Source organism: Runella sp. R5_40 (genome assembly GCF_057652295.1).
Genome location: NZ_JBYFCH010000001.1, coordinates 978677 through 1094019, shown reverse-complemented (window position 1 = coordinate 1094019; position 115343 = coordinate 978677). Strand labels below are relative to the sequence as shown.

Sequence of the window (115343 nt, the reverse complement as noted above, 5' to 3'; positions counted from 1 at the left end):
CACCCTGATGATTTCCAAAGATTTTATCAAACTGGTGGTGGTGTCGATGTTCATTGCATTTCCCGTCGCTTACTACTTGATGAAGCAGTGGCTCGATGATTTTGTGTATCGAACGACCATCGAATGGTGGTATTTTATCGCCACGGGTATCATTGCCCTCGTCATTACGTTTGCATCGGTAAGTTACCAGTCGATTCGGGCGGCGTTGACCAATCCTGTTAAGAGTTTAAAGTCGGAATAAAGAAACGCATCAATTGCGGCTATATCCACCGGTTACCGAGGAAAGAAACATTCTTCGGTAACTTTTTTTTGACTCATGCAACGAATGCCCTCCGAAATACATCTTTACCCCAACAGCCATTTTTTAAGATTCTTTAACAGCCCCCCCAATAAAGTTTGAAGTAGCTTTGTGTACTTAATTTTTACAGCCTATCTCGTTACCTAAACAGTCGATGAAAAAGACATTTATTCTTTTTTGGGGGTTTGCGTTGGTGCAAACCTCTCTCCTCATGGGGCAAGTAATTCCCAAAAAACTTCCCGCCCAACGCACTACCCTGCCCGTATTGATTGATGGAAAACTAAACGACCCTGCGTGGAAGGAAGCCGCCAAAGCCGACGATTACACCGAATTTCGCCCCGTGATTGGACGCAAAGAAGAGCAAGGCAACCATACCGAAACCTTCTTGATGTACAACGATGAAGGGATTTATTTTGGTGGAACGTGTTACGAACGTAGCCTCGACAGCATTTCAAAAGAACTCAAAGGTCGGGACGGATTTGGGATGAACGATTACATCGGTATTATCTTCGATACTTACAACGACAAACTCAATGGCTTTGAGTATTTTGTCACGCCGCTGGGCGAGCAATGGGACGCCAAAATGACGTCTAACACCAACAGCGATAACGGCGGTGAAGATTTTAGCTGGAATGCCGTATGGCAAAGCGCCGTGGTGATGCACGACAAAGGCTGGTCGTTTGAGGTGTTTTTACCCTACTCGGCCATTCGTTTTAGCAAATCCAACGTGCAAGATTGGGGGCTAAACATCACCCGCCGCCGTCGAAAAACCGAACAACAATATACTTGGAATGCCATTGACCCCAACGTCAATGGCTTTTTGACCCAAGAAGGACAATGGACGGGCATTAAGGACATAAAACCGCCGTTGCGTTTGCAATTTTCACCTTATTTCTCGGTGTATGCCAATCATTTTCCAACCACCCAACCTGCCCAAAAAGATTGGACGCACCAAGTATCGGGCGGGATGGACGTAAAAGTAGGACTGAGTCAAGCATTTACGTTAGACGCTACGCTAATTCCCGATTTTGGACAAGTCCAAAGCGATAATCAAGTGCTAAACTTGAGCCCGTTTGAGGTAAAATTCAACGAAAACCGCACCTTTTTTACCGAAGGAACGGAGTTGTTTAACAAAGGAAATTTGTTCTATTCGCGCCGAATTGGCGGAACACCGATTCATTTGGGAAAAGTGTATGACGATTTGGAAGCGGGAGAACGGGTGATGAAAAACCCCACGGAATCGAAGCTGCTCAACGCCACCAAAATCTCGGGACGTACCAAAAATGGACTGGGAATCGGGATTTTAAACGCGATTACCCGCCCCCAATACGCCGTGATTGAAAATACTGAAACGGGCCAAACCCGCCGCTTTGAAACCGACCCGACTACCAACTACAACATTGCGGTGCTGGACCAGACCTTCAAACATAACTCCAGCGTGAGTTTTGTCAACACGAGTGTAATTAGAGGAAACAACAACTACAACGCCAATGTAAGCGCGGGTTTGTTTAGCTTTTTTGACAAAACCAATACCTACAACTTGGCGGGAAGCGCGGCCGTTAGTCGTTTAAATTTTAAAAACACGACCGACAACAGCACAGGCTATAGCCATACCATTTCATTTGCCAAAACCAGTGGCCGTTTTACGTTCAATGCCGCCCAAGAATTGACAGATACCAAGTTCACGAGCAATGATTTGGGGTACTTTACCAACAACAACTTCATCAATCACCGCATGTACGTAGGTTACCGCTACACCGAACCCAAAGGGTGGTACAACCGTATTTTTTTAAATCTTAATGCCAATATCAGTTCGTTGTATTCGCCCATCGGCGACATCAAATCGAAGTACCAGCAATCGCGGGTGCAGTTTAATTTTAATGCCCAAACCAAAAAACTGATTTGGTTTGGATTGATGCTTAATTTCCGCCCGAAAGAGAACGATTTCTACGAACCACGCAAAACGGGCTACATGTACGCCCGTGGCAATAGCGTGACAATAGGCGGCTGGATAGAAAGCAACCCTGCAAAAAAATACTCCTATTCGGTGGAGGCATTTGAGCGCACTTTTGTTAACTTCTATCAGCTAAACGGCTTGGATTTGTACATCAACCAAACTTACCGATTCAACAGTAAATTATCGGTAAGTCACCTGCTTGGGTTAGAACCTCGGCCGCGCAGTATTGGTTTTACCACGATTTTGGACGATAACAGCATCGTGATGGCGCTGCGTAAAGTCAACACCATCAACAACGTCGTGAACCTCAAATACAGCTTTACCAACAAAATGTGGTTGACGTTCAGAGCGCGGCATTATTCGAGTGTGGTCAACAACAAGGAGTTTTTTACCTTGCAAAAGGATGGTTCGCTAGAATCTCGCGCCAAATTGAGCGACCAACTCAACCGAAACGTAAATTTCTTCAACGTGGACATGGTCTATACGTGGCAGTTTGCACCAGGTAGTTTCTTCAATGCTGTTTGGAAAAATGCTACTTTCCACAGCTCTAACCTCGTGGACGAACGCTATTTTGATAATCTCCAAAATACCCTCCAAGCCGACCAAAACAACAATATTTCGGTAAAAGTGATTTACTTCTTGGATTATTTGCAGCTGAAAAAGAAACGGTAGCCTTAATTAAGCTTGAAGCTCAACCATCAGTAATTAACTTCGACCAGTGATACCATTAGAGGTTGGTTATTTAAAAAAAACGCTGACATTTGATTAAACAAAATCCATAACTAAAATGACAGCTGCCTTTATTATTTCAGGAATAGTATTGCTTTGGTACGTTGCGAGAGAAAGTCGTGAAAATAAGCCTAACTGGGCTCGGGCGTTCAACGTAGCATTATTTTGGCCACTGTCTTTGGTTTTTAAGGTATCGGCCAGCAAAAGCGAGAAGCAGCAGGGCGTTGATAGATAAGTTTTTTGAAACTATCGACTAAAACAAACAGTCAGCCGATTGATGGAGTTGAAGCGTTAAACTGTGGTGGTGGTAATTGTTCTAAGAATCGTAAAGCAATTACTTAAACACAATTTAAAACAGCAACAACCATGAAAAAGACCATCGTAACCATCGCCGCTTTCGCCATTTTGGGCATTGCCAATGTAAACGCTCAACGCGATTATCGTCCATCGCCAGCGGCTCCTCAAGCGGCGAATCCTCGCGTAGATAATGCGTTGGAAGAGCTAAACATCAACCGACTCGACAACGTGGTGAAGTTGACGCGGAAGCAAGAAAATGAAATCAAACGTATCGAAGACCGCTACGACCGTTTGTTCAGAAATCGTCGGTTGAGCCAGTTTGAATACCAACGTTTGCAACGCGAAAAACAACAAGACATTTGGTCGGTGTTGACGCCAGCCCAACGCGACCGCTGGACCGCGTATCATCACTCACAGCGTTTTGACAACCGCCCTTACCGCAGAGGCTAGTCGGTTTGGAAAAACGATAAAGTTATAAACACAAAAGCCACCCCGTTCGAGGTGGCTTTTGTGTTATATAAAGCGGTTAACTGATAACAATTAACGGCTAACTGTAGTGCGTGCTAGTTATTTCACAGGCTTCTTAAAAATAGACTCGTCAACGGGAGGATTGATGGTTACTTTGGTCGTAGCAAACGAAAGGGCACCCATTTGGCTTGTCATTTCCATGGTATTAGCAAACGGAATACCTTCTACTGCTTTGTAATCAGAGAAAGAAATTTCGCTGTCTTGACCACCTGCTGATACTTTTACTTTGACAATCATGAACGAGTTTGCATCGATGTATTCATCTACTATTTGTCCGTCTTTAGTGGTAAGTTTAAGGTGATAGGCGTCTTTTTTGTCCACCTTCTCTGTGCCAATCAACTCTACTTTATTCCCTTTTTCTTTGTAGTTGACCAATCCACCAAACGGATCTAGCTGACCGCCTTGTTGTTTTACCATTTCGGCAGGCATATCTTCAGGCTCACCCGTTCCGCCCATCATCGTTGGACGAACCATCCAGCCCGAGGTAGCATCAAACACTTGCACCATGGTATTTCCCATGACCGACGATTCAGAACGGGCAGCTTTCCCTACCACCAAAATCGTTTTGTTAGGAATTTCCATGCCTTGTACGGCAAGCGAACGCTCAATAATGAGGCTTTTTACGCTGTTCAATTTGTCTTTGCCACCCAAGGCAGCTACGTGTTTATCGACAATTTCATCTACGTTTTGGGCATAAGCACCTACTGATACAAAGGCAACGAAGGCTGCGGCAAGGAATTTGTTAGTTTTCATTTTAGTTATGGTTGTTTGTGTATAGACGAAAGTTTTGTTAAAAAGTGACTATCGGTTACGTTGTTGGGTTCCTCCAGGAGCACCGCCTGTTTGGCCTGCGCCGTCTGATTTTACGTCGTCGTTGTTGACCGAGCGGGCTTTCTTCTTCGGTGCGTCAGTGGTCATTTTTCCGAGTTTGTAAGTGAAGGTCAAACGCACCCCACGGTTGTAAAGATACACGTTGCTCACTTGGTTAAACACAGGTGATTTTAGCTCCGAGTGAATGTTGAAGCGGTTGCTGAAGAAGTTTTCCCCCGCTAAGCCAAGGCTTCCCTTTTTGTTCTTGAAATCTTTCTTGACCCCGAAGGTATAGAAAGCAAATCCGCCCTGAAACCCTTGAAGCTGCACTTGGCGGCCTTGCATAAATCCGAAGGCTTGTACTCCCCAACCGTTTTTGAACTGTGCTTGCGAAAACAAACCACCGCTTACGTTGACGCCATCGTTGGTAAAGTCTTGGGTTACACCGTTCAGACCAAGGGCTTGTCCTGTCATTTTGGTGTAGAAGATGTTAGAGAACAATCCTACGTTGAACTTCGAGGTGAAAGCAATGTTGGCAAATAGGTTAGTACCATACGCTTGCTGACGACCAATGTTTTCGAAAGTGGTGATGATAGCACCCGATAAGGTATCGGAAGGGCGACGTACTTGCGTGATGGCGTTGTCGGTATAACGTCCAAAAAACGAGGCATTGATGAACACTTTCTTGATGGTTTTGCTCAAGCCCAATTCGATGTTGTCGGTCAACTCAGGGCGCAATGCTGGGTTACCAACGCTGATGTTTTGAGGGTTAGCCGAGTTGAAGTTAGGGTTCAATTGCTGCAAACCTGGGCGTTGGATACGGCGGTTATAACCTAATTTTAGGGTAGTTCCTTTGATGGTTTTTGAGGCGTTCAAGCTAGGGACTAATATGCCATAATCTGCGACTCCAATTGGCCCGCCTTCGCGAGTGGAGGCGTCGATAAACGTATGCTCATAACGCAAACCTCCTTTGAACGTATAGCGTTTTTTGGTGGTATAAGTATAAGAGGTATATCCTGCGGCAATGTTTTGGTGGTAAAGCAACTCACCCGCAGGCTGACCTGTTTGGGTAGTAAAATCTCCCGTGGAACCCGCGGCCAAAAAGCGGTAGTCGCTGTTGACTTGACGGAAGATGCCTTTTCCCCCAAACTCAATCATTTGATTTTTCTTGATGGGCGTTTGGTAGTCCGTTTGGAGGGTAAACTCTTGGTTCAAGTTTGAGTTCAAGTTGCGCTGACGGCTTAGTAAGTTGCCTTCGCCACTCAAAATGTTGGCGTCGAAGTTGTTGGTCAAATCATTGCGGCTATACAGCGTCGATATGCTCCATTCTTGCTGTGGTTTTTTGTACGTATGAAGGTAGTCCAAGTTGACATCGACCGTACCCGACAAGTTTTTAACGTCCACGTCGCGGCGAGAACCAGTGCCTGCTACCCCGTTGTTGTAAAGTTCGGTAATCAAGTCTTGTTGGCTTTTCATGTTACGAGCACCGTAGCGAACACCCGCCGTTAGGCTTTGGTTTTTGGCTAAATCGTAGTCAAACCCTAAGTTGTATTGACCAAACAAAAACTCGCTGTAGCCATCCCCTTTTTGGCGAATGAGCGTCGAAACTCCGTTTGAAATGCTTGTTTGGTCCATGTTGGTTTTGGTGATGGTGTTGTAGTTGGCACGACCAAAACCTCCCAACGTAAGTCCAGCTTTCCCTTTGCGGTAATTGCCATTGAGAGACAGCGAAGAACCACGGTTACCTACCCCAGCATCCACGTTGAGGTTCAATCCTTGTAAACTGTTTTTCTTCGTGATGATGTTAATAATCCCACCCGAACCTTCCGCATCGTATTTGGCCGATGGGCTTGTGATGACCTCCACGGTTTTGATTTGGTCGGCAGGAATTTGTTTCAACGCGTCCGAAATGCTGCTGGCGATGATGGTACTTGGTTTGTTGTTAATCAAGACGCGGATATTTGAACTACCACGAAGTGATACGTTTCCGTCCAAATCGACCGTCAACAAAGGTACTTTACGCAACACGTCGGTGGCGTCACCGCCTTTGGCTGCGATGTCTTTATCGGCGTTATAGACCAAGCGGTCCACTTTTTCTTCAATGATTGCAGCCTGTCCCGTTACGACTACCTCGTTGAGTGTCTGCACACTAGGCGAAAGTTTGATAACACCCAAGTCAAGGTCTTGTCCTTTGGCTAAGGTGATGTTGTCAATGGTTTTGTTTTTAAAACCAAGGAAAGAAATCAAGATTTGGTAATTTCCATCGGCCAATTTGTTGAGGATAAACTTCCCTTTTTCGTCGGCGATGGTACCGTCAACGGCCTTACCAGTCGTTTTGTTGTAGAGCGCAATGCTCGCAAATTCAACGGCTTTGGTCACCGAGGAATCAACGACGAAGCCTGTGATTTTGGCGCTGCCTTTGGGAGTTTGGTCACCTGCTGTGCCAGGGAGTGCTTTGACAGGAGCCGCTCCACCCATTGGAAATTGGGCGTGTACTGAACCCGAAAAAGTAGAAATACAAAGTGTAATGGCGAGAAGTAAAGATAATTGTTTCATGGCCGTTTGGTTTTAACGTTACAAAGTTGAAACACAAAAAGGCATTCGTGAAACAAAAAAGGATAAAGCCCAAAATCGAAAGGATAAAATGCCGTTATGGGCTGATGAAAAGTTTTTTTAGGCAAATGAACAGGCAAGAAAGTGGATAAACGGTGCGAATCCTCTAATTAGTAAACTATTGTTTAGTATATATTAACTATATTTGGGTTTTAGGCGCATTTTTCGGAACCATATAAGAATTATAAGCTCATATAGGGCAACCATTTCCATGAAAAGAAGAAATTTTGTCAAGAACTTTCCCTTAGCCATGACCGCCGCTGCGGGGGTCAATTCGTCGAAGAATCCTCTTACGGCGTCTGCTCCTAAACCTGCCTTAACGATTGCTCACATTACCGACGTTCATATTCGCCCCGAAAATGAGATTCCAGCGCGGTTTAGAAAATGTTTGGAGGAGGTGAAAAAGAAAAAAGTGGACTTCTTTCTCAATACGGGCGATTCAATACATGCCGCTGACTACAAGGAGATTACCCGTGAGCGCGTGTTGGAACAATGGGCTGCTTGGGACGAATGTAAGTCGAGTTTTGATGGCTATGACCTTTACACCTGCATCGGGAATCATGACCCTTGGTGGGCCGCTCCTTCCAAAGATGATGAAATGTATGGCATTGGTTATGTGGTAAAAAGGGCGAATATGCCACACCGCTATTATAGTTTCAGCAAAAAGAATTGGCACTTTATGGTGTTGGATGGCAATAACCCGGGCATTTCGCTGGACGACGAACAGATGGAGTGGCTCCGCAAAGAACTCCAAGCCGTTCCTAAAGGGCATTTTGTTTTGCTCATGTCGCATTATCCCATCTTGACCGTCACCGCATCGTGGGAAGGCGGACAGCACAAGGACCATAAACAACTCAAAGCGTTATTTTATGAACACAGAGACAAAGTTCGGGTGTGTTTGAGCGGGCATCAGCATTTACTGGATGCAGCGGTTTACAACAACGTTCATTATTATTGCAACGGCGCTATGAGCGGTTTTTGGTGGGATAAAGGCGATGCAAAATCAGCGCAACTAGGCTATTATCAAGAAACACCACCAGGCTACGCCATTCTGAAATTATACGAAGATGGCAGGGTAGAAAATACGTACTACGAGCATCATCATTAGTAAAAGCCCCAAAGTACGATTAACTTGATTAGCCGTATTTTGGGGCTTTTATTCGGCTCATTTACCGATTCGATTTAAGTATTTATCAGGTTAAACGCATTAGAAAACAGCCTCGGAGAGGCAAAACCTTTGTAGAAAAAGTGAAAGAGGTGACCGAGCGTCGGCCGCCCCGATGGGGCTTTAGCAGAGACTCATTCATTCTTTCTACGAAGATTTGGCTCCTCTGGAGCAATAAATAGTCACTTTTATTTTAATGCGTTTAACCTGAGGATTTTGCCTTTTGTCTTACTTGCAAATTTGCCCATTTATTTAATTCGCTTCTCTCAGCAATCCACGGCGGCGAAGGAGCGGTTTGATGTCAGGTTCTGCGCCACGGAAATTGCGGTAGAGTTTCATCGGTTCGTCAGTTCCACCGCGTTCTAGGACGTTTTTGCGGAACGATTGAGCTGATTTTTGGTCAAATAGTCCTTTTTGTTTAAACACTTCAAAGGCATCGGCATCCAACACCGCCGACCAAATGTAGCTGTAATAACCCGCAGAATACCCGCCCGCAAAAATGTGCTGGAAGTAAGTAGTACGGTAACGAGGAGGAATTTGCGAAATCAATCCAATTTTATCCATAGCCGCTTTTTCAAACGCCAATACGTCGGTAGGTGCTTGGTCAGCTTTGAGGGTGTGATAGCTCATGTCCAACAACGATGCCGCTAGGTATTCGCTTGTTAGAAACCCTTGATTAAACAAGCTACTTTTTTCCATTTTGTCGATAAGCACATCAGGAATGACCGCACCTGTTTTGTAATGCTTGGCGTATAGCTTCAACATTTCAGGCTCGGTTGCCCAGTTTTCCATGATTTGAGAAGGTAATTCTACAAAATCGCGGGGAACCGACGTGCCCGACAAACTACCGTACGTCACGTTGGAAAGTAGCCCGTGAAGTGCGTGTCCAAATTCGTGGAAAAATGTACGCGTTTCGTCCAAGCTCAAGAGGGCAGGGGCGTCGCCCGCAGGACGAGAAAAATTACAAACAATAGAAACGACGGGGGCAGAGCGTTTGCCGTTTTCGGTTTCTTGCTTGCGGTAGCTTGTCATCCAAGCGCCGCCGCGTTTGCTCGCCCGTGGGTGAAAATCCATGTAAATCACCCCAACGTGTTGTCCATTGGCTTCTTTTACTTCAAATGCCTGCGCTTCTTCGTGGTAAACGGGGATGTCAGTGCGGCGTTCAAACGTGAGACCGTATAGTTTTTTGCACAACGTAAAAATTCCTTGACGTACCCCTTCCAACGGAAAATACGGGCGAAGTTCTTCTTCGTCAAGGTCATATTTCTGCTTGCGAAGCTTTTCGGCGTAGTAGCGCCAATCCCAGCTTTCCAATTTTTCGTTTTTACCTTCTTTGTCCATCAATGTCTGCAATTCCGACGCTTCTTGCTGAGTGACAGGGACGGTAGCGGTCCAAAGTTGGTTTAGAAAATCACTCACTTTGGCAGGGGTTTTCGACATGCTTTCCTCTAGCACGTAAGCTGCATGGTTTTCATAACCCAACAGCGCTGCTTTTTCGGCCCGTAGTGCCACGATTTTAGACATAATCGCCTTGTTGTCGGAGGCATCGTTGTGGTTACAGCGTTCCAAATACGCCTTGAAGATTTGTTCGCGAAGGGCGCGGTTATCGGCGTACTGCAAAAACGGCATAATGCTCGGATTTTGCAGCGTAAATACCCATTTTCCTTCGAGTTTGCGTTTTTTTGCGTCTTCGGCAGCAGCAGCCACGAGCGAAGAAGGCAAGCCACTCAAGTCTTCTTTTTTATCAATAACCAGTTTATAACCGTTGGTTTCCGTCAAAATGTTTTGGCCAAACTTGAGTGTCAACAACGATGATTCCTCGTTGATTTTACGTAAACGTGCTTGCTTGTCGGCAGGCAAGGCTGCTCCGCTTCTTACAAATCCTTTGTAGGTTTTTTCGAGCAAAGTGAGTTGTTCGGTCGTTAGTTTGAGCTGATTACGTTGGTCATAAACGGCTTTAACGCGTTTGAACAACTCGGCATTGAGCTGAATATCGTCGCGGTGCTTCGATAGTTGGGGCGAAAGCGTTTGAGCGATTTTCTGGAGAGCGTCGCTGGTATTGGCGCTGTTGTAGTTGAAAAATACCCCTCCAACGCGGTCGAGCAAATCCCCGCTATTTTCTAGTGCCAAAATCGTATTGGCAAACGTAGGAGCTGCTTTTTGATTGGTAATAGCGGCGATTTCGGCCGTTTGTTGTTTGATTCCTTCCACAAACGCAGGTTCAAAATGTTCGTTTTTGATGAGGTGGAAAGGAGGCACGCCAAAAGGCGTTTTGTAGGTGTCAAAAAACGGGTTTTGGGCCATGATGTTGGTGGCAAAACAAGTGCTAAACAGGCCAATGAGAATGGATTTGCCTAGGGATTTTTGCATAGAAAAAGTGTTAATGAAGTTGGGGAATAAAGGCAAAGGTAAGCCTTTAGAAGCAAAAATGGCACTAAAACACCGCCAATGTATCACAAAAGCGGTGTATGCACTACCATTCTATTTATTTATAAACATCCAAAGGTACGTCTCAAGGTGGATGCTGGCAACAAATACCAGTTAGAAGGGCAGTATTTATGGACAGAAACGCAAATTTTTCTCGTAAACCCCGTCTTTTTACAAACCCATCAGTTCTTGAAAGGTATCTTTGTATAAATCTCCAACTGGAAGGGATATATTTCCAATCTGGACGGTATTGCGACTTAATGAGTCGATTTTGGGAATGGCCACAACGAAGGAACGGTGAATGCGCAAAAATTTAAAAGGCGGCAGTTTATCCTCAATCAGCTTGAGGGTACTAAGCGTCACCACGGGGGGCTGTCCTCCCACAAGGTGTATTTTCACGTAGTCTTTAAACGATTCGATGTAAAGAATAGAGTCAAAATCAATTCGCACCATTTTGTAGTCTGATTTTACAAACATGCAGCCGTGGCTGTTGTTTTCCGACCATTGTTGAACGTAGTTTTTGGCTTTGGTGGCCGCCCTTAAAAATTCTTCGTATCCAAACGGTTTCATCAAATAATCGAGCGCATCGACTTTGTAACCTTCCACGGCAAATTGGTTGTAAGCCGTCGTAAAGATGATTTTGGTTTGTCCCAAAGAAGAAGTTTGACTAATGATCCGTGCCAGTTCCATCCCGTTCAAGTTGGGCATTTGGATGTCCAAAAAAATAAGATGAACAGGTTGGTTATGAATGGCTTGCAGGGCTTCCACGCCGTTGGCGTATTGACCAACAAGGTTTAAAAACGGCGTTTGCTGAACAAACGCGCTGATAAGCCCAAGGGCAAGCGGCTCGTCGTCGGCGGTGATGCAATTTAATTTCATGGCAGGAACGCGTAAGTATTATAGCTGTATTTTCAAATCAACGGTGAACGTCCGAAGGTTGGTGTCTTCGTGAATGATCAGTTCGTGCCGCTCGGGATACACTAAATTAAGGCGGCGCTGGGTATTTACCAATCCAATACCTCCTCCTGCGTTGGGAATCGCATCGGTATTGGCATGAATTTGATTCCAAACGTGTAAATCCAAAACGCCATTTTGAGCCTTAATCACAATCAAAATTTCGGTTTTGTGAAGCGAGCTCGTGCCGTGCTTAAACGCATTTTCAATAAAAGGCAACAAAAGCATGGGCGCTACCGAATAATCTTGGTCGGGCTTGGGCGCTTCGATGGTCACTTTCGTGAACGAATGCAGCCGTAACTTCATCAGTTCGATGTAATCATTCATAAAAGATATTTCTTGGCTCAACAACACTCGGTCAAAGACGGTATCGTAGAGGACATACCGCATCATCCGAGACAGTTTCAGAATGGCCTCGCGCGACAACGGCACGTCAGAGTAAGTAAGGGCATAAATGTTGTTGAGGGTATTGAAGAAAAAGTGGGGATTGATTTGGGCTTTTAACAGCGCCAATTCGGAGGTTATGTGTTGTTTTTCAACGAGTTCGTGTAATTGAACGGCAGCCTGCCACCGCTGAATCATGGAAAACCCGATGCTAATGGCCGTTACCATCGTCACGACCATGAACAAATGGACATCAAGGCTGTAAATGCTCTTGGAGCTTTTCCATCCTCTGACAGCAGCCAATTGTTCGGGTACATGCAAAATGGGTACCTCAATGATGCGGGCAATGACCAAATAAAGGACAATCAAGGAAACGGCTGAAAAAGAGAAAAGAATTTTCTTTCCTTTGACCAAATAGTTGGGAACCAGGTAGTAGGCAGAAAAATAAAAAACCGCTACCATCATAATGAAATTGGCCAATTGTTTGATCCAAAATCCTAGCGGTACCTTAAAGTCCCAATTAAGGGGAGGATAGAATAAAACGATGAAGCCAAGCAGCGACCAAACGGTTATGTGTAAAACCACCGTGAGTGTGCTAGTTGGTTTGGTTAGTTCCATGCGCGTACAAGTAAAGCAACTAAGTTGGGGAGATGCGCGTGGAATCCCAAACATATTCGACGGAAAGGGGGTTTTTCTCGCTGTATCGTAGAACTTTCCTTATGGTTTTCTCCTCACTTCTAGCCCCTCTCCTTGCTGGAGAGGGGGATAGCTGCGTGCCGCTGCATGAGGGTTGGTGTGGAGGTTGGGGCGGGATTAGTCTTTTTTCCGAACATATACGTTATTACTAATCGACTCCAAGCGGATGTCGGGGCCGCCGCCATTGACGGAGCCTTCCAACAAGTAACCTACTATCGGATTTTTTTGGCGTTTGGACTTGAAGTCAATGTCTAAGTCGGTATAAACTTCGCCCGTAATGGTCTTCATGGCCAAGTTTGCCCCTTTTGATTTAGGCAAACTATAATCAATGTAGCCGCTGATGCTCTTGGCAAAAACGGGCGCTGCTGCTCCTTGAATGTCCACGTTGCCGTTGATGGTTTCGAGTTTTAATTTGGCATTGCGGGGCAAAAACACCTGATAATGAATCGTGCTACAAACGTACATGTCTTGGCCGTCGCGTTGGGTACGCCAGCTGTGTTTTGAATCGGGGCAGTCTTCGGCTTTTCCTTTTTTTAGAATTTCGTTGTCAAAATTCGTTTTTAGGCTAATCTCTTGGGCATTTGTGGTGTTTTCTACGGTCAACCCGTCGTTAAGTCGGCCGCCGTTGATAAGAACCGAAATCCGAACCGATACTTCGGCTTTATCCCAATACCGCACCCGAATACTGTCAGCAAACTTGAGGTTAAGGTTGACGGTTTGGTCGGCGGCGTACGGAAATTGTTTGGTAATAATTTTTTGTGACCAAGCCGTTAAGGCCAACGTGCTCATAAAGAGCACCAGTGAAAAAGTTTTCATGGCTATATGGGTAGTAGAAAAGGGTTATTGTTTACGTAAATAAATATTGCTGCTGATGCTGCTAAGTTTAATCGCTACGCCACCGCCGTTGGTGGTTGCGTTGATGCTATGGCCACCGCCCACGCGTGACATTCCTTCCTTGGCATTTTTCAAGTCAAGGTCTAAATCGGTGTAGATTTCACCACTGATTGACTTCATGCTAAGGCTTGATTTGGCATTGGCGGGCAGGCTCACGTCAATGGCGCTGCTGATGGACGAAATGGCGCTGGGTTTTTCCTGATTGAGGCTGGAATACACCACTTTGATGTCGCCGTTGGTGCTATTGGCTACGACAGGCCCCGTGACATTGAGGAGGTCGATTTTGCCATTGTTGGTTTTTATTTCCAAATCACCATCTACGTTGCTGATAGAAATGTTGCCTCCGTTCCAGTTGACCTGTTCGTACAAAATCGCTACTTTCTTAGGAACCTTGAGGATATACGACGTCGATTTGCGCGATGCTTTTTCGATTTTCAGGCCATTGCCTTGGGTAGTGACGGCCAGTCCGATGCCTGTATTATCGACGGCCGAGTTATACAACGACCGCAGCCCTTTGGCTTGTTCTGGTGGATCCTGAAAGCCGTTTCCCTTGATAATGAGCTCGTCGCCGTCGTAGCCTTCGATTTTGAGGGTACTGGCATCCATTTCGATGCTGATTTTACGGTCTTTGCTGTTGGCCAACTTCGCTTTAAATTCTTGGGCAAAAAGCCCCATACTACACCCCATCCACAGGGCGCATATTAACACGGTTGATTTCATGGTTTTTGAGTGCTTGCGCACCGTTAATTGTTAGGTATTATTCGTTTGTTTTTCTTGTTTTAGGTGGAACACCCCTTCTTCGGCTTTGAGGCGTACAATTTCCAGTACTTTTTGATTTTGAGCCAAACGGAGCATTTCGGAGGCGGCTCGCTTTTCTTTCATCAATACCAATGCTTCGATAAGTGCCAACTGAACACTGGGGTCGGTTTGGATTTTTAATGATTGAATCAATCCGTCGCGCACTATTTGTTCATTTTCAAAGCGTTGTAGGGCTTGGCAAGCGGCGAGACGGACGTTGACGTTTTCGTCGAAATTCATGGTATTGAGCAAAATTTGCGTGATTTCTTCGTCGCCTTGTGCCAATTCGTAACTCTGGTTGACGGCCAAAATGCGTTCACTCGCCGAGGTTTGTTCGGGAGCTTGTAACGTTTTTTTCATTTCAGCCACGTGGCTATTTTCTTCCGAAAGCCCCCCTTCGTGCTGCGTGTACCAAATCCCCGCCCCAAAACCTACCACCAACAATGTGAGACTGGCGGCGATTCGTAAGCCCCACGAGTTCAACGAGCGCACCTTGCTTCGTTTGCTAAGCTGCGTAACCGTGCGGTAGCTTACCCCCGCCGAAGGCTGTTCTTTGCGCGTTTGGGCAAAATACCGAAACTGCTTGGCTTCGTTTTCCAGGTGAGCAGGAACATTGTCGCTCAAAAAGAAAGCACGTAATTGCTGCTCTTCTTCCAGGGTTGTTTCGCCTTCGTAATACTTTTCTATCAATTGTTCAATGTCCAGATTCATACGCCTGAATTTTTAAAAACTTATCTCGTACCTCTTTCCGCGCCCGCGACAACACCACCCGGATATGGTTGACGTTCATCCCCGTTACTTGCTCAATTTCCTCAAAAGAGTACTCTTCTACGTCCCGCAAATGCAGAATCAACTTGGCCGTTTCGGGCAGTTCGTCTATCAGTTTGCGCATCAGTGCCGCACTGTCTGATAGCTCCACTTGCTGGTAGGGCGATACTTTCTGCTCTTCTACGTCTTCCCAGTTGGCTTCCCCTGCGCGACTTTGCCATTCTTTCGATTTGAGCTTGTCGAGACAGAGGTTACGGGTCATTTGCACGGCAAACGCTTCTACGTTTTGGTACGATTCTAACTGTTGCCGATGGGACCAAAGCTTCATCAATACTTCTTGCAACGTATCCTCGGCTTCTTCGCGGTTGCGAAGAAACAACTTGGCCAATCTAAAAAGACGGCCTTGGGTTGGGAGGATGAGTTGGGTAAACGCTTTGAGTTCCATTTCAAGGGCATAGACGAGCGAGTTGAAAAAACATTACAAGTTAGCGGTAACTTTTTTTGAATTTGGCGGCTGAGAGCTGAACGCATTAAAATAAAAAGTGACTATTTATTGCTCCAGAGGAGCCAAATCTTCGTAGAAAGAAATAATTAGCCTCGCCTAAAGCCCCATCGGGGCGGCCGACGCTCGGTGACCTCTTTCACTTTTTCTACAAAGGTTTTGCCTCTCCGAGGCTGTTTTCTAATGCGTTTAACCTGTGTGTGCTATGTGTTTTAAAATAAATGTTTAAAATTTTTTACTTTTCCTGTAACCATTCCCCACTTCGGGAGTTTCCACGTACAAATCACCTACAAACAGCCATCATCGCTTGAATACACTATCGGATAACGCACTCATGCTTAAAGTAAAAGCGGGAGACTTGGACAAGATGGGACTGCTCTTTGAGCGCTACCATCGGCCGTTATTCGCTTTTTTGTACCACATGACGGGGCAGGCGCATGCTTGCGAAGATTTGGCACAAAATGTATTTTACCGAATGCTCAAGTACCGGCATACTTTTAACGGTGAAGGTGAATTTAGAACGTGGATGTATCATTTGGCGCGGAATGTTTTGAACGATTCGTTTCGACAACAAGAGCGCTGGGGAGGACATGCTTATGATATTGCCGACTTGTCGGATCGCCTCGGAGGCGGAGTGGCCGCCGATGAGCAATTGGAAAAAGAACAAGAACTCGATGCTTTGCAAAATGCCATGGCGCGGCTCAGTCCCGACCACCGCGAAGTGTTGGTCTTGAGCCGATACCAAGAACTAAAATACGAAGAAATTGCGCGTATTTTAAACATTACCGAAGGCGCAGTGAAAGTACGGGTACACCGAGCGCTGGGAGAATTGAAAAAGAATTTTTTGACCTCAGAAAAAGGAAGCAAAGCTCATGAACTGTGAAGAAGCAAAAGAACGGCTAACGGGCTGGCTGACCAACGAACTAACAGAGTCCGAACAAACAGCCATACATATTCATTTGAAAGAGTGCGCCGAGTGCAAAGCAGCCTTTGACGCCGACCGCCAACTGTGGAAGCTCATGGGGCAGGTGCCCGCGCCTAAAGCCAACACCGAGCACATGCGCGAAGGGTTTTATGCCATGCTCGAAACCTATAAACAAACCGAAGCCCCGTCGAGTCGGAGCCAGTGGAAGGCGATTTTTGAGAAAATACTGCAATTCTGGACGCCCCGTTTGGCACTGCGGGTGGCTTACAGTGTGTGTTTGATGAGTGTGGGGGTGCTAGGTGGGTATTTTTTGATGCGCCCCAAAGAAGTAGCGTACCAAGAAAAAATGGATACGCTCACCAAAGAAGTCCAAGAAATGCGCCAAATGATGATGCTTTCGCTGATTGAAAACCCGTCGGCCAGCGAGCGCCTCAAAGCCGTAAGTTATACCCGAGAAATCACCGATGTGGACGATAAAGTGGTACAAGCGCTCTTTACCACGCTCAACAATGACCCCAACGTAAACGTGCGCCTCGTGACGTTGGAGGCATTGGCCGAACTAGCCCACGACCCCGACGTTCGGCAAGGGTTGGTGCTGTCGTTGACAAAACAAGAATCCCCGCTGGTGCAAGTGGCATTGGCCGATATAATGGTAAAACTCCAAGAAAAACGCTCCATTAAAGCCTTCAAACAGATGCTTCGCCGCGAAGATCTCAATGATTTGGTGAAAAGTAAATTCCAACAAACCATCAAAGACTTATCTTAATTTAACCATCCAACTGTATAGCCATGAAACAAATCATTCTCCCCTTGTTAGCGGGGGTGGTGCTCTCTTGTGCCCATTCCACCGCGCAAACGCAGGAATTTAAAGAACACACGACCAAAGAATTTACCTTGACCCAAAACGCTGCCAGCAGCACCTTGGCCATTTACAACATCAACGGCTCGATTCAAGTCGAGGGGTATTCGGGCGATAAAGTCATCATCGACGTGGATAAAACCATTTCGGGAAAAACCAAAGAAATCTTGGAACAAGGTAAAGCTGAATTTAAGTTTGTGATGGAACAAAATGCGGATACCGTGGTGGCGTACCTCATCGAGCCCTACGATTCGCGGCCTAACCGCAATTGGAACGACCGCAACAACAATCGGCGTATCGAATACCACTACAAATTGGATTTTAAAGTGAAAGTGCCTTATTCAATGAACCTACACGTATCGACCGTCAACGGTGGGGAAGTGCTGGTGAGCGACGTGACAGGGATGCTGGAGGTCGGAAACGTAAACGGTGCCATTACGTTGAAAAATGTAAAAGGCGCGACTAAATTACGAACCGTCAACGGCAACGTGGACGCCAACTACACGGCTATTCCGCCAGGCCAGTCGTCGTACAAAACCCTCAACGGCGACATCCGTATCAGCTACCCTGCTGCGTTGTCGGCCGACTGCGAGTTTAAAAGCTTCCGAGGGGAGTTTTACACCGACTTTGACAATGTAGAAACCTTACCCGTGAAAGTGGTAAAAAATCAAGAACAGCGCGGCGACAAAACCACCGTCTATAAACTCAATACCGAAACGTCGGTGCGGATTGGGAATGGCGGGAAACTGTTCCGATTTGAAACATTTAACGGAAATATTTATATCAAGAAACAATCGTAATTGTATGAAAACCAGCATCAAAACCATTTTTTCGGTTGCTGCGCTTGCAGCCATGAACCTCGCAACACCGACCTACGCCCAAGGAGAAATCAAGGAACAATTGGTCGTGCCTCTTTCTGACCCTAGCAAACCAGGGAGTTTGCAGCTAAAAATCATCAGCGGTTCCATCAAAATCACGGGATATTCGGGCAAAGATGTCATCATCGACGCTACAGTTGACGCCTACACTGGCAAGAAAACTGAAAGTAAAAACGACGAATTGGCGACGGGTATGAAAAAATTAACAAGCCGTGGGGGGATTGAACTCACCGCCGAGGAGCGCAATAACCACGTAAAAGTGACCTCCAATTTGATGAAGCGCCCCGTAGAGTTGTCTATCAAAGTTCCTCAGCAGTTTTCGTTGCAAGTTGGCACCATCAATCAAGGCGATATTGTCGTTGAAAATGTAACGGGGACGTTGGAGGTAAACAACGTGAACGGCGCCATTACCCTCACCAACGTGTCAGGTTCGGCAGTAGCGACGACGGTCAACGGCGAAGTGAAAGCCAATTTCAAAAGCGTGACCTCCGATACTCCGATGGCTTTTACGTCGCTCAATGGTCGCATCGATGTGACGTTCCCGCCTTCGGCGAAGTTTAACGTAAAACTCAAATCTGATCGTGGCGAGATTTACAGCGATTTTGACGTTGATGCCGACAAAAGTGAGCCAAAATCGAACAAAGTCACCAAAGACGGCATGTACAAAGTGAGCATCGACGATTGGATTCAAGGCAAAGTCAACGGCGGTGGCAGTGAAGTGATGATGAAAAACATGCACGGCAATATTTATATCCGCAAAGCGAAGTAGGTTTTTTTTAACCATATAAGACATATAAGGGCATATAAGTTTTTCTGATAATCTCTTATATGTCTTATATGGTTGCATAAATACAATTAACAAGGAATCTCCTGTCCGTAAGTGAACGAAAAATCGTCCATTTACGGACATTTTTGTGTTTGTGGGTTTATGTAATTTTCTGATTATTAAATAGATATGTATGTGGCATAAGTATTGCCTCGTGCTGTAGATTAAGACATGAAAACCCAATGCAGCTATGTTACGTAACTACCTCAAAATCGCTTATCGAAACCTGCTTAAAAGCAAAGGTTATGCCGCTATCAATGTAATAGGTATTGCGGTGGCGGTATGTATCTGCTTGTTTCTGTTTTTAATAGCCTATTTACAGCTAACTTTTGATGCCTTTCATACTGATAGCAACCGAATTTTTCAAACGTATTTTGCCAACAATGACCCAGAAAGCGCTCGCAAATCGGGTACAATGCCGATACCGTTGACGCCCGCTTTAAAAGTAGAATATCCTGAGATTGAAGCCGCCGCGAGAATCGTATCGGGGAGGAAGAGTTTGATTGAATACCAAGAGAAATACTTTGATAAATTAGTGACTCTGACCGACCCAGATTTTATGAAGGTATTCTCATTTCCTTTGCGCAAGGGGAATCGCGAAGCAGTCCTTCAAGAATTGAGCAGCATTGTACTTAGCGAAAACACCGCCAAGGCCATATTCGGAAACGACGACCCCATTGGAAAATCATTAAAAATTGGGAATGAAGGTAATCAGAAACAATACATTGTTACGGGTATTTTGAGTGATGCCCCCTATAATTCGACGATTCAGTACGATGCTTTGATTAGGGTTGAAAACCTAGCCAATTACCAATCTGAAAAGGATAACTGGTCGAATAACTCTCACTTGGTTTTTGTCAAAACAAACCCACAAGTAACGCAAGCTTCATTCGAAAATCGGTTAAAGTCATTTGCAAAAAAATACTATGCGGGAGTGATTGAAACACTTGTCAAAAAAGGTGTCAAGCCCGATGAGCGTGGTGATTTGTTTACGCTTCGGTTACAGCCTTTGGCCAATGTTCATTTTGCTCGGGATATTGATGGGGGCAAGGGAACTCCTATTGCTTTGATTTATGTGCTGTTGGGTATAGGTTTCTTTATTTTGTTGATTGCCTGCATCAATTTTATCAATTTGAGCATCGCCCGTTCGTTTACACGTGCCAAAGAAATGGGTGTCCGAAAATCGTTGGGTGCTTTAAAAAAACAGCTATTTATTCAAATTTGGAGCGAGTCAACCATCATCTGCTTTATAGGGTTTGGGGTGGGTATTCTTCTGGCTTTTTCGTTTTTGTCTGAGTTTAATGCCCAATTTAATGCTAAAATTCAACTTGAGTACGCATTCCAGCCTGGGTTTATGGTTGTGATGCTGTTCCTGTTCGTTTTGGTTACATTTATTGCGGGAGGTTATCCTGCTTGGCAAATGATTAAGTTCAATCCTGTAGAAGTACTAAAAGGGAAAGTTTCCCTAAAACGTCCAGGGCTTTTACGAAATTCACTCCTTGTCGTGCAATTTTCCATGTCTTGTTTACTGGCTTGTGCCACCATTATTGCGCTTCAACAGGTCGGTTATTTACGTCAACAGCCGCTCGGTTTTCAGAAAGAACAAGTCATCAGTATTCCTGTTGGCAATTACACAAATGGTCGGCAGGTACTTCAACGAATGAGGAATAAATTGGCCAATGACCCTGCCATCGTTTCTGTAACGGGTACAGGCGTCAATTTGGGGAAAGGTAAAGATCGTGTCAGTTCGAGATCGGTGGTTGGGTTCACTTACAAAGGCAGAAAAGTAGCCACCGACTGGTTGTTGGTGGATTATGATTACCTCAAAACGCTGAATATCAAAGTAGCAGCAGGACGGGATTTTGACCCAGCTTATCCAAGCGATTCGGTCAATCGGTTGGTGATTACGGAGAGTATGGCCAAAGCGATGGGCGAAATGAATCCTGTGGGTTTGCTGTTGGGAGATGATGGCGATACGACAAGTACTAAATCCCAAATCATCGGGGTTGTCCCTGACTTTCATTTGTATTCGTTGACTTCAGAAAGTAAGCCGATTACGATGCACATTTCTAACACCGAAACCATTCATTATATCTTTGTTCGAGTCACGCCCCAAAGCTTGGTTAGCTCAATGGACAAATTGAAAAATGTATGGAAAGAAGTAGCGCCGCAGGCCGAATTTATGGGCACATTTTTGGATAAAAACATTGACGATTGGTACCAAGATGAAGAAATGATGTCGCAGGTTTTTAGCCTAGCGGCGGGGATTGCCATTTTCTTATCTTGTTTGGGGCTGTTTGCGGTTGCCTTGCTGGTGATTGAGCAGCGAACCAAAGAAATCGGTATCCGTAAAGTGTTGGGAGCTGGTCTTCCCAACCTCGTCATTGTACTTTCAAAGGACTTTATCAAACTGATACTTATTGCTTTGGCCATTACCATTCCATTGGCTTGGTTTCTGATGCAAAAATGGCTGGATAGCTACACTTATCGCATCGAAATCAGTGCGTGGATTTTTGCTGGTGTCGGTGCTTCTGCCATTATCATAGCGTTAATTACCGTCAGCTTCCAAATACTGAAAGCTGCCCTGACAAACCCAATAAATAGTTTAAAATCAGAATAAAAAACCGTTACCCTATGGCACACATCGCTATACCGATTCCGTCGAACCTTGAACGACAAGACATTGATGTACAGGTCAGCATCAATGGGCAACGGCAGGCTTTGCACTATCGGGTGGAGTCGTTTTATTGGGATGAATACGGGGTACCTCCCGCCAACCGTGCCGATTGCTTGAACCACATCATTTCAACGTATGACCAAAATTGGTCGCTGTATTACATCGGATTACCCACCGACAAGTCGATACAAGTGACTTTTGTCAGGAAAAAAGAACTGATTCTGCTTTCACCGTTTTTGTATTCACTTCTAAATCCTTAACGACATGGCACACATCGCAATTCCGATTCCAACCCAGCTAGGGAAGCAAGACATTGAAATTGAGGTAACTATCAATGGTCAAAAGCAAGCCCTTCATTACCGCGTAGAATTGTTTTATTGGGACGAATGTGGCCTGCCTAGCGTTGACCGCGCCGACTGCCTGCGGCACATTCTTTCGTCGTATGACCACGATTGGTCACTGTACTACATAGGGGCTCCTACGGATGAGTTTGTGCCTATTACCTTTGTCAAAAAAGAAGATTTAGAAAGACAACACGCGTTGTTTCTCCAAAAATAATAACCTAAAAAAACACTTATCTCAGTAAGCCATGCTTAAAAATTATCTAAAAATTGCCCTTAGAAACTTGTGGAAGAACAAAACCTATTTGTTCATCAACCTCATTGGAATGTCCGTAGCGTTTGGCGTTAGTAGTTTGTTGTTTCTGACTACCTACGACATGCTCACCTTCGATATGTTTCATGAAAAAAAGGGAGATATTTATCGGGTTTATGACAAAATCAACAACGCGGAAGAGACCAAATACGGCAATACCATGCCGCTACCGATGCGGACTGCCCTCAAAACCGATTACCCACAGGTAAAAGCCGCCACACGCATTGTGACAAGTCCAGGTCAAGTGTTAAAAGATGACAAACTTATTAACAGAGGGATGGCGTTCACGGATGAAGATTACCTCAAAATGTTTGGGTATCAATTGCTCCAAGGAGACCCCAAGAAGGCATTGAGTGAGTTGAGTAACGTGGTATTGCGGGAGGATGTGGCCAAAAGTATTTTTGGGGAACAGCCCGCATTGGGAAAAACCATCACCTTAATTTATGACAATCTGCCCCATGCGTTTGTGGTAAGTGGTATCCTTGAAAAAGGCCCTGAGAACACCAGTATCGCCAACGAAATGCTGGTGCGGATGGAGAACCTAGGCGAGTATAACAACAACAAAGACCGCTGGGATGCAAGCCAAAATTCGTTGTACATCCAATTGGCAGAAGGAACCAATCCCGATACATTTGAGAAAGGATTAAAGGCTTTTACGGCCAAATATTACAAAGGTAGCATTGAGCAGCTTAAAAAAGAAGGCGCAAAAATAGATGAACGCGGGGAGGTAATGAGTACCCGAATTATGAAGCTGTCGGATACGCATTTTGATACCAAAGTAGGGGGACGAGGCCGCGCCATCAACAAGTTTTTTCCGTATGTGCTGTTGATTGTTGGCATCGTGATTTTGCTGATTGCCGCCATCAATTTTGTCAACTTGTCCATCGCAAAATCGTTTGGACGGGCCAAAGAAGTGGGAATGCGCAAAGCCCTTGGAGCGCTTAAAACCCAAATTGTAGGGCAATTTTGGGGTGAAGCATTTATCATTTGTGTGTTTGCCTTTGGGTTGGGTATCGCGATTGCGTATTTGCTGAATACCCAATACAACGCGATTTTTAAAACCAGCATCACACTTAAAACCATGACCGAACCCATCTTGCTGGTAGCCATGTTGAGTTGCTTTGCCTTCATTACCCTCATTGCGGGTGGCTATCCTGCGTGGGCCGTTACCCGTTTCAATACGATTGAAGTACTAAAGGGGAAAATCAAACTCAGTAGTCGTTCTGGCGGGATTCGTAATTCGTTGATTGTGTTTCAGTTTGCCATGGCCGTGTTGCTCATTGCGTGTACGATGATTGTGTGGACTCAAATAAAATTTTTACGCGATAAACCGCTCGGTTTCAGCACGTCCGAAGTATATAGCATTCCGATTGGTAACGAGGTGTCGGGCAAGCGCTTGTTGCAGCATTTTCGGAACCGTTTGGCAGGTCAGCCGCGCATTTACAGCATGACGGGCTGTGATGTCAATTTGGGACGCGGGCTAGATGGGTCTTTTTCTAAATCAATGTTAGGGTTTGAACAAAATGGCCGTACTATTCAGACCAATATGCGTACTGCCGACTACGACTACGTGAAAACGTTGGGCCTGAAACTGATAGACGGCCGAGACTTCTCGCAAGCGTACCCTACCGATACCGTCAATTCGGTGGTTATCAACGAAACGATGGCCAAACAATTGGGCGTCAAAAATCCACTGGGCGTTATCCTCAATACGGAGAGTAAGGAAAAAGTCATAGGAGTGGTTAAAGACTTTCATTTTGAGTCACTTCACCGCGAAATTGAACCCGTTACTTTTTTTATGGATGGTTTTGGGTTGAATTATTTGTTTGTAAAAATTGCCCCTGATCATACGGAAGAAACCATCGCTTTGTTGAAGAAAACCTACCACGAACTCGCGCCTAAATCGGAATTCCAAGGGTCGTTTTTGGATGAAAATGCTGAAAACCAATACAAAAGCGAATCTCGCATGGCACAAATGTTTTTTAGTGCCGCTACGTTGGCGATTTTGCTTTCGTGCATGGGCTTATTTGCCATTGCCATCATGGTGATTTCACAACGTACCAAAGAAGTGGGGATTCGTAAAGTGTTGGGAGCATCGGTGGGTAGCATTACGCTCCTATTGTCGATTGATTTCCTCAAAATGGTAGCCATTGCCATCGTCATTGCGTCGCCGTTGGCGTGGTGGGCCATGGATGCTTGGCTTGCTGATTTTGCGTATAGAACCCCAATTTATTGGTGGATTTTCGTCGTCACGGGGCTCATTGCGGTAGGTATCGCCTTTGCGACGGTGAGTATTCAAGCCATCGGGGCCGCGCTTTCTAATCCTGTCAAGAGTTTAAAGACAGAATAAGTGTGCTAGCTAAGTAGCTAAGCACTGAAGGTTGTGTAAAGTTTTACCCGCAGATTGGCGCAGATTTAGAGCCGCAGATAAGCGCAGATGAATTTCTTCATTAAGTCCTTTTTCGGCGAAAATCTGCGTTTGTATTCGTCTGCGGCATCTGCGGGTGAGATAATTGAAGTGATTTACTTGATAATGTACTAAATCGTTCTCCCAAAATGATTCTCAACTATTTAAAGCTGGCTTTTAGAAACGCCATTCGTCAGCCGTTTTACACGCTGGTCAATGTCGTTGGATTGACCATTGGCATGGTAGCGTGTTGGCTTTTGGCGACCTATTATTTTCACGAAAAACAATACGATACTTTTTTGCCCCCTGTCAACCGTATTGCGGCGGCGGCGTTGGACTTGAAAATGGGCGATACCGAAGGCGTCACTACCAACACGCCACCGCCGTTGGGAATGCGTTTGGCCGAATACCCAGAAGTCGAAATGACGGCACGGACGTTTGCGCTGGGCGATGTCCTGATTCGCCAAAGCGAGGGAACCGAAAGTACCGTTTTTAGTGAATCAAATGCGTTGGCAGTTGATTCTACCTTTTTGTCGTTGTTTGAATTTCAGATGGTGCAAGGCGATAAAAATGCACTCAATGCGCCGTTAAGCCTTGTTTTGACCGAAAAAATGGCTCAAAAATACTTCGGAACAACGCAGGCCGTCGGAAAATCACTTTCGCTCAATGACCGTTTGTTTAAAGTAACGGGAGTCGTCAAAGACCTACCCACAAACTCTTCGCTAAATTTTGGCTTTTTGGCTCCTGTCAAAGATTTTCGGGTGGTTGAAAACTTTATGTGGAGCTGGATATGGCTACAGATGGATACGTGGGTAAAATTTCGTCAACCGTTGACCGAAACCAACATCGCCGCTCTTGAAACCAAGCTCCCTGCGATGGTGCGCAAACATGCGCCCTCGGCTTTTGAGCGGGTAGGACAAAATTTTGAGGAACAAATCAAACGCGGCGACCGATACAATGTTCGGTTGTTGCCGTTGACAAAACTCCACTTGGGGTATCCACAGCTATCAAGTCGCCTCACTACAATCGGTGACGGAAACCAAGTTCGGACGCTTGCCCTTGGTGGACTTATTATATTGTTGTTGGCCTGTGTCAACTTTATCAATCTATCGACGGCTCGGTCTATGAAACGTGTCAAAGAAGTCGGGGTGCGTAAAGCCTTGGGGTCTTCAAAAGGTAGTTTGGTAGGACAGTTTTTGGTTGAATCGTCGCTACTGAGTGGTGTGGCCTTTTTACTGGCATCGGCAGTCACGTGGAGCGTGTTGCCCTTGTTTAACCAATTGACCCAAATTGCTTTTACACCTGATGCTCTCTTTTCTATGGAGGTGATGCGCATCATCGTGGCGTTGCCCGTCATAACGGGTTTGGTCGCAGGTTTGTACCCTGCGCTGTACCTCTCGCGTTTCAAGACCACCGATAGCATGAAAAAATCGACGGGTAGTACCCACGGCGGTTTTAGCTTGGTGCGGAGCGGCTTGGTGGTACTTCAGTTTTCGGTGGCGATTGTGCTCATGTTGGGAGTGACGGCCATGTACCGTCAGTTGTATTTTGCTCAACATTCCAAACTCGGAATGGAAAAAGAAAATGTGCTGATTATCAAAAACGGGCGGCATTTTGCCAATCCGTCGGAGCGGGAGGTATTTCGTCAACAACTCAAACAGCTTCCCGAAGTCAGCGAAGCTACCCATTCTACCTTTTTGCCTTCGTTGGGAAGTTTTGGTGATTTTTACGAACCCGAACAGGGCGAACAAGCCAATGCGGTCGTCCAAAACTTACCCATAAGTTCGTTTATGACCGACGAGCATTTTGTGCCTACCCTAAAACTAGAAATCATTGCGGGACGGAACTTTCGCCCCAACAGCCCTGCCGACTCGGCGGCGGTGATTTTAAATGAAACAGCAGTGAAAGCCATTGGTTGGAAAAATCCCATTGGAAAATGGATGCGCTACCCAGGCAATGCAAACCAGCGTTTTCAGGTGATAGGCGTCATGCGAGATTTTCATTTGGGGTCGGTGCGGACGGTAATAGACCCGACGGCGCTTTTCCACGAATCATCAAAAACGTACCGAACATGGGGTTCGTACCTCGCCGTTCGCCTACAGCCAGGAACCGAAAAGGCTACGATTCAGAAAGCAACCGACATGTGGAAACGGGCGATTCCTAACGTGCCTTTTGAGTATGATTTCTTGGATGCGTCGTTTGCCAATTTATACCGTTCCGAACAACATACGGCTTCTATTATCATGGTTTTTACGGGTTTGGCGTTGTTTATTGGTTGTTTGGGACTGTTTGCTTTGGCCTTATTTATGTCAGAGCAGCGCACCAAAGAAATCGGTATTCGGAAAGTGTTGGGTGCTTCGGTTTTTTCGGTAACGGCCCTTTTATCCAAAGATTTTTTGAAACTTGTGTTGATTGCGCTTTTGATTGCCTCGCCCATTGGGTATTATTTGATAGACAAATGGCTAGCCGATTTTGCGTATCGGATTGAGATTGGCTGGGGAATGTTTGTGGCAACGGGTGCAGCGGCCTTATTGATTGCGCTTTTGACCGTAGGATATCAGTCGTTTAAAACGGCTTTAACGAATCCCGTAAAATCACTAAAAGCAGAATAGCCCCTAACCCCCAATGGGGGCTATTCGTTGATATTTGGTTATGGACAGCGAATTTATCGCGGTTGTGAGCAACCGCTCCCACCGTGCAAGCGGTTGCTCACAACCGCGACTTGAATATGGTTTTTATAATAGTTTAAGGACATACCTATGCTACAGAATTACCTCAAAATAGCTTTTCGGAATCTCTGGAAAAACAAACTTTTTTCGTTTATCAACATCATGGGCTTGGGGCTTGCCATTCCGTTTGCCTTGTTAGCCTTGATGCACCTCCAAAGCACGTTTGAGTTTGATAATTTTCACCCTCATTCCGACCGCATTTACCGAATCTTAACCAACGAAGTCACCCGAGACGGAACCGTTACGAAGTATGCGTCATCGCCTTACTTGTTGTCGGACGAATTAAAAAACAACTACACCCACATCGAAAAAGCGACCAAAGTGGTGCGCGATTTTGGTTGGGAACTCAACACGCCTTTTAAATCGCTGCGGGTCAATACGTTGTACGTTGAGCCTACTTTCTTTGAGGTATTTGGTTTTACGCTGGCCAAAGGAAGTGTGCCCGTTGCTCCCAATACCTTGATATTGAGCGCAGAGGCTGCTAAAAAGTTTTTTGACAAGGCCAATCCCATCGGGCAAACATTGATGCACGCTACCTACGGTGCCATGACGGTGACGGGGGTATTAAAACCCTTCAAAAAACAAACTCAGTTTCGGAGTGATGTCATGGTGTCGATGGCGACTTTTGATAAAAAACGCCCCGACGCCAAACAAACCGCTTCGTGGGGCACCTACGAAACCCATACGTTTGTGCGGCTCCAGCCCAATACCGCGCCCAACGCTTTGGAGTCGGCACTGGGGGCGGTGGCCAAAAAGACCAACGTTAACCTTGTGGCGGCCAAAAAAAGCAATGTATTTCGTAAACAAGCATTGGCCGATATATCGCCAAGCGTCGAAGAGTTGCGCTACAACCCCTACGTGGATTCGATGCAGGACATTTACTTCAATTTTGGGATTCCGTTGATGATTTTGTTGCTGGCAGGGTTCAATTACACCAACCTGACGTTGGCGCGGTCGTTGAGCCGTTCCAAAGAAGTGGGAGTCCGTAAAGTAATGGGCGCGATTCGGTTGCAGTTGGTGTTTCAGTTTATTTGCGAGGCCGTCATCATTGCCTTTTTTGCCTTTGGCGTCGGGCTGGTGTTACTGTATTTGATGAAACAATACATATACGTACAATGGCTGACCTGGGAGGTCGAAAACAGTACGCTGATTGGCGGAGTTTTTGTGGCTTTTACGTTGCTGGTGGGAGTAGTTGCAGGGGTATTACCTGCCCTAATTTTGTCAAAATTCCAGCCCGCTTTGGTGTTGAAAGGTGTTTTAGGTCCTGTTTCGTTTGGAAAAATAAACTTCCGAAAAAGCCTGATTGTCGTTCAGTTTGTGGCAACGTTGGGCTTTATGTTTATGATTGGTCATTTGTACAATCAGTTTAGCTACATGGCGACTGAAAACGACAACTTCAACCGCAAAGGAATTTTTAACCTATCGTTGGCCGATCAGAACTACCGATTGTTGAAGGACGAAATCAGCAAACACAAAGACGTGGAAAAAGTAGGTCTTGTGTCGATGCCTTTTGGAAGTGTACCGTCGCAGCAAGTCATCAAGGTACACGAAAAAGAGGCAAATGTGCCGACCTATTATTACTCGGTGGACAGAAATTTCATTGAAAACATGAAGCTAACGCTGGTAGCGGGACAAAATTTGCCCGTGGCCTTAAACGATTCAGCGGGGAATTTTGTGCTGCTCAACGAAACGGGTGTGCGGCGTTTGCGGCTCGGTACGCCGCGCGAAGCCATTGGACAACAGGTGTTTCTCAATGGCGCAACTCCCTTGCAAGTGGTGGGGGTGGTCAAAGATTTTTGCCATTTTCATTACCAATACCAGAAAGAGTCGTTGGTGTTTCATTACAATCCTGCGCAGTTTTCGATGGTGTCGATAAAAATAAACCCACAAGCCAATCAAGAGGCGTTTTTGGCCGACATGAAAGCCCTTTGGAAAAAATACAGCCCTTACAAAGAATTGGGGTATTCGTGGTACGAAAAAGAACTGTATGACCGCTATTATCCCGCCGAAGACATGAAAATGATGGGCTTGGCATCGGTCATTATCTTTGTGATTGCGTTGCTAGGCTTGTTGGGTATGGTGACTTACAGCACCGAAAAACGCTACAAAGAGATTGGCGTTCGTAAAGTGATGGGCGCCAGTGTGTGGGAAATCGTTCGGATTTTGTCGTGGAGCTTTTTGAAACTGTTGTTCATCGCGGCGGTGGTCGCCTTGCCGATTGGGTTAGTCGAAAATATGTTTATGAATAAGATGTTCACCTTCTATGCGGGGCTAAATATTGGTTTGATGGGCCTATTCTTTGGCATTGTATTGGTGGTGGCCATTGGGGCAATCGCGTACTACGCTACCAGAGCGGCATTGGTCAATCCCGTCGAATCCCTCCGAACAGAATAGTGAAGAGTTGTTCCAACCTTTTTGTGCTGAAAGGCGTCATCACTTCAAATAAACAGTCATAGCGATGAAAAAATCAATATTTGTGGCGCTGGTACTTGCAGGATTGGTAGGCTGCCAAAAAGAAGAAATAGCAAGTGAGTGTGTAGAAAAGCCCAATAATGGCATGGTTTGCACAATGCAGTACGACCCCGTTTGTGGGTGCAACGGTAAAACCTACGGCAATGCCTGTATAGCGGGTACTGTTGGTATTACCAATTTCACCAAAGGCGAATGCGGTAAAAAAGACTAAGTAGTTGTCCACTCGCGTACGAAAAGTGTCCACATTCGGACACTTTTTTGTTTTTATGGAGTTGTAATTGATTGTTATTTAGTGAGTTAGTGGGCTGGCATAGCTTTGGAAGAACAAATAACAACATTCATACAGCCTTTCATTCATTTATAAGTACAGTAAAGAAAATAGAGCAGAAAAGTGTCGTCGTTGCGGCACTTTTCTGCATTTTTTATTGGCCACCTTTTCTACTTTCTCAAACGTATGATTTTCAATTTCTTCAAAATTGCCCTTCGTAACCTCAGACGTCATGCACTGTACGGAAGCATTAACATCGTTGGGCTGTCGATAGGACTAGCTGCCTGTGCTTTGATGGCAATGTATGTTCGGCATGAGTTGAGCTACGACGTTTTTCACCAAAAAGCCCAGCGGATTTTGCGGGTTACGTCTCATTTAAAGACCCCCGAAGCCCCGATGGAGTTGGCCAATACGCCCAATATCTTGGCTCCTTTTTTGAATCGAAATTATCCTGAAGTAGAAAAAGCCGTTCGGTTTCAGTCGATGGCGGCTACGTTTAGCCAAGGCACTAAATTATACAACGAGTCAGACGTATATTATGCCGATGCCTCGGTTTTTGACGTGTTTACCTTTCCGCTGGTAGCAGGAGATGCCCGTCAAGCCCTGACCCAACCTCAGACCGTTGTACTTACGGAGACATTGGCCAAAAAATACTTTGGTACTACTGATGTGTTGGGAAAAACCGTACAAATCAACAAGCAGCCTTATCAGATTACGGGCGTGATGGCGGAGTTACCGACCAATACCGATTTAAAAATCCGCGCGCTTCTTTCTCATGATTTTGACAAGGGAAACTCTTGGATTGAGGACCTTTCTGCTTACACGTTTGTCTTATTCCGTGGAAAGCCCGATAACGCCGCTTTTGAGAAAAAAATGGCCGCCATCAGTCGGCGTTATATCCAGCCCGAATTGACAAAAATGGATTCGGAAGACTATTCGCTGGAGCTTCGAGCGGAGGCGCTGACCGATGTCCATTACAGCCAAGGCAAGTTGGAAGACACGCCCAAAGGCAACAAACAATACGGGTACTTATTCTCTTTTTTGGCCGTGTTTGTCTTGGTGATTGCCTTACTCAATTACATCAGTCTTCTGACGGCCCGAGCGACCGAACGCGCCAAAGAAGTGGGCGTCAGGAAAGCCAACGGAGCGCTGCGTTCTCAGTTGATTTGGCAGTTTTTGTTTGAATCACTGCTGATTAGTAGCTTCTCGGTCGTGATTGGCCTTGTGATTTTGCAGCTTGTTATTCCTTTGATGAATGATTTACTCCAAACTCAATTTCAAATGACGGGTATTGAACTGGGCGTATGGGCGGCCGTTGGGCTGCTTATCACTACCTTACTCGGAGGGTTGTATCCTGCTTTTGTGCTTTCGGCTTTTCGCCCTGCCGAGGCATTGCGCGGAGGAGTGCATCAAGCGAGCGGCGGTTTTCAACTGCGACAAACAATCACCGTTTTTCAGTTTATGCTGGCCGTTGGGATGATTGCGGGCGTGTTGGTGATGTACAAACAAATGGATTTTCTGCAAAACCATTCGTTGGGTTTTAACAAAAATAAGGTACTGACGATACAACTTCCCGCCGATTCGTTGGCTCAGATGAAAGGATACGCGCTGGCGGCTAGTTTGAAAAAATATCCCGCTATTTCTGACATTACGGCGGGGTCGGGGTTTGAACCTGCGTCGTTGGCTTCGACCGATTTTACTGTCAATGGCAAAGCAAGAGAGGTGATGACCCTGTTCTTTTTTGTTGATGACCATTATCTCCCTACGCTTGAACTTAAATTAGCCCAAGGCCGCAATTTTTCGTCTGCCCATCCGTCGGACAAACGAAGCGGTTTTATTGTCAACGAGGCTTTTGTAAAAATGAGCGGTTGGAAACAGCCGATTGGGCAACCAATAGAAGGCGTGAATAAAAAAGGAACGGTGATTGGGGTAGTCAAAAACTTCCATTTTAAATCGTTGCACAATTTGGTAGAGCCCATGGCGATGGTTTGGAACGTTAATCCACCCAATACACTGATGCTCAAAACCAGCCCCGAACAACTGCCTTTACTCCGCGCCGTTTGGCAAAAACACTATCCTTTTGAGCCATTTGAGTATTCATTTTTGGACAGCACCCTCGAAAAAGAATACCAAAAAGACCGCCTTACGATGACGTTGTTCAATGCCTTTGCGTTCCTTACGATTTTTGTGTCGTGCTTGGGGTTGTTTAGTTTGGTCACTTTTTCGACCGAACTACGCACCAAAGAAATTGGCATCCGAAAAGTGTTGGGTGCGTCGGTAGCGGGTATTTTAACGCTTTTGTCCAAAGACTTTTTAAAATTGGTGGCCCTGGCCATTGTGATTGCCTCGCCGTTGGCCTACTATGCCTTGAATCGGTGGTTGGAGTCATTTGCCTATCACATCACCATCAGTGGGTGGACGTTTGTGTGGGTAAGCCTGATTGCCATTGTCATTGCGTTGGTCACCATTAGTTTTCAATCGGTCAAAGCCGCTTTAGTAAACCCTGTGAAATCGTTAAAATCCGAATAGCTATGTTTCAGAATTACCTAAAAACAACCCTGAGAAACCTCTGGAAACACAAGTCGTTTACACTTATCAATGTTTTTGGTTTGGCGGCGGGCTTGACGGCTTGCATGTTGATTGTGTTGTACATTCAGCACGAGTTGAGTTTTGACCAATTCCACCAAAAAAAGCAGCAAATTGTTCGTACGATAATGCACTATAGCATTGAAGGAACGGCCAATAAAACGGTCATGACGGGAACGAAAGTAGGGCCTGCGTTGAAACGTGATTTTGCCGAAATAGAACAGTTTGTACGCGTAGCTGACCCCGCCTTTTCTCAGCAGAAAGTGGTCATAAAAAAAGGAGAACAACAGTTTAATGAATCCCGCTTTTTGTGGGCCGATTCTACGTTTTTTGAGGTATTCTCGTTTTCGTTGTTGAAAGGTGACGCGGCAACGGCTCTGAACGGTACCAACAAAGTGGTGGTGACGGAAGCGATGGCGCGCAAGTATTTTGGGAATGAAAACCCCATCGGCCAAATCTTGCGGTTAGAAGATCGCGTGGATTATACCGTAACGGGCGTTGCGGCCAATGCGCCCTCCAATTCGCAGCTTCAGTTTGATTTTATTGCGTCGTTTATGTCGCTCTCAGCCGCCAAAACCGAGACGTGGTGGAATGCCAACTATGTTACCTATTTCTTGTTGAAACCTGCTACTTCGGCGGCACAGCTTCAGGCCAAATTGCCGGTCTATATGCGTAAGCAGTCGGCAGAAACTGAAATGACGGGAAAAAACTTTGTCACGTATTTGTTGGAACCCTTGACGGACGTCCACCTTCGGTCGGAGGCGGAAGGCGGCATTATTGCTTCGGGCGATATTCGCTACATTTATATTTTCTCGGCGATTGCGTTGCTCATTTTGATTATTGCGACCACCAACTACATGAATCTTACAACGGCCCGCGCGACGGAGCGTGCCAAAGAAGTGGGGGTTCGGAAAGTGATGGGAGCAGTACGTGGGCAATTGTTTTGGCAATTTTTGGGCGAATCAATGGTGGTGACGCTGGTGGCTTTGCTGCTCAGTATCGTGCTGACAGTGGTGTTATTGCCTGTATTTAATACCCTGTCCGAACGCGAACTGACTTTGCAACTACTACTTCAACCCGCAGGAATAGGGGCGTTGGTAGGGGCGTGGTTGGTTGTCAGTTGCATTGCGGGGAGTTACCCATCGGTGGCGTTGTCGTATTTTCAACCTATTAAAGTGCTAAAAGGCGCATTTAAGAATACGGCGTCGGGTTTGGCTCTGCGTAAGTCGTTGATTGTGTTGCAGTTTATGATTTCGGTGTTTTTGGTGATTGGAACGTTGGTGGTTAAGAATCAACTGCATTTTATTCAAAACACAAAGCTGGGGTACGACAAACAACACGTAATTGCGCTCACAACCGACGAGCGAACTAACAAAAATTTGCCTGCCTTGAAGAACGAACTGCGGCAAAATCCGAATGTAAAAAGTATTTCGCTGGCCTACGAAACTCCCACGTTTATTAAGTGGGGCGATGGGCTTGAAACGGTGGGAACGGCGACGCCTGTGCAAAAAATGATTACCGCATTTCCCTGTGATGAAGACATGGCCGAAACGCTCAATTTGGAGTTGGTTGCAGGAAATGATTTGTCATCAGAAGACCTAGAACGGCTCAAAGGCAAAGACGAAAGCCAAGCCGATTACCGCTTTTTGCTGAACGAGACGATGATAAAGCAATTGGGCTGGAAGCCTGCCGAAGCAATTGGTAAAAAAGTACGTGTGGGAGGCCGAACTGGCGAAGTCAAAGGCATTGTTCGGGATTTCCATTTTGCCTCAATGAAACAACCGATTGGCCCGTTGGTGATTTTTCCAGTCACTTGGGGGAATGTCTTATTGGTAAAGTTGACGGGAAATAATCTGCCACAAACATTGACGTTTTTGGAAAACAAATGGAAAACGTTTGCGCCACATCGTCCGTTTACCTACACGTTTTTAAATGACGAATACAACCAAATGTACGCCAACGAAAATCGTATCAATCAGGTGTTTACGTATTTTTCTGCCTTGGCCGTTTTGCTGGCTTGTTTAGGTTTATTGGGCTTGTCGGCCTACGTCACTGCACAGCGTACCAAAGAAATTGGAATCCGCAAAGTGCTTGGCGCATCCACCGTTAGTATTACAACACTTTTATCTGCCGATTTTCTGAAATTAGTCTTGGTCGCCATCCTTATTGCTTCGCCCTTGGCATGGTATGCGATGACTTACTGGCTCAATGATTTTGCGTACCGAATTGAGATAGAATGGTGGGTGTTTGTGGTAGCTGGGCTTACGGCTGTTGGTATTGCGTTGGTAACAGTAAGTACACAGTCGATCAAAGCGGCCTTAATGAATCCTGTAAAATCATTGAAATCGGAATAAATCGACGTCCTTGTAGAGACGGTGCATGCAACGTCTCTACAACCCTGTCCATAAACGAACTGAATTTGTCCGTTTATGGACATTTTTATTTGTTTTAATTTGGTGTAAAAAATTGATTTACAGTGAATTGTGTTTCTGGTATGGCATTTGGGACTAAGAGGATAAACCTGAACATCCCATGCTACAGAACTACCTAAAAATCGCTTTTCGGAACTTGCTCCGAAACAAAGTGTATAGTTTTATCAACATCACTGGCTTGGCGATGGGTATCGCGGCTTTTTTACTGATTCTACAATACGTAAGCCACGAAAAGAGTTTTAACCAGTTTCATGCCAATGCGCCTTCCATGTATCGACTTCTCAACGAAGATGTCAAAGGTGGCATGTGGAGTGAGGTAGAACCAGGCTGGGCTACGCGCGCCAAACAACGCTTTCCCGAAATCAAAGACTATTGTCGTTTTGCGGACGGAATGGCGCAAGGCATTGTGCGGCGTGAAGGTGCTAAAACCGAAGCATTCCGCGAAACCAACATCAGCTACGCCGAAGGTAATTTTTTCTCGTTTTTCAATTTTCCACTTACTGCAGGTTCTCTCAAGGCATTGGAAAAGTCAAACGTAGTGTTTTTGTCAGCCTCTTATGCCAAAAAATATTTTGGTACCGAAAACCCTTTGGGAAAAGTGTTGATGCTTTCTAATCAATTTGACACCAACCCTTTTACGGTAGAAGGGGTCTATGCCGATATGCCTACTAACTCAGACATTCGATACGATATGGTGTTTTCGTTGGAAACCTTGCGTAACCCCGCCAACTTGCACGGAAACGATTGGGCTAATTTAGAAAATCTTGATAACCAATATATTAATACATTCTTTCAACTCAACGAAAAGGCGAATCCTGTACCGTTTGAGAAAAAACTAACAGCCCTAAGAAACGAACTCAGCAAAGAAAATGACGGCGTAAAGTTTAGACTGGTACCTCTCAAAAATGTGCATTTGGCGGCTTCATTGAACGATACCTACCTCACGCAGGGTAATTTAAAATACGTCTATATGTTGGGCGGAATTGCGTTTTTGATTCTGGTGATTGGTTGGTTCAACTACGTCAATCTTTCGACGGCTCAGTCGCTCAAACGCGCCAACGAAGTGGGAGTTCGGAAAGTGGTAGGCGCAACGCAAAGCCATTTGGTGCGGCAGTTTTTGGGCGAATCGCTGTTGGTCAATCTCCTAAGTTTTGGATTGGCTCTGCTAATCGTAGTCTTACTTCAGCCATTTTTTAATGAACTTATCGGGACGCCGTTGTCTTTTGCCTCCTTGGGCGCTACGTCGGTGTGGGCGTGGGGACTGGGTATTTTGCTCTTTGGCTCCCTACTTTCGGGTGGCTACACGGCCTTTTTGCTCTCCAGTTACAACCCTATCAAAACCCTGAAAGGGCAGTTGGCCAAAACGTCGGGGGGAGGACTACTTCGGAAATCGCTGGTGGTGTTTCAGTTTGCTATTTCGGTGTGTTTGGTTGTTACAACGCTCGTTATTTATCGTCAGCTACACCACATGCAAACGCAAAGTTTGGGACTAAATCCGCAGCAATTGTTGGTGGTTCGTGGGCCAGAAGTAGGCAAAGATGCGACCTATAAAGTGCGCCAAACGACGTTTCAGAACGAGCTAACGCAACAAACGTTTGTGAAAGACTACGCGACCTCAGGGGCGGTGCCGAGTGGTTGGTACAATTTTGCCACCGCAGGTTTTACGCAACCCAAATCCAAACCAGGCGACGAACTGATTTCGTACTCGTTTGCCATTATTGGCGACCGTTTTCTAAAAACCTACCAAATCGACCTTAAAGCGGGTCGGAACTTTACCCCCGCCGAATGCGACGTAGATTGGAACCAAAATAGTAAAGTATTGCTCAACGAGCGAGCGGTTGAGTTACTAGGATTTGCCAATGCAGAAGAAGCCCTTCGCACCAAAATCAAGTGGGATGAGCGTTATTTAGACGTAATCGGGGTGGTGAAAAACTACCATCATACAGGATTGAAAAGAACGATTGACCCTATCATTTTTTACCCCCAAAACAACAGCACCTATTTCACCATCCGATTGACCGCCGACCGAATGCCTGAAAAAATAGCAGCCTTGGATAAGTTGTACAAGACCTATTTCCCTGGCAATCCGTTTGATTACTCTTTTGTGGATGACAATTACAACAAACTTTATGTTTCTGAACAACAATACAGCCGTATGTTCACGACGGCGTCGTTGTGGGCGATTTTTATTGCTTGCTTAGGATTGTTCGGCTTGGCCACTTTCACCGTCGAATCGCGCACCAAAGAAATCGGAATTCGTAAAGTGCTAGGAGCTTCGGTGCTTGGAATCATGGCATTGTTGTCCAAAGACTTCCTCAAGTTGGTGCTTATTGCGATTCTGATTGCATCGCCGATTGCGTGGTATTTGACCGAACAATGGCTGAAAGATTTTGCCTCTCGCATCGCACTTAGCTGGTGGTTGTTTGCAGTAGCGGGGCTATTATCCATCGTGATTGCATTGCTAACGGTAGGTTTTCAGGCAGTCAAAGCAGCGTTGATGAATCCTGTGAAATCATTGAAAACAGAATAATCCATACGTCCCTACGGGGCGTCCACCTGAAATAAAAAAAACAATGCTTATAAGTTATTTTAAAACAGCCATTCGTGCTTTAAAACGTAATTGGAGTTACTCTGTCATCAATGTCTTAGGTCTGACCTTGGGCCTGGCTTGTTGCGTGGTCTTGTTTGTGGCAGTTCGGTATGAACTAAGTTTTGATCGTCATCATCGTCATGCTGACCGTATTTATCGAATGCTTGGTGTCTCTAAAAGTTCTCCCGAAACGCCAAACACTGGAATTACCTTCCCCGCATTGGCAGCGCTACGAAACGATTTCCCCGAATTGAAACACCAACTGACGATGGTAAGCCGTGTGAGAAGAGCGGTAGTATCGGTAGGAGGAACTGCTGCAACGGAGAAAAAACGGTTTCAGGAGCCTGATGGAGTTATTACATTTGCCGAACCTGAATACTTCAATCTCTTTGATTATGAATGGAAAAAAGGTAGCCCGCAGTCGCTCACTAACCCGAATACGGTGGTACTCTCGGAGCGAATGGCGCGTAAGTATTTTGGGAATACCGACCCAATGGGCAAAACAATTCGGATAGATAACCAGATGGATTTTGTGGTGACGGGTATTGTGCAAGCGCCGCCTGCTACCAGTAGTTTTCCCTTCGATGTCTTTCTGACCCATGCTTCTGTGGTGGCGTTTGGAAATACTTCTCCCATCGACGACTGGAAATCGAGCTATGGTGGGGCGCAGATTTACTTGTTGTTGCCTCCATCGCTCACTTTGGCTCGAATGGAAAGTCAATTGGTCAGTTTCGTAAAAAAATACCATTCTCCAGAGGATGCCAAGAAGTTTAAGTATGCGTTACAACCACTGACCGACATTCACTTCGCAACGAATACTACTAACTTTGCTCGACGTAGTGTCAGCATCGAAATGATTTGGGCGATGGCCCTGATTGGCATTTTTATTTTGGTAACGGCCTGTATCAATTTCGTCAATTTGGCGACTGCTCAGGCAATTCGTCGGGCGCGGGAAGTAGGCGTACGAAAAGTGCTGGGGAGCACTCGTAGTCAGCTGTTACGACAGTTTTTGGGCGAAACGAGCGTATTGACAAGCATTGCCGTGGTGCTGGCTCTTTTAGTGGCAGAGCTTGCATGGCCTTACGTCGGTGATTTATTAAATATTCCAACAGGGGCTGTAAGCTTATTTAGCCCTGTCATATTGGTCTTTTTGGCAGGACTTGGCGTGCTCACTACCGTGCTGGCGGGGTTCTATCCTGCGCTGATTCTGTCGGGTTATCAGCCTATTTTAGCCCTTAAAGGAAAAATGAAAACAACCCGCTCGGCGCATTATTTTACGTTGCGTCGGGGGTTAATTATTGGGCAGTTTGCAGTGTCTCAATTTTTGCTCATCGGTACCATCATTGCGTATTACCAAATGGATTATTTCCGTTCGGCCGATTTGGGTTTTAGCCGCGATGCTATTTTGACAGTAAAGCTTCCTGGAAATGACCTAGGTCAGTTGGAAAATCTACGGGCTAAACTCGCAGGCTTACCCAGTGTCCAATCGCTTAGTTTTTCGATGACAACGCCATCTTCTGCATTCAACTGGAGTACTGGTTTTCGGTTCGAAAACCAAGAGAAAGACCCCGACTATGGCGTCGTGATGCGTCCCGCAGATACTTCTTACATTCGGACGTATGGGTTAAAATTATTGGCAGGACGTAATTACCTGCCCGCTGATACAATTCGAGAGTTGATTGTCAACGAAACATTTGTAAAACGCTTAGGCTTTCAGAATCCCGAACAAATCATTGGGAAAAAAATGAAAGTAGCTGGGGAGGATATTGAAAAACAAATTGTGGGGGTTGTAAAAGACTTTAACGTGTTTTCGCTCCGTGATCAGGTAGAACCAAGCGTATTGACGACCCAACGAGGCAATTATACTACCTTAGGAATGAAACTGGCAGGCCAAGAAGGAGGAGTCAAAGGTATTAGTCAATTACTGAAAGAGGTAGAAACCGCGTGGCAAAGCACCTTTCCTGAGTTTGTCTTTTCGTACGAATTTCTGGACGAAACCCTTGCCAATTTTTACCAAGGGGAAGAACGTAGCTATGCACTTTTTCGCCTTTTGGCAATGATTGCCCTCTTTATCGGCTGTTTGGGGTTATACGGTGTCGTCTCGTTTATGGCCGAATCACGCACCAAGGAAATTGGGATTCGTAAATCATTAGGTGCGACTACGGCGCATATTTTTGGGCTTTTCTCTATTGATTTTGTCAAGCTCGTTGGGATGGCGATGGTTATTAGCTCACCTTTGGGATGGTACGTAATGAAGCAATGGCTGTCCAAATTTGCCTATCGCATTGAAATTGAATGGTGGATGTTTGTGCTATCAGGTGCCATCGCTATCGGAATTGCGATACTGACAGTCAGTTACCAAAGCATTCGTGCCGCCCTGGTCAATCCTGTGAAATCATTGAAAACAGAATAAACCTATTACAACCATGATACGGAATTACCTCAAAGTTGCGTGGCGCAACCTCACTAAAAACAAAATGTACAGTTTCATCAATATCGGTGGACTGGCGGTGGGAATGGCAGTAGCCATGATGATTGGACTTTGGGTCAACGATGAATTGTCGTTTGATACCTATCACCAAAATTATGAGCGTATCGCGCAGGTTATGCAACACGCTACTTTCAACGGAAAAGTGGGAACCCAAACCTCTAATCCTGCCCAAATGAGCCCCGAAATTCGGGCAAAATACGGAAGTAGCTTCAAACACGTAGTGCAAGCCTCGTGGGAAGGCTCGTACGTGTTATCGCTAGGGGATAACCACGTAACAAAATCGGGGATTTACTTTGAAGAAGGTGCCCCTGAGATGCTTAGCCTCAAGATGCGCTACGGAACGTACGCTGGTTTGAAAGACCCCTATTCGATTATGTTGTCAGAATCGGTGGCTAAATCGCTCTTTGGTGACCAAAACCCGCTGGATAAAACGCTAAAAATCAATCGAACCTACGACGTGAAAGTGACGGGCGTTTACGAAGATTTGCCTTACAATACCTCGTTTCGCAACGTGAAGGTCATCATGCCGTGGTCGCTTTGGTTGATAGATAATCCCTGGGTAAAAACAATGGAAGATCCTTGGGACAGCAACTTTAGCCAAACCTTTGTTCAAGTTGCTGATAATGTGACCATGGATGTCGCATCGAAACGCATTAAAAATGTCAAAGCCAACAACCTTAATAAGGAAGAATTGAAGTACAAATGGGAGGCATTTTTGCATCCGATGAGCAAGTGGGCGTTGGAAAGTGAGTTTAAAGAAGGCATCAACACGGGCGGAAGCATTCGCTACGTATGGATGTTTGGTATCATTGGGGTATTTGTGTTGATGTTGGCTTGTATCAATTTTATGAACCTAGCCACCGCCCGCAGCGAAAAACGCGCCAAAGAAGTGGGTATCCGCAAAGCAGTGGGGTCGGTTCGCACGCAGTTAATCAATCAGTTTTTTTCGGAGTCGTACATGGTGGTGGTGTTTGCTTTTGTAGTATCACTTTTACTTGTCATGCTGTGTCTCCCGTTTTTCAACGAAGTAGCCGATAAAAAAATAGAACTTCCTTGGGCGAACCCCGTTTTTTGGCTGATTAGTTTGTCCTTTATTGTACTCACAGGGCTATTGGCGGGAAGCTATCCTGCTTTGTACTTGTCGTCTTTCCAGCCCTTAAAAGTCCTCAAAGGGACGTTTAGAGTGGGTAAATGGGCCGCTATTCCGCGTAAGGTATTGGTAACGACTCAGTTTACGGTTTCGGTGGTATTGATTATTGGAACCATCGTTGTGTATCAGCAAATTCAACACGCCAAAAATCGCCCCATTGGCTACGAACGCAACGGCCTGATAAGCATGGGGATGGATAAAGAGATTCAGGATCACTTTGAAGCATTCAGAGGGGAGCTAAAATCGGCGGGAGCAATTGAAGAATTGACGGCGTCCAACAGCCCACTTACGGGCGTATGGAATACCAACGGCGGTTTCGATTGGGAAGGGAAAGACCCGAATTTGGGCGTTGATTTTCCAAACAGCCGCGTTACCAAAGAATGGGGCAAAACCGTGGGCTGGAAAATCAAACAAGGCCGTGATTTCTCGCGTGAGTTTGCCACCGATTCGGCGGCGTTTATCATCAACGAGGCAGCGGCGAAGTTTTTGGGATTCAAAGACCCCGTTGGCAAAATTTTAAAATGGAATGGTAAGCCTTACACCATTATTGGGGTAGTGAGCGATATTATGGCCGAGTCGCCGTTTTATCCCGTGCGCCCGTCGTTGTACCATACCCGCGACAAGGATTTGTATAATCTTACCATCAAACTCAATCCTGCTCAAAGTTCAAGTAAATCCATCGCCACCCTCGAACGTATCTGGAAAAAGTACGTACAGAATGTGCCTTTTTCGTACGAATTTATTGACCAACAATACGGTAATAAGTTCAAGGCCGAAGAGCGTATCGGTACGCTTTCGCTCTACTTTGCGGTCTTGGCCATCCTGATTTCGTGTTTGGGACTTTTCGGAATGGCGAGCTTCGTGGCCGAACAACGCACCAAAGAAATCGGCATTCGGAAGGTATTGGGCGCAAGCGTGCCTAATTTGTGGCGAATGCTCTCTCGCGATTTTGTCGGCTTGGTGTTGCTTTCGAGCCTCATTGCCAGTCCGATTGCGTACTATTACCTCAATGATTGGTTGAATGGCTACGATTATCGAGTTGAAATCTCGTGGTGGGTGTTTGCCGTGGCTGCTGCTGGTGCACTGGTCATTACGTTGCTAACGGTTAGTTACCAGGCGCTACGTGCCGCCTTGGTCAACCCTGTAAAATCATTGAAATCGGAGTAAAGACGTTGCATGCAACGTCTCTACGTCATTGTCATAACCATCATATCATCATGCTACGGAACTACCTCAAAATCGCTTGGAGAAACCTCCTCAAAAACAAACTATACAGCATCATCAACATTTTCGGGTTGGCCATTGGGCTTACCTGTTTTTTGCTGATTTCGCTGTACGTAGTCGATGAATTGAGCTATGACCGCTACCTCAAAGACGCGGCTCGTATTTATCGCATACATTCGGACATCAAATTTGGGGGAACCGAAATGAAAATGGCTCTGAGCTCCGACCCTTTTGGCCCAACGCTCAAAAAAGATTATCCTGAGGTGGAGCAATACGTGCGTTTGTTCGCCCAAAACAGTCGCCGATTTATCCGAAAAGGCAATGAGTTTTTGGTAGAAAACAACTGCGTAAATGCGGATTCGACGTTTTTTGAGGTTTTTCCACTTCATGTGCTCGAAGGAGACGGCAAAACAGCCCTCAATGCCCCCAATACAGTGGCTATTAGTAAGTCGGTAGCGAAGAAATACTTTGGCGATGGCCCTGCGGTGGGGAAAATCCTTTCGACGGGAGTTAACAATCCCCAAGAGTATAAAGTAACGGCGGTCTATGAAGACATACCGCAGAATTCTCACCTTCGGACGAATATTATTTTTTCGTTCAAAAATGTGGACTACACCTTTGGAAACTTCTTGAGTCACAATTTTTATACGTATGTTAAATTGAAAGAAGGTGTTGATTATAAGCAGTTTGAGAAAAAATTTGACGGCTTTATCAACAAATATATTCTTCCTCAAGCCAAAGCTTTCATAGATATTAAAAGCATGGACGAGTTCAAAAAAGCGGGGAATTACATTCAGTATTCGCTGATGCCGCTGCTGGACATTCACCTAAAATCCAACAAATTATACGAGTTTGGGGTCAATGGCAATATCGAGTATGTGTATATCTTTTCGATTGTAGCTTTGTTTTTACTGCTCATTGCCTGCATCAATTTTATGAATTTGAGTACGGCTCGCTCGGCCAACCGCGCCAAAGAAGTCGGGATTCGGAAGGTATTAGGCACCGAACGAAATAGTTTGATTCGACAGTTTATGGCGGAGTCGATACTGACGAGTTATTTGGCATTTGGTATTGCGTTGGTATTTACGACGGCATTGCTTCCTTATTTTAATCAAATTGCGGGCAAAGAATTTACGCCGACTACGATTTACCAGCCTGCGTACTTGCCTTTTTTATTGGCGTTGCCGCTTGGCGTTGGGGCGTTGGCAGGCTATTATCCTTCCTTTTTCTTGTCGTCGTTTAAGCCAATTGAAGTGCTCAAAAGCAAGCTCAATGCCAATTTTAAACGCTCTAATTTTCGAAATGCGTTGGTGACGTTCCAATTCGTGACGTCGTTGGTATTGGTCATTTCTACCTTTATCATTTACCGCCAACTCAATTACATCCAACACAAAAACCTCGGGTTTTCAAAAGACCAAGTGTTGGTGGTGACGGGTACGTCGTCGTTGGGCGAAAATAACCGCGTTTTTAAGGAAGAAGTCAAAAAAATGGCGGGGGTAAAAGCGGGGGCTTTTGCAGGGTATTTACCCGTGGCCAACTCGTCGCGCAGCGATAATACTTACTCTAAAACGGCGGTTATCGACGTAAAAAATGGGTTTAATATGCAAAACTGGGTGATTGATGAAGAATACATCCCGACTTTGGGCATGGAAATCATCAAGGGGCGTAATTTTTCCAAAGCATTCGGGGCAGATTCTAGCTCGATTATTATCAATGAAGAAACGGCGAAGATGTTAGGCTATGATGACCCCGTGGGCAAAAATCTCTATGCGGGTACTGGCAATGCTTCCGAAACAAGTACGCTGACGATTATTGGAGTGGTGAAAAATTTTCATTATTCGTCGATGCGAGAAAACGTCGGCCCTTTGTGCTTTCGGTACGGACGTAGTGGCTGGGATATGGCTTTTAAAATCAATACGTTGGAGTCGCAACAATTGGTAAAACAAATCGAAGGAAAGTGGAAACAACTCTCGACGGGGATGCCGTTCAATTACCATTTTCTTGATGATTCTTTCAACGAAATGTATCAGGCCGAACAGCGCGTCGGTACTATTGCGCTCATTTTTGCCATTCTGACGATTTTTATTGCTTGTTTGGGCTTGTTCGGGCTCATTACCTACATCGCCGAGCAGCGTACCAAAGAAATCGGCGTTCGGAAGGTGCTGGGAGCCAGCTTGTGGAGCATCGTGGGCCTTCTTTCCAAAGACTTTTTGAAATTGGTAGGAATCGCCTTTTTGATTGCCGCGCCGTTGGCCTACTTCGCGATGAACACTTGGCTCGAAGACTTCGCGTTTCGGGTCGAAATTCCGTGGTGGATTTTTGTGGCAGCGGGCGTGGCTACGATGTTGTTGGCGTTTTTGACGGTTAGTTTCCAGTCGATTAAGGCCGCCCTGATGAATCCTGTCAAATCATTGAAATCGGAATAGACCCATGCTACGCAACTACCTCAAAATCGCATTTCGGAATTTGCTGAAAGATAGGACTTTTAGCAGCATCAATATCTTAGGACTGGCCATTGGATTTTCGGCATCGGCATTGATTTTACTTTGGGTCAATGACGAAATGAGTTTTGAAAACACCCACGAAAACCGAGACCGAATTTTTCAGGCGTGGAATCAAGTCACTGAAAAAGGCAAGACCAGTAGCTGGAACGTTACCCCTCAATCCATGGGGCCTGCCCTGCAAAAAGACTATCCCGAAGTTGAAAAAATGGTGCGGGTCGATTGGGCAGACAAATATTTGGTTCAAGCGAAAGACACAAAAATAAAAGGGACGGTTCAGATAGTAGATTCTACTTTTTTGGACGTATTCACGTTTCCATTGCTCAAAGGAGATATCAAAACCTGCCTAAACGGGGTCAATAATTTGGTAATTACGCAAGATTTTGCCAAAAAATTATTTGGAAATAGTGAGCCACTTGGCCAAATCGTCAAGCTCAATAACGAAAGCGATTTTGTGGTGACAGGCGTAGTGAAATCACTTCCAACCAACACCGATTTTAATTTTGATTGTTTGGTGCCGTGGCGTTTCAAGGTAGTCAATAACATGGAGAGTTTGCACTGGGGCAACAACTCTACCACTACTTATGTGTTGTTAAAAAAGAACACTGACGCTCAGGCATTCAACTTAAAAGTCAAACATCTAAGAAAGCAGTATGACAAAGAAACCGCCTCTTGGGAGACCTTCGTGTATCCTTTTGAGCGATTGCGGCTTTACGGAAGCTTTAAAAATGGAGTGGAAGAAGGTGGTAAAATTGAGCAAGTTCGCAACTTTACGGTCATTGCCCTTTTGATATTGCTGATTGCGTGCATCAACTTCATGAATTTGAGCACGTCCCGAAGCGACAAACGGGCCAAAGAAGTAGGAGTCCGAAAGGCGTCGGGAGCTAGCCGTTTATCCCTCATTAAGCTGTTTTATTCCGAGTCTATTCTCACCTCATTGTTGGCAGGGGTGTTGGCAATTGGCATTATTATGGTCAGCCTCCCCGCGTTCAATCAACTCATTGAGTCCAAAATTGTGATTGATTGGTGGGATGCTCAATGGATTGCCTATTCGTTGGGTTTTGTTGTTGTCACGGGATTGGTGGCAGGGTCTTATCCTGCGCTATTCCTTTCGAGTTTTGACCCTTTGCAAGTATTGAAAGGAAGTTATTTCAATATCTCTTCTCCAATTACTCCCAGAAAAATACTCGTCGTCTGTCAATTTGTGTTCTCTGTTTTGCTCATTTCTTGTACCATGATTATCAAGCAACAGTTGGATTATGCCCAAAACAGAAAATCAGGATACGACAAAGCAAACCTGGTCTATCACCCCGTAGAGGGCGATATTTCTAAAAACTTTGACCTCATAAAAGCTGAATTGTTGAAAAATAACGTGGCGGTTTCGGTCGTAAAAACATTTTCACCTATTACCGAAACGTGGAGTAACACAGGCGGAATGAAATGGCGGGGCAAAGCGACAGACGACCACAGGAACATTGACCGTTTTGGAGCAGACGACCAAATTGTAAAAACGCTTGGTTTAGAGATTATCGAAGGGCGCGATTTCGATTTAAAAACCTATCCAACCGATTCTTCGGGGGTAATTATTAACGAAACAGCCAAAAAGATGATGGGCTTCAAAAGTCCTATTGGCGAAAAAATCACCGACGGGGGTTGGGAGTTTCAGGTGATTGGCGTAGTGAAAGATTTCGTGATGCAATCACCTTTTCGAGAAGTGAATGCGGTGACAATTGCTGGGGCGAAAATGAATTTTTTCAACGCGATTCATGTCAAATACAACCCCGAAAAACCTATCAAAGAAAACCTAGAAAATGCAAAAGCCATTTTTAGGAAATACAATCCTAATTACCCTTTTGAGTATCATTTTGTGGACGATGCTTACAATGAAAAATTTGCAAGTGTAGAGCGGTTATCGTTTATGGCACAAGGTTTTGCGTTCTTGACCATTTTTATCACTTGTTTAGGCTTACTTGGTTTGGCCACGTCGTTAGCCCAGCAAAAAACCAAGGAAATTGGCATTCGTAAAGTCTTAGGAGCGGGAATAGGGCAAATTGTGTTATTGATGTCAAAAGGATTTGTTACGCCAGTGCTATTAGCCTTTCTGATTGCGAGTCCGCTGTCTTACTGGATTATGAATAAATGGTTGGAAGAATACACCTACAAAATCACCATCAATCCTTTGGTTTTTGTGCTAGCGGGGCTTGTAACCGTCGTTATTGCTTTGTTTACGGTGAGTTACCAATCTATCAAAGCCGCCCTGATGAATCCTGTCAAATCATTGAAATCGGAATAAAAATATCACAGATTTTAAAATAATCAACACATGTTTAACATTTTCTTAAAGCGAATCTTTCGTGGATTCGTGGCAAATAAGGTTTATACCATCATAAACCTTGCGGGTATTGTGATTGGGCTTGCTGTGAGTTATTTTATGGTGAGTTACCTTTTTTTTGAGTTGAATTATGATGCTTTTCATCAAAAATCAGATAATATTTTTCGGTTAGCTCGGACCTACCGAAACCAAGATTATAGCGTAGTTGGTTTCCCAAATTGGTCGAGTTCGGATAAAAATGAACAAAAAAATTGGATTAATTCTCTAAAAAATACGGAAGGTGTTGCTGATGCAACTCAATTCATGATTTTGCCGAGCAAAGAATTCATCGAATTGAACCAAAAGCGTATCGAAACCGATGGGATTCTTACGACAAATACACCTGAATCTTTTGTCAAAATATTTGATTGGAAAATCAAAGAAGGTAGTTTACAGAATTTTTATGTTGGTACAAATAAAGTACTTTTGACCGAATCGGTCGCCAATCAATTACTGAGTAGAGAACAGTCTTTTTACGCTTTGTTAAACAAAACCGTAAAAATTTTAGGACAAAATTATCTAATTGCAGGTATTGTAAAAGATATTCCTAAAAACAGCCATTTTGATTTTACGATTGCTCTCAATTCGCCTCAAATTGATTATTGGGGAAGTCGAGTTTATATTGAGTCAAAACTTGATGCTTCGGTACAAAACTTGACAAAACAATTAAATCAAAGTATTGCCACTTACAGTCCAAGATTGGCAAAAGACCCACTTTACAAAGGGCATTATTTACAGCCTATCAAAGATATACATTTCAATTCTAATATTCTTTATGAATCCAAACAGCCTGGTAGCTATACCTATATAGTTTTGATTGGCCTTTTTGCTTTATTCACGATTTCAATTTCCATTTTTAACTATGCCAATCTTACGCTCGCTATCAAATCTAAGCAAAACAAGGCGATTGGAGTATTGAAAACTTTAGGAGCAAAAAGCGAGAATATCGCCCTTCAATTTATCCTCGAAGCCATACTTTTATCATTACTTGCACTTCCTTTGGCTGGGGTTTTGATTTCATTAATTACGCCTATTTTTAATCAGTTGATGGGCGTTGAAATCAGTATGGATTTTATTGAAAACTATCAATGGTTTCTATTGCTGATAGGTTTAGCGATTGTTATTGGAGTGATTGCGAGTATAGCACCTACACTACTTTTGGCTCGTAAAAACACCCTTCATTTATTTAAAAATGGGCTACAAAAAAGCAATTTTCAAGGTTTAGTAATCAGAAAATATCTGATTACGGCTCAATTCGTTTTCTTGATTTCGATTGCTTCCATAGCTTATTTTACTTCAAAGCAATTGAATTTTATCAATCAAAAAGATTTAGGATTTCAAAAAAATCAGATTCTTTTTGCTTATACATCTCCCGAAAAACAAGATTTATTTCAACAAAAATTAAGGCAGATACCCGAAATCAATCAGGTAGGAAATGGCTCTGATTTTGGTATTATTCCATTCAACCAAATGACCTACAAACTTGAAAATCAAGAAACCGTTTTTAACGATGCTCGCCAACTCTATCTTGATTATGCCGCTTTGAAAGCTTATGGAATCAAAACCAATGTAAATTTCGATAAAAATTCGACTCGAAAAACAATTATTAATCGAACAGCAGCTCAAAAACTGGCCAATTCTATCAAAATACCCATTGAACAACTGGTTGGAAAAACCATTATTACCGAACCCGAATACACCAATCCCGAAAACGGCCAAGTGGGCATACCGTTTGTGATTGACGGCATTTTTGAGGACATTCATTTATTTTCGTTAAAAGAAAAAATCGAACCCTACTTCATAACGCTATCCAATTCGGTTAGAATGGATGGACGAAGTATCGTTTCGTACAATTCAAATGCGGCTATCAATAAAATTCAAGGCGTTTACAAAGAACTCAACGAGCCTTTTCCATTAGAAATAACTTATTTGGAGCAAAATATCAGTAAATTGTATGAGCAAGAAAACAAACTCAATACACTTTTTAGGTATTTTAATTTCATCTCAATTCTGTTGGCATCGCTTGGGATTATCGGTGTAACAGTCTTTCTTACCAGCATCCGAACAAAAGAAATCGGGATACGAAAAATCTTAGGAGCTTCTGCTCTATCCATCACAACGCTTTCGGTCAAAGAGTACATTCCGTTGATAGTTTTCGCACTGGGCATTAGTTTCCCAATAATCTATTTGATTATTAACCAATGGCTTGAAAATTTTGCTTATAGGTCTGATATTCAGTATTTAACTGTTCTTCCCATCAGTGTTTTAGTGTTTGGTACGATAGCCATTTTAGTGGTACTCATTGCCTATAAAGCGGCTATTTCGAATCCTGTCAAATCATTGAAATCTGAATAATTCGACGTATTGGTAGAGACGTTGCATGCAACGTCTCTACGTCGCAAAACCCTAAACCTTATGCTACGCAACTACCTCAAAATCGCTTTTCGGAACCTTTGGCAAAACAAAGTGTATTCGTTTGTCAACCTTGCAGGACTTACCCTCGGACTGACGGTGGTGATGCTGATTATGCTGTACGTCAAAGATGATTTGTCCTTTGACCGTATGCACGCGAAAGGCCCGCAGATTTTTCGGTTGATACAAGACCGCAAAGACCTGCAGGGAAATCTGAGTAAAATGGGAAACACAGGGATGCCGCAAGGTCCCGCGTTTGTGCGCGAACTAGGTGATTTTGAGGCGTATTGCCGCTTTAAAAACGGCTGGAATACCCTCGTAAAGAAAGGCAATGAAGGGATTAAAGAGAATTTGATGTACGCCGACAACTCGGCGTTGACCATGTTTTCGTTTGAGGTAGTGGCAGGAGACGCCCGCACAGCCCTCAAGGATTTAAAAAACGTGGTGATTACCGACCGAATGGCCGAAAAGTATTTTGGAAGCCAAGACCCCGTGGGTAAACTAATGCAAATCGGGGATGAAGGGGCGGCTTTTAGGCCGTTTGTGGTGGCGGCCGTCGTCAAACACCCACCCGCCAACTCGTCGATTCAGTTTGATATGTTGATGTCTATCGACCACCTCATTTCACCTGACCCTCAGCAGCGCGCCAACGACGAAAATTGGTTCAATGCAAGTTTGAACACGTTTTTGTTGGTCAATCCCAAAGCAAACGTGGCACGGTTGGACAAAAAAATGGAGTCCGTGACGGCCAAATATACCTCTGATTTTCTGACCGAAGTGCGCAAAAAGAACAATGAGGGCAAAACCTACGAAATGAAGTTTAAGCTGCAACCTTTGTACGAAATGCACTTAAACCCTGAGTATTATGCTTCCAATGGCTTGGAATACTGGTCAAATGAGCGTTATCCGAAGATTTTATCGGGGCTGGCGTTGTTGGTTTTGGTCATTGCCTGTATCAATTTTGTGAACCTTACGCTGGCTCGCTCGCTCAAACGCGCCAAAGAAATTGGCATCCGAAAGGCAACGGGAGGCACGCGTCAGCACATTTTAGCGCAGTTCTTGGGAGAATCGTTTTTGCTGACGGCTTTGGCGTTTGTTCCGTCGTGGTTGTTGGCCTACATGTTGCTGCCTACGTTCAGCGAATTGACTGACAAACACCTCGAAAGCACGTACCTTTTTCAGCCGACTACCTTGTTGCTTTTTGGCGCATTGTTGTTTTTAGTGGCGCTTTTAGCTGGGTTTTACCCTGCGTTGGTGCTGTCAGGTTTTCGTCCTATCGAAACGTTGCGTGGTCCGTTTAAACTAACAGGCCGACAAACGTTCGGGAAAGCATTGGTCGTGTTTCAGTTTGTGTTGGCAGGTGTGTTGATTATCGGGACGGTCATTGCGACTCGTCAGTTTAATTACATCGCTCAGGCCGAGCTTGGTTATAAAACCGACAACATTCTTCGCTTTTGGCTGCCTTGGGACCAAATAGAAAAAGTAGCCGCACCGCTCAAAAATGAGTTGGCGCAATTGCCGTACGTCGAAAAAGTTTCCAGCAAATCAGGGGATTGGAACAGCACCATTTACCAGATTAATGGCAAAAGTACTGACTATACTTACTACGAGTACATCGACGAAAATCATTTGCAATTGATGGGAATTCCGTTGGAGCAAGGGCGGTATTTTTCGCCAAAATATGCGTTGGATACGGTTTCAAATATCATCGTCAACGAAGCTTTTGTACGGGAATTTGTCCCCAAAGGCCAAAATCCATTTACCCTTTCTATTCGCCAACAGGATAAAGCATTGAACATCGTCGGGATTGTGAAAGACTTTCACTACGCGTCGTTCAAGGAGAAAATAAAACCCATTGTGTGGGCGCGTGATACCCGTCGGCAAGCGGGTTGTGTTCACGTTCAAATTACTGCCAACCACCAAAAAGAAGCATTGGCGCAGATTAAGAAAGTGTATAAAAAGTACGTTCCCTACCTTCCTTTGGAATATTATTTCTTGGAAGATTTTCGGATGGAACGCTACGCTGACGATTTGCGCTGGAAACAGATTTTGACCTACACGTCGTTGGTGGCTATTTTGATTGCCTGCTTGGGATTGTTTGGCTTGGCCACTTTCGTGACTGAACAACGTACCAAAGAAATCGGCATTCGGAAAGTGCTGGGTGCGGGCGTAACGAGCATTGTGGCGCTTTTATCAAAAGACTTCCTGAAACTGGTGCTTATCGGCATTCTCATTGCTTGTCCCGTAGCCTACTACTTTGGGAATCAATGGCTCCAAGACTTTGCGTACCGCGTCGAGATAAATGCTTGGGTGTTTGTGTTTGCGGGCGTCATAGCGATGGTGGTTGCCCTCGGAACCGTTGCGTACCAAGCCCTTAAAACGGCGTTGACCAATCCTGCCAATACCTTGAAAACGGAATAATCATGCTACTACACTACATCAAAATTTTGCTTCGGAAGCAACCGATTTTTACCGCCATCAATTTCGTGGGACTTGTGTTGGGTATGGCGGCGAGTTTGTTGTTGTTTCGGTACGTGCGTTACGAACAAACGTACGATTTACAAAGCCCCCACGCGGGGTCGATTTGGCGGGTGTATAACCAAACCCTCAACGGAAAAACGGTCGTTAATCAAGATGCCAACACGCACAGCGCCGTAGGGCCTACCCTCAAAGCAACCGTGCCAAGTGTGGTTGATTACGCCCGTTTGTACTGTGGCAATACGCCCGAAGCTACGGTCGTAGTCGGCAATCAGCCTTTTGATATTCGTCGATACTACGCCACCGACCAAGGGTTTCTGCGCATGTTTCCCCAAAAAATCGTGGAAGGAAACGCCCAAAACTGCTTGACGGCACCTCATACGGTCATTTTGACCAGCACAACGGCAAAGCGCTTGTTTGGGAACGAACACGCAGTGGGCAAGGGGCTGCGTCTCAAAGATGGTCGCCTAGCAGGAACCTACACCGTGACGGCAGTAGTGGCAGACCCTCCCAAAAATACCCACCTAAAGTTTGACATGTTGGTGTCGTACGCTTCACGGTATGCGCGGGGGCACGAAGACAACTTTGAGTCGTACTGGGACTATAATTATTTCCAATTAGCGCCCGATGCTTCGACCGACGGGGTGACCAAAAAATTAACCGAAATCAACCAAACCTTTCTCAAAAAAGAAGGAATCCAACTTGTGATTCAGCCTTTTAAAGACATTCACCTCCATTCCAATCTTACCTACGAACTCGAACCCAACGGCAGCGCGCGCACGGTGCAGTTTTTGGGTATCATTGCTTTGGTGATATTGGTGATTGCTTTTGTGAATTACATCAACTTAACAACGGCACTTGCCAACGAACGCGGCAAAGAAGTAGGCGTACGAAAAGTGCTGGGCGCAAGCCGTGGCACGCTCACTCAACAATTTTTGTGGGAAAGCTTTGTTATAAGCAGCATTGCCTTCGGGACAGCAGTAGTAGGTGTGCAGCTGTCAACCGATTGGTTTGGAGGCATCGCTGGCCGTGATTTATCGGTGAGCAACACCATAGATGGGGTGTATTGGGGCGTAAGTATTGGGTTTATTGTTCTGATATGGTTTGTGGCGGGGCTATATCCTGCCTTGCAACTTTCGGGTTTTCGACCCGTGGAAGTACTGCGGGGACGATTTGTGGCGGGTAACACCGAAACGCTTCGCAAAAGCTTGGTGGTGGTTCAGTTTGCTTGCTCGGCGGGGCTGATTTTTGGGGTATTGGTGATTGAAAAACAATTAGATTTCCTAAATAACCACGAACTTGGCGTACAACTCGACCAGTTGGTGTCGGTCAAAGTACCTGCGTCTGAAGACACCAGAGACAGTACGATTTTTAGAAAACTAGCTCTTTTTAAGTCGGAATGTGCAAAGATTGCGGGGATTGAAGGTGCGTCTTCGTCCAACATCGTTCCAGGGTTGGGCATCAACACGATTGCGGGAAGCAACCGTCCGCTTCATTGGGTAAAGCAACCCGATTTTGCCAAAATCACTTCCTATTTTGTGGAAACTGACCAAGACTTTTTTCCTTTGTTTGGGGTTCAATTGTTGGCAGGAAAACACCAATTCTTCCCTGACCGCGTAGCGCGATTTAACACCATTACCATCAACGAAACCATGCGAAAGGCGCTCGGTTTCCCGTCGCCCGAAGCGGCCATTGGTCAACAAATTGCTTACGAAAATAGCGAAAATAACGCCTCCATGACGGTAGGAGCGGTGGTCGAAGATTTTCACATCGAATCGCTCAAAAGTGCGCCTAAGCCTACTTTTTACTACTGTTTTGCGCCGCAAGAATTGGGGTATTTGACCTTAAAAATGAATGCCCGCCAATTAGAAGCGTCGCTTGGAAGTATGCAGCTTGCTTGGAAAAAAATCTACCCCGAAGAGCCGTTTCGCTATTGGTTTTTGGACGAAAACTTTGCCCAGCAATACCAAAATGAGCGCCAATTTAATCGCGTGTTTGGCATTTTTGCCGTGTTTGCCATTGCGATTTCGTGCTTGGGTATTTTGGGGCTGACGGCTTACAATGTACAGCGCCGCCGCAAAGAAATTGGCATTCGTAAAGTGTTGGGCGCGTCGGTGCTTAGCATTACGGTGATGCTCTCGACCAATTTCCTCAAGCTGATTGCTTTCGCTGTCGTGTTGGCCACGCCCGTTGCGTATTATCTGATGCGCCAGTGGTTGCAAGAGTTTGCCTACCAAACCGAAATCAGTTGGTGGGTCATAGCCGCTACGGCGGTTGGGGTGCTGGCGGTGGCGTTGCTGACGGTCAGCGTTCAGTCGGTCAAAGCGGCCTTGATGAATCCCGTAAAATCGTTGAAATCAGAATGATTTTCCGTAGATACGTTGCATGCAACGTATCTACGATGTTCAAACAATTAAGGTTTTTTAACAGACCGTCAATGCGTTTTGTACGTACCTTGCTGTGCCATTTTAAACGTACAAAACCATGCTTCAGAATTACTTCAAAATCGGCTGGCGCAGCCTGAAAAAGAACAAGTTATACGCTATCATCAACGTCTTTGGACTTTCAGTAGGCATTACCTTTACGATGCTCATGGGAAGCTACGTTTGGGGAGAATGGCGGGTAAACGCCGAACTCAAAGACCTCGACCGCCAATACATCCTCAAGTCGAAATGGAAGCAGCCCAACATGGGCATCGAAATCACGACCATTGCGCCGCTGGCCAAAGCGTTGAAAGAAAATTTTCCTTCGTTGGTAGAAGATTACTATCATTTTGACGCCGTGACGTCAGTGGTATCGAAAGGAGATAAAAACTTCCGAGAAGACCTGCAATTAGGCGATTCTACCCTTCTGTCGATGTACGGATTCCCGTTGTTGGAAGGCGACCCTAAAACAGCCCTGAGTCAGCCTAATTCGCTGGTGATTTCGCAAAAAACGGCCTTGAAATATTTCGGAAAAACCAACGTCGTGGGTCAAACGCTTCAAATTGAGTCATTTTCGGGCGAGCGCCGCGATTTCATGGTGTCGGGGGTTTTGGCCACTATCCCCTACAATTCCGTGACGCAATTTGTGTCGAGCGAAATCCCCATCTTACTTCCCCTGAAGAGTTTGGCATTCTTTGGCCGCGACGGAGCCATGACCTCTTGGGACAACGTGTATGTGGTCAATTACCTAAAACTCCGAACAGGGGCAAGCCTTCCCGCGTTAAAACGAGCGATTGCACAGCTGATAGCCACCCATTCGTCCAAAGTTATTCAAGAAAACATCGAAGTGATTCCTACGCCCCTTTCCACACTTTACCGCGAAGAAAACAACGGCTTGGTTAATAAAACAATCGCCACACTGAGCTTGGTTGCGTTTTTTATTTTGCTCATGGCCGTGGTCAATTTCGTCAATCTCTCGATGGGTGGTTCGGCGGCACGTCTCAAAGAAATTGGCGTTCGGAAGTCGCTTGGAAGTACCAAAACCCAATTAATGCGGCAGTTTTTGGCCGAATCAATCATTTTGGCCTTGTTCAGCACGGTTGTTTCGTGGGGGTTGTACGAGCTTTTACGACCATCGTTTAGTGAATTTTTGGGGAAAGACCTCCTTCCTTTTACGAGCGCCCCGTTGGCCTTTTTGTCGGTGGGCATCGGTTTGGGAATGCTTGTGGGTGGCTTGGCGGGCGCATACCCTGCGTTTGTGCTTTCTTCGTTGCCCTCGGTGGAGTCCATCAAAGGCAAGCTCAAAAACGTGAAAGAAAACCGCCTCTTTAAATATTCGCTCATGGTGGGGCAGTTTTCGGTGGCGTTGTTTGTGTTTGGCGCGGCAGTTATTATCACGAATCAGGTCAATTATTTTTTTGAAAAAGAACTGGGATACTCCAAAGAGGCGATTGTGTGGGCGTCTGTCCCGCGCGACTGGTCGGCGAAAGGGGTAGCCAAAATGGAAACCATTCGCAATGAAATGGCGCGTTTGCCGCAGGTGAGCGATGTATCGTTGTCGTACGAAATTCCCGACGGGCGTACAGGTTTTCAGTCGGGGGTTTTTAAGCTGGGGCAGGATTCTACTCAAGCGACGTTTATGCCTGTGTTGCAGACCGACGAACATTATGCCAAAACCTACCAGATTCCGATGGCGAGCGGGATTTATTTTGGGCAAAATCCAGCGGTGGGTACTCAAGTACCGCTCGTCATCAACCAATCGGCGGCTAAAAAACTCGGCTTCACGCCCGAAAGTGCCCTTGGTCAGCAAGTGCGTTTGGTGGGTTTTGGACAACTTTTCCACATCGTGGGCGTCACCAAAGATTTTCATTTTCAATCCATGCGCGACCAAGTAGGGGCTTTGGCTTTTGTTCACCTCAAAACCCTGAATAACTATCGCTACTTTTCGTTCAAATTGCGCCCTGCTACCGTGGCAGCGGGTGTGGCGGCGGTAGAACACAAATGGCGAGAATTACTCCCTGGCGCTCCGTTTGAATATAAGTTTTTGGACGACATGCTTCAAAAGCTCTACCAAACCGAAATTCGCCTCAAAAAAGCCGCGCACACGGCTACGTTGTTGGCCATCATCATTGTATTGTTAGGAGTCATCGGCATGGTGTCGCTCAGTGTGACGCGCCGCACCAAAGAACTCGGAATTCGTAAAGTCTTGGGCGCTTCGCCTGCGAGTTTGGTAGGCTTATTTTTGCGGGAGTTTTTGGTGGTAGCGGCCTTGGCGACGGTAGTTGCGTTTCCGTTGGTGTTTGTGAGTATGAAAAATTGGCTTCAAAGCTACGCCTATCGGGTCGAAATGAGCTGGACATCGTTTGCGTTTGTGGCAGGAAGTTTCGGAATTGTTATTATTCTTCTGGTAAGTGTGCAAACCATAAAGGCTTCATTATCAAACCCTACGCATTCGATAAAAGTCGAATAACAAACTTTTACATTTCGTTTACATTCTTTTACGGGAAAAATTTAGAAGATTTTGTGGGTGAAAATACCTTTGTCAACATCAAGGGAGTAAACACCTATAAACAACCTAAAGAGAATGAAAACACTGAAACGAATGTGGTGCGTGGCGGGCTTCGTAGGCGCATCATTGATAGGGCAAGCGCAGACCAAATTTTCAAATTGTTCGGCGGTTTTTATAGACAACAGGGTGGTGGTCGATGACTATTCTCCTACGGGAAAGTGTGCCTTGACGCAAGACGCGCAGGGGACGCTTTCGGTGGCTGAAGCGACCTACGAAAACAACCAATGGCACCAAACAGCAGCGATTGACTTCATGGTGGCGATTCGGGACAAAAACAGCAAAACGTTGACGATGTTCTCGAAGGAGGTGTACCAAAAAGTGGACATCAAAAACGTGCTTTCAAAGTGCAACAAAGGAGACGCAATCGTGTTATTGACGTTAAAAGACTCCTACGCACTCCCTCACAACGAAATCGTAATTCACTAACTATTAAATCTCTTCACAATCATGAAAACACTATCATTTATTGGACTTGCTGCCCTCGGTATGCTTGTTTTCGTAGCGGCAACCACCGTTGTTCCAACCGCTAATTCGACCAACGACGCTAAAATGGCCGTGGCTTTGCTCTTAGACGGCCAACCACTGAACCAAACGGAGCTATCGACCGTGAGCAGTGGCGTTTTGACCGTAAATTCGTTAGAGTCAGATTCAAAAATGCCTTTCCGTATTTACCTAAAACGCGGTGACCAAAAAGTGAGTTTTGGAGGGCAAACCAACGGGAAAGAGCAATACGAAGCTGAAATTGGTTTTTTGGTGTCACGGGCACGTTTTGGTGACGCGTTGGTGGTAGAAACCGTAGGAAATGTGGCCGAAAATCAAAAGCCTAAAGTGGTACTTACCAAATACCTTTTCCCGCTTAATTTCAAGAAAGTAACGGCTCAAAATGGCGACGGCTGTTAGGCATTGAAGGGGTCAGACGGTAGTCAGACCCCAGAGTAGGATGCGTGGTCTGACTACCGTCTGACCACGTAGCTTCAATCCGAAGTATTAAGAACACATTACATGATAAAACAGCACACCATTACGCTACTTGTTGCCTTGTTTTTTACTCAGGTAGGCATTGCCCAATCCACGGGCAGTTTTACCGACTCACGCGATGGGCAAACGTATAAAACGTTCAGCTTTAAAAATGCTTCGACCGACACCATGGTTACTTGGATGGCCCAAAACCTGAACTACAAAGTGCAGGAAAGCTACGCTTATGATGACAAAGAGAGCAATCGAAAAGAGCTCGGCTTGCTTTACACTTGGGAAGCCGCGAAAAAAGCCTGCCCCAGCGGTTGGCATTTGGCAACGGATAGGGAATGGTCTATGCTGGTGACTAAATTTGGTGGAATGGATAAGGCTGGCGAAGTCTTGAAAAGCGTCAGTGGATGGGCAGAAGACGGCAACGGTACTAACAGCAGCGGGTTTAACGGTCATCCAGCAGGTATTCGCAGAAATAATCTTTATGAAGTGATGAGTGTTATGGGTTTTTGGTGGACGTCCACCCCCTCGGGTCAGGAGGGTAAAGCCTGGGGATGGAACTTCAGTTATGGTGGCCCCGGAGAAAAACCACTTAAAACAAAAGCGTTCCGTTTCCCTGCCTCTGTTTCTTACGCAGAATCTGTTCGTTGCGTCCGGGATTGATTTATCCAGTGAATGTAGCGGGTCAGAAATAATATGAATCGTTGAGTTTAAAATCATTTGTCAATTATCATTAATCAGCATCATTTCTATTGTGCGTCCTACTAAAAGACACCTTTACAATGAAAGTAAAATCAGATAGACAAAACCTGTTGTTCATTCTCAAATTGACACTACACGGTTGAAATACACCAAAGGAGTTCGTTCAATTTTGGAGGATAGTAAAGGAAATACTTGGTTTGGCAGTCACAACGAAGGTGTGTGTATGCTTCAGAATGGTCGGTTGCACTATTTTACAACCCAAAACGGATTGAGTGACAACCAGGTGAGAAGCATTTATGAAGATAAAAATGGTATTATCTGGTTTGAATGTGGAATTGGGTTAAGTAGATATGATGGTGAAAAAATGACTGTTTACAATGAAAGAAAGTATGATTCAAAAAACGGGTGGAAATTAACGGATAGTGACCTTTGGTTTAAAGGGGATGAAACTGCGGGTTACAAAAAACTTGAAGGTGGGCCAGGCGTGTATCAATATGATGGAAAAAACCTCTATAGGTGTGTGGCGGTATGACGGGCATACCATGAAAAATTTCACCCAAAAAGATGGTCTGGATGGTGACTTTACTTGGGTTATTTACAAAAGCAAAGCGGGTGAATTGTGGTTTGGCGGAGGCCCCAATGGTGTGTATCGTTTCAATGGCAAGTCTTTTGAACGAAGATATTAACTAAGCCAACAATCTATATTGCTAGGCAGCTTTCTTTAACTATTACCCGCTGATTTACGCCGATTGAAAGTCGCAGAAGGCGCTGATTAATGACCATATCCATATAAAGCCCTTTTTCAGCGAGAATCAGCGTTTGTAATTCTGCGGCTTTCTGCGGGGAAAAAATAAAATTAGAAAAAATAGCGCCCCTTTTAACATCTCAAAAAATGATGAAATACCTTCCTATTTATGCCTTGGTCTCTGTGGTTATTTTTTGTACATCTTGCAGCGGACAGGAAAAAACAAATACACAAAAAGGCTTAAATACGCCCAAACCAAGTCCCAAAGTCATAAAAAACTTTAAGTCCGTGGGGTTGGTGCCCGATTTTGACACGACTTTGGTCAGCCAATACATCCGAAGTATTTTTCAGGATTCAAAAGGGAATCTATGGTTTGGTACTATAGGGGATGGCGTCGTGAGGTACGATCAAAAAACCTTGACCTACTTTTCCAATCCTGACGGATTTTATAACCAAACCGTTTATGCCATCAATGAAGATAAAGACGGAAATATGTGGTTTGGCACCGATCAAGGTGTGTATAAGTACGATCCCAGACGGGCAGTCGGAAAAACGTTTAAGAATTACAACCAAAAAGATGGCCTGAACCACGTTGACATTACTCGAAAAGGCATTCTTGTTGATAAATCGGGCACGGTTTGGGTTGGTACGCACGGCGGCGTTTATCAATACGACCCTGTGGCCGATAGCGAGGGCCGAAAAAGTTTTTCATTGTTTAAAGAACTTGCTACTGTAAACGTTGCTGGCGTCATGGAGGACAAAAGCGGTAACATCTGGTTTGCGTCTTCTAATCAGGGGGTCTTTCGTTATGACCCTGAACAGAAAGGGGATAATGCCATTACTCATGTGGCCGAAAAAGAGCAATTGGGTGAGAACTACGCGGGAGGCATTGCTCAAGACCAAGCGGGTAATATGTGGTTTACCATGAAAAACGGCATTTGCAAATACGACCCAAAACAGGCAGTGGGGAAAAGATTTACCGAATACACGTCCAAAGACGGATTAGGCGGAACGGAGTTTTGGGGAATCATCATTGAGCAATCAGGTATCATTTGGGTTACCGCCCGAGGTAGCACGACGCGCTTTGACCCTTCCATTCCCTTACCAAATTCAAAAGCGTTCACTGTTTTTACCCCTAATGACGGCTTAAATTGCTGCGTTCAAAGTATGTATCAGGATAAATCAGGAAACATGTGGTGGGGTACGGGACAAGGGCTCTATCGCTTTGATGGCAAGCGCTTTTATCAAGTGAAAAAGAACGGCCCTTGGTAGGGCGTTACTGATTGTAAGCTATTTCTACTAAATTTGATACAGAACTTATGGAAATCATGACGGGGAAATTGGCAATTGGGGCTTCATTGTTGGTCATCAGCTTGCTGTTTGGGCGGTTTGCTTGGTTTACTTCTGCCCCCGAATCGAGCACTTCGCAACGGTTTGAGGAGAAAGTCAATCTGGCACTTCGCCGTACGGGCCACCGCCTGCTGTTGGCAAGCGGTGATTCTACGTCTCGCATTACTGCGGTCAAAAAAACGGCGGAGGGTACGTATGTATTACAACTCAGTAGAACCTTCAACTACAATCAGTTACCGTCCTTGTTACAAGAATCTTTTGACCTTCATGGTATCAAAAATAACTACGATGTAGCGGTCATCGACTGTAAAACCAACGAACTGCAACTAGGGTATAACTTTTTAGATTATTCCAAAAGTAAAGAAGTGGCCTGTATCGGACGTGAACAGCTCTTGGGGTGTAATAACGTAAAAGTAACCTTTGCATCTTCTACCAATCCTTCTAGCTCAACGAATCCCGTCTGGTGGACGTTGGGGCTGGGCTTAGTTTTGGTCGGCGTTTCGTACAGCGTATGGTCGCGAAAAAAAACAAGCACTGTGCCAGCCATTGAAACACCTCACGAACAGCCCATCGAAAAACCCACGCGGCTGACGTTCGGAGCGTCGAGCATGGATGTAGAAAATCAACTGCTTTATATTGCCAACACGCACCATAACCTGACCTATCGCGAGGCAAAATTGCTCCACTTGTTTGTGAAAAATAAGAACCAACTCCTTGAACGAGACTTTATTCTAAAATCGGTGTGGGAAGATGAAGGTATCATTGTGGGGCGCAGTATTGATGTTTTTGTCTCACGCCTACGAAAATTACTCCAGGAGGATACTTCCCTAAAAATTGTGGCCGTTCACGGTGTTGGTTATCGCCTGGAGGTGACTGTTTCCTAAAATACACGGATAACCGTCAACAAGTAACTGTTTTCTTTTTCCCATGCTACGTAATTATTTCAAAATCGCGCTGCGCCTCCTTTGGCACAATCGGCTGTATTCGGTCATCAATACCATTGGTTTGGCGTTTGGACTTGGCTGTGTGTTGTTGGCGATTTTATACATCCGAGACGAACATAGCTTTGATAATTTTCATCAAAAAAGCCCTCATTTATACCGAATTACGACAACAGCTATTCAGAACAAAGGCGAAGATCCTCAAACCTCGGGAGGAACGGGGCAAGTACAAGGCCCAGCTTTCAAAGCGGCCGTGCCCGAAGTCGAGGATTATGTCAGAATCATGGGAGGGGCTATTTTTGGTGATATTCGCACCAACCGCAAAGCCCTGAAACTACAGTTGCTGTTTGCGGACAGTCATTTTTTTGATGTTTTTAGCTTTAAACTCCTTCACGGAAACCCAAAAACGGTGTTAAACGATGTGGGTTCGGTGGTGATTACTGAAAAAACAGCGCTGAAATTTTTTAACTCTACCAACGTCGTTGGCCAACTATTACACATGGAAGCCGACCCTTCGGCCGACCGTTTGGGAAAACCGTTGGTGATTTCGGGTGTGGTGGAAAATCCTCCCAAAAATTCGTCGATTCAATTTGATGTGCTGCATCCGTTCAGCTTCATGGAACTGAGTTTTACGGATACCGCTTGGCTGAATGCCTACCTCGGCACGTTTGTGGTGTTGAATCCAAAAGCCGACAAATCGTTGGTTTGTAAGAAATTCAACCAAGTTCACGCCCGACTCGCCAAAGAACAAATAAAAGAAAACGGCCACGACCCCCAAGTTACCTATGGTCTTCAACCCATTACCGACCTTCATTTATACCCACTCCAAACGGGCGGGGAAGGCGGCGCCATCAATTATAGCAACCCGCTGTATTCCTACATTTTTTTGGGGATAGCTCTGTTTATGCTGTTGATGGCAAGTATCAATTTTGTCAATATCAGCATTGCAAGTTCGCTCAAACGGGCCAAAGAAGTGGGGATTCGCAAGGTAACGGGCAGTCGCCAAGGGCAAATTATTGTTCAATTTTTAGCCGAATCGGCCTTGCTGTGTGTGGCGGCGTTTTTTCTGGCTTTTGTGCTTGTATTGTTGTTGCTGCCTGTGTTTAATCAGTTGGCCAATAAAGAAATTCTTCTCTCCGAAGTTTTTGAATGGAAGCTCTTCTTTGCTTTTGGCGGGCTGTTGCTGGTCAATATTTTGTTGTCGGGTTTGTACCCTGCTTTTGTTCTTTCCAAGTTCAACCCTACCGAAGTTCTATACCATAAGCAAAAAGTATCGGGAAATGGGTTTTTCGGAAAAAGTCTTGTGGTTCTTCAGTTTGCGTTAGCGGCTATTTTGCTCATTGCTTCCATTGTTTTTTACCAACAAATGAACTACGTGCGTACCAAAGATTTAGGTTATAATCCGTACCAAGTCATTCGGACGTACATCAGTGGCAACCGCGAAACCAAACCCTTGGCGGAGTTTATCAGAAACGAAGTAGCCAAAGAGTCATCCATTGTGCAAATTTCGTTTGGTGACGAACGGGGTTCCAATTTCAAAACCAAAGCGAACCAACGCACGGTAAAAAGTACGTATCAAAACATTGATTCCAATTACTTGGCGGTGTTGGGAGTTCGTTTAAAAGAGGGGAGATCTATTTTAAATGCAAGCAAAGTAGAAGTGATTGTGAATGAGACGTTTGTGAGGGAGGCTGCTTTGGGAAGTCCAATTGGCGCATTGGTGACAACGGAAGACTTTTTTCTAAAATCGCCTGCCCGAATCGTGGGAGTAGTGAAAGATTTTCATTTTGGTTCATTGCGCGAACGAATCCCACCTTTAGTAATGGCTACCAACGACATGTATAATGGCGGTATTTGGCTTAAAATTGACAAAAATCACCAGCAAGAAGCCCTCACCGCCTTTGAACGGATTTACCGAAAAGCCCTGCCTAACGCCGTGTATGCCTATAATTTTATGGATGAACTCAACAACCGCGATTATCTTCAGGAACAACGTTGGCAAAAAATCATTGGCTTCGCTACCTTGCTTTCAATCGTCCTTTGCGGCATGGGCTTGTTTGGATTGACGCACTTAGCCATTCAGCAACGTACCAAAGAGATAGGAATTCGTAAAGTAGTGGGCGCTTCGGTACCGAGCATAGTGTTCTTATTTTCCAACTCTTTTTTAAAGCTGGTCTTGGTCGCTGTGGTGATAGCTTCGCCGATTGCGTACTATTTTATGGAACAATGGTTGCAGGATTTTGCCTACCGAATACAGGTTTCGTGGCGTATTTTTGGTTACACGGCCTTGGTTATGCTCTTCATTTCTTTGCTCACCATCAGCTACCAATCCATCAAAGCGGCGCTGAGAAATCCCGTAGATTCGCTGCGGTCAGAGTAATACAGCGCCTTTGGCCACAACAACCCACTTTATAAAGTCATAAATTTCCCTAAAAACCCCTAATTTTGCGTTACAAATAAAGCCCCTCACCCCAAAGGGGGATTTGTACGTACCATAAAAAAGCTCCCCATTGGGGCAGGGGGCTGGGTTATCTATGAAAATTTCCTACAATTGGCTTAAACAACTCATTGATATTCAGGAGTCTCCCGAAGAAGTTGGTAAATTATTGACCGCTACGGGCTTGGAAGTAGAAGGAATCGACCCCGTCGAACGTGTCAAAGGCGGATTGGAAGGAATCGTGGTGGGAGAAGTCCTCACCTGCGAGCCGTTTACTGTCAAAGAAAAAACATTACACCTCACCACCGTTGATACAGGCGCAGGCGAACCAAGCACGATTGTGTGCGGAGCAGCCAACGTGGCGGCGGGACAAAAAGTGATTGTCGCTACCGTCGGGGCAACCATTTATCCTACCGAAGGCGAGCCGTTTACGATTGGAAAACGTAAAGTTTACGGCCAGCCGTCGGAAGGGATGATTTGCGCCGAAGACGAAATCGGTATCGGTCATTCTCACGCGGGTATCATGGTGCTAGACACCGATTTGCCCAACGGAACTCCCGCCGCGCAGTATTTTGGCGTATTGCCCGACTACGTGATTGAAATTGGTCTTACTCCCAACCGCGCCGACGCAGCGTCGCACCTTGGTGTGGCTCGCGACTTGAAAGCTGTTTGGGGACGTGAACTGACCAAGCCGTCGGTAGCGGCATTTGACCAGTTGCCCGTAACCAATCTCCCGTCATCTATTGAAGTAACTGTCGAAAATACCGAAGCTGCGCCACGTTATGCGGGTGTTTGCTTGGCAGGCTTGACCGTGGGTGAGTCGCCCGAGTGGCTCAAAGAAAAGTTGCAAGCAGTGGGAGTGCGTTCGATTAACAACATCGTGGACATCACCAACTTCATTTGTCACGAATTGGGGCAGCCACTGCACGCTTTCGACGCCGCAAAAATCACAGGCAATAAAGTCATCGTGAAAAACCTACCCGAAGGAACTCCTTTTGTAACCCTCGACGGCGTAGAACGCAAACTTTCTGAGCGTGACTTGATGATTTGTAATGCCGAAGAACCCATGTGTATCGGGGGTGTTTTTGGGGGAACAAAATCGGGCGTGACTGAAAGCACTACGGCGATTTTCTTGGAATCTGCTTATTTTTCTCCAGCGTCGATTCGTAAAACGGGTACTTTCCACACGCTCAAAACCGATGCTTCGTTCCGTTTTGAGCGTGGAACTGATCCTAACATGCCTATTTATGCCCTCAAACGGGCGGCATTGCTGATATTGGAAGTGGCAGGTGGACACATTGCGTCGGATGTAGTGGACATTTACCCTAATCCCATTCCAAACCAGGAGGTAGCGGTAAAATACCGAAATATTGACCGCTTGATTGGAAAATCGCTTGACCGCGACTTGATTAAGCAGATTTTGACAAGCCTCGACATCGAAATCCAAAACGAAACACCCGAAGGTTTCTTGGCATCGGTCGCCCCTTACCGCGTTGACGTGACGCGTGAGGCGGATATTGTGGAGGAAATTCTGCGGATTTATGGATTCGATAACATCGAGTTGTCGGAACACTTGTCGGCCAATTTCCTCTCGGGCTTCCCGTTGGTGGACCCCGACAAGCAAAAATTGCGCATTGCCAATATCTTGGCAGGAAATGGCTTCAACGAAACCATGACCAATTCGCTCACCAAACCAGCCTACAACGAAGCCGTGCGGGCGAGTTTAGTTGGGGAAGATGTAGTGATGCTCAACCCGTTGAGCGAAGACCTGTCGGTGATGCGTCAGACGATGTTGTTTTCAGGGTTAGAAACCTTGGCCTACAACCTCAACCGCCGTCAGCGCGACCTCAAAATTTGTGAGTTTGGAAAAACTTACCACAAAGTAGAAGGCAAATACAAAGACGTTGCACACCTAGTGTTGTTGATGGCAGGACACCAACAAGCCGAAAGTTGGGTAGCCAAAGACCAAAAGCTGGCGTTCCACGATTTAGCCTCTATGGTACATTTGGTGCTCAGTGCTTTTCGAGTACAAGGCGTTGAAAAACAAGAGATTCAGGATAAAACAGTTTTTGAATACGGGCTTACGTACACCGTAAAGAAAAAACCAGTGGTGAGTTTTGGACAAGTAAAAGGCAAACACACCAAAATGCTCGACATCAAGCAGCCTGTGTTTTATGCCGACTTCGACTGGGCGTATTTGTTGAAACAATACCAAGACAAAGTCCGCTTTACGGAAGTATCAAAATACCCCGAAGTACGCCGCGATTTGTCGTTGGTGTTGGACAAAACCGTGAGTTTTGAACAGATTCGTCAGTTGGCTCAAAAATACGAACGCAATTTGTTGACGAATGTGAACGTTTTTGACGTGTATGAAGGTGAAAACATCGGAGCGGATAAGAAATCGTACTCAGTGAGCTTCACCCTTCAAGACACCGAACAGACACTCACCGACAAGGTGATTGACAAAACGATGCAAAAGCTAATGATGGCTTTTGAGAAAGAGTTGGGAGCAGTGATTCGTAAATAGTACTAAGCGATGCCAGACTTGGAACGGAAACTTGTAACGTATGGCAATAGCGATGTGCTGGAACGGCTCAATATGCAGTTTCGCCAGATAGAACAGCGTATCAATACGTTGCAAGTTACTTTACAGTTTGAAAAAGTGACGCACGAGGAGCTGAAAATGCGTTTTGAACAGCTCGAAAAGGCGCACGAAAAACAAAGTGAAGAACTAAAAGAAACCCGACAACAGTTACGAACCTTAAAAACAGAAAACAAACAATTGCGCGAAAAAGAAGTTTCTTTGAAGGAAAAGTTAAATAATTTCAAACAATTGTCTATAATTGTAAAAAACCCGAAAAACGCCAACGCGATAACGGAACTGAATAGCAAATTGGACGATTACATTCGATACATAGAGGAAACGATAACGCTGTTACGAACTATTTGATTTGACACCAATGGAATCCAAAAAGAAACGGCCTCCTATCAATATCACAATTGGTAACAAATCGTTTGAACTTCGTACAAGCTCTGAGTTTGAGGAAGAATTGATACGAAAAGCCGCCAAACTGGTGACAGAGCAAATAGAATATCGGATGAAAAATAAAAAAGGAGAAGTACATTTAGAAGAAATACTGTCGATGGTTTGCCTTGATGCTACAGTAGCACGCTTAAAAGGCGACTATGATTTGAGGACATTGAAAGAAGATGTCTTCAAGAACTTAGACACGATACAAAATAACTTCCAATCGACAACACAGCCCTAAGCCAGCTTTTTTGTCGAAATCGTTCTTGAACCAATCAGTCTTGCTCCGTTCGTTGATGGGCGTTGGGAATATGTTAAACCAACAAACACACAGCACAAAAAAATGGATCCAATATTATTGCTTGATGCCGCCATCTCGGCAGCCGTTGGAGCAGCTATCATGTATTTTGCCATCAAAAAAGCCAATAAAAAGATGGAAGATGATGCTCAACAGCGCGCCGCTGAGATTGTCAAGAATGCAGAAATTTCGGCCGAAAATATAAAGAAAGACCGTATCCTTGAGGCCAAAGAAAAATACCTCAAATTGAAAAGTGAGTTTGAGGAAGATTCAAACAAGAAGAAACAGATTATTCTTCAGAACGAGCAGAAAATCAAACAGCGCGAGCAGCAACTCAACCAGATGACGGAACAAAATAAACGTCGCGAAAATGAGTTGGAAGGTCTTCGTAAAAATCTCGAACAACAAACGGAAGTAGCGACCAAACGCCGCGAAGAAGCCGAAAAAATGCACCGCTCTCAGGTAGAGCAATTGGAGCGCATTGCTAACCTTACGGCCGAACAAGCAAAACAGCAGTTGGTCGAAGCGATTCAGGCAGATGCCCAAACGCAGGCGTCGGCGTTTATCAAAAACACCATCGACGAGGCAAAACTTACCGCTACCAAAGAGGCCAAGAAAATCGTTATCGAGACGATTCAGCGCACGGCTTCTGAACATGCCATCGAAAATACGGTTTCGGTATTCAACATCGAAAGTGACGACGTAAAAGGTAAAATCATCGGTCGCGAAGGGCGCAACATCCGCGCACTCGAAGCCGCTACGGGTTGCGAAATCATCGTGGACGATACGCCAGAAGCCATCGTTATTTCGGGTTTTGACCCCGTTCGTCGTGAAATCGCCCGCTTGTCGTTGCACCGTTTGGTACAAGATGGTCGTATTCACCCTGCACGTATCGAAGAGGTAGTATCAAAAACCAAGAAAAATATCGAAGACGAAATCGTCGAAATTGGCGAGCGTACCGTTATCGAATTGGGCGTACACGGCTTGCACCCTGAGTTGGTGAAAATGGTAGGTCGGATGCGCTTCCGCTCGTCGTACGGCCAAAATTTGCTCCAGCACTCACGCGAGGTGGCACGTCTTTGCGCAGCGATGGCGGCAGAGTTGGGCTTGAATGCGAAATTGGCGAAACGGGCGGGGCTTTTGCACGACATTGGAAAGGTTTGGCCCGAAGAATCAGAATTGCCACACGCAATTTTGGGGATGGAATTGGCCAAGAAATACAAAGAAAACCCAGAGGTTTGCAACGCGATTGGGGCTCACCACGACGAAATTGAGATGACAAGCATGATGTCGCCGATTATTCAGGTGTGTGATGCGATTTCAGGTTCTCGCCCAGGCGCTCGCCGCGAAATGATGGAATCGTACATCCAACGTTTGAAAGACCTCGAAAACTTGGCAACCAGCTTCCCAGGTGTGGACAAATGTTACGCCATTCAAGCGGGTCGTGAGTTGCGCGTGATTGTCAATTCAGATACTGTAAACGACGAAACGGCCAGCAAGCTTTCGTTTGATATTTCGCAAAAAATTGAGAAAGAAATGCAGTACCCTGGCCAGATTAAAGTGACTGTTATCCGCGAGATGCGCTCGGTCGCTTACGCTAAATAAGCAAGCAAAAGACAAATGGGCAAAGAGCAAATGCACTTTGCCTAGGTCTAAATAAACGATATTTTCTTCGTCCGAAGGCGTACAAATGTTGTCCGTTTTCGGACGTTTTTTATTTTTGCGGTATGGCTTTAGGTTTGATAATCAACAGAATAGCATACTGGCACAACTCGTGTAATGACTACAAACTATACATTATACAACAGCACAATTCATGATTCAGCTCAAAGGTATTTCTAAGTATTATCCCGCAGGATTTGGGAAAACGTACGTACTACGAAACATCAATTTAGACATAAATGAAGGAGAGTTTGTGTCCATCATGGGGCCGTCAGGCTCAGGGAAGTCCACTCTTTTGCACATTTTAGGGTTGTTGGAAGAACCATCCGAAGGCGAATATTTTTTCTTTGACGAACGCGTTGACAAACTCAGCGAGAAAAAACGCACCGAATTACACCGCCACCGCATTGGGTTTGTTTTTCAAGCGTACCATTTGATTGACGAACTGACGGTCTATGAAAACATCGAAACACCGTTGTTGTACAAAGGAACATCATCGTCGGAGCGGAAAAGCAGGGTAGCCGAACTGCTCGACCGCTTTAATATGGTCGCTAAAAAAGACCTTTTCCCTAGCCAGCTTTCGGGAGGGCAGCAGCAGTTGGTCGGTATTGCACGGGCCATTGTCCACGAACCAAGCATCATTTTTGCCGACGAACCAACGGGAAACCTGCACTCGGAACAAGCCCAGCAAATTATGGAACTGTTCAAAGAACTCAACGAAAAAGACAAAGTATCCATCGTACAAGTAACGCACTCGGAAGTAAATGCCACCTACGGAAATCGAGTCATTCGATTGAAAGACGGCTGGGTTTCATAAAGAAGTGAGTCATATTTATTGGTAGAAATTCAATGAAAACAATTCAATTGGTGATAGCCATAGGAGCGTTGGCGTTTTCAACTTCCGTGATGGCACAAAAAACGGTATCGCTCAAAGAGTGCGTAAGCATTCTTGAAAAAAATAACCTTACCTACCGCGAGAGCCAACTACAAGCGCGGGGAGCGTCGGCCCAATTGCAGCAAAACAAATCGCAGCAGCTGCCACAAATTGGTTTTAATGCGGGTCAAAACCTAAACTTCGGGCGCAGTATCGACCGTTTTACCAACGGGTACATCGACCAAGTTTATAATACCAACTACGTAGGGGTTGGCTTTCAGATGCCTCTTTTTCAAGGTTTTCAGATTCAGCACCAAATTCAGCAGGGGATAGCCCTGCGTGATGCCGCCATCAAAAACCAAGAAGCGACCCTCAACCAGCAAATCATTCGATTGCTGCAAGCCTACGTCCAAGTTTTGGCGACCGAAGCCTTGCACAAAGCCGCCCAAGAACAAGTAACGTCTTCGCAGCAGCAAGTGGAGCGAGTAGAGCGCCAAGTATCGGCAGGAACGGTGGGCCAAAATACCCTGTACGAAATTAAGGCGCAGTTGGCCAATGATAAATTTGACGAAGTAACGGCCCGTAACAATGAACAATTGGCCCGTTTATCCGTCTTTCAATTGCTTAATTTGCCACCCGATGGAACCGTCACCTTTGCGCCTGTCGAATCGAGAGATGTAGCGGCAACGACATTGAGTGCCGAGAGTATCTATGAAGATGCCGTAAAAATGTTGCCAGAAATCAAAAGCAGTGAATTGCGTTTGGGAAGTTTTGCGAGTCAAATCAAGGCCGTCAAGGCCAATAACCTGCCATCGTTGAGTTTATCAGGGAATTTTGGCGCTTTTTATGCGTCATCAAACGCCGAACGTAGCTATTTCAAACAATTAGACGCTACCCGAAACGGCTCGTTGAGTTTGGGTTTGAACGTACCCATCATGGGCCGTTGGCAGATACGCCCCCGCGTCGAAACGGTGAAAGTGCAGCAACAGTTGGCGGAAAACCAAGTAAGTACGGTCAAACAACAACTTCGCCAAGCGATTGAGCAAGGAACCCAATTGCTGGCCGCGACCATCGACCGCTACGCAGCAGCGCAAAGCCAAGTGGAGTCGTTAAGGGCTAATTTTGGAGCCGCCGAAAGTCGATTAACCGCTGGAACGGCCAGTGTGTTTGAATATACCCTTGCCAAAGCAAACTTGGCCCGCGCCGAAGCCAATGCTATTCGTTCCAACTACGAATTGACGCTCCAACGTCAAATCATGGACTTTTACCAAAAAGGGAAGTGGGAATTTTAATGCGTCGGAGGTTGTAAGCAACCTCCGATCTGAACTTGTTTTCAAACGGTATATATTTAACTCGCTTATAGTCAGTAATTTGTTGTTAGGGTAGGTGCTAATTTCAACATTTCGAGCCAAAGCATTATGTACTTCTAATAATCTTTGTTGATTTTTGTAGAGGTTTTAGTATCATTGATACCTTTATTCAAAATCAGTCATTTATGTTTGGCTACATCATCTGGGACGTTAATCCCGAAATTTTTAGCATTGGTAGTTTTTCGATTCGCTGGTATGGATTGTTATTTGCATCAGGATTTTTGGTCGGCCAGCGCATCATGTCTCACATTTTTCGCAAGGAAGGCTTAAAAGAAACGTTACTGGACTCACTCTTATTAACAATGGTGATTACGACCGTTATAGGAGCACGATTTGGCCATTTCTTGTTTTACGAACCAGAGGTTCTGCTTAAAAACCCTCTTCAAGTTATTACCCCTCCGTTTGCGGGTTTGGCAAGTCACGGAGCAGCCATAGGTATTTTGTTGGGCTTGTTTATTTATTCTCGTTCCAAAAAAATCAACTTTTTGTGGGTGGTTGACCGTATTGTGATTACTGTTGCCCTGGCAGGCTGTTTTATTCGCATGGGTAACCTGATGAACTCGGAGATTGTAGGAAAAGTAACGACCATGCCTTGGGGCTTTGTCTTTACGCACAACTTTGAGTTTACGCAGTACCCGCGTCACCCAGCCCAATTATACGAAGCCATTGCGTGCTTGGTATTGTGTCTTCTTTTGTTCTGGATTTGGAACAAACGCAAAGCACAAACTCCACAGGGCTTATTGTTAGGTATCTTCCTAATTTGGGTTTTTGGGCTTCGTTTTGTCATTGAGTTTTTCAAAGAAAACCAAGTGGCTTTTGAAAACGAACTCACCTTTAATATGGGACAAATTTTGAGCGTTCCTGCGGTATTACTAGGGGTGTTTTTCTTGGTATATGCCCTCAAGAACAAAGACAAAGAGCAAAAAATATTTACTGATGCCTCGGTAGAAGAAGCCAACCGCATTGGATGAAATACGAGATAGCTGTAACCGAATACTAATTTTAAAAAGTAAGACGGGGTCTAGTGTTGAAAAAACTGTAATTTAGAGGGGACATCTAGTCCCCTTTTTTTATTAACAAAAATCATCCTGAACTCATGAAAAAGATTTCGTTTTTAACCCTACTGTTATCAGTATCGGTTGTACTGTCGAACTGTGCTGGGAAATCGGAAGAAGAAAAAGCCAAAGAAGAACCTAAAAATGGTTTGGAAGCCCTGCAAAAAATAGCGGACGAAGCCGAGAAAATGTCGAAAGAAGGCCCTAAAGAAACGGTTGACCCTAAATTGCTGAAAGCATTGCTACCCGCGGATGCCGATGGCCTCAAACGCAAAGAAGCATCGAGTGAAAAAACGGCGGCGATGGGATTCGGCGTATCTACGGCCAAGGCTGATTACAGCGATGATAACGGGCAAAGCATTGATGTCGAAATTGTGGACGTAGCGGGTACGGGCGTAGCGCTGATGGGAATGGCCGCGTGGTCGATGGCGTCGGTAGATAAAGAAACTGAACACGGCTACGAAAAAACAACCGAATACGACGGTCACAAAGCGTTTGAAAAATACAATTCCGACTCAAAAGACGGTGAAATTTCGGTCTTAGTCGCCAATCGCTACATCGTGAATGTGCGCGGAAACGGTGTGGGTATCGACAAAATAAAGTCGGTGCTTGGCGATATTGATTTGGATAAATTAGCGGATTTGAAATAAATGGTTGAGACATTCCAAGTTTCAAAAACTTGGAATGTCTGTGTCATACCTTCCCGAAAGTTCCAACAACTTTCGGGAAGGTCTTGCTTCTAAAAACTTTCGGGAAGCTGTTGCTTAAATCACCGCTCGTAACATTTCTCCTGTTCGCCACACTTCTTCAAAGGTATTATAAAGCGGGGCGGGCGTAAGGCGGATACAATTGGGTTCGCGCCAATCGCCAATCACGCCGTTTTCGACCAAATAATCAAAAACAGCTTTCCCTTTTCCCTCAATCAACAGTGAAAGCTGACTTCCCCGTTGCGAGGGGTCGGTGGGCGTCATCACTTCAATTTTAGTCCCTGATTCATTCAATCGACGGATAATTTCTGCCAATAATCCTGTTAGCGCTTCACTTTTTTGACGAATAAGAGGCATGGTCGCTTCTTCAAAAATAGCCAACGAAGCGCGGTGAACCGCCAAAGCCATGATGTTGGGAGTACTCAATTGCCACCCTGCGGCACCTTCCATGGGGACAAAGCCTTTGGTCATCTCAAAACGACGATTTTCTTCGTAGCCCCACCAGCCTGCCAAGCGTACAAGGTTGGAAGAATGGTGCTTCTGGTGAACGAACACGCCCGATACCCCGCCTGGGCCAGAATTTAGGTATTTGTACGAACACCAAACGGCGAAGTCCACGCCCCAATCGTGCAGTTGCATTGGAATGTTTCCAGCGGCATGGGCTAAGTCAAACCCGACGTTGATGCCTAATGAGTGGGCTTTTACGGTGATGGTTTGCATGTCGAAGACCTGCCCCGTGTAATAATTGAGGCCACTCATGCAAACCAAGGCGAGGTCGTTGGCGTGGGTTTCGATGGCTTCGAGGAGGTCTTCTAGTCGAATGGTATATTCACCGCTGCGCGGAGCTACTTCGATGAGGGCATCGGCGGGGTCATAGCCACGGAATTTTAGATGGGTTTCAAGGGCATACTGGTCCGACGGAAAATCACCTGCGATGGTCAAAATTTTGTATCGCTGAGGAGTTGGTTGGTAGAATGATACCAGCATCAAGTGAAGATTCACGGTAAGGTGGTTCATCGGGCAAACTTCCTCATCCAAAGCCCCCACGACTTGCCCAAGCGCTTGTTGGCAATACCGATGATAGCTTAGCCAAGGTTTTTCTCCCTCAAACCATCCTTCTACGCCGTGTTGCTGCCAGGTAGTGAGTTCTTGCTCAACCGCCGTTCGGGCCGTTTTAGGCTGTAAACCAAGCGAATTGCCGCAAAAATAAGTCAAAGGAGTACCGTTTTGTTCAGGAATAAAAAACTGAGAACGAAACTTGCGAAGTGGGTCGATGGCATCTTGTTGCAAAGCCCAAGCATGGAGTTCATCTGACGAAAGCGAGCGTAGGTCGAGCGTCTTCAATGGAATGTCGTTTGTTGATGTACAAACCTACATAAACCCTAAATTTGAAACAATTACCTCCAAGAAACTCTTCAAACAGAGATAGGAATAAGTGCCAACTTTCACCCGAAAAATTCGTAATTTTGCACCATCTTTCACAGAAAATATCAATTCATTAAATGGTAACGGTTTCAAATGTGTCGTTGCGCTACGGTAAACGAGTGCTTTTCGACGAAGTAAATATTAAATTTAACCCAGGAAACTGCTACGGGGTGATTGGAGCCAACGGAGCAGGCAAGTCAACGTTCTTAAAAATTCTTTCAGGTGAAATCGACCCACAAACAGGAAGCGTAGCGATTACGCCAGGCCAGCGGATGGCGGTTTTGAAACAAAACCAGTTTGAGTTTGACGAATACCAAGTCTTACAAACGGTCATGATGGGCTACAAGCGTTTGTACGAAATCATGCTCGAAAAAGACGCGATTTATGCCAAAGAAGACTTTACCGAAGCCGATGGTGAGAAAGCCGCTGACCTTGAAGCGGAGTTTGCCGAAATGAACGGTTGGGAAGCTGAACCCGAAGCGGCGTCATTGTTGAGTGGTTTGGGAATTAAGGAAGACCTTCACTATGCCCAAATGACTGACCTCGACCCCAGCCAAAAAGTACGGGTATTGTTGGCCCAGACACTCTTCGGAAACCCCGATATTCTACTCCTTGATGAGCCTACCAACAACTTGGACGTAGAAACGGTAATGTGGTTGGAAAACTTCTTGAACAACTTCAAAAACATCGTCATCGTAGTATCCCACGACCGTCACTTCCTTGACCAAGTGTGTACGCACGTGGTTGATATTGACTTTAGCAAAGTACAGTTGTACGGTGGTAACTATACCTTCTGGTACGAGTCAAGCCAGTTGGCGTTGAAACAACGTGCTGATCAGAACAAGAAATCCGACGAAAAGCGCAAAGAATTGGAGGAGTTTATCCGCCGCTTTAGTGCCAACGTAGCGAAGTCAAAACAAGCAACGGCGCGTCAGAAAATGTTGGACAAACTCAACGTGGACGAAATCCAGCCTTCGTCGCGTAAGTATCCGTACATCAACTTCAAGCCTGAGCGCGAGATTGGTGATCAAATATTGGCGGTAGAAGGCTTGTCGAAAACGGCCGAAGACGGTACGAAGTTGTTTGAAAATATCTCATTCCGTGTGAATCGCGAAGATAAAATTGCTTTTATCGGGCGTAATACATTGGCAATAACGGCCTTGTTTGAAATTTTGCACGAGGAAATCAAGCCAGATGCGGGAGATTTCAAATGGGGAGTAACGATTACGAATGCTTATTTCCCGAAAGACAGCGATCACTTCTTCAAAACCGAAGATAACTTGGTGGATTGGCTACGTCAGTTCTCGAAAGAAAAAGATGAAAGCTTTATCCGTGGGTTTTTGGGACGGATGCTTTTCTCGGGCGAAGAGTCGCTCAAAAAAGCAAGTGTGTTATCGGGAGGAGAAAAGGTACGTTGTATGTTGTCGAAAATGATGCTTTCGGCGGCGAACTTCCTTACCTTAGACGACCCAACCAACCACTTGGATTTGGAATCAATTACGGCCTTGAACAACGGCTTGATTGATTTCAAAGGCGCGATGTTGTTCTACTCGCACGACCACCAATTCATCCAAACGGTTGCCAACCGCATCATCGAAATCACGCCAAATGGTATTTTGGACAAGATGATGACCTACGATGAATACATCACCGACGAACGCGTAAAAGCCCAACGCGAAGCGTTGTATGGGGCGTTGGTGTAGGGTTTAGAAGTAATGCTTTACGTTTAAATGAAACCTGCTATGGATTATGCAAAATTTGTAGAGTCAAGCCCCGACGTAATGATGGGAAAGCTCGTCATCAAAGGTACTCGCATTCCTGTTGAGCTAATCTTAGAAAAGTTAGCAGCAGGTCAAACCGAGGAAGAGTTGCTTTTAGACTATCCACGGCTGTCTCGTGAAGCCATTCATGCAGCGCTTGCCATTGCAGCGGAAGCGGTTAGAGATATGAAATTCTACAAATTAGCGTCATGAAAATTGTCGCGGATGAAGGGATTGAAGCCCGCCTTGTCTTAGGTTTAAGAGAGGCGGGTTTCGATGTTTTATATATCGCTGAAGAAGTGCCGTCATTACCCGACGAGGGAGTATTGGATTTATCTGTACGATAAGGCCGACTTTTATTGACCAGAGATAAAGATTTTGGCGATTTGGTTTATAGAGATAGTAAAAAACACAACGGCATTGTCTTAGTGCGTCTCAAGGATACAATGCCCACGCCTGAAAAAGTCAAGATTGTATGCGATGCCTTTCGTCAACATGGGACAGATTTTCAAGGAGCTTTTTCTGTTATTGACGAAAATTATATCCGAATTAGACACTAAGCCGTTCAAATGAGCGGCTTTTGTTTTTTACCAAGTCCTTTTAATAGGATAAGGGTCTATTTGATTATCTACACTTAGAAAAACATAATTATTAGAAAGAGCTTCAGCAATGAGTAGCCTATCGAAAGGGTCGCGGTGGTAGAGAGGCAGTTCTTTTACTGTTTTTATTGCATTTTCGGAAATTGGTAAAATGGTAATGGCTTCTTTTTGTACTTGTGAAATCAATTGATCAAGATCATATGAAAGAGATAGTTTCCCAATAGAAATTTTGATTGCGATTTCCCAAAAAGAAATTATGTGAACGAAACAGGTCTCATTCTCAATCAGTTTTTTTACTTTAGATGATAATTGGGGGTTATCTTCTAAATACCATAACATGGTATGCGTATCTAGTAAATACATCATTGGAACTACATATAATCTTTAAAATCTTCTAAAGGAGCATTGAAGTCATTAGACATATACGTGACCAATCCTTTCATACTTCCCGCTTTGCGTTTTGGCGCAGAACGCTTTGAATGGTATTTTGAAGATAAATAACCAATAAAGTCCAAAACCTCCTGCTGTAACGGGGTAGGTAATTTGTTGAATTCTTCTAACAGTAACTGTTCGGTCGCCATTTTATGCTTTTTCTACAAATTTAAACTTTTTTGTTTTTTATCCCAACAACACTCTTTCCACGCTTTCACGGTACGATTCACCAATGGGAATGGTGGTTTTGGGCAATACCAATTGATGTCGTTCAATTTTGAGGATTGCCTCAATGGCGACGATATACGACTTATGAACGCGTAAAAAACGCTCAGGAGGTAAAATGCGAAGCAGTTCGGTGACAGTCATGCGTGTAATGACGCGACGGCTGCGTTCGTAGATAAACAACAGGTTGGTGTCTGATTGAATGTACTGAATTTCACCCAGCGACACGCGCACCCAATCGTAGCCCTCTTTCACAAAAATGTAACCCTGCCCTTCCACCCGTTGGCTTTGCTGGGCATAGACGCGATTGGCGGCTTGCAAAAAGCGGGAGAACTCAATCGGTTTCAGCAAATAATCTAATGCCTGTACGTCAAACCCTTGCACGGCAAATTCGGGGTAGGCGGTGGTAAAAATAACCTGCGTTTGTCCCTGAAGAATCCGTGCGAAATCGGTGCCAAGTAAATCGGGCATTTTGATGTCCAAAAACACGCAATCGACGCGTTCTTTTTTCAAAAAAGCTAGGGCTTCTTTGGGACTCACAAAGGTTTGTTTTAGGTCCAAAAATGGCACAAGGTGGGTATATTCTTCGATAACGGCCAAAGCCGCAGGTTCGTCGTCGATGGCGATGCAGGAAACGTTCATGGTTTACAATTGAAGCGTCAAATCTACGAGAAAAGTACTTTTTTCGGGGCCAAACGCCAAGGTATATTGGTGGGGATACAGCAACTCCAGCCTCTTTTGGGCGTTTGCTAGGCCCGTTCCTGCCCCTTTTTGGGGATCTTGTACCGTTAGAAGGCTATTTTCAACGCGCAGGTGGAGTTTTTTGTCTTCAATCGTTAAGCTAATAGTGACAAAGCTAGGCGCGTCCAAACTGATGCCGTATTGGAACGCATTTTCAATGAAGGGAATCAACAACAACGGTGCAATATCGGCGGGTTCTTGGTCCCAATGGATTGACGTATTGATGGATACGTGGGGGTGTTGCGGCAAGCGGGCACGTTGGAGGGCGAGGTACTTTTCAATAAATGCCAGTTCCTTTTCCAACGATGTTTTTTCGTGACGAATTTCTTCTACGCTGTGCCGTAAAATCCCCGATAATTGTTGTACCAACTGCGCCGTGGGCGTGTCTTTTTCGGTGAGGGCCGAACTGTAAATGGTATTGAGCGAGTTGAACAGAAAGTGAGGGTTTAACTGCGCTTTCAACGATTGAATTTCTACTTCGCGTTGCTGCTTTTCCAGTGCTTCTTCCCGCTTACGATTTTGCCAAACGTACATGACGAGGGTGAAAGCTCCTGTATATAGAAAGATTGTTATGATAAATCTTCCCCCAATCATAATTAAAAACGCATTTCTGAGACCATTGCTACCAAGAATTATGAAAGACTCCTTTAGCAATTCTCCATAAGGGCGAAATAATCGTCCTTGCTCCAATTGCTCTTTTCTCCAAGCTTCATCATTGGTATAAACATAGGTATAATTAGACGCTAACCAATCATTAAACGCCCAGAGGAAAATTTTGAAAACAAAAACGAATCCTATATATACAAATAGCTTTATAATGAATGGTTTATATCTTTTTTTGGTTAAATCTTGAAAAACAAATAAATAAAAAGAAGTTGCAATCGCGACTGGCCACAGGGTATTGAACACTGGAGCATCTTGAGCTAAAAATAAATCTAATTTAAGTGCATATCCAGTTACAGGAATCCCCTCCCTTATGAGAGAAAATGTATATGAACTAGCAAATGCTATTAACGACAAAACAGTAAAAACAATCCCATAATGAATCCAGAACAATCGCCATTTATTGATGTGCATAGCTGTATGGTTTAGAATGATGCCCCAAAGCAAATACAACCATCGGAGCGGTAAAAATAAATGTGGCGAGTACTTCAAAACACGTGCTGTACCCCCTAAAAAATTGCGAAAAAGGCCCTCGCGAAGCCGTCAAATAATTGGCCGTACTTTTTGTTGCGTACTGTTCACAATTTACCGAACTTTCATCGTTTATTGGCCAAATTCTAAACCGTCTTTCCAATGCGCTCCTTTATGAAGCACTTCAGAGTCCCTCGCCTAGCAGGAGAGGGATTTAGGGTGAGGTTACTCGCTCTACTCACGCTTTTTTCCACCACCTTCCTCTCACAATGTGGAAAACTCAACGAAATTCGAGTAGTAGGTCGAAATTTTGAAGACGAAATCAACCTCGCTCAAAACTTGGTTTTTACGTTCAACAAAGACATCGTTCCTACGTCCGAACTCAACAGCTGGGAATCGACCAAATTTATTGAGTTTATTCCTGCCGTGGCGGGGAAATTTAAGTGGACAGCTCCCAACGAATTGGTGTTTTCGCCTGCGAGTGGGTTTGAACCTGCAACCGAATACCGCGCCGAATTGAGTAAGGAGTTGGCCAAGAAAACCATCGACAAACGCTACGACGTATCGGGCGACGATGTGACGTTTCATACGCCTTACCTCCAACTTACCGAAGCCGAAACCTACTGGACTAAGTCGCGCGAAACGGGTAAACCCTTGGCAAAAACCAAGTTATATTTTAATTATGACCTCAGCAGTGGTGAAATTGGCGGAAAACTCAGTGCCAAGAGCGATGAGAAAAAGTTAAACCCTTCCGTCATTCCTACGCAAAATGCGCCCGTGGTGACGGTCGCTTTGGGGGAAGCCCTCGCCGATAAAAATGAACAACCGCTCGAAGTAGCCGTTGAAAAAGGGGTAAAAGTTCCTAACACAACCTACACAAGCACAGCGCCTTTGGCCTTGTCGAGTAGCATCCCATCGGCAACAACGCTCGAAGTGAAAGACGTCAAAACGGGCTTTGAAAACAACCGAGGCATGGTGCGGGTCATTACGACGCAAGAACTGAAAAACGAGGATTTGAGCACCTATTACAGCATTCAGCCCGCCGTACAGACCAAAGCCGAGCTGACCGAAAATGGCTTCGTCATTCGGGGTGATTTTAACGAAACTGATACCTACGTGCTCACCCTCACCGACCAAGTGCAAGGAGTTTTGGGCGCGCGTTTGGAAGAGCCCGTCAGTAAAGATTTGTTTTTTGGGCTGATGCCTGCCAGCATTTCGTTTGTCAACAAAAAAGCCATTTACCTCTCGTCAAAAGGCGCGCGAAATGTGGGCATCCAGATTGTGAACGTTCCGAAAGTACAGGTAAAAATTGCGAAAATTTACGAAAACAACATTTTGCAGTACCTCCGCAGCAACCGTTACGAAGAATACGGGTATTTGGGTGGAGGTGAGGATAATTGGGGGCCTACGGGAAATTACAACTACGACGAAGATTACAACCAAGTATTCAGCGATGTAGTAGTGGACAAAACGGTGGAAACCGATAATTTGCCCAAAGTAAAGGGCGTTTCAGCGTTGAATTTGGGGATTCCCGACGCGACCAATGAGTTTCGAGGAATTTATGTGGTGACGGTGCAGTCAAAAGACGAACAGTATAACCGCGCCATCAAAATGGTGTCGTTGTCGGACATTGGGCTCATTGCCAAACAAGGTAAAGATGAATTGTGGGTGTTTGCCAACTCGATTAAAACCGCCGAGCCACTGGGTAAATTGGAAATCAGCTTGGTTTCGACCAACAACCAAACCGTTGTAAAAGGAAAAACCGACAATGACGGGGTGGTGAAATTTGAAAAGTTGTCGGAAAAAGCGCCGAATTTTAAAATTGCGATGATTGTGGCCCAAACGCCGCGTTCGGAGGATAACACGGTTCAGGACTTTAACTACTTGTTGTTGGAAGATGCCCAAGTCGAAACCTCCCGTTTTGAGGTAGAAGGCAAACGCGATAATGCGTCGGGTTTTGAGGCGTTTGTGTATGGCGACCGCGACATCTATCGTCCAGGGGAAACGGTGCACTTTAATACCGTTGTTCGTCAACAAAATTGGAAAAGCGTGGGTGAAATTCCGTTGAAAATCAAAGTAATTTTACCCAATGGGAAAGAATTGAAGACGTTTCGGGTCACTACCAACGGCCAAGGTGCCGTTGAAACGTCGGTAGCACTCGACAAAGCGGCCGTCACGGGCGGCTACAGTGTCGAAGTGTATAATGCCAACGATGTGTTGCTGACCTCCAAAAAACTGAGCATTGAGGAGTTTATGCCCGACCGTATCAAGGTGGACGTCAAAGCAAATCAAGACCATTACCGTACGGGGCAAACCATTCAGCTCAACGCAACGGCCCTCAATTTGTTTGGCCCACCTGCCTCGGGGCGAAACTACGAAATGGAGTTTTCGTTGAAGAAAAAAGCCTTTTTTGCCGAAAAATACAAGGAGTATATTTTTGATATACCCAACAATAGCAAATACGAAAACACCGTACGCCAAGGAGTAACCGACGACAACGGGCAGGCCAAAGAGGGCTTTGTGCTTCCTGCTACGTACCAAGATGTGGGTGTGTTGGAAGGAAAAATTTACGTAACGGTTTTTGATGAAACAGGCCGCCCCGTTAATCGCCTCAAGCGTTTTGATGTCTTTACCCAAGACGTGTTTTATGGGGTACGAATGCCCGATAGCTACGTCGGGCTCAACGCCCCCGTTCCAATTGGTTTGGTGGCGGTGGACAAAGATGGTCGCCCCAAAGCAACCGCGACGGCCCACGTGGACATTGTGCGAATGGAGTATCAAACCGTCGTAGAAAAACAAAACGACCAGCTACGGTATGCGTCCAAAAAACGTGAAAAAGTAGTGTATTCCAACGTAGTTTCGTTTAAAAATGGCCTATCCGAAGTACGATACGTGCCCATAGTGTCGGGCGAATACGAAGTTCGCATTCGTCGGGCAAGCGGCGTGGCGGGGTATTCGGTGACGCACTTTTACGCGTACGGTTGGGGAGGTACGTCGGCTTCGTCGTTTGAAGTAAGCAACGAAGGGGAGGTGTTGATGGAGTTCGATAAGCCATTGTACCAAGTTGGGGATAAGGCAAAGGTGTTGTTCAAAACGCCTTTTGCGGGAAAACTATTGGTGACGGTGGAGCGCAATCAGGTATTGGAGCATCATTACCTAGAAACCGACAACAAATCGGCCGAATTTACTTTCTCGTTGGGCGATGAGCATTTGCCCAATGCCTACGTTACTGCTACTTTGATTCGTCCGTTAGATAATTCAAATCTACCGCTGACAGTAGCGCACGGTTTTGCCTCGGTGAAAGTGGAAGAAGAAGATACCAAAATTCCCGTAGAAATTGTGGCGGTTGAAAAATCGCGCTCAAAGACTAAACAGAGAATAAAAATCAAAACTGCGCGGAATGCCCAAGTAACGGTCGCGGTAGTGGACGAAGGAATTTTGCAAATCAAAAATTTTCAAACCCCTGACATTCACGGGTTTTTCTACCAAAAACGCGCCTTGGAAGTCAATAGCCACGACTTATATCCGTTCCTTTTTCCCGAACTATCTTTGGCCTCTACAAGCAGCGTCGGGGGAGACGGCTACGATTTGGAAAAACGCATCAACCCCCTTTCTAATGGGAGGGTGAATTTGGTGGCGTACTGGTCGGGACAACTTGAAACGGGGCTCAGCGGAGAAGCCGAGTTTGAGGTGGATATCCCGCAGTTTTCGGGCGATTTACGCATTATGGCCGTCGCCTACAAAGACAATGCGTTTGGATCGAATAACAAAAATATGAAAGTGGCCGACCCTATTGTCATTAGTACGGCCCTGCCGCGCTTCTTGAGCCCAACCGATGAGGTAATTGTCCCCGTAAATATTAGCAACACCGAAAAAACAGCGGCCAATGTCACGGCAAGTATCGCTATCAGCGGGAAGTTGTCGGCGGTTAGTCAGGTAACTCAGCGCCTAAGCATTGCCCCCGAAAAAGAAGCCAGAACCTATTTTACCATCAAAGCGGCCGAGGCGATGGGCAATGGCTCTGTGGTGGTGACGGTGAATAATGGCAAAGAGAAATTTGTCGAAAAAACGGAGTTAACTGTGCGCCCTGCCGCTTCGTTGCTCAAAGCGAGTCAGTCGGGAGTAATTGCGGGCGGTAGCACTGCTACCATTGATTTGCGAGGAAATGATTTTATCCCGTCAACTGTAACGAGCCGAATCGTAGTGAGTCGTTCACCGATGGTCCAATACGCCAAAGCCCTCGACTACCTGCTCGGCTATCCACATGGTTGCATTGAGCAAACGATTTCGAAGGCATTTCCCCAGCTTTATTTTGGGGAGTTGGCCAAAACGATTGCTCCCAAAACCTACCTCGTCAAAGCAGGCGAAAGCGATTTTAACCCGACTTTCAACGTCCAAGCGGCCATTCAAAAGGTAGAAAGTATGCAGTTGCCCAACGGTGCGGTAAGTTATTGGCCTGCTAGTACCGAGGAGTCGGCCTGGGGCACGGCCTACGCAACACACTTTTTGTTGGAAGCTCAGCGGGCTGGTTTTGAGGTGAATGCATCGGCGCTGGGGCGGATGTTAGACTACCTGACGACCAAAGCAGGAACAGCCGCTACGGAATATGACTACGTTTATAACGAAACAGGCGGCTATACGCAGTTGACGATTGCGAGTCGCACGACGATGTATTCGTTGTACACCTTGGCCTTGGGTGGAAAAGCCAATCGGGCGTCGATGAATTATTACAAACAAAATCAACAGTTATTGACGCTCGACACGCGCTATTTATTGGCAGCGGCGTACAAGCAAATCGGTGACGAACGCAGTTATAAGGCGTTATTGCCCGCCGATTATGTGCCTCCTGTAGGAACGAGAGGGCTAGGTGGAAGTTTTGCTAGTCCGATTCGTAACTTGGCTTTGACGGTCAATACCCTCATTGAAACCGACCCGAATAACCTCCAAATTCCTCGACTTGCCCGACGCTTATCAGAAGCGATGGCGTCGAGTTCGTACCTCAACACCCAAGAAGCGGCGTTCTCGTTTTTGGCGTTGGGGAAATTGGCCAAGAAAAACGCGAATTCGACGGCAACTGCCAAAATGACTATCAATGGAAAAGGGTATCAATTTGATGGAAAAGAGTTGATAGTTTCAACAAATAGCCCCCTTCGTGGGGTGGGGGCTGCCTCGGGTAAAGGCTCGGTCTATTGGTTTGCCCAAACGGAGGGCATCAGTGCCACAGGAACTTACACGGAAGAAGATGCAGGTTTGCGCGTTCGTAAACAATTCTTCAATCGCTTTGGACAACCAATCAGCACGTTCCGACAAAACGACTTGGTGGTGGTAAAGATTAGCCTCAGCAGCACCGACGGCTCACCAGTTGAAAACGTTGTCGTGACGGATTTGCTCCCAGCGTCGTTTGAAATCGAAAACCCACGTTTGACCGAACCCCGCGATATGCCGTGGATTCAGGCACCTACCGTTCCCGATCACTTTGACATTCGCGACGACCGTATCAGTTATTATACTACCGCCACGTCCGAACCCAAAACGTTTTATTACATGGTTCGAGTCATTACCAAAGGCACATTCACGCTTGGCCCCGTAAGTGCCGATGCCATGTACTCGGGCGATTTTAGAAGTTATTCGGGTGGTGGAAAGGTAAAAGTGGACTAAAAACCTAGCCGAAAAGTGCTTAGATAGGGAGTGGACGTTAGTTTTCTGATGTCTTCTCCCTATCTTTGCATCAAACGAAAAAAACGTTTTGTTAGTAGAAAGCGTTTTGAATGAATAAATTCGATGGTTGATATTCGCAAAATGATTCGTAGTTTTAGCTATGCCTTTGAAGGAGTTGTAGCACTATTTCGTTACGAAAACAATGCGCGTTTTCACCTTATTGCGGCTTTTGGAGTAGTTTTGTTAGGAATGGTGCTTGGGTTAGAGCGCTTCGAGTGGGCGCTGGTAGCGATAGTGGTAGGAGCAGTTTGGGCAGCAGAAGCGTTTAATACGGCCATTGAAAAGTTGTGCGATTTGGTTTCACCCGACTACCATCCACAAATCAAAGCGGCCAAAGATTTGGCGGCGGCAGGCGTAATGATAACATCGGTAGTGGCTGTAGTGGTGGGAGCGATTGTGTTTGGCGATAAGCTGTGGTGTTGGTTCTTGAATATGTAAATTCCATAAAATAAACAGATGGATTCTCACAATCAATCATTAGAAACCTTGACCGAGATTCGGGATTTGATGCAGCGTTCGTCAAAATTCCTGTCTTTAAGTGGTTTGTCAGGGATATTCGCTGGTATTGTTGCACTCGGGGGGGCGTTAGTGGCGTATTTGCGTCTCAAAACCGATGCGCTGAGTTATGACGGAATGAGCGACGTTTCGGAGCTCACCCGCGGTGAAATGATGCGTTTTGTACTCCTCGATGGAACCATCGTCTTGGTTTTAGCATTAATTTTTGGGGTATTCTTTACCATCCGTAAAGCAAAGAAGTCGGGGCAAAGTGTTTGGAATAGTACATCAAAACGCTTGGTCATTAGCTTAATGATTCCGCTCGTAACGGGAGGGATTTTTTGCTTAGCGATGTTTTATAGAGGTATTTTGTGGGTGAGTTTTCCCGCAACCCTCATTTTTTACGGATTAGCCCTGCTCAATGCTAGTAAATACACCGTTCGTGACGTCGAATACCTGGGTATTTGTGAAGTAATTTTAGGGTTGATTTCACTGTTTATGACGGGGTATAACTTACTGGTCTGGGCGCTAGGATTTGGAGTTCTTCACATTGTTTATGGAACTTACATGTATTTTAAGTACGACATAAAACGCTAGCAGATTACCCTACTGCAACTAAAGAAAAGACACACTAAATGCTCGAACATTTCAATAAAGCTTTTGAGAGTAAGGCAAGGTTAGGAATCATGTCGGTGTTGATTGTCAATGAGTCGTTGAGTTTCAACGCCCTCAAAGACCTCCTTCAACTGACCGACGGAAACCTCGCTACGCACCTGCGCGCGCTCGAAGAGCAAGGGTATGTGAGTGTTCAAAAACAATTTATTGGACGAAAACCCAACACTACCTACGCCGCTACCGACGATGGCCGCACGGCGTTTACGCAGCACCTCAATACCCTAGAAGCATTTATTCGCTCAGGAACTTTTCAAGAAACGAAATGAGCGCGTGAATTTATACGCACGCGCTCATTTCGTTTAATTAATTCCCCCCAAGCGGAATCAATAGCCCTACCGACCCTTGGATGTTTCGCGTAAACATTTTACTCGCAGCAGGCACATCCCCGTCGCTACCAAGACCATAATAGTAGCGTCCTTCAATGAGCAGTTGTGCCCTTCCAAGTCCCAACGCTACCCCTGCACCTCCCACAGCTCCGTATTCGAGACGTTGATCACCCGAGTCAAATTTCAAGTCAGTGGTGGTCGTAATGCCACTAAAGGTAGTTTTTGCTTTTCCACTGAGGGCATAGCTTCCAAAGCCTCCTGCATTGATAAAAAACTTCGTGGGGCCATTACCAAGCGATACTTTGAACAAAAGCGGGACGGTCACACTGTTGAGGCGGCTTTCGCCCACGAGCAAACTTCCTGCTTGCGAGGCGCTGATTTTATAGGCTGTTTGAGAATACAGGATTTCTGGCTGAACTGAAAACGTTTTTCCACCAAGTTCTACCACCAACCCACCGTGGTAGCCCAACAGAGGATTAACGGTGATTCCGCTGGCTGTGATGGCATCTGAAGTGATAGAACTGTAATTGACACCGCCTCTAAGACCTATTTTTACCCCAAATCCACCTTCGCTTGCCATCGCGGGTGCTGGCGCAGGGATAGGCTTAGTAGGTTTGGGCTTGGCTGGCTCAACCGTTTTGGCCTGCTTGGGAGGTTTAGAGGGAGCGGTGGTTTTCTCAGGTTTTTGGGTAGTAGTTTTCGTTTTTTCTTTTGATTTATCAGTGGTCGGCGTTTTAGGCTTGATTCCGTGGAGTTTATCATATTGCTCTTGCATACTTGGAGTAGGCTGCGTTTGAGCAAGGGTAGTTTGTGAAAATCCAGTAACAAAAAGAGCGGCACACAGCAGCAGTGTCGAGAGCTTATTCATGATTTGTTGGAGTTAGGAAAACACTGATTTAAAAAGTTTACAAAAGTGCAGATTTTTACCCGTACCCTTCTGAGGGATTGTACGGTTTTTATCTACGTGTTTTTACTTGTTTTGGATGTGTAAAACAAAAACGGCGAGTGACTTATAGAAGTTGCTCGCCGTTGTAAAAAAAGATGTGTTTGGTTAGCGGAGTTTCAACGTAACCAAGGTGGCAATGGCCAAAATAATGCCCACAATCCAGAAACGTGCCACGATTTTAGCTTCGTGGTATCCTTTTTTCTGAAAATGGTGGTGAAGCGGCGACATCAAGAAAATGCGCCGCCCTTCGCCGAATTTTTTCTTGGTATATTTAAAATAACTCACTTGCATAATGACGGAGAGACTTTCGGCAAAGAAAATTCCGCACATAATAGGAATCAGTAACTCTTTCCGAATCGCCAACGAAATAACGGCGATGACGCCCCCGAGCATCAAGCTGCCCGTATCGCCCATAAACACTTGGGCGGGGTAGGAATTGTACCATAAAAATCCAATACAAGCCCCCACAAAAGCCGCCACGAAAATTACCATCTCCCCAGAGTTAGGAATGTACATGACGTTGAGATACTGCGAAAATTTGGCATTTCCCGATACATAAGCCAAAACGCCCAGCGTAAGTCCAATAATAATAGAAGTACCCGCCGCAAGACCGTCGATACCGTCGGTAATGTTGGAGCCATTGGACACAGCCGTAATGATGAAAATAGCAACGATGGTATAAATAATCCAAGAATAGCTGTCAGGAAGAAGTCCAAAAAGAAGGTTTGAATAGTCAAACTCATTGTTTTTGATGAAAGGAAGCGTCGTCACGGTAGGGTTAATGAGGTCGTTATAACGTTGAACCTCGCCAATGGCCGAGCTAATGAGGGGTTTGTCATAAATCCGAATTTTAACGTGTTGGTTAAACGACAACGTAATCCCAACAATCAATCCGAGCCCTACTTGGCCTACTACCTTAAACTTTCCGTGAAGTCCTTCTTTGTTGTTTTTGAATTTTTTGAGGTAATCGTCAACGAATCCAATCAAGCCTGTCCAAACTGCCGTGATGAGCAGTAAAACGATATAGACGTTGGAGAGTTTGGCAAAAAGAAGCACTGGAACTAACAAAGAAGCCAAGATGATAAACCCGCCCATGGTTGGGGTTCCTTTTTTCTCCATCTGTCCATGAAGGCCCAAGTCACGAATGGTTTCGCCAATTTGTTTGGTACGTAAAAAATCAATGATACGTCGTCCAAAAATGGCCGCGATGAGGAGCGAGGTGACGGTAGCTCCCAACGCCCGAAACGAAATATATTGAAATACCCCTGCCCCAGGGAAATTGAAGGTCTTGTCTAAATACGAAAATAGGTAATAAAGCATAGTAAATTGGAGGTTAGGCAAACGCAAAAATGCCTATACTTGGCACGATGTCGGCAAGTATAGGCATTTTTAAGAAAATCAGAAAAAGAAATTAGTCTTCTAAATGAAAAGCCGTTTTGACCATCTCATAATCGCCCATGTTAATCGGGGATTTTTTGACCAACGAATTTGGAATTAACACATAGCGGTACTGCTGCTCGCCCATGGGTTTTAGGTTGCCTTTCAAGCCAATCATCACAATTTTTAGGGTAGAGGGCGTAGGCATGGTATAGTCAAAACGCAATTCGGCGCTGTTTTGGCGAATGTTAAAAGGCATGGGATGTATTTGCTCGTCAATTTTAGAATAGACGTACAACTGATTCCCTTCTAACAACGACGGGCTTAATTGTTTGGACGTTAGCTCGCAAGTACGAGCGGGTAAGCCAAATACCGTTGTCGTCACCCATTGGTTGGCATCAATCCAGTCCGACGTAATTACTTCGGAAGTATTGAGGTTAATAAACGAGGGAGTATGCGATGCGGTTTTTGTGCCAGTACAATTAATCATCCAGCCTAAAAATACAATCATTAAAATCCCTAAAATTCCAAAGCGGTAAAAACGATTCATAAAAAACAATTGAAAAGCAGAGGGTTATATACCTTTTAGATACGTTAATCATCACTTATCAAAAGTTATGCCAAAGTTAAATTTGTTGAAAATCACTAAAAACGATAGCGTACTTGGCATTTAATATCTGTTAGGTTTGTACCTTGGATTTCGTCCACGTATGAGCTGAGGGCTTCGCGTTCGGGCATGGTTGTGCGCGAAATCCGCAACCAAATATCTGTGTGTGCATTTGCCGAATACCGCAGCAACAAAAAATGCCGAAAGCCACGTTCGTAATAAGCAGGCATCGAAATCGCGTATAGTACATCCTGCTCTACGGCATATTGGCGAGCGTCGTAGCTATCGGTATTATACGCAGAAACGCGGGCGGTAGCCGCCAATTTGTTCCACTTGGCCGTTACTTCTTGCAGCACCAACCATCCTTTGTCGGCTTTGAAGCCGTGGTAACCAAACGTCCCTCCCTGGATTCGACTGCGAAACGACCAACTGCGGTGGGGAGCGTATTCGGCATTTAGTACAAGGGTGCGGCGCAGGGTTTGGGTTACAAATTTTTGTTTTGACAAATCAGACGCGATGTTTTTTTCTTTTTGCTCTTGGCGGTAAACGGCGTACAACGTCCATTTTTTGGAAGGTATCCACGTGCCTTGTACCAGATAATCCCAACCTTTGGTAGGTTGTTTATCGACTAAATATTTATACCAAGGGAAGCGATAGAGGTCAACGTAAGTCGCTAATTTTAGTCGCTTATGAACGCTGTATTTTGCCCCCAAGTACAGCCCCGCTTCGTTGATAGTACGGCTGTTTTCACCAAAAGCATTGGCATAAAAACTATGGAAGTTTCTGTCAAAATTTCGAAAAAGTAGAGAAGCATCCCAGCGTTTGGTGAGGCTGGCGAGTACGCCCGCAACGGTACCCGTTCCACCGCTTTTGGAGCGTGCTGTTTCACCAAAAAAATGAAAGTTTCGCCAAACATAATTGCCATGCAGCCCCAAAAGATGATTATGTTTTCCCCGAAATTCAAATTCATTGCGTGGTGCTTCTGCCTTCTGCAACGGATAGTCAAAAGAAGTACGAAGATAGGTAGCACCTAGTTGCCCACGGTCAAGATGATACACCAAATGCGCTCCCGCGTTTTGTTCTACGAGGTTGGCGCGGTATTGGAGTTCGTTGGGAATGCGAAAAAGCCCGTCGGTTTGGAACGAGCTGACGGTTTGTTGAGCGGTGAGTGTTCCACTCTGCCGAACCCGAGAAAGTAGCGTGGTGAGTTCGAGACGCTTGCCCAAAGAATACGTAGCCGCAATGCCGCGAAAAAAGCCCGTTTCGGTGACAGAAGTATAGGGGCGGATGCCTGTCGTGGGGCGACGAATGGTATAAACGGTTTCCATGCCTTTCCCCAGCGAAAAACCCGCCGAATAAATTAACCCTTGTCCTACTTGGAGTTGGTAATCGCCCAAAATGAGGTTTTTGAGGCGACCACGGTGCTGTACTTGGGCGTGAAATGATAAAAAATCAGGGCCGTACTTGTGCGCCGAAGGCTTCCACGAAAAAGCTTCTCCCTCGTCTTTTTCGGCCGTAATGCCAAAACTAAAGTCGCGGCTTCGGCTGTAGCGATAGCGAGCATACCATTGCAGCGGACTACCCGCAAATTTCTGCAATGTCCCATCGCGTGACTGGGGTGCGTCGGCCGTAGCTCCGCGTTTTTCTTCCAAAAGTTGCTCTGTTCTTACCAAAAAATAATGGTCACTAGGATTGGTCAATCCATTCCATAATTTTCGGTTTTGAGGGGCAACAGTGACGAAGGGGAGCAATCGGTAAATGAGTGCTAGCTCAAACTCGGGAATGGCCTGTAACTCATAGATAGAGAGGAAATTGCCAAACTGAGCGCGGTACTCAAAGAAGCGATTGAGCTGACGTTCATTGAGGAGATACGTAGCGGCTAGTTCTTCGCGCGTGCAGGTGTTGAGGTCGAGCGGAGCAGTGTAGAGCTGAATCAGATTCTCATAGACCGTGCCATAATTGAGGTCTTCTGCCGTGATGGGCAGCAGGTTCTGAACAAATGAAGTGGGGTCAATTTCGCGGCGGCGAAATTCTTGCGCATAGGAAACGGTTCCAACTAAGCCAACCCCAAACGAGAGAAAAAGTAGTGATTTCAAACGAGTAAAAATGGATACGTTTAAACATACAATGGTTTCTTCTTTGTGTTTGAGAATTGAACATAACGTATGATTGTTAGGGTTAAATTAAGAAATTTTCAATAAAACCCCTACTTTAATTATTAAAATTGATAAGAATTGGCCTTTTTTCTTGAAAATGTACAATTTTATGCTTTTATTCGCTGTCTAATACCCACCTAACATTAACAACCCACATGCCTAACGTTTATCAAGACGCTGTTGTAACGAAATATAACATTTTCAACAGCCTGTTTCTGAGCTTACCGTTTCAGGACATCTACCGTACGGGTACGCTTCTTCCGTTGCTTGTTCAGGCGAGTGAGGAAGGGTTTAATGCGGGCAAAAGCCCTTTGCAAATCATCGAGTCGTTTTTTGAGGAATACACCGAAAATGCGACCGAAGATGAACGTCGCGACTTGCTATTTAACTTAATCAAGTTCATCGAACGGCAGGTTGTATTGTTTGATTCCGTAGAAGATGCGGGTTTTGACCACACACATGACAGCAATGGGCAAGGGTCGATTACGCAGCTGCTCAATCGGGTCGATAGCGACGATTTGCGCCAAAAACTCCTTCGTAAGTTGGAAGATTTTTGCGTACGCATCGTGTTGACAGCGCACCCTACGCAGTTTTACCCAGGCAAAGTACTCGGTATCATTACTGATTTGGAAGAATCCATCAAAGACAATGACTTTGTGGAAGTAAACCATCTTCTGTTGCAGTTGGGAAAAACGGGCTTTATCAACAAAAACAAGCCGACGCCGCTGGATGAAGCCATGACGTTGTGTTGGTTTTTGGAGAACGTATTTTACAAAGCCATTCCGATGCTTGTTCAGCGCCTTCTTAATGGCCTTGAAGTACCGATGCACGAATGGACGCACACGGGTTTGTTCCGCTTGGGCTTTTGGCCTGGAGGCGACCGCGACGGAAACCCGTTTGTTACTTCAGACGTGACATTGGAGGTGGCTGACCGCTTGCGCCAAATATTGCTCAAGTGCTATTGGCGTGATATTAAATACCTCAAGCGCCGATTGACGTTTAATGGCGTAGAGGAGTTTATCTCAACGGCAGAGCGTAAGACCAACAACGCGATTTATTACCCTGATCAAGAGCACTACACCAAAGCCGAAGAATTATTGGCGGACTTGAGCCAAGCGCGGGAGGTATTGGTTCGCGACCATGACTCGCTCTTTGTGGAGTTATTGGATGAAACAGTGCTGAAAGTCAAGCTATTTGGTTTCTTCTTTGCTAGTTTGGATATTCGTCAAGTAAGTCCAAAACACTCGTTGGCGTGGCAGGAGATTCTTACGAAAATTGAAAAACAAGTTCCTGTTTTCTCATTCTCTGATTATGAAAGTTGGGATGAAAAACGAAAAATAGATTTCTTGTTGTCGTTGCAGGTAGAATTGGCAGAAAGCGATTTCAAAGACCCGATTACGCAAGATATTTACGGGTCGATGTTGGCCATTCGTGAAATTCAGAAACGAAATGGAATAGAAGGGGCTCACCGCTACGTCATCAGCAACTGTGCGAGTGCGCTGAACGTGGTGGAAGTATTGGCATTGTTTAAAAATGTGTGGAAAACAGACGATTTGCACGTTGATATTGTCCCGCTTTTTGAAACCGTAGATGACCTTGCGAATGCGTCGGAGGTAATGAAAATGTTGTACGAAAATCCGTATTACCGTGCGCATTTAGCCAAGAGAGGCAATCAACAAACCATCATGGTGGGTTTCTCCGATGGAACCAAAGATGGAGGATATTTGCGGGCAAACTGGTCAATTTTCTCGGCCAAAGAGCAACTCACCAAGATTTCGCGTGAGTACGACGTTAAAGTGACCTTCTTCGATGGTCGTGGAGGGCCTCCAGGTCGTGGGGGTGGCAACAACCACGCGTTTTATGCGTCGTTGGGGAAAGATATTGAAGACAAAGAAATTCAGTTGACGGTTCAGGGACAGACCATTAGCTCCAACTATGGTACTGTACCAACGGCCATTTATAACCTAGAAAGATTGTTTACGGCAGGATTGGAAAACAATCTTTTTATGTCCAAAAACACCAAAGACCAACTTTCTGAAGCCGATAAGGCATTGATGGAGGAGTTGGCCGATGCGGCCTATCATGCGTATTTGGGACTCAAAAATCACCCGACGTTTGTGCCGTATTTGGAGAAAATTACGCCTTTGCGTTTTTACGGACAAACCAAAATTGGTAGCCGCCCCGACAAGCGTGGAAGTGGCGGTGGACTCAAGTTTGAAGACCTTCGTGCCATCCCGTTTGTAGGTTCTTGGGCCCAAATGAAACAAAATGTACCTGGTTTTTACGGGTTTGGGTCGGGCTTGGAAACGTTGAAAAACGAAGGGAAAATGGATGCTTTGAAGAAGCTCTACAAGCGTTCGTTGTTTGTTCGTACGTTGGTCGAAAACTCAATGCAGTCGCTGATGAAGGCGTACTATCCAGCTACCAAATACCTCCAAGACAATCCAGAGTTCGCAACGATTTGGAACATGATGTTTGAGGAATACGAGCGTAGTATTGCGTTGATGTTGGAGTTTTCGGGGGAAAAAGACCTGCTTAACCAAAACCCCGTTACCAAAGAATCCATCAAGATTCGGGAGCGAATTGTCTTGCCGTTGATGACGATTCAGCAGTATGCCCTTCAAAAACTACAAAGCGGAGAACTCTCTGCCGCCGACGTGGATGTGTATAACAAACTTGTCATTCGGGCGATGTTTGGTATCATCAACGCCGCGCGTAACTCTGCATAATCCTTTTTTCACCTTCCCGAAAGTTTTAAACTTTCGGGAAGGTTGAGATAACTTCTTCGTATTGATTGGCTATGGGGCGTATTTTTCAATAGTGCTTTCTTCTAATGGGTAATCAAATAAATAGCACTGTCAATAAAAAAGAAAAGCCCCTGATTAGTTAATACATTTTCGTCGTGAAGGTCTTCAAGAATAATGCCTAACTCTGGATGAAAAAGTCATTACCTTCTCCAATATAGGCATTTTGAGGTATTGCAGTGTACCAAAGATGATAGCGAGAGGCAAAGGTAGTGAGGTGTTTTACCTCGTCTTCTTTATTGACGAATTTTGATTTTTCAATCTTTCCACTTGCTGTTTGGCCTTTTCTAAGGTAAAAGAGGGTTGTTTGGATAAGATCTGTTTCTGTAATTCTGCCAGTTCCTTCAAGGATATGTCTAAGTTCATCGGTCATTTTTTTTATCAAAGATAACTACGAAACTGATTTTTAGCAAAAGGTCAATTTACCCCTCGTCACTCCACCTTCATCACCGCTGTGCGTTTCCCTATTTTTATCGAGGGCTTTGAGGTAGTACTCGTTTTTGTTATATATCATAATCATTCACCTTCCCGAAAGTTTAAAACATTCGGGAAGGTTTTACTCCACTTTCATGACAGCTGTCCGTTTCCCAATGCCATTTTCGTTGAAAGGCTCAATGGAGAGATAATAGGTCGTATTTTTATCGAGGGCTTTGAGGTAGTATTCATTTTTGTTGTACACCATCACGCTGCTATACAACTTGTCGGGGGCGATACCATAATGGATATTGTAGCCCTGCGCGCCGCTTTCGGGGTACCATTTGAGCCACGCATTTCGTTTGTCGTCTTCTTGTCGGAGTACCACAAAGCCTTTAACGGCGTTAGGCACTTTCCCCTTTCCTTTTCCAAATACCCGCAGCCCACTGATGGCAAACTTACCCGTAGCCATGTGAAGATTTTCTAGTTTAATAAAACGCGTTTCAACGGGTTTGTTCAACTCAATGTAATCGTGGGGGACGTCGGTCTTGTTTTTGCTTTTGTCCACCAACAACTGCCATTTTTTACCGTCTAGCGAATGCCAGAGACGGTATTGGTGATAGATATTGGTAAATTTTCCCAAATACATCGAGTCCACGTCTTGGTCGGCGTAGTTGATTTGAATGGCATTGACGGTCGATACTTCGCCCAAGTCGCTCTGTAGCCATTCGCCTGCGTTGGCCGAAGCGGCACTCCAGTACGTTTTGATGTCTTCGTCCACGGCAAAGTTGGGCGTAAAACCACTCAATGATGAGGAAACCTGTACAGGCTTGTTGTAATTTAACAACATCCAGCCCGTAAAACGACTTGTAAGGTGGTCGGCTTTGCCCGTGGGTAACGTATGGGGGTAGTCGCCAAACGTGGTGTTGGAATACATAATGCCGTCGTTGTCAAAACCCGTAGGAAAAAGTACCAAACGACGTTCAAAATTGTTTTTGACGGCCACAACACCTGTCGTGATGTGCCACCAATTGTTAAAATTATCTTTGAAACTTCCGCCGTGGCCTGCTCCTCGTATGAAGCCTCCTGGTTTATAACAAAACGGGTTGTGTTTTTGGTAGGTAAATGGCCCCAATGGGCTATCTGATACATAAACCCCATCGGCGTATCCATTAAACTCTGTTCCAGGGGCGCCATATTGGAAATAGTATTTTCCGTTGTGTTTGTCCACCCACGCACCTTCGATAAACGGTTTTAAGAAAATATTGTCGTTATAATCGCCAAAACGTTCCCAGCCATGTTGGTCGTCGTGGAGGCGAACGAGTTCTTTGCGCTCGCCGATGGGTTGGAGCGTTTTGGGGTTGATTTCCCAACCGTACAAGGGGTAAAAATTGCTAGAACCGTAGTAAAGGTAAAGACGTTTGTCGTCGTCGTACAAAAAGGCTGGGTCCCAAGCGGCCCCTTCAAAAGCGGGAACGGCTATTTTCCAGTCATCGACGGTCGGATTGGTACTTTTCCAAATCGCAAACTCTTTGGTATGCGTAGAACCAATAACGTAGAGCGTATCGTCCATGGCCCAAACGGCGGGGGCGCATAGTTCGTCATAGACTTTGTTGTGCGGAAGGAGAAACTTACGACTTACAAAATTCCACGTTGACAAATCTTTGCTCCACCAATAGCCCCATTGGTTGGTAGAAAAAAGAAAATAGGTGCCTTTGAAATTGACAATGACGGGGTCGGCGGTGGCACGATGCCGTCCTGCTTCCGAAAAATTGGGAATAGGAGTAAAGCCATAATCCAGATTAATCGGGTTGCAGTACGTTCGTGTTTGGGCAAAAGTTGAACCAAATGCAAAAAAGAGCAAGAAGCAAAAGGCCATAGCCTTAGCCGTATGCGTAGTAAACGCACGACTTTTTGGTAGTATTTTCATGATAGGTTATCTATTAGCTCCCAACTACTGTTGAGCCAATAGATAAAGCACCGCCATGCGCACAGCTACTCCGTTTTCTACTTGGTTTAAGATGATACTTTGACGCGAGTCGGCGGCATCCGACGTAAGCTCAACCCCACGGTTGATAGGCCCAGGGTGCATCAAGACAATGTCGCGGTCGAGTTCGTCGAGCATTTGACGGTTGATGCCAAAATACAACGAATACTCACGAAGGCTTGGGAAGTATTTTACTTGAAGGCGTTCCAGCTGAATACGAAGGACGTTGGCGACATCGCACCATTGGAGCGTTTCTTTTACGTTGTGGCTTACTTGCACACCCAACGAAGAAATGTATTTTGGGATAAGCGTAGTGGGCCCACACACGCGGACCTCAGCGCCTAGTTTTTTGAGGCAAAAGATATTAGAAAGCGCGACCCGAGAGTGAAGAATATCGCCAATAATGGCAATCTTTTTCCCCGCCAAATCGCCAATTTGTTCCCGAATGGAAAACGCGTCTAACAGCGCTTGGGTAGGGTGCTCGTGGGTGCCGTCGCCTGCGTTTACGACATTGGCAGGAATCCGTTCAGACAAGAAATGCGGAGCGCCTGGGCTACTGTGCCGCATCACAATCATATCGACTTTCATGGCCAAAATGTTGTTGACGGTATCGAGCAAGGTTTCTCCTTTTTTGACCGAACTTCCCGAAGCAGAAAAATTAACTACGTCGGCAGAAAGTCGTTTTTCGGCCAATTCAAACGATAAACGAGTACGGGTAGAGTTTTCAAAAAAAACGTTAGCAATCGTCACATCGCGCAAAGAAGGGACTTTTTTGATGGGCCGATTGATGACGTCTTTGAACTGAGTAGCCGTATCTAAAATCGTGTAAATATCTGATTCGGTGAGGTTTTTGATGCCGAGTAGGTGCCTTACGGAAAGTTGTGACATGGTCAGGAGCACAAAAAAAGTTTTGCAAAGGTACAAATCCCTGCACGTTTGCGAAATATTCTGCCTCAAAAACCTTGAAAAGTATGCTTATAGAATCTCGTCGAGGTTGGCTTTGATGGTCTCGTAAATGGTATCCGTAGGGAGGTCGTTGGCGTCGGTTCCGAAAGGATCTTCAATTTCTTCGGCCAATACTTCGATGCTGGCGAAGATGTAGAAAACGATGGCCACGATGGGGGCTGCCCAATACTTAAACTCTACCACAAACCCAATGGGCATCGTAAATACGTACAAGAAAATGACTTTTTTCAAAAACAAACTGTAGGCAAACGGAATGGGCGTGCGCTTGATACGCTCACAGCCACCGATGTTGTCGGTAAAAGAGCGGAGTTCTTCATTGATGAGGAAAAGCTGGTCGCCCGTAAGCTGTTTGTGTTGGTAAAGGGTATTGACTTCGTCATAAATCGCCCCCATAATTTGGTTGGGAACGTGCTTTTTTTTGCTGTAAAACTGGCTGTCGTATTCCCCTACATTTTCTAGGTGCTTGACATGCACTCCCGAACGCAAGTGTTCTTTGGCGGCAAGAATGTAGTTGGTAATGAGTACTTTGAACGTCTTTCGGATTTCAGGATGATGGGGTAAAAACGCGTTGAGTTTAAGCGCTAAATTGCGCGAATTATTCACAAAACTTCCCCAAAGGCGTCGCCCTTCCCACCAGCGATCGTAGGCGGTATTGGTACGAAAAACCAACAACATCGAAAGCACAAAACCTACCAACGAGTGAACGACCGTCGTGTTTTTGAAAGAGGCGTGAAAAATATCGTTTTCGATGTAGGCGACTACCACTGTGTAAGCTGCAACGCCCAGAATTCCAGGCAATAAAGAACGAAAAGTGTCGCTTTTGTGGAACGCAAAAATAAGCTTCCACCAATCTTTGGGATTATAACTAATCATGGAGAATGTCGAGGGGAGAATGCAGAGTAAAGAATTCAGAATGTCGAGGGTAGAGTGCAGAATGTCGAATAAAACTCACTCGACATTCTGCACTCTACCCTCGACACTCCATTTAGGCTTCGCCCATAGGGCCGCCAAAATTCATAAAGGGAAATTCTTCTTCGCTAGATTGGCGAATGTCGCCGTGGGCATCTTCAAATTTACGGATGTTGTCTTTTAAAGCGGCCAACAAACGTTTGGCGTGCTCGGGGGTAAGAATAACTCTTGCTTTCACTTTCGCTTTGGGAACGTTAGGCATGAGACGGATGAAATCTAAGATAAATTCGCTGTTGGAATGGGCAATCATAGCCAAATTAGAATAAACGCCTTCGGCCATTTCTTCTGAGATTTCGACGTTGATTTGTTGTTCGATTTCGATGTGTTTATCTTCTTGCATGGTAAGTAAAGCTTTTATAACAAAAATAATAGAAAAAGCACCCTCTTGACGAAAGTGCTATAGATAATTAGGTATTGGCTAGAGAAGGCTTAAAATTCAGCCGATTTTGGTGCGCGTGGGAATGGAATTACGTCACGGATGTTACCCATGCCCGTTACGAACAAAATTAAGCGCTCAAAGCCGAGCCCAAAACCTGCGTGTGGAGCGGTTCCAAACTTGCGGGTTTCGAGATACCACCAAATAGCTTCGGGCTCGATACCCACTTCGTGCATCCGCGCTACCAATTTGTCGTGGTCTTCTTCCCGCTGCGAGCCACCGATGATTTCGCCAATGCCTGGGAACAGTACGTCCATCGCGCGTACGGTTGGCCCTGGTTCGGCAGGATTTGGCTCGTTTTGCTTCATGTAAAACGCCTTGATAGCCCGTGGATAGTTGATCAAAATCACGGGTTTTTTGAAGTGTTTTTCTACCAAAAAACGCTCATGTTCTGATTGAAGGTCGATGCCCCATTCCACATTGTACTGAAACTTCTTCTCTTTGTGAGGTTTTGATTTCAACAAAATGTCGATGGCTTCGGTATAAGTGACGCGTTCAAAATTGTTGTCAACCACAAAACGTAGTTTCTCCAACAACGGCATCGAACGCTCGTTTTGAGGCTTTTGTTTTTCTTCTTCTTCGAGGCGTTTTTGAAGGAAATTGAGGTCGTCGGCGCAGTTTTCCAACGCATAACGAATCACGTATTTCACAAAATCCTCAGCCAAGTTCATGTTGTCTTCCAACTCAAAAAAGGCCATTTCTGGCTCAATCATCCAAAACTCTGCTAAGTGGCGAGTGGTGTTTGAGTTTTCGGCACGGAATGTTGGTCCGAATGTATAAATCTTCGACAAGGCCATGGCGCCAAGTTCACCTTCCAACTGCCCCGATACGGTGAGGTTGGTTTCGCGCCCAAAGAAATCTTCTTTGAAGTCGATTTTTCCTTCTTCTGTCCGAGGAAGCTTGTCTAAATCTAAGGTTGTTACGCGAAACATTTCACCTGCCCCTTCGGCGTCGGATGCCGTAATAATAGGCGTATGGAGGTAAAAGAAACCGTTGTCGTTGTAGTATTTATGAACGGCAAATGCCAACGCGTGGCGAAGACGCAAAATAGCGCTAAAGGTATTGGTACGCGGGCGCAAGTGAGCGATTTCGCGCAAAAACTCCAACGAGTGCTTCTTAGGCTGAAGCGGGTATTCGTCAGGGTCTGCGGTGCCGTACACGTGTACATCCGTGAGTTTTACCTCAACGGCTTGTCCCGAACCTTGCGACGCCACGAGCTCGCCCGTCACTTTGAGGCAAGAGCCTGTGGTGATAAGTTTGAGGGTATCTTCGGCGATTTGACCAGGTTCTGCTACTGCCTGTATATTATGGATGGTCGAACCATCGTTGATAGCGATAAAAATGGCGTTTTTACTTTCCCGCTTGGTGCGTACCCAACCTTTGACTACCACTTCGCTGCCTACACTGGCCTCGGAAAGAATCTGTTTAATCTGTATCGGACCCACTTTTTGTAATTGGTAAATTGTGAATGTTATAAACTATAACCACGAAAGGGCTACAAAATTAGGGTTTTAAAGCGTCAGGACAAAGAATGAAGGGATTTGAAATCAGGTTTTGATTTTTCAAAAATCTTCTTTTACTTTTGAATAGCCCTAATCTCCCCTAAAAATGCCAATTCGTGTTGTTATTACCGACGATCATCAAATCGTGCTCGATAGCCTTTCGTTGCTTATTTCTGTCATTCCAAACATGGAAGTGGTAGGTACACTTAACGATAGCCGAAAAGTACTCGCTTTTTTGGAAACCCACGAAGCCGATGTGTTGGTGACGGATTTAAGTATGCCGTATCTGACGGGGGTGGACTTAACGCTGCAACTTCGGAGTAAATTTCCCCAACTTAAAATTTTGATGCTAACGGTTTCGGAAGATGCCGATACGATTCGGAAGGCATTTCAGGCGGGAATTGCGGGTTATGTCATGAAAAAAGCCAATCGCGCCGAGTTAGAACGTGCCCTTACAACAGTGGCAAGCGGTGAAAAGTACTTTAGCGAAGCGGTGATGAAAGAGCTTCTAAGCCCGTCGGCGCTGACAGCGGCCCCTGCTGACGAACCGCCAGGACAGCCCATTGCCGTTACATCGCGTGAATTAGAGATTATTCGACTGATAGCTCAAGAACTTTCGACGTCCGAAATCGCCGAACGCCTTTTTATCAGTGTCGGAACGGTCGAAACGCACCGTCATAATATTCTACGTAAATTAGGCGTAAAAAATGCCATCGGGATTATCAAGTACGCCGTGAAGCATAAATTGGTTTAGAATGAGTTATTCAAATACTAATTTTAGCTTTTTCCCAAGCCCTTTTTCAACTATTCGCTTGAGCGTTCGTAATTGAATATCTGTCTTGCCGTTTTCGATGCGAGATATATAGCCTTTTTTTGCGCCAATTCGTTCGGCTAACTGGGCTTGTGTTAGGTGCGCTTCTCTACGGGCTTCTTTAATCATTTCTGTAATTACGAACAACTCAGCGCGTTCTTCCAACGAATCCCTTTCTGGTGTGCCTTTGGACCCAAATGAGTCATTGATAAGCGATTCTACATTAGTTAACATGAGCGTTTACTGGTTTTTCTTTTGGTCAAAATATTCGTTCATTAGTTTCTCCGCAAGTTCAATCTCTTTTGGAGGTGTTTTTTGTGATTTCTTGTGAAAAGCGTTGAAAAGAATCACTAGATTGCCTTTGTCAAAACAGCAGAAGGCACGGTAAATATTACTTCCTACCATGACACGTATTTCGTAAAGTCCTTTTGTCCCCTCAAGATGCTTCAAAAACTTTTCAGGTATTCTCTGTACTGTTTGTATTAACCTAAAAAGATAAACAAATTTTTCCTGAACCTCTTTGGGTAACGACTGAAAGAACTCAGGGAAATAGTGCTTATAAGCGATGATTTCTCTAAGTTTAGAATCCATGGTTTAAAGTTATATAATTCTATAACATATTCAAATTTTAGACAGGAATTTCAATCGTTACTTTTGTGCCTACATGGGGTTTTGTTTCGACTTCCCAATGCCCTTCCAATGCCTCAACGCGGGCGCTGATGTTGCGCAATCCCACCCCATCGGTTTGGTGTTCTGTTTGAAATCCCACACCGTCGTCGCTGACGGTCAGGATGATATGCCGCTCGTTTTTTGAAACACTCATCCAGACATTTTGGGCGTGGGCGTGTTTGAGCACGTTATTCACTAATTCCAGCGCAATGCTGTACAACTGGTAGGCTATTTTGGGGTCAAAGCGTTCGTTAATGTCGGCCGAAACCAGCCGAAAATGCGTTTTGGTGTTGAGATTGAGCTTTTCGGTGAGGGTGTGCAGCGCCACTACAAGTCCTTGGGTTTCTAGCTCAGGAGGGAGCAAATTGTGCGAAATTAAGCGAATATCCGCATAGACATCTTCCAGCATTTGCACCAAACTCTCGTGAATTTTTTGATCTGCTTGAGGATAGCGAGAGGTGTCAAGGGCTTCGAGCCGCCAACGAAGTGCAGCGATTTTGGTGTTTAAATTGTCGTGTAATTCTGACGCTACGCGTTTTCTCTCAATGGTTTGTCCTCTAAACAAGGCTTCTTCGATTTCTTTGTTTTTGCGTTGTAATTCGTCATTTTTAGAACGTAACTTTTGGTTGCTCCAAATGATGTAGAGCACCAGCCCGACGCCCAACAACAAAGAGGTAATGAGGATGTTGCGCGTGCGGGTGAGGTGTTCGTTTTCAAGTTCGGTAATGCGAAGTTGTTGTTGTTCCGTTTTGTATTTGGCCTGTAGCTCGTCGTAGGCTTTTTGAACCGAAAATCGCCCCAAACTATCTTCATGCGCCTTGTGGGCTTCAAAATATTTCAACGCGTTTTGATAGTCACCCGCAAGCTTATAAGTAGTGTAAATGTAATTTTCGGCCCGCGATTCCATCTCTTTCCACCCCGATTGCCGCGCGTAATCAAGACTAGCAAGGCGGTATTCAATGGCTTTAGGATAGTCTTTTCGTTGTTGGTAAATATCGGCTAGGTCGGCATAAGTAGCAAAAATCACAACTCGGTTGTTGTAATGCTTCGCGATGGTCAATGCTTTATCGCGGTACTGATTGGCGAGAGATTCATTCCCGAGTTTCATATGTACATTGGCCAAACAATGCGGGTTATCAGCTTTGAGCGTTGGGCTGGTTGTAAACGGAATATTTTTTTCGACTTCTTGGTAGTAAAATAGTGCTTTTTTGTAATTGCGGACGCCAAACGAGTCATAGTAATTGTAGTCTCCCAAAAAATCATAAATCCAGCATAAATTGTTCTTGTTTTTGGTGGCTTTGGCGTAAGGGAGAGCTTCGTTAAGATACTCTAAACATTTGTTGGTCAGTTTATTATTGTTCAATACAAAGCCTGCCAATACGTAAGCATATCCCAACTCGTAAGGATCACCGCCTGCTTTTTTTAACAGCTGAATCGCTTGTTCGTAGTGGTTAAAGGCATCGGTATAATTGCCTTGTACGTCGTTTTTTTTACCCAAAGCCCGTTGGTACAACCCCAATCCTTTGAGCCAGTTGGCTTTTTGGGTAAAGCGAGACAGTGAATCCAGAAAAAATACTTTGCGGGCATCCCCGAGATTGATAGAGCGCTCGGTAAGCAAGCTAAGGCTCAAAATAAGGTTGGTATCCCGCTCGACCGAAGGTGGTTTTTTGCCCCAGCCTTCAATGTTTTGAATGAGGCTATCCAGCAGCGGATTTTGCGCCAGCAAAGGCGTTGAGAGTGCATACAACAAAAAGAAATTCAGTACAATTTTCTTCATGGTTGGTCGATTTCTGTCTATATCGGTATTCCAACGGTGACTTTAGTGCCTTGTGTATAGGCGCTTTCGATGGTTAGTTCCCCCAAAAGCGCTTCCATCCGATTGCGTAAGTTGTTCATTCCCATCCCTTCCGACTTGCTTTCGTCGGAGATACCAACGCCATTGTCGCTCACGGTAAGTGAAAGTTGGTGGTCAGACTGACTCAGGCTTACCCAGACTTCAGAAGCCTGAGCGTGTTTGAGGACATTGTTGATAAGTTCGAGGGCGATGTTGTAGAGTTGATGCTCTATTGGAGAGGGTTGACGCTCATTTGTGCCACTGGTCACAAAATGAAACACCGTTTTAGAATTAACATTCAGTTGCAACATCAACTTCTGCAAAGCTGCGTGTAACCCATGGGTTTCGAGCTCGGCGGGCAGCATATTGTGGGAAATAAGCCTGACATCGGCATAGACGTCATTGGCCATTTCGAGGAGCTTGTTATGGATTTTTTGGTTAAAACCGTTTAGTTCGTCGGTTTGCATGGCTTCCAAATGCCAACGGAGGGCGGCGAGTTTGGTGTTTAGGTTGTCGTGCAATTCGGAAGCGACGCGTTTGCGTTCTATTTTTTGACCTTTGAACAAAGCTTCTTCAATTTCACGATTTTTACGGCTGAGTTCTTGGTTTTTAAGCTTCAAACGGCGGTTATACCACAGTACAAAAGCCAATCCCAGCAGCCCAATGGCCGAAAGTCCAAGGAGGATGTTTCTGGTTTGGGTCAGTTTTTCGTTTTCAAGGGTTTGGATGCGGAGTTTGTTGCCTTGTTGTTTTTTCTCAAAATCGTAGGTCATCGACGAAGCGGTAATTTTTTGAATTGCTTCGTTGTTGAGAATACTATCCGATTCAGTCTTGTACGCTCTAAAATGTTCGAGGGCTTTGAGAGGTTGTCCCAATTTTTCGTAGGCAACGGCCAATTGGCGGTGGTACTCGGCGGCTTCTTCCAAGAGTGGTGGGTCGTTCTCAAGTGCCCATGTGAGGCCCACCGTTGCTTTTTCAATCACTAAAGAGTACTTCTTCTGAATCAGGTAAATTTTCCCCAAATTAATCTGAGAAAGATGTTGCATGGTTTCTCCTCCCATTGTTTTATGGTACAACTGGGCGGCCATTTGGTTGTATTTGAGGGCTTTGTCGTAGTCCTTTAGAGCAATGTACACGCCTCCCAAGCGGGCGTAGGCGCGAGGGAGCTTGCCGCTGCTTTTGGTCATTTCTAAAATGGCTACAGCCTTTTGGTTCGCCACCAACGCTTCGGCGTAGCGGTGTTTTTTCTCCAAAATTTCCGCTTGATAACTAGCTATATGCGCTTCGGCGCGTGGGTCATGTAGCTGTTTGGCAATCACAGCGGCTTCTTCAAATGCCCGCAAGGCTTCGTCGTATTTGTTTACCGAAAGAAAAAAAACGCCCAAATTCGCGACCGACGATCTACGGATGCGTAAATCTGGGTATTTTTCTTGCAAGCGTTTGGCCTGAAACATCCGCTCAATCGCCTCGGCGTTTTTGGCTTGATTCATTAGCTGAAGTGCTTCTCGCTCATAGATATAGCTTTGAAGTTCGTCGTTATGGATTTCTGATACAATGCGCTGGGCTTTGGCAAGAAGGTTAGGAATCTCTTTTTGTTTTTCAAAATTGGGCTCATACAGGTGTGCCCGTCGAATGTAGGAAAACGCCTCCAAGTACTTGTCGTTAAGGTTTTTGGCGAGCAAATCGACCGCATCTAGGTGTGCATAGGCGGTGGCGACGTCGGCGAGGTTGTCTCGTTCGATACGCACCAATTGTAACCTTGCTTCTGCTTCGTGTTTTCCAAAATTATGTTTTTGTCCTAGCTTAATGGCTTCATTCAGGTACTGCCGCGCCAATGAGTCGTTGCCTTCAATCCACAGGTTTTTTCCCAAATTTATTAACACCTCTGCTCGATGAACACCTGTAGGCAACGAACGAACAAGCCGCAGAAGCGAGTCGGTAGTTTGAGCAAAGAGCTGGAAGGGCAGTAAAAATAGAAGGGCAAGTCGTAGTTTCATGGGATCGATACGGGCTTAAAGCTGTATGGTAACGGATACTTTTGTGCCTTTGCGGGGTTCGCTCTCGATACGTAATACGCCCTGCAAGGTTTCTACGCGGTTTTTTAGGTTTTGCATTCCCATACCATCGGAATGGATTTCTTGGGGCATCCCAATGCCGTCGTCACTTACGGTCAGCGAAAGTTGGTTTTCGTTGTGGCTGAGGCTGAGCCAAACTTCGGTTGCTTGCGCGTGTTTAATAACGTTGTTGACCAGTTCCAATACGATAGTGTACAACTGGTGTTCAACCGACGACGGGAGGCGAGGAAAAGGATTGGTGACGACCAAATGAAACTGTGTTTTGGTATTAATCGTCAACTTTTCCACCAGTTTTTGAAGAGCAGAAGCCAACCCATGGGTTTCGAGCTCGGCGGGCAGCATATTGTGGGAAATAAGCCTGACATCGGCATAGACGTCATTGGCCATTTCGAGGAGCTTGTCGTGGATTTTTTGGTTAAAGCCGTTTAGTTCGTCGGTTTGCATGGCTTCCAAATGCCAACGGAGAGCGGCGAGTTTGGTGTTTAGGTTGTCGTGCAATTCGGAGGCGACGCGTTTGCGTTCTATTTTTTGACCTTTGAACAAAGCTTCTTCAATTTCGCGATTTTTACGGCTGAGTTCTTGGTTTTTAAGCTTCAAACGGCGGTTATACCAGAGCACAAAAGCCAATCCCAGCAGCCCAATGGCCGAAAGTCCAAGGAGGATGTTTCTGGTTTGGGTCAGTTTTTCGTTTTCGAGGGTTTGGATGCGGAGTTTGTTGCCTTGTTGTTTTTTCTCAAAATCGTAGGTCATCGACGAAACCATGGTTTTTTGCAATACCTCGTTGTTGATGAGACTGTCCGACTCCGACTTAAATTGCTTAAAATGATCTAATGCCAACGCAGGTTTTCCCAAATGGGTGTACGCCTCAGCCAACTGACGGTGGTATTCGGCCAATTCTCTCCGAAGTGGAGGCTGAGACGACGAAGCCCATTCGATGCCCGCAGTAGCGTACTTGACGACCTTATCATACTGTTTTTGGGCTAAAAAAATGTTGCCAAAATTGATTTGACACACGTGTTCCAACGATTCTTTGGAGTCAATTTCGCTTTTGTAAACACTGTCGGCAATGGTTGTATAATAAAGCGCCTTTTTGTAGTCTTTAAGTTGAAAATAAACCCCGCCTATGCGTCCGTATGTACGCGGGAGCCATTGGGTAGAGCGGGTCATTTCGTGGATTTTGGCGGCTTCTTGGAAAGCCTTGAGCGCTTCGGGGTATTGTTTTTGTTTTTCGTGAATGTCAGCGCGCTGCCCGATGACGTACGCTCGAAGGCGTAAATCGTTGAGCTTGTCGGCGATTTTTTCGGCGTCTTTATAGCATTGGAGCGCGTCTTTGTACCGACCCAATGAAGCGTAAAATGTCCCCAAATTAGGTATCGTGGAGCGCAGTGCGTTGATGTCATTGGCTTTTTCTTGGAGGCGTCGGGCTTTTAGCATCAAATCAACGGCTTCGGCGTATTTCCCTTCGTTGGTAAGTAGCGTGGCCATTTCGGCATACACAGTGCCTTGCCAAACCAAGTCGTTGGCTTCGATAAACAAACGTAATGCTTTGTTTAATAAAGGATTGACTTGCGATTGTTTCTCAAAAAACGACTCGTACAGCTGCGCCCGACGAAGATAAACCTGGCCTTCTAGTGATTTGTCGGGGATGGATTGGGCATTTTTCAGCGCGATGTCCAAATGCGCATAAGCGGTTTTGAGGTCGGTGAGGTATTCAAATTCGATTCGGACCAACTGTAAACGCGCTTTGGCCTCCCCTCGGGGATAATGGAGCTGCTGAGCCAAGGCAATGGATTGGTCACAGTAAAGCCGCGCCAAAGAGTCATTTCCTTCTCGCCAATAGGCCCTACCTACTTCAAAAAGAGTGTTCACTTTGTTGGTGTCACGGGGGGCTTTTTTCAAAACTCCTACCAACGAATCTGCTTTCTGGGCATGAGCTGCCAGTGAAAACCACCAAATACAAAACAACCATTTCTTCATGAGCGTGTAACGAGTTGGAGAACTTGGTGAAAATTAACGATAAAAGAGCATCTAGCACAAGCGTAAATACCAAAAATACAGGTTTTCCTATACCCGAAATGTAGGTGTTTCTGGATTTACGAGGGGGAGATTTTGAAAGACCTTTGTTGTGTTCAATCGTCAACCTTTTTACACATGAATCCTACTACAACGCATTTGTCCGAACCAACCCCCAAACACACAGACGTGGAAGTGCAAGACGAAGGCTTTTTTAGCGTATTGTTCGACATCACCAAAAAGCACCCCGTGTTGTTTACGGTGTTTTTTCTGATTCCGTTCGTGATTTTGCTCATTTCCTTGGGGTTCAAATGGTACTATGTATTTACTGACACTTCGCATTATTTGACGGAGCACCAACTGCAAGGCGGGAAGTGGTCGGACGGCCATCCCTATTTTAGTCCAGGCATTGATAAATACATTCGTGAGCTGGACATAGCGGGCTTGGTGGGAGGAATTATCGGGATTTTTATTGGCTTGTACCTGACAGTCACGACCGAAAAACTAAACCGCCAAAAGGAGCGTACCAACCAGCAAGAAATGGATCATCTCAAGACCCAGACGAGCTTGCTCGTGCAGGCCACTAAGTCGCTCAATTCGATTATGGTCGAAGTAAGCGGAAAAGTGAATGAAAAGGTGCAATTGATGGAGGGAACCAAAGATGTGTTGGAAGGTATCGACAAGGTCGTCGAATTGTCCAAAGCCCAAGGAAACAACCTGCTTGTGTTATCAAATACGGCACGTATCGAGGCAATTTCGCCATTTCGGATGGATTTGGTGGCAAAACACGCCGACCTGAAACCCCACGAACTTCGTCACGCTACGCAGTTTGACTATGCCCGCAAAGCCGAAAGCTTACTGCGGGATTGTTCGGACGTAGAAAATAAACTCAAAGAAACGGCCATTTATCTCCAAAAAATTGGCAGCGACGCTCGCGTGGAATTTGTGACCCTCAACGACCAAAACGAAGGGGCAAGTCACGCGTTTTTGAAGTATTTGGGCAAAATCTTCAACGAACACGTATCGGTAGAAACCTACCGAAGCGGGAGCAACTCACCTTTGGCGGTAAACGAAGCCGTGCCGCACCACAACCGGTTTATGATTGCTACCAATGGACAGGAGAATGGCGATGCTCAATCGGCCTTGATTCGGCAATTGTACAACGACCACGCTCAGGCCATGCGCGAAATGCAAGACTTGGGCGTTCGGGTGACAAAAGTGAACAAAACCTTACCCATACAGCTCTTTATTAGCACGCCCAACGACAACAAACCTGGTATTCAGAAAAACTTGTGCGTGTGTATCTTAGGCAGCGGTTCCAATTCCAGTGGGCGCCCCTCAAAACTCACGGCTTTCCTGACCGACGACCCGCACATTGTGTCTTCGATGGTCGAACTATTCTACGATTATGAATCTGACGCAGCCCTCAATACCCGCGAGTTTATGCGTAAAATCTAAGCACTATGTCCACAGGTACGTTGATAAAAAAACTTTGGCCGTTTGTCCAAAAATACCGCCAAAGCCTCGTAGGGGCGTTGGTGTTGACCTCCATTGGGGCGCTGTTGGCGCAAGTGACACCCCTCGTGATGGAATATACAGTGAATCGGGTGCAGTTGATGCTCCGCGACAAAACCCAAGGGCTCGATGCCTGGACGGTGGTGGGTTGGTTGGTGTTGATTTTGTTGAGCAAAGAAATCTTGAGCTTGCTGATTCAACTGGGGCAAAAGTTTTTGAGCGACCGTTTACGGTTTCGATTAGCGGCAGATTTGCATAATTATACCATTCGACGGATGGTTTCGTACCATTTGTCGTTTTTTGCGTTGCCCCAAAATGCCATTGGTAAACTCGAAAAACGCATCGACAAAGGCATTGAAAGCCTGACCAAAACCGTCAAAAACATTTTTGTGGACATCGTGCCCATGTTTGCCAATGCCGCACTGGCGTTGGCATTGATGTACAAAAAAAACATTTGGGTGGGCGTGTGCGCTACCCTTGTCATGCCTTTGTATGCCCTCATTAGCCGTGAGCAATCGCGGCGTCAAAAGTCGATTCGACACAGCATTCAGCACTTTCGGGAAGAGAAAGCCAATACCCTTTTTAGCTTGATTGAATCCATCTTTGTGGTAAAGTCATTTGTGCGCGAAAGCTACGAAGCCAGTCGCCAGCAGACCCTTACGCAGTTTTTATCGGACAGTGAAGTAAAGCACCACCGTACCAATTACCTTTTTGATGGTCTCAAAAGTATTGCTGAGCAGTTGGGAATTATTATGGTGTTTGTGGTGACAATTTATTTTGTGTTGAACCAACAAATGACCGTCGGGGCGATTTTGTTACACATCATGTTGTTCAACAACGTATCTGCTCCCGTGCGGCATCTACACCGTATCTATGACGAATACAGCGAAGCACTTACCTACGCCGAAGGCTTTTTTGACATGATTGAAAACGATACCTACCTCGTAGCAGAGGGGGGCGTACAAGAACAAAAAATGCAAGGTGCGTTTGAGATGAAAGCGGTTGATTTTGTGTATCCTAATGGTAAACAAGCGCTCAAAAACGTACAGCTGACCATTGAAGCAGGCAAAACCACGGCCTTGGTAGGGCTGTCGGGGGCGGGGAAGAGTTCGGCCATGAACGTGCTGACAGGTTTTTACAGTGCTTCGCGTGGTCAAGTCTTACTTGATGGGCGTTTGTTGGGTGATTATGACCAACATTGGGTACGGGAAAACGTGGGCTTGGTTATGCAGAAAAACCATATTTTTTCGGGAACTGTGGAGGAAAATATCCGCTACGGAAAACTGGAAGCGACAGGGGAGGAAATTATAGAAGCTGCCAAAAAAGCATCGCTACACAATCAGATTTTACAACTTCCTAAAGGGTATCAATCGGAAGCCAAAGCGTTGTCGGGAGGGCAGCAGCAGCGGATTGCCATTGCGCGCTTATTTCTCAAAAACCCGCCTGTTATTTTTCTCGATGAACCTACGGCTAGTTTGGATGCGATTACAGCCGAGCAAATCAAGGATAGCATTGATGCCATAAAAAAAGACCGAACGGTGCTGATTATTTCGCACAATATCAGCCAAATCATGGATGCCGACCAGATTTATGTCATGCAAGAAGGCGAAATCATCGGCTGTGGCAACCACGAAAGCCTGTATGCCGAAGGCGGGCTCTACCGCGACATTATAGACTCCAACGCCCGTACGCTCAACATTGGCCGCTTGGCGGCTACGGTTTTGCCCCAATAGGTCAGACGACAGTCAGACCGAGCTTTATTGTGAGCAACGAATACAACAGCTTTGGCAGGAGGTGAGTCTGACTATCGTCTGACTCAGGCTTCGGTCAGACGATAGTCAGACCGAGCTTTATTGTGAGCAACGAATACAACAGCTTTGGCAGAAGGTGAATCTGCCTATCGTCTGACTCAGGCTTTCGGTCAGACGATAGGCAGACCGAGCTTTATTGTGAGCAACGAATACAACAGCTTTGGCAGAAGGTGAATCTGACTATCGTCTGACTCAGGCTTTCGGTCAGACGATAGTCAGACCGAGCTTGTTGTGAGCAACGAATACAACGGCTTTGGCAGGAGGTGAGTCTGACTATCGTCTGACTCGGGGGGCTAGCAGACCGAAGGCATATAGGTTTTCCTATACGTCAAAATACAGGTTTTCCTAAAAAAGAATGTAGGTGTTTCTGGATTTACTGGCGTCGGCTTTTGGGGGAACTTTGTATCACTCAAAAGCAAGAAAGAAACAAACAAAAAGCTTTCGCGCCCAAAAACAGAAACTAACATTCAAACAGTTAAAAATAGTACAGCAATGAACCCTTCTATTAAAAACTTTGTCATTCGTCACCTTGTAGGTGCCAAAGCTAACCAAATTGAAGAATTTGATTTTAGCCGACACAACGAACTCACATTAGGCCGCTCGGGCGATAGCGACGTGCAGTTTGACCCCGAAATTGACACCGTGGTGAGCCGTGAACACGGAAAAATTGTCAAAGACGGCCCGTTGGCATTTACCTTGATTGACAACAACAGCCGAAACGGGATTTTTGTCAACAAGGCACGCGTGAAAGGCAGCACGCCGATTCAGCCAGGAGATGAGGTGCAACTGGGAAGCAATGGCCCCGTGTTTTTATTTGATGTGGATCCTCGCCCCGCTGAATTGATGCCCGCTACGCGTTTTGTCGAAGTGGTGAAGCCCACCAGCGAGTTTGTTCCCGCCGAAGTAGCAGCGGCTTCTCCCGAAAAATCAGGAATCGGGAAGCAAACGTTTGAGCGCGTCATCACGCACGAACGCCAAAAATCGCAGCGCACGTTGGTGGCTTCGGTCGCTGGGCTTATCATCGTCGCAGGGGCAGCATTTTTTGCTTTTAAGGACAAGATAGCCCCGCAAGTTACTAACGTCGTCAAAAATGATACGACCTTGGTTACCAACGTTACGAATGTTGTCAAAGAATCATTTGACCCCGAAGCCATTGCCAAAGCCAATATTGATAAAGTGGTACTTATTGAGTTTAGTTCAAAACTTGTTCACGCACCATCGGGCGACGATATTTACCACCGCTACGAAACCTACAAGGGCATCGACCGACCCATTCCAGTCTATGTAGAAGTCGATGGCCAAATCGAACCTTTGCTTGATTTAAAGAAAAATACGCCTAATGGTCAGCCGATTGCGCTGCAAGGAAGCGGGTCGGGATTTGTGGTGTCAAAAGAAGGTTATATTCTCACCAACCGCCACGTCGCAGCAAGCTGGCATTCGTATTACAGTTTTCCTCAAGACGCTTTCCCTGGGGTGTTGTACCGTTTCCAAGGAGGAGAGATGCAAATAGCGGGAATTATCACGCAAGAAATGGGACAAAACATCCGCTGGATACCTGCCGAGACAAAACTGTTTGGTCGAAAGCCCGTTTCAGGAAAAATCATTGATGGAACGAATACGTATATAGATGTAACGTTTGCCAAAAACGACCAGCGTACACCTGCTAAAGTGGTTCGGGTATCCAATAAACACGATGTGGCAATGATTAAAATTGATTTGCCTAGCGAAATGCAATCCGTGACGATGAAAGATGCAGATGCGACGATTGCTCCAGGCCAAAAAGTGGTCACCATGGGCTATCCAGGCATTTCTCCCAGCGTAGTGGTCGCAACCGCAGGCAATGATTTTGCGAATCGTACTACACAAGTGGTGATAGTTCCCGACCCAACGGTCACAGACGGAAGCGTTGGTAAAGTCATTCGAGGAACAAGCAATACTTCCAAAGAAAGTGGCGTGGTAGGTTATTACAGCACCTTTGGGGATTATTATCAGCTGACCGTGAATGCGACGGGGGCAGGAAATAGCGGTGGGCCTGTGTTTGATAAAGACGGAAATGTGATTGGCATTTTTACGGCCAGTACCAGCCGCGCCGATGCGACAAGAATCACCTTTGCCGTACCGATTCGTTACGGACTAGAATTGATGGGAAATACCAAAGTAATCAACTAATTGGTGATGCAAGAGCCATTAATACATCGAACAATTCGAGGCTACCAACTTACGCAGTGGTTGGGAGCAGGAGGGATGGGGGAGGTTTACATGGCCCAGCATCAGACTACTCGCCGAACGGCCGCCGTCAAGGTGCTGTACCGTGCCGACCAAGCGGCTCGTTTTCGGAACGAAGCCTACATCCAAGCCTCGGTACAGCACCCCCACATTGCCGCTCTGTACGAATACGTCATCGAAGACGGCACTCCCTGCATCATTATGGAATACGTGGAGGGAATCACGCTCGAAAAACTCATCAAGCGTCAAGGACGACTTCCTGAGTCGTTTGTGTGGAAAGTGTTGGCGCAGGTGGCTACCGCAGTGGCTCATTTACACCAAAAAGGAATTATTCACCGCGATTTGAAACCAGGCAATGTGAAGGTCAACAAAGACAGTTTTGCCAAACTTCTTGATTTTGGAATCGCTAAATCGGCCTATACACCTAAGTTGACGCAAGAAGGCTACATCGTCGGAACGGCACATTACATGGCTCCTGAGCAGTTTCAAGGAAAGGTAAGTATGCAGTCAGATTGCTGGGCGCTGGGGGTTTTGTTATACGAAATGCTGACAGGTTATTTGCCCTTCAACGGACGTACTGAAACCGAGATTCGGGTAAAGATTGAAAAAGGAGATTATACCGAGCCCGATTTGTTGGCGCCACAAATTTCGAAACGGAGCAAACGCTTGATTGGTAAACTGTTGCGAGTCAACCCAACCAGTCGCATCAGCGCGGCGGCCTTGATTCAGGAGTTAGAAAGCCCACAGTCAGACAATGGATTTGGGTTGGCCGACTGGGTGGATAATTTGACCGAATTTGTGGAAAAGCTACCCGTAAA

85 protein-coding genes and 1 pseudogene (2 of these 86 running past the window's edge) are annotated in these 115343 nt (G+C 45.5%); 56 read left to right on the top strand and 30 right to left on the bottom strand.

Annotated features, from left to right (window positions below):
• The 4 genes from AC23N5_RS04670 to AC23N5_RS04655 form a co-directional block, all read left to right on the top strand.
• Window positions 1-241, top strand: partial view of an ABC transporter permease gene (locus AC23N5_RS04670; RefSeq protein ID WP_487754640.1) — the end only. The gene continues 2189 nt to the left of window position 1, outside the view; 241 of the gene's 2430 nt are visible here — the last part of the coding sequence; the start codon falls outside the window, past its left edge; the stop codon is at window positions 239-241.
• A gap of 211 nt (window positions 242-452) precedes the next feature.
• Window positions 453-2927: a DUF5916 domain-containing protein gene (locus AC23N5_RS04665; RefSeq protein ID WP_487754639.1), complete on the top strand. Its 2475-nt coding sequence runs from the start codon at window positions 453-455 to the stop codon at window positions 2925-2927.
• 115 nt (window positions 2928-3042) lie between these two features.
• Complete coding sequence (locus AC23N5_RS04660) at window positions 3043-3219, top strand: hypothetical protein (RefSeq protein WP_487754638.1); 177 nt, start codon at window positions 3043-3045, stop codon at window positions 3217-3219.
• Between the two features lie 131 nt (window positions 3220-3350).
• A complete protein-coding gene (locus AC23N5_RS04655; RefSeq protein WP_122932961.1) occupies window positions 3351-3731 on the top strand; it encodes a hypothetical protein in 381 nt (126 codons plus the stop codon).
• A gap of 117 nt (window positions 3732-3848) precedes the next feature.
• Here the strand turns inward: AC23N5_RS04655 and AC23N5_RS04650 are convergent, their stop codons facing one another.
• Both AC23N5_RS04650 and AC23N5_RS04645 read right to left on the bottom strand, forming a co-directional pair.
• Window positions 3849-4562: an outer membrane lipoprotein-sorting protein gene (locus AC23N5_RS04650; RefSeq protein WP_487754637.1), complete on the bottom strand. Its 714-nt coding sequence runs from the start codon at window positions 4560-4562 to the stop codon at window positions 3849-3851.
• Between the two features lie 48 nt (window positions 4563-4610).
• Complete coding sequence (locus tag AC23N5_RS04645; RefSeq protein ID WP_487754636.1) at window positions 4611-7175, bottom strand: TonB-dependent receptor; 2565 nt, start codon at window positions 7173-7175, stop codon at window positions 4611-4613.
• A 268-nt stretch (window positions 7176-7443) separates the two neighbouring features.
• Between AC23N5_RS04645 and AC23N5_RS04640 the strand changes: the two genes are divergently transcribed.
• Window positions 7444-8340 carry a metallophosphoesterase family protein gene (locus tag AC23N5_RS04640; protein WP_487754635.1) on the top strand — a complete coding sequence of 299 codons (897 nt, stop codon included), beginning with the start codon at window positions 7444-7446 and terminating at the stop codon, window positions 8338-8340.
• Between the two features lie 309 nt (window positions 8341-8649).
• Here AC23N5_RS04640 and AC23N5_RS04635 read toward each other — a convergent pair whose 3' ends face one another.
• The 7 genes from AC23N5_RS04635 to AC23N5_RS04605 form a co-directional block, all read right to left on the bottom strand.
• Window positions 8650-10701 carry a M3 family metallopeptidase gene (locus tag AC23N5_RS04635; protein WP_487754676.1) on the bottom strand — a complete coding sequence of 684 codons (2052 nt, stop codon included), beginning with the start codon at window positions 10699-10701 and terminating at the stop codon, window positions 8650-8652.
• A gap of 294 nt (window positions 10702-10995) precedes the next feature.
• The gene (locus AC23N5_RS04630; protein WP_183977117.1) at window positions 10996-11703 is read right to left on the bottom strand and encodes a LytR/AlgR family response regulator transcription factor; all 708 of its coding nucleotides are present in this window, start codon (window positions 11701-11703) and stop codon (window positions 10996-10998) included.
• A gap of 18 nt (window positions 11704-11721) precedes the next feature.
• Window positions 11722-12834, bottom strand: a complete 1113-nt coding sequence (locus AC23N5_RS04625; protein WP_487754634.1) for a sensor histidine kinase — start codon at window positions 12832-12834, stop codon at window positions 11722-11724.
• 141 nt (window positions 12835-12975) lie between these two features.
• Window positions 12976-13674, bottom strand: a complete 699-nt coding sequence (locus AC23N5_RS04620; protein WP_487754633.1) for a DUF4097 family beta strand repeat-containing protein — start codon at window positions 13672-13674, stop codon at window positions 12976-12978.
• A gap of 24 nt (window positions 13675-13698) precedes the next feature.
• The gene (locus AC23N5_RS04615; RefSeq protein WP_487754632.1) at window positions 13699-14472 is read right to left on the bottom strand and encodes a DUF4097 family beta strand repeat-containing protein; all 774 of its coding nucleotides are present in this window, start codon (window positions 14470-14472) and stop codon (window positions 13699-13701) included.
• Window positions 14473-14502: 30 nt separating this feature from the next.
• A complete protein-coding gene (locus AC23N5_RS04610; RefSeq protein WP_487754631.1) occupies window positions 14503-15261 on the bottom strand; it encodes a HEAT repeat domain-containing protein in 759 nt (252 codons plus the stop codon).
• On the bottom strand, window positions 15245-15763 hold the full coding sequence (locus AC23N5_RS04605) for an RNA polymerase sigma factor (protein WP_472486660.1): 519 nt from the start codon (window positions 15761-15763) through the stop codon (window positions 15245-15247). The genes AC23N5_RS04610 and AC23N5_RS04605 overlap by 17 nt, the downstream gene beginning before the upstream one ends.
• 391 nt (window positions 15764-16154) lie before the next feature.
• Here AC23N5_RS04605 and AC23N5_RS04600 point away from each other — a divergent pair, with 391 nt between their 5' ends.
• From AC23N5_RS04600 to AC23N5_RS04415, 38 genes are all read left to right on the top strand, one after another.
• Window positions 16155-16703, top strand: coding sequence for an RNA polymerase sigma factor (locus tag AC23N5_RS04600; RefSeq protein ID WP_183977394.1), 549 nt, complete (start codon window positions 16155-16157; stop codon window positions 16701-16703).
• On the top strand, window positions 16693-17511 hold the full coding sequence (locus AC23N5_RS04595; RefSeq protein WP_487754630.1) for a zf-HC2 domain-containing protein: 819 nt from the start codon (window positions 16693-16695) through the stop codon (window positions 17509-17511). The genes AC23N5_RS04600 and AC23N5_RS04595 overlap by 11 nt, the downstream gene beginning before the upstream one ends.
• 23 nt (window positions 17512-17534) lie before the next feature.
• A complete protein-coding gene (locus AC23N5_RS04590; RefSeq protein ID WP_183977129.1) occupies window positions 17535-18404 on the top strand; it encodes a DUF4097 family beta strand repeat-containing protein in 870 nt (289 codons plus the stop codon).
• A 4-nt stretch (window positions 18405-18408) separates the two neighbouring features.
• Window positions 18409-19251: a DUF4097 family beta strand repeat-containing protein gene (locus AC23N5_RS04585; protein ID WP_487754629.1), complete on the top strand. Its 843-nt coding sequence runs from the start codon at window positions 18409-18411 to the stop codon at window positions 19249-19251.
• A 247-nt stretch (window positions 19252-19498) separates the two neighbouring features.
• On the top strand, window positions 19499-21928 hold the full coding sequence (locus AC23N5_RS04580; protein ID WP_487754628.1) for an ABC transporter permease: 2430 nt from the start codon (window positions 19499-19501) through the stop codon (window positions 21926-21928).
• Between the two features lie 14 nt (window positions 21929-21942).
• Window positions 21943-22245, top strand: coding sequence for a hypothetical protein (locus AC23N5_RS04575; protein WP_028523493.1), 303 nt, complete (start codon window positions 21943-21945; stop codon window positions 22243-22245).
• A 4-nt stretch (window positions 22246-22249) separates the two neighbouring features.
• Entirely contained in the window at window positions 22250-22543 is a 294-nt protein-coding gene (locus AC23N5_RS04570) for a hypothetical protein (RefSeq protein ID WP_028523494.1), read from the top strand.
• Between the two features lie 31 nt (window positions 22544-22574).
• Complete coding sequence (locus tag AC23N5_RS04565; RefSeq protein ID WP_487754627.1) at window positions 22575-24989, top strand: ABC transporter permease; 2415 nt, start codon at window positions 22575-22577, stop codon at window positions 24987-24989.
• A 206-nt stretch (window positions 24990-25195) separates the two neighbouring features.
• Window positions 25196-27658, top strand: a complete 2463-nt coding sequence (locus tag AC23N5_RS04560) for an ABC transporter permease (RefSeq protein ID WP_487754626.1) — start codon at window positions 25196-25198, stop codon at window positions 27656-27658.
• A 147-nt stretch (window positions 27659-27805) separates the two neighbouring features.
• Entirely contained in the window at window positions 27806-30169 is a 2364-nt protein-coding gene (locus AC23N5_RS04555) for an ABC transporter permease (RefSeq protein WP_487754625.1), read from the top strand.
• 64 nt (window positions 30170-30233) lie between these two features.
• Window positions 30234-30458: a Kazal-type serine protease inhibitor family protein gene (locus AC23N5_RS04550; protein ID WP_183977143.1), complete on the top strand. Its 225-nt coding sequence runs from the start codon at window positions 30234-30236 to the stop codon at window positions 30456-30458.
• 243 nt (window positions 30459-30701) lie between these two features.
• The gene (locus AC23N5_RS04545; protein WP_487754624.1) at window positions 30702-33044 is read left to right on the top strand and encodes an ABC transporter permease; all 2343 of its coding nucleotides are present in this window, start codon (window positions 30702-30704) and stop codon (window positions 33042-33044) included.
• A 2-nt stretch (window positions 33045-33046) separates the two neighbouring features.
• Window positions 33047-35455 (top strand): ABC transporter permease, encoded by a 2409-nt coding sequence (locus tag AC23N5_RS04540; RefSeq protein WP_487754623.1) that lies wholly within the window; start codon window positions 33047-33049, stop codon window positions 35453-35455.
• A 178-nt stretch (window positions 35456-35633) separates the two neighbouring features.
• Entirely contained in the window at window positions 35634-38063 is a 2430-nt protein-coding gene (locus AC23N5_RS04535) for an ABC transporter permease (protein ID WP_487754622.1), read from the top strand.
• Window positions 38064-38106: 43 nt separating this feature from the next.
• Window positions 38107-40536 (top strand): ABC transporter permease, encoded by a 2430-nt coding sequence (locus tag AC23N5_RS04530; protein ID WP_487754621.1) that lies wholly within the window; start codon window positions 38107-38109, stop codon window positions 40534-40536.
• A 13-nt stretch (window positions 40537-40549) separates the two neighbouring features.
• On the top strand, window positions 40550-42931 hold the full coding sequence (locus AC23N5_RS04525; protein WP_487754620.1) for an ABC transporter permease: 2382 nt from the start codon (window positions 40550-40552) through the stop codon (window positions 42929-42931).
• A gap of 50 nt (window positions 42932-42981) precedes the next feature.
• Window positions 42982-45414, top strand: a complete 2433-nt coding sequence (locus tag AC23N5_RS04520; protein WP_487754619.1) for an ABC transporter permease — start codon at window positions 42982-42984, stop codon at window positions 45412-45414.
• 4 nt (window positions 45415-45418) lie between these two features.
• Window positions 45419-47782, top strand: a complete 2364-nt coding sequence (locus AC23N5_RS04515) for an ABC transporter permease (RefSeq protein WP_487754618.1) — start codon at window positions 45419-45421, stop codon at window positions 47780-47782.
• Window positions 47783-47812: 30 nt separating this feature from the next.
• Window positions 47813-50215, top strand: coding sequence for an ABC transporter permease (locus AC23N5_RS04510; RefSeq protein WP_487754617.1), 2403 nt, complete (start codon window positions 47813-47815; stop codon window positions 50213-50215).
• Window positions 50216-50275: 60 nt separating this feature from the next.
• Window positions 50276-52693, top strand: a complete 2418-nt coding sequence (locus AC23N5_RS04505; protein ID WP_487754616.1) for an ABC transporter permease — start codon at window positions 50276-50278, stop codon at window positions 52691-52693.
• 2 nt (window positions 52694-52695) lie between these two features.
• On the top strand, window positions 52696-55116 hold the full coding sequence (locus AC23N5_RS04500) for an FtsX-like permease family protein (RefSeq protein WP_487754615.1): 2421 nt from the start codon (window positions 52696-52698) through the stop codon (window positions 55114-55116).
• 118 nt (window positions 55117-55234) lie between these two features.
• Entirely contained in the window at window positions 55235-57643 is a 2409-nt protein-coding gene (locus AC23N5_RS04495) for an ABC transporter permease (protein ID WP_487754614.1), read from the top strand.
• Window positions 57644-57757: 114 nt separating this feature from the next.
• On the top strand, window positions 57758-58168 hold the full coding sequence (locus AC23N5_RS04490; protein ID WP_487754613.1) for a hypothetical protein: 411 nt from the start codon (window positions 57758-57760) through the stop codon (window positions 58166-58168).
• A 21-nt stretch (window positions 58169-58189) separates the two neighbouring features.
• The gene (locus tag AC23N5_RS04485; RefSeq protein WP_487754612.1) at window positions 58190-58642 is read left to right on the top strand and encodes a hypothetical protein; all 453 of its coding nucleotides are present in this window, start codon (window positions 58190-58192) and stop codon (window positions 58640-58642) included.
• Between the two features lie 102 nt (window positions 58643-58744).
• Complete coding sequence (locus tag AC23N5_RS04480; RefSeq protein WP_487754611.1) at window positions 58745-59371, top strand: FISUMP domain-containing protein; 627 nt, start codon at window positions 58745-58747, stop codon at window positions 59369-59371.
• 178 nt (window positions 59372-59549) lie between these two features.
• Window positions 59550-59942: a two-component regulator propeller domain-containing protein gene (locus tag AC23N5_RS04475; RefSeq protein ID WP_487754610.1), complete on the top strand. Its 393-nt coding sequence runs from the start codon at window positions 59550-59552 to the stop codon at window positions 59940-59942.
• A gap of 10 nt (window positions 59943-59952) precedes the next feature.
• Window positions 59953-60096: a hypothetical protein gene (locus tag AC23N5_RS04470; RefSeq protein ID WP_487754609.1), complete on the top strand. Its 144-nt coding sequence runs from the start codon at window positions 59953-59955 to the stop codon at window positions 60094-60096.
• A 206-nt stretch (window positions 60097-60302) separates the two neighbouring features.
• Complete coding sequence (locus AC23N5_RS04465) at window positions 60303-61427, top strand: ligand-binding sensor domain-containing protein (protein ID WP_487754608.1); 1125 nt, start codon at window positions 60303-60305, stop codon at window positions 61425-61427.
• Between the two features lie 47 nt (window positions 61428-61474).
• On the top strand, window positions 61475-62389 hold the full coding sequence (locus AC23N5_RS04460) for a winged helix-turn-helix domain-containing protein (RefSeq protein WP_487754607.1): 915 nt from the start codon (window positions 61475-61477) through the stop codon (window positions 62387-62389).
• Window positions 62390-62432: 43 nt separating this feature from the next.
• The gene (locus tag AC23N5_RS04455; RefSeq protein ID WP_487754606.1) at window positions 62433-64826 is read left to right on the top strand and encodes an ABC transporter permease; all 2394 of its coding nucleotides are present in this window, start codon (window positions 62433-62435) and stop codon (window positions 64824-64826) included.
• 154 nt (window positions 64827-64980) lie between these two features.
• Complete coding sequence (pheT, locus tag AC23N5_RS04450; protein ID WP_487754605.1) at window positions 64981-67410, top strand: phenylalanine--tRNA ligase subunit beta; 2430 nt, start codon at window positions 64981-64983, stop codon at window positions 67408-67410.
• 18 nt (window positions 67411-67428) lie between these two features.
• Window positions 67429-67833, top strand: coding sequence for a hypothetical protein (locus AC23N5_RS04445; protein ID WP_487754604.1), 405 nt, complete (start codon window positions 67429-67431; stop codon window positions 67831-67833).
• A 10-nt stretch (window positions 67834-67843) separates the two neighbouring features.
• Window positions 67844-68152, top strand: a complete 309-nt coding sequence (locus AC23N5_RS04440; protein ID WP_183977195.1) for a cell division protein ZapA — start codon at window positions 67844-67846, stop codon at window positions 68150-68152.
• A 159-nt stretch (window positions 68153-68311) separates the two neighbouring features.
• Window positions 68312-69814 carry a ribonuclease Y gene (gene rny / locus AC23N5_RS04435; RefSeq protein WP_374758003.1) on the top strand — a complete coding sequence of 501 codons (1503 nt, stop codon included), beginning with the start codon at window positions 68312-68314 and terminating at the stop codon, window positions 69812-69814.
• Window positions 69815-70025: 211 nt separating this feature from the next.
• On the top strand, window positions 70026-70688 hold the full coding sequence (locus AC23N5_RS04430; RefSeq protein WP_183977199.1) for an ABC transporter ATP-binding protein: 663 nt from the start codon (window positions 70026-70028) through the stop codon (window positions 70686-70688).
• Between the two features lie 32 nt (window positions 70689-70720).
• Window positions 70721-72037 (top strand): TolC family protein, encoded by a 1317-nt coding sequence (locus AC23N5_RS04425; protein WP_487754603.1) that lies wholly within the window; start codon window positions 70721-70723, stop codon window positions 72035-72037.
• Between the two features lie 203 nt (window positions 72038-72240).
• Entirely contained in the window at window positions 72241-73086 is an 846-nt protein-coding gene (lgt, locus tag AC23N5_RS04420) for a prolipoprotein diacylglyceryl transferase (protein WP_183977203.1), read from the top strand.
• 125 nt (window positions 73087-73211) lie between these two features.
• On the top strand, window positions 73212-73820 hold the full coding sequence (locus AC23N5_RS04415; protein WP_183977205.1) for a transposase: 609 nt from the start codon (window positions 73212-73214) through the stop codon (window positions 73818-73820).
• Between the two features lie 114 nt (window positions 73821-73934).
• Here AC23N5_RS04415 and kynU read toward each other — a convergent pair whose 3' ends face one another.
• Window positions 73935-75221: a kynureninase gene (gene kynU / locus AC23N5_RS04410; protein ID WP_487754602.1), complete on the bottom strand. Its 1287-nt coding sequence runs from the start codon at window positions 75219-75221 to the stop codon at window positions 73935-73937.
• Between the two features lie 158 nt (window positions 75222-75379).
• On the opposite strand from kynU, the gene AC23N5_RS04405 reads away from it, so the two are divergent.
• The 3 genes and pseudogenes from AC23N5_RS04405 to AC23N5_RS04395 all read left to right on the top strand — a co-directional run bounded on the left by AC23N5_RS04405 (window position 75380) and on the right by AC23N5_RS04395 (window position 77622).
• Window positions 75380-77005, top strand: a complete 1626-nt coding sequence (locus AC23N5_RS04405; RefSeq protein ID WP_183977208.1) for an ABC-F family ATP-binding cassette domain-containing protein — start codon at window positions 75380-75382, stop codon at window positions 77003-77005.
• A 39-nt stretch (window positions 77006-77044) separates the two neighbouring features.
• Entirely contained in the window at window positions 77045-77275 is a 231-nt protein-coding gene (locus AC23N5_RS04400; RefSeq protein ID WP_487754601.1) for a DUF433 domain-containing protein, read from the top strand.
• Window positions 77272-77622 (top strand): annotated as a pseudogene (locus tag AC23N5_RS04395) (DUF5615 family PIN-like protein). The gene AC23N5_RS04400 and the pseudogene AC23N5_RS04395 overlap by 4 nt, the downstream one beginning before the upstream one ends.
• Window positions 77623-77649: 27 nt before the next feature.
• Here the strand turns inward: AC23N5_RS04395 and AC23N5_RS04390 are convergent.
• From AC23N5_RS04390 to AC23N5_RS04375, 4 genes are read right to left on the bottom strand one after another with little or no spacing between them, the layout of a single operon-like run.
• Entirely contained in the window at window positions 77650-78027 is a 378-nt protein-coding gene (locus AC23N5_RS04390) for a type II toxin-antitoxin system VapC family toxin (RefSeq protein WP_487754600.1), read from the bottom strand.
• Window positions 78028-78032: 5 nt separating this feature from the next.
• The gene (gene vapB, locus AC23N5_RS04385; protein ID WP_183977212.1) at window positions 78033-78242 is read right to left on the bottom strand and encodes a type II toxin-antitoxin system VapB family antitoxin; all 210 of its coding nucleotides are present in this window, start codon (window positions 78240-78242) and stop codon (window positions 78033-78035) included.
• A 37-nt stretch (window positions 78243-78279) separates the two neighbouring features.
• Window positions 78280-78960: a LytR/AlgR family response regulator transcription factor gene (locus tag AC23N5_RS04380; protein WP_487754599.1), complete on the bottom strand. Its 681-nt coding sequence runs from the start codon at window positions 78958-78960 to the stop codon at window positions 78280-78282.
• 3 nt (window positions 78961-78963) lie between these two features.
• Window positions 78964-80136 carry a sensor histidine kinase gene (locus AC23N5_RS04375; RefSeq protein ID WP_487754598.1) on the bottom strand — a complete coding sequence of 391 codons (1173 nt, stop codon included), beginning with the start codon at window positions 80134-80136 and terminating at the stop codon, window positions 78964-78966.
• A gap of 231 nt (window positions 80137-80367) precedes the next feature.
• Here AC23N5_RS04375 and AC23N5_RS04370 point away from each other — a divergent pair, with 231 nt between their 5' ends.
• From AC23N5_RS04370 to AC23N5_RS04355, 4 genes are all read left to right on the top strand, one after another.
• Window positions 80368-85851: an alpha-2-macroglobulin family protein gene (locus AC23N5_RS04370; protein WP_487754597.1), complete on the top strand. Its 5484-nt coding sequence runs from the start codon at window positions 80368-80370 to the stop codon at window positions 85849-85851.
• Between the two features lie 123 nt (window positions 85852-85974).
• Window positions 85975-86349: a diacylglycerol kinase family protein gene (locus AC23N5_RS04365; RefSeq protein WP_487754596.1), complete on the top strand. Its 375-nt coding sequence runs from the start codon at window positions 85975-85977 to the stop codon at window positions 86347-86349.
• A gap of 18 nt (window positions 86350-86367) precedes the next feature.
• Window positions 86368-87003 carry a hypothetical protein gene (locus AC23N5_RS04360; protein WP_183977220.1) on the top strand — a complete coding sequence of 212 codons (636 nt, stop codon included), beginning with the start codon at window positions 86368-86370 and terminating at the stop codon, window positions 87001-87003.
• A gap of 38 nt (window positions 87004-87041) precedes the next feature.
• Window positions 87042-87347: a winged helix-turn-helix domain-containing protein gene (locus AC23N5_RS04355; protein ID WP_122932904.1), complete on the top strand. Its 306-nt coding sequence runs from the start codon at window positions 87042-87044 to the stop codon at window positions 87345-87347.
• 37 nt (window positions 87348-87384) lie between these two features.
• Here AC23N5_RS04355 and AC23N5_RS04350 read toward each other — a convergent pair whose 3' ends face one another.
• The 4 genes from AC23N5_RS04350 to AC23N5_RS04335 form a co-directional block, all read right to left on the bottom strand.
• Window positions 87385-88275: a porin family protein gene (locus AC23N5_RS04350; RefSeq protein WP_487754595.1), complete on the bottom strand. Its 891-nt coding sequence runs from the start codon at window positions 88273-88275 to the stop codon at window positions 87385-87387.
• A gap of 183 nt (window positions 88276-88458) precedes the next feature.
• Window positions 88459-89673, bottom strand: a complete 1215-nt coding sequence (gene mraY, locus AC23N5_RS04345) for a phospho-N-acetylmuramoyl-pentapeptide-transferase (RefSeq protein ID WP_183977223.1) — start codon at window positions 89671-89673, stop codon at window positions 88459-88461.
• Window positions 89674-89764: 91 nt separating this feature from the next.
• Window positions 89765-90280 (bottom strand): hypothetical protein, encoded by a 516-nt coding sequence (locus AC23N5_RS04340; protein WP_183977225.1) that lies wholly within the window; start codon window positions 90278-90280, stop codon window positions 89765-89767.
• Between the two features lie 95 nt (window positions 90281-90375).
• A complete protein-coding gene (locus AC23N5_RS04335; RefSeq protein WP_487754594.1) occupies window positions 90376-92433 on the bottom strand; it encodes a ComEA family DNA-binding protein in 2058 nt (685 codons plus the stop codon).
• Between the two features lie 215 nt (window positions 92434-92648).
• Between AC23N5_RS04335 and AC23N5_RS04330 the strand changes: the two genes are divergently transcribed.
• The gene (locus AC23N5_RS04330; RefSeq protein WP_183977227.1) at window positions 92649-95222 is read left to right on the top strand and encodes a phosphoenolpyruvate carboxylase; all 2574 of its coding nucleotides are present in this window, start codon (window positions 92649-92651) and stop codon (window positions 95220-95222) included.
• Window positions 95223-95323: 101 nt separating this feature from the next.
• Here AC23N5_RS04330 and AC23N5_RS04325 read toward each other — a convergent pair whose 3' ends face one another.
• The 7 genes from AC23N5_RS04325 to asnS all read right to left on the bottom strand — a co-directional run bounded on the left by AC23N5_RS04325 (window position 95324) and on the right by asnS (window position 101514).
• Complete coding sequence (locus AC23N5_RS04325; protein WP_487754675.1) at window positions 95324-95413, bottom strand: putative polyvalent protein kinase domain-containing protein; 90 nt, start codon at window positions 95411-95413, stop codon at window positions 95324-95326.
• Window positions 95414-95418: 5 nt separating this feature from the next.
• Window positions 95419-95670 carry a hypothetical protein gene (locus tag AC23N5_RS04320; RefSeq protein ID WP_487754593.1) on the bottom strand — a complete coding sequence of 84 codons (252 nt, stop codon included), beginning with the start codon at window positions 95668-95670 and terminating at the stop codon, window positions 95419-95421.
• Between the two features lie 183 nt (window positions 95671-95853).
• Entirely contained in the window at window positions 95854-97641 is a 1788-nt protein-coding gene (locus tag AC23N5_RS04315; protein ID WP_487754592.1) for a family 43 glycosylhydrolase, read from the bottom strand.
• Window positions 97642-97665: 24 nt separating this feature from the next.
• The gene (locus AC23N5_RS04310) at window positions 97666-98586 is read right to left on the bottom strand and encodes an aspartate carbamoyltransferase catalytic subunit (RefSeq protein WP_028523540.1); all 921 of its coding nucleotides are present in this window, start codon (window positions 98584-98586) and stop codon (window positions 97666-97668) included.
• A gap of 87 nt (window positions 98587-98673) precedes the next feature.
• Window positions 98674-99537 (bottom strand): bestrophin family protein, encoded by an 864-nt coding sequence (locus AC23N5_RS04305; protein WP_487754591.1) that lies wholly within the window; start codon window positions 99535-99537, stop codon window positions 98674-98676.
• Window positions 99538-99649: 112 nt separating this feature from the next.
• Window positions 99650-99973 (bottom strand): DUF3467 domain-containing protein, encoded by a 324-nt coding sequence (locus tag AC23N5_RS04300; protein WP_183977235.1) that lies wholly within the window; start codon window positions 99971-99973, stop codon window positions 99650-99652.
• A gap of 89 nt (window positions 99974-100062) precedes the next feature.
• Window positions 100063-101514, bottom strand: coding sequence for an asparagine--tRNA ligase (asnS, locus tag AC23N5_RS04295; RefSeq protein WP_183977241.1), 1452 nt, complete (start codon window positions 101512-101514; stop codon window positions 100063-100065).
• A 163-nt stretch (window positions 101515-101677) separates the two neighbouring features.
• Between asnS and AC23N5_RS04290 the strand changes: the two genes are divergently transcribed.
• A complete protein-coding gene (locus AC23N5_RS04290; protein WP_487754590.1) occupies window positions 101678-102325 on the top strand; it encodes a response regulator in 648 nt (215 codons plus the stop codon).
• Window positions 102326-102331: 6 nt separating this feature from the next.
• On the opposite strand, the gene AC23N5_RS04285 is transcribed toward AC23N5_RS04290, so the two are convergent.
• Genes AC23N5_RS04285 through AC23N5_RS04265 form a run of 5 tightly spaced genes read right to left on the bottom strand, consistent with a single transcriptional unit; the run spans window position 102332 to window position 108937 of the window.
• A complete protein-coding gene (locus AC23N5_RS04285; RefSeq protein WP_487754589.1) occupies window positions 102332-102616 on the bottom strand; it encodes a helix-turn-helix domain-containing protein in 285 nt (94 codons plus the stop codon).
• 6 nt (window positions 102617-102622) lie between these two features.
• Entirely contained in the window at window positions 102623-102973 is a 351-nt protein-coding gene (locus tag AC23N5_RS04280) for a type II toxin-antitoxin system RelE/ParE family toxin (RefSeq protein WP_183977247.1), read from the bottom strand.
• Window positions 102974-103010: 37 nt separating this feature from the next.
• A complete protein-coding gene (locus tag AC23N5_RS04275) occupies window positions 103011-104828 on the bottom strand; it encodes a tetratricopeptide repeat-containing sensor histidine kinase (RefSeq protein WP_183977249.1) in 1818 nt (605 codons plus the stop codon).
• A 17-nt stretch (window positions 104829-104845) separates the two neighbouring features.
• Entirely contained in the window at window positions 104846-106882 is a 2037-nt protein-coding gene (locus tag AC23N5_RS04270; RefSeq protein WP_487754588.1) for a sensor histidine kinase, read from the bottom strand.
• Between the two features lie 15 nt (window positions 106883-106897).
• Window positions 106898-108937: a tetratricopeptide repeat-containing sensor histidine kinase gene (locus tag AC23N5_RS04265; protein ID WP_487754587.1), complete on the bottom strand. Its 2040-nt coding sequence runs from the start codon at window positions 108935-108937 to the stop codon at window positions 106898-106900.
• Window positions 108938-109111: 174 nt separating this feature from the next.
• On the opposite strand from AC23N5_RS04265, the gene AC23N5_RS04260 reads away from it, so the two are divergent.
• The 4 genes from AC23N5_RS04260 to AC23N5_RS04245 all read left to right on the top strand — a co-directional run.
• On the top strand, window positions 109112-110431 hold the full coding sequence (locus AC23N5_RS04260; protein ID WP_487754586.1) for a hypothetical protein: 1320 nt from the start codon (window positions 109112-109114) through the stop codon (window positions 110429-110431).
• A gap of 5 nt (window positions 110432-110436) precedes the next feature.
• On the top strand, window positions 110437-112221 hold the full coding sequence (locus AC23N5_RS04255) for an ABC transporter ATP-binding protein (protein WP_487754585.1): 1785 nt from the start codon (window positions 110437-110439) through the stop codon (window positions 112219-112221).
• 570 nt (window positions 112222-112791) lie between these two features.
• On the top strand, window positions 112792-114468 hold the full coding sequence (locus AC23N5_RS04250) for a trypsin-like peptidase domain-containing protein (RefSeq protein ID WP_487754584.1): 1677 nt from the start codon (window positions 112792-112794) through the stop codon (window positions 114466-114468).
• A 6-nt stretch (window positions 114469-114474) separates the two neighbouring features.
• Window positions 114475-115343, top strand: the 5' portion of a protein-coding gene (locus AC23N5_RS04245; protein ID WP_487754583.1) for a serine/threonine-protein kinase. Its footprint extends 22 nt past the window's final position; 869 of the gene's 891 nt are visible here — the first part of the coding sequence; the start codon lies at window positions 114475-114477; the stop codon falls past the right edge of the window.

Bases quoted from the DNA above. Each gene is read 5' to 3' on its own strand.
- AC23N5_RS04575 (WP_028523493.1), top strand. From the start codon at position 21,943: ATGGCACACATCGCTATACCGATTCCGTCGAACCTTGAACGACAAGAC.
- AC23N5_RS04365 (WP_487754596.1), top strand. From the start codon at position 85,975: ATGGTTGATATTCGCAAAATGATTCGTAGTTTTAGCTATGCCTTTGAA.
- AC23N5_RS04425 (WP_487754603.1), top strand. From the start codon at position 70,721: ATGAAAACAATTCAATTGGTGATAGCCATAGGAGCGTTGGCGTTTTCA.
- AC23N5_RS04510 (WP_487754617.1), top strand. From the start codon at position 47,813: ATGTTTAACATTTTCTTAAAGCGAATCTTTCGTGGATTCGTGGCAAAT.
- AC23N5_RS04375 (WP_487754598.1), bottom strand. From the start codon at position 80,136: ATGCACATCAATAAATGGCGATTGTTCTGGATTCATTATGGGATTGTT.
- AC23N5_RS04270 (WP_487754588.1), bottom strand. From the start codon at position 106,882: ATGAAACTACGACTTGCCCTTCTATTTTTACTGCCCTTCCAGCTCTTT.
- AC23N5_RS04285 (WP_487754589.1), bottom strand. From the start codon at position 102,616: ATGTTAACTAATGTAGAATCGCTTATCAATGACTCATTTGGGTCCAAA.
- AC23N5_RS04350 (WP_487754595.1), bottom strand. From the start codon at position 88,275: ATGAATAAGCTCTCGACACTGCTGCTGTGTGCCGCTCTTTTTGTTACT.
- lgt (WP_183977203.1), top strand. From the start codon at position 72,241: ATGTTTGGCTACATCATCTGGGACGTTAATCCCGAAATTTTTAGCATT.
- mraY (WP_183977223.1), bottom strand. From the start codon at position 89,673: ATGCTTTATTACCTATTTTCGTATTTAGACAAGACCTTCAATTTCCCT.
- AC23N5_RS04650 (WP_487754637.1), bottom strand. From the start codon at position 4,562: ATGAAAACTAACAAATTCCTTGCCGCAGCCTTCGTTGCCTTTGTATCA.
- AC23N5_RS04515 (WP_487754618.1), top strand. From the start codon at position 45,419: ATGCTACGCAACTACCTCAAAATCGCATTTCGGAATTTGCTGAAAGAT.
- AC23N5_RS04310 (WP_028523540.1), bottom strand. From the start codon at position 98,586: ATGTCACAACTTTCCGTAAGGCACCTACTCGGCATCAAAAACCTCACC.
- AC23N5_RS04275 (WP_183977249.1), bottom strand. From the start codon at position 104,828: ATGAAGAAAATTGTACTGAATTTCTTTTTGTTGTATGCACTCTCAACG.
- AC23N5_RS04320 (WP_487754593.1), bottom strand. From the start codon at position 95,670: ATGACCGATGAACTTAGACATATCCTTGAAGGAACTGGCAGAATTACA.
- AC23N5_RS04370 (WP_487754597.1), top strand. From the start codon at position 80,368: ATGAAGCACTTCAGAGTCCCTCGCCTAGCAGGAGAGGGATTTAGGGTG.
- AC23N5_RS04635 (WP_487754676.1), bottom strand. From the start codon at position 10,701: ATGGCCCAAAACCCGTTTTTTGACACCTACAAAACGCCTTTTGGCGTG.
- AC23N5_RS04505 (WP_487754616.1), top strand. From the start codon at position 50,276: ATGCTACGCAACTACCTCAAAATCGCTTTTCGGAACCTTTGGCAAAAC.
- AC23N5_RS04280 (WP_183977247.1), bottom strand. From the start codon at position 102,973: ATGGATTCTAAACTTAGAGAAATCATCGCTTATAAGCACTATTTCCCT.
- AC23N5_RS04660 (WP_487754638.1), top strand. From the start codon at position 3,043: ATGACAGCTGCCTTTATTATTTCAGGAATAGTATTGCTTTGGTACGTT.
- AC23N5_RS04355 (WP_122932904.1), top strand. From the start codon at position 87,042: ATGCTCGAACATTTCAATAAAGCTTTTGAGAGTAAGGCAAGGTTAGGA.
- AC23N5_RS04620 (WP_487754633.1), bottom strand. From the start codon at position 13,674: ATGAAAACTTTTTCACTGGTGCTCTTTATGAGCACGTTGGCCTTAACG.
- AC23N5_RS04290 (WP_487754590.1), top strand. From the start codon at position 101,678: ATGCCAATTCGTGTTGTTATTACCGACGATCATCAAATCGTGCTCGAT.
- AC23N5_RS04640 (WP_487754635.1), top strand. From the start codon at position 7,444: ATGAAAAGAAGAAATTTTGTCAAGAACTTTCCCTTAGCCATGACCGCC.
- AC23N5_RS04540 (WP_487754623.1), top strand. From the start codon at position 33,047: ATGTTTCAGAATTACCTAAAAACAACCCTGAGAAACCTCTGGAAACAC.
- AC23N5_RS04600 (WP_183977394.1), top strand. From the start codon at position 16,155: ATGCTTAAAGTAAAAGCGGGAGACTTGGACAAGATGGGACTGCTCTTT.
- AC23N5_RS04315 (WP_487754592.1), bottom strand. From the start codon at position 97,641: ATGAAAATACTACCAAAAAGTCGTGCGTTTACTACGCATACGGCTAAG.
- AC23N5_RS04300 (WP_183977235.1), bottom strand. From the start codon at position 99,973: ATGCAAGAAGATAAACACATCGAAATCGAACAACAAATCAACGTCGAA.
- AC23N5_RS04455 (WP_487754606.1), top strand. From the start codon at position 62,433: ATGCTACGTAATTATTTCAAAATCGCGCTGCGCCTCCTTTGGCACAAT.
- AC23N5_RS04485 (WP_487754612.1), top strand. From the start codon at position 58,190: ATGAAAACACTATCATTTATTGGACTTGCTGCCCTCGGTATGCTTGTT.
- AC23N5_RS04360 (WP_183977220.1), top strand. From the start codon at position 86,368: ATGGATTCTCACAATCAATCATTAGAAACCTTGACCGAGATTCGGGAT.
- AC23N5_RS04655 (WP_122932961.1), top strand. From the start codon at position 3,351: ATGAAAAAGACCATCGTAACCATCGCCGCTTTCGCCATTTTGGGCATT.
- AC23N5_RS04595 (WP_487754630.1), top strand. From the start codon at position 16,693: ATGAACTGTGAAGAAGCAAAAGAACGGCTAACGGGCTGGCTGACCAAC.
- AC23N5_RS04605 (WP_472486660.1), bottom strand. From the start codon at position 15,763: ATGGAACTCAAAGCGTTTACCCAACTCATCCTCCCAACCCAAGGCCGT.
- AC23N5_RS04430 (WP_183977199.1), top strand. From the start codon at position 70,026: ATGATTCAGCTCAAAGGTATTTCTAAGTATTATCCCGCAGGATTTGGG.
- AC23N5_RS04615 (WP_487754632.1), bottom strand. From the start codon at position 14,472: ATGAAATCAACCGTGTTAATATGCGCCCTGTGGATGGGGTGTAGTATG.
- AC23N5_RS04630 (WP_183977117.1), bottom strand. From the start codon at position 11,703: ATGAAATTAAATTGCATCACCGCCGACGACGAGCCGCTTGCCCTTGGG.
- AC23N5_RS04500 (WP_487754615.1), top strand. From the start codon at position 52,696: ATGCTACTACACTACATCAAAATTTTGCTTCGGAAGCAACCGATTTTT.
- vapB (WP_183977212.1), bottom strand. From the start codon at position 78,242: ATGGCGACCGAACAGTTACTGTTAGAAGAATTCAACAAATTACCTACC.
- AC23N5_RS04560 (WP_487754626.1), top strand. From the start codon at position 25,196: ATGATTCTCAACTATTTAAAGCTGGCTTTTAGAAACGCCATTCGTCAG.
- AC23N5_RS04255 (WP_487754585.1), top strand. From the start codon at position 110,437: ATGTCCACAGGTACGTTGATAAAAAAACTTTGGCCGTTTGTCCAAAAA.
- AC23N5_RS04330 (WP_183977227.1), top strand. From the start codon at position 92,649: ATGCCTAACGTTTATCAAGACGCTGTTGTAACGAAATATAACATTTTC.
- AC23N5_RS04550 (WP_183977143.1), top strand. From the start codon at position 30,234: ATGAAAAAATCAATATTTGTGGCGCTGGTACTTGCAGGATTGGTAGGC.
- AC23N5_RS04610 (WP_487754631.1), bottom strand. From the start codon at position 15,261: ATGAATCTGGACATTGAACAATTGATAGAAAAGTATTACGAAGGCGAA.
- pheT (WP_487754605.1), top strand. From the start codon at position 64,981: ATGAAAATTTCCTACAATTGGCTTAAACAACTCATTGATATTCAGGAG.
- AC23N5_RS04405 (WP_183977208.1), top strand. From the start codon at position 75,380: ATGGTAACGGTTTCAAATGTGTCGTTGCGCTACGGTAAACGAGTGCTT.
- AC23N5_RS04305 (WP_487754591.1), bottom strand. From the start codon at position 99,537: ATGATTAGTTATAATCCCAAAGATTGGTGGAAGCTTATTTTTGCGTTC.
- AC23N5_RS04585 (WP_487754629.1), top strand. From the start codon at position 18,409: ATGAAAACCAGCATCAAAACCATTTTTTCGGTTGCTGCGCTTGCAGCC.
- AC23N5_RS04645 (WP_487754636.1), bottom strand. From the start codon at position 7,175: ATGAAACAATTATCTTTACTTCTCGCCATTACACTTTGTATTTCTACT.
- AC23N5_RS04440 (WP_183977195.1), top strand. From the start codon at position 67,844: ATGGAATCCAAAAAGAAACGGCCTCCTATCAATATCACAATTGGTAAC.
- AC23N5_RS04530 (WP_487754621.1), top strand. From the start codon at position 38,107: ATGCTTATAAGTTATTTTAAAACAGCCATTCGTGCTTTAAAACGTAAT.
- AC23N5_RS04400 (WP_487754601.1), top strand. From the start codon at position 77,045: ATGGATTATGCAAAATTTGTAGAGTCAAGCCCCGACGTAATGATGGGA.
- AC23N5_RS04520 (WP_487754619.1), top strand. From the start codon at position 42,982: ATGCTACGGAACTACCTCAAAATCGCTTGGAGAAACCTCCTCAAAAAC.
- AC23N5_RS04495 (WP_487754614.1), top strand. From the start codon at position 55,235: ATGCTTCAGAATTACTTCAAAATCGGCTGGCGCAGCCTGAAAAAGAAC.
- AC23N5_RS04525 (WP_487754620.1), top strand. From the start codon at position 40,550: ATGATACGGAATTACCTCAAAGTTGCGTGGCGCAACCTCACTAAAAAC.
- AC23N5_RS04260 (WP_487754586.1), top strand. From the start codon at position 109,112: ATGAATCCTACTACAACGCATTTGTCCGAACCAACCCCCAAACACACA.
- AC23N5_RS04545 (WP_487754624.1), top strand. From the start codon at position 30,702: ATGATTTTCAATTTCTTCAAAATTGCCCTTCGTAACCTCAGACGTCAT.
- AC23N5_RS04465 (WP_487754608.1), top strand. From the start codon at position 60,303: ATGATGAAATACCTTCCTATTTATGCCTTGGTCTCTGTGGTTATTTTT.
- AC23N5_RS04570 (WP_028523494.1), top strand. From the start codon at position 22,250: ATGGCACACATCGCAATTCCGATTCCAACCCAGCTAGGGAAGCAAGAC.
- AC23N5_RS04470 (WP_487754609.1), top strand. From the start codon at position 59,953: ATGAAAAATTTCACCCAAAAAGATGGTCTGGATGGTGACTTTACTTGG.
- AC23N5_RS04460 (WP_487754607.1), top strand. From the start codon at position 61,475: ATGGAAATCATGACGGGGAAATTGGCAATTGGGGCTTCATTGTTGGTC.
- AC23N5_RS04415 (WP_183977205.1), top strand. From the start codon at position 73,212: ATGAAAAAGATTTCGTTTTTAACCCTACTGTTATCAGTATCGGTTGTA.
- AC23N5_RS04555 (WP_487754625.1), top strand. From the start codon at position 27,806: ATGCTACAGAATTACCTCAAAATAGCTTTTCGGAATCTCTGGAAAAAC.
- AC23N5_RS04580 (WP_487754628.1), top strand. From the start codon at position 19,499: ATGTTACGTAACTACCTCAAAATCGCTTATCGAAACCTGCTTAAAAGC.
- AC23N5_RS04265 (WP_487754587.1), bottom strand. From the start codon at position 108,937: ATGAAGAAATGGTTGTTTTGTATTTGGTGGTTTTCACTGGCAGCTCAT.
- AC23N5_RS04535 (WP_487754622.1), top strand. From the start codon at position 35,634: ATGCTACAGAACTACCTAAAAATCGCTTTTCGGAACTTGCTCCGAAAC.
- AC23N5_RS04590 (WP_183977129.1), top strand. From the start codon at position 17,535: ATGAAACAAATCATTCTCCCCTTGTTAGCGGGGGTGGTGCTCTCTTGT.
- AC23N5_RS04490 (WP_487754613.1), top strand. From the start codon at position 57,758: ATGAAAACACTGAAACGAATGTGGTGCGTGGCGGGCTTCGTAGGCGCA.
- AC23N5_RS04380 (WP_487754599.1), bottom strand. From the start codon at position 78,960: ATGAACGTTTCCTGCATCGCCATCGACGACGAACCTGCGGCTTTGGCC.
- AC23N5_RS04250 (WP_487754584.1), top strand. From the start codon at position 112,792: ATGAACCCTTCTATTAAAAACTTTGTCATTCGTCACCTTGTAGGTGCC.
- AC23N5_RS04340 (WP_183977225.1), bottom strand. From the start codon at position 90,280: ATGAATCGTTTTTACCGCTTTGGAATTTTAGGGATTTTAATGATTGTA.
- AC23N5_RS04480 (WP_487754611.1), top strand. From the start codon at position 58,745: ATGATAAAACAGCACACCATTACGCTACTTGTTGCCTTGTTTTTTACT.
- AC23N5_RS04390 (WP_487754600.1), bottom strand. From the start codon at position 78,027: ATGATGTATTTACTAGATACGCATACCATGTTATGGTATTTAGAAGAT.
- AC23N5_RS04625 (WP_487754634.1), bottom strand. From the start codon at position 12,834: ATGTTTGGGATTCCACGCGCATCTCCCCAACTTAGTTGCTTTACTTGT.
- AC23N5_RS04565 (WP_487754627.1), top strand. From the start codon at position 22,575: ATGCTTAAAAATTATCTAAAAATTGCCCTTAGAAACTTGTGGAAGAAC.
- AC23N5_RS04665 (WP_487754639.1), top strand. From the start codon at position 453: ATGAAAAAGACATTTATTCTTTTTTGGGGGTTTGCGTTGGTGCAAACC.
- rny (WP_374758003.1), top strand. From the start codon at position 68,312: ATGTATTTTGCCATCAAAAAAGCCAATAAAAAGATGGAAGATGATGCT.